General features: G+C 69.6%; 29 protein-coding genes and 1 pseudogene (2 of these 30 cut by a window edge). 17 read left to right on the top strand and 13 right to left on the bottom strand.

From position 1 onward, the window contains the following. Nucleotides 1-326, top strand: the 3' portion of a protein-coding gene (locus ACWGE0_RS19620; protein ID WP_452262313.1) for a caspase family protein. It extends 2,302 nt beyond the left edge of the window; only the last 326 of its 2,628 coding nucleotides appear in the window; the start codon falls outside the window, past its left edge; it ends in the stop codon at nucleotides 324-326. Here ACWGE0_RS19620 and ACWGE0_RS19615 read toward each other — a convergent pair. After that, the gene (locus ACWGE0_RS19615; RefSeq protein ID WP_452262312.1) at nucleotides 305-1,204 is read right to left on the bottom strand and encodes a DNA polymerase domain-containing protein; all 900 of its coding nucleotides are present in this window, start codon (nucleotides 1,202-1,204) and stop codon (nucleotides 305-307) included. The two genes, ACWGE0_RS19620 and ACWGE0_RS19615, sit on opposite strands and share 22 nt — an antisense overlap. A 21-nt stretch (nucleotides 1,205-1,225) precedes the next feature. Continuing rightward, nucleotides 1,226-2,170 (bottom strand): non-homologous end-joining DNA ligase, encoded by a 945-nt coding sequence (ligD, locus tag ACWGE0_RS19610; protein ID WP_452262311.1) that lies wholly within the window; start codon nucleotides 2,168-2,170, stop codon nucleotides 1,226-1,228. 148 nt (nucleotides 2,171-2,318) lie between these two features. Between ligD and ACWGE0_RS19605 the strand changes: the two genes are divergently transcribed. From ACWGE0_RS19605 to ACWGE0_RS19595, 3 genes are all read left to right on the top strand, one after another. Further along, the gene (locus tag ACWGE0_RS19605) at nucleotides 2,319-2,984 is read left to right on the top strand and encodes a thioesterase II family protein (RefSeq protein ID WP_452262310.1); all 666 of its coding nucleotides are present in this window, start codon (nucleotides 2,319-2,321) and stop codon (nucleotides 2,982-2,984) included. Nucleotides 2,985-3,055: 71 nt separating this feature from the next. Further along, complete coding sequence (locus ACWGE0_RS19600; protein WP_452262309.1) at nucleotides 3,056-4,093, top strand: GDP-mannose 4,6-dehydratase; 1,038 nt, start codon at nucleotides 3,056-3,058, stop codon at nucleotides 4,091-4,093. A gap of 41 nt (nucleotides 4,094-4,134) precedes the next feature. Further along, nucleotides 4,135-4,776: a maleylpyruvate isomerase N-terminal domain-containing protein gene (locus ACWGE0_RS19595; protein WP_452262308.1), complete on the top strand. Its 642-nt coding sequence runs from the start codon at nucleotides 4,135-4,137 to the stop codon at nucleotides 4,774-4,776. Here ACWGE0_RS19595 and ACWGE0_RS19590 read toward each other — a convergent pair. From ACWGE0_RS19590 to ACWGE0_RS19580, 3 genes are read right to left on the bottom strand one after another with little or no spacing between them, the layout of a single operon-like run. Further along, a complete protein-coding gene (locus ACWGE0_RS19590) occupies nucleotides 4,773-5,252 on the bottom strand; it encodes a hypothetical protein (RefSeq protein WP_452262307.1) in 480 nt (159 codons plus the stop codon). The genes ACWGE0_RS19595 and ACWGE0_RS19590 overlap by 4 nt on opposite strands. 43 nt (nucleotides 5,253-5,295) lie before the next feature. Next, a complete protein-coding gene (locus tag ACWGE0_RS19585) occupies nucleotides 5,296-7,182 on the bottom strand; it encodes an ABC transporter ATP-binding protein (RefSeq protein ID WP_452262306.1) in 1,887 nt (628 codons plus the stop codon). After that, nucleotides 7,179-8,906, bottom strand: a complete 1,728-nt coding sequence (locus ACWGE0_RS19580) for an ABC transporter ATP-binding protein (RefSeq protein WP_452262330.1) — start codon at nucleotides 8,904-8,906, stop codon at nucleotides 7,179-7,181. The genes ACWGE0_RS19585 and ACWGE0_RS19580 overlap by 4 nt, the downstream gene beginning before the upstream one ends. 65 nt (nucleotides 8,907-8,971) lie before the next feature. Here ACWGE0_RS19580 and ccrA point away from each other — a divergent pair, with 65 nt between their 5' ends. The 6 genes and pseudogenes from ccrA to ACWGE0_RS19550 all read left to right on the top strand — a co-directional run bounded on the left by ccrA (nucleotide 8,972) and on the right by ACWGE0_RS19550 (nucleotide 64,636). After that, complete coding sequence (gene ccrA / locus ACWGE0_RS19575; protein ID WP_452262305.1) at nucleotides 8,972-10,294, top strand: crotonyl-CoA carboxylase/reductase; 1,323 nt, start codon at nucleotides 8,972-8,974, stop codon at nucleotides 10,292-10,294. An 11-nt stretch (nucleotides 10,295-10,305) separates the two neighbouring features. Next, the gene (locus ACWGE0_RS19570; RefSeq protein WP_452262304.1) at nucleotides 10,306-11,520 is read left to right on the top strand and encodes a cytochrome P450; all 1,215 of its coding nucleotides are present in this window, start codon (nucleotides 10,306-10,308) and stop codon (nucleotides 11,518-11,520) included. Between the two features lie 117 nt (nucleotides 11,521-11,637). Then, nucleotides 11,638-38,268 carry a type I polyketide synthase gene (locus ACWGE0_RS19565; protein ID WP_452262303.1) on the top strand — a complete coding sequence of 8,877 codons (26,631 nt, stop codon included), beginning with the start codon at nucleotides 11,638-11,640 and terminating at the stop codon, nucleotides 38,266-38,268. Nucleotides 38,269-38,412: 144 nt separating this feature from the next. Further along, nucleotides 38,413-58,314 carry a type I polyketide synthase gene (locus ACWGE0_RS19560; protein ID WP_452262302.1) on the top strand — a complete coding sequence of 6,634 codons (19,902 nt, stop codon included), beginning with the start codon at nucleotides 38,413-38,415 and terminating at the stop codon, nucleotides 58,312-58,314. A gap of 41 nt (nucleotides 58,315-58,355) precedes the next feature. Further along, nucleotides 58,356-63,455, top strand: a pseudogene (locus ACWGE0_RS19555) (SDR family NAD(P)-dependent oxidoreductase); the annotation flags it as partial. Further along, nucleotides 63,452-64,636 (top strand): cytochrome P450, encoded by a 1,185-nt coding sequence (locus tag ACWGE0_RS19550; RefSeq protein ID WP_452262301.1) that lies wholly within the window; start codon nucleotides 63,452-63,454, stop codon nucleotides 64,634-64,636. The pseudogene ACWGE0_RS19555 and the gene ACWGE0_RS19550, both read left to right, overlap by 4 nt. A gap of 6 nt (nucleotides 64,637-64,642) precedes the next feature. On the opposite strand, the gene ACWGE0_RS19545 is transcribed toward ACWGE0_RS19550, so the two are convergent. Beyond that, a complete protein-coding gene (locus ACWGE0_RS19545) occupies nucleotides 64,643-65,002 on the bottom strand; it encodes a DUF5997 family protein (RefSeq protein ID WP_319965779.1) in 360 nt (119 codons plus the stop codon). 74 nt (nucleotides 65,003-65,076) lie between these two features. Here ACWGE0_RS19545 and ACWGE0_RS19540 point away from each other — a divergent pair, with 74 nt between their 5' ends. After that, the gene (locus ACWGE0_RS19540) at nucleotides 65,077-65,811 is read left to right on the top strand and encodes a LysR family transcriptional regulator substrate-binding protein (RefSeq protein ID WP_452262300.1); all 735 of its coding nucleotides are present in this window, start codon (nucleotides 65,077-65,079) and stop codon (nucleotides 65,809-65,811) included. Here the strand turns inward: ACWGE0_RS19540 and ACWGE0_RS19535 are convergent. From ACWGE0_RS19535 to ACWGE0_RS19520, 4 genes are read right to left on the bottom strand one after another with little or no spacing between them, the layout of a single operon-like run. Next, complete coding sequence (locus tag ACWGE0_RS19535) at nucleotides 65,808-66,002, bottom strand: ferredoxin (protein WP_452262299.1); 195 nt, start codon at nucleotides 66,000-66,002, stop codon at nucleotides 65,808-65,810. The two genes, ACWGE0_RS19540 and ACWGE0_RS19535, sit on opposite strands and share 4 nt — an antisense overlap. Nucleotides 66,003-66,014: 12 nt before the next feature. Beyond that, nucleotides 66,015-67,190, bottom strand: a complete 1,176-nt coding sequence (locus tag ACWGE0_RS19530) for a cytochrome P450 (protein ID WP_452262298.1) — start codon at nucleotides 67,188-67,190, stop codon at nucleotides 66,015-66,017. Nucleotides 67,191-67,193: 3 nt separating this feature from the next. After that, nucleotides 67,194-68,249 carry a DegT/DnrJ/EryC1/StrS family aminotransferase gene (locus tag ACWGE0_RS19525; RefSeq protein ID WP_452262297.1) on the bottom strand — a complete coding sequence of 352 codons (1,056 nt, stop codon included), beginning with the start codon at nucleotides 68,247-68,249 and terminating at the stop codon, nucleotides 67,194-67,196. 7 nt (nucleotides 68,250-68,256) lie between these two features. Then, a complete protein-coding gene (locus tag ACWGE0_RS19520; protein WP_452262296.1) occupies nucleotides 68,257-69,645 on the bottom strand; it encodes a glycosyltransferase in 1,389 nt (462 codons plus the stop codon). A gap of 291 nt (nucleotides 69,646-69,936) precedes the next feature. On the opposite strand from ACWGE0_RS19520, the gene ACWGE0_RS19515 reads away from it, so the two are divergent. The 3 genes from ACWGE0_RS19515 to ACWGE0_RS19505 all read left to right on the top strand — a co-directional run bounded on the left by ACWGE0_RS19515 (nucleotide 69,937) and on the right by ACWGE0_RS19505 (nucleotide 75,533). Beyond that, a complete protein-coding gene (locus ACWGE0_RS19515; protein WP_452262295.1) occupies nucleotides 69,937-72,681 on the top strand; it encodes an AAA family ATPase in 2,745 nt (914 codons plus the stop codon). A gap of 85 nt (nucleotides 72,682-72,766) precedes the next feature. Beyond that, entirely contained in the window at nucleotides 72,767-75,097 is a 2,331-nt protein-coding gene (locus tag ACWGE0_RS19510; protein WP_452262294.1) for a hypothetical protein, read from the top strand. Between the two features lie 25 nt (nucleotides 75,098-75,122). Beyond that, a complete protein-coding gene (locus ACWGE0_RS19505) occupies nucleotides 75,123-75,533 on the top strand; it encodes a hypothetical protein (RefSeq protein WP_452262293.1) in 411 nt (136 codons plus the stop codon). On the opposite strand, the gene mhpA is transcribed toward ACWGE0_RS19505, so the two are convergent. Genes mhpA through ACWGE0_RS19490 form a run of 3 tightly spaced genes read right to left on the bottom strand, consistent with a single transcriptional unit; the run spans nucleotide 75,515 to nucleotide 79,381 of the window. Beyond that, the gene (gene mhpA, locus ACWGE0_RS19500) at nucleotides 75,515-77,095 is read right to left on the bottom strand and encodes a bifunctional 3-(3-hydroxy-phenyl)propionate/3-hydroxycinnamic acid hydroxylase MhpA (RefSeq protein ID WP_452262292.1); all 1,581 of its coding nucleotides are present in this window, start codon (nucleotides 77,093-77,095) and stop codon (nucleotides 75,515-75,517) included. The genes ACWGE0_RS19505 and mhpA overlap by 19 nt on opposite strands. A 19-nt stretch (nucleotides 77,096-77,114) precedes the next feature. Beyond that, the gene (locus tag ACWGE0_RS19495) at nucleotides 77,115-78,323 is read right to left on the bottom strand and encodes a 3-deoxy-7-phosphoheptulonate synthase (protein ID WP_452262291.1); all 1,209 of its coding nucleotides are present in this window, start codon (nucleotides 78,321-78,323) and stop codon (nucleotides 77,115-77,117) included. 35 nt (nucleotides 78,324-78,358) lie between these two features. Then, a complete protein-coding gene (locus ACWGE0_RS19490) occupies nucleotides 78,359-79,381 on the bottom strand; it encodes an FkbO/Hyg5 family chorismatase (RefSeq protein ID WP_452262290.1) in 1,023 nt (340 codons plus the stop codon). A 268-nt stretch (nucleotides 79,382-79,649) separates the two neighbouring features. On the opposite strand from ACWGE0_RS19490, the gene ACWGE0_RS19485 reads away from it, so the two are divergent. The 3 genes in view from ACWGE0_RS19485 to ACWGE0_RS19475 are tightly spaced (at most 36 nt apart) and all read left to right on the top strand, a layout consistent with a single transcriptional unit that may run on beyond the window. Continuing rightward, a complete protein-coding gene (locus tag ACWGE0_RS19485) occupies nucleotides 79,650-87,443 on the top strand; it encodes a type I polyketide synthase (protein ID WP_452262289.1) in 7,794 nt (2,597 codons plus the stop codon). 36 nt (nucleotides 87,444-87,479) lie between these two features. After that, complete coding sequence (locus ACWGE0_RS19480) at nucleotides 87,480-115,073, top strand: type I polyketide synthase (RefSeq protein ID WP_452262288.1); 27,594 nt, start codon at nucleotides 87,480-87,482, stop codon at nucleotides 115,071-115,073. 24 nt (nucleotides 115,074-115,097) lie between these two features. Next, nucleotides 115,098-115,343 carry the 5' end (the start) of an SDR family NAD(P)-dependent oxidoreductase gene (locus tag ACWGE0_RS19475; protein WP_452262287.1) on the top strand. 29,556 nt of this gene lie beyond the right edge of the window, so only the first 246 of its 29,802 coding nucleotides appear in the window; the start codon lies at nucleotides 115,098-115,100; its stop codon lies beyond the right edge, outside the window.

Genomic DNA, 115,343 nt, shown 5'->3' with positions numbered 1-115,343 from the left:
GGATCGCGGGCTACCGGCTCTGGCGCGAGCGGGCGTGGACGGGCGCGATCGCACCGGTCTTGCTGCTCCTCGACGCCGCCCTCACCCTGAACGACGTGCCGACCTACGTCGAGCACGCCAGCTTGGCGGGCCTGATCGTCGTGCCGCTGATCGCCGCGCTGACCAGCGGCACGGCCAGGTTCGCCGGATATGTGGCGGTCGCCGCGGGATTGCTGGTGCGCGCCAACGAGTACGTGTCCGCCAACGAACCGTCGTTCACGAGCATCGCGCACGTGACGTTGCCCCTCGCGGCGGCAGCGGTCGCTTACTTCTCGCGTTCGCGCTGATTCTTGCGGCGCTTGCCCTCGTGCATGGCGACGACGCGGGCGACGGGGATCGTGTGCCCTTCGGCGATCAGGTCGTCGGGCAGGCGTTGCGCCGCGGGCATCAGCGTCGTCCACGGGTCGCCGTCGAACCTGGTCCGGACGGTGAAGTCGGCCGGGGTCACGTCCTTCAGCGACTCCCACGGCACCGGGAATGAGATCGGCAGGCCCTCGCGCAGGCGTGGGCTGTAGGCGGCGACGACCGTGGCACCCCAGGCGCGCGTCGAGTCGAGGAACACCTTCCCGCCGCGCTCGGCCTTGATGTACGCGGTCGTCGCGATCTCCGGGTTGAGCTTCTCCGCCCGCGCGGCCACCGCACGCGTCGCCGCGGCCACGTCGTCGGCGTCGTGCTGTTCCAACGGCACGAAGATGTGCACGCCCTTGGCGCCGCTGGTCTTGACCGCGCCCGACAGGCCCGCCTGGGCCAGCGCCTCGCGGATCAGGAACGCCGACTCGACCACCACGTCGAACCCGGAACCCTCCGGCGGGTCGATGTCGAGCACCATGTGCGTCTGGTGATCGCCCAAGAACAACGGCACGTGGTACTCAACGGCCCGTTGGTTCGCGAACCACATCAGCGTCTGCTTGTCGTCGCACAACGCGTACTTGATCTGGCGGTGCGACGCCTCCGCCCAGACCTCGACGGTCTTGACGTAGTCCGGCGTGTACTTGGGGACGTTCTTCTGCATGAACGGGTCCTGGCCGCGCAGGATCCGCCACACCGACAGCGGCCGCCCGGCGAGCACCGGCACGAACCGGTCGGCGACGAAGTCCAGGTACTCGACCAGGTCACCCTTGATCGTGCCGCCGAACAACGGCTGGTCGAGCGACGAGAACTTCATGCTGTGCCCAATCCCATCTGGCTACTGTTCATCAGGAACCTCGAGTTCGTCTCGGGCAGCCCATTCCAGCAGCGGTTCGATCGACCACACCGCGTCGTCGATGCCGGCGTGCAGGTCGCCCAGCTCGGCGTAGCGCTTCGGCACCGTGGCGATGGTGAAGTCGCGCGGATCGACGTCCGGGACTTCGTCCCAGCGAATCGGCGTCGACACTGTGGCCTCGGGAAATCCCCGGACCGAGTAGGCCGAGGCGATCGTGTGGTCCCGTGCGTTCTGGTTGTAGTCCACGAAAACGAGCGACGGATCGCGGTCCTTGCGCCACCACGTGGTCTCGACGTCGTCAGGCGCGCGCCGTTCGACCTCGTGCGCGAACGCCAAAGCCGCCTTCCGCACGTCCTGGAACCCGTGGTCCGGCTTGATCCGCACGTAGATGTGCAGGCCCTTGCTGCCGGACGTCTTCGGGAACCCGACCGCGCCCAGCTCGGCCAGCACCTCCTCCGCCACCTGGGCCACCCGGCGCACGCGGTCGAACGTGCACGTGGGGCCGGGGTCGAGGTCGATGCGCCACTCGTCGGGCTTCTCGGTGTCGGCCGCGCGCGAGTTCCACGGGTGGAACTCCACAGTGGACATCTGCACGGCCCAGATCACGTCGGCGATGTGCGAGACGCAGAGTTCGTCCGCATGGCGGTTGTAGCGCGGAAAATGCACGCGGACGGTCCGCACCCACGGCGGCGCGCCGTTCGGAAGCCTTTTCTGGTGCACTTTCTCGCCGGTCACGCCCTCGGGGAAGCGGTGCAGCATGCACGGCCGTTGCCGCAGCGCGCGGACGATTCCGTCACCGACGGACAGGTAGTAGTTCGCGAGATCCAGTTTCGTCTCGCCGCGCGCGGGAAAGTAGACGCGGTCGGGGTTGGAGATCCGCACCACGCGGTCCTCCACCTCGAGCTCCACAGCCGGGGACTTGCCCATGTGGACCACGCTAGCCGTTTCCAGGCGTTTCCTCAGCCCGAACGGTGCTTGCATGCCAAGCGTGGCCTCCCCATTCGACACAGGCACACTCGACACCGGTCTGTGGCTAAGGCGATTCTCCGAGGCTCCTCCGGGAGCGCCTCGGCTCGTGTGCTTCCCGCACGCGGGCGGCGCGGCGAGCTGGTACCAGCCGTTCGCCCGGCACTTCGAGGGCCGCGCCGAGCTGGTCGCGGTCCAGTACCCCGGCCGCCAGGACCGGCGCACCGAGCCGCTCGACTACGACATCAGGTCGCTCGCCGACCAGATCGCACCCCTGCTGGCCCCGTTGTCCGAGGATCGCCCGCTGCACCTGTTCGGCCACAGCATGGGCGCGATGATCGCGTTCGAGGTGGCTCTCCGCACCGAACCGGACCACCTGTTCGTCTCCGGCCGCCGCGCGCCGCACATCGTCCGCGACGACCGCGTGCACCAGAAGGACGACGCAGGCCTCATCGCGGAGGTCAGGAGACTCGCGGGCACGAACGCGCGAGTGTTCGACGACGAGGAGCTCGTGCGGATGGTGCTGCCGGCGATCCGCGCCGACTACCGGGCCGCGGAGACCTACCGCTACCGGCCGGGCCCGGCACTGTCCTGCCCGCTGACGGCACTGACCGGCGACGCCGATCCCAAAGCGAGCGTCGCCGAGGTCGAACAGTGGCGGGAACGCACTGCCGGTGATTTCACACTGAGAGTGTTCTCCGGCGGGCACTTCTTTCTGAACGACAACAGGAGTGCGGTCGCCGCTGTTGTTTCCGGCGAATCACCTAGTGCCTGAACCCCTAATTTGGCAAGGGATTCAGGTCCGTCCCGTTGCGGACCTCGGTAAAGGTGATGAGAGGAAACGGGATGACCAGGCGCGCACTGATCACCGGGATCACCGGGCAGGACGGGTCCTATCTCGCGGAGCACCTGCTGAAACAGGGGTACGACGTGTGGGGACTCGTGAGGGGACAGGCGAACCCGCACAAGATGAGGGTCTCGCGGCTCATGTCGGAGCTGTCCTTCGTGGACGGTGACCTGATGGACCAGGCGTCGCTGGTGTCCGCTGTGGACCTGGTGCAGCCGGACGAGGTCTACAACCTCGGCGCCATCTCGTTCGTGCCGATGTCGTGGCAGCAGGCCGAGCTCGTGACCGAGGTCAACGCCATGGGCGTGCTGCGGGTGCTGGAGGCGATCCGCGTCGTCTCGGGCCTGTCCAGCAGCCGTCACAACGGCGCCTCGGCCAAGAACATCCGCTTCTACCAGGCTTCGTCGTCGGAGATGTACGGCAAGGCCGCGGAGACCCCGCAGCGCGAGACCACGATCTTCCACCCCCGCAGCCCGTACGGCGTGGCGAAGGCGTACGGCCACTTCATCACCCGCAACTACCGCGAGTCGTTCGGCATGTACGCCGTCGGCGGCATCCTGTTCAACCACGAGTCGCCGCGCCGTGGCGCGGAGTTCGTGACCCGCAAGATCTCGCTCGGCGTCGCGAAGATCAAGCAGGGCTTCCAGGACAAGCTGGCCCTGGGCAACCTGGACGCCTTGCGCGACTGGGGTTTCGCGGGCGACTACGTGCGCGCGATGCACCTGATGCTCCAGCAGGAGGAGCCGGAGGACTACGTCGTCGGCACCGGCGAGATGCACTCGGTGCGCGACGCCGTGCGCCTGGCGTTCGAGCACGTCGGCCTCAACTGGGAGGACCACGTCTACATCGATCCGGTTCTGGTGCGCCCGGCCGAGGTCGAGATCCTGTGCGCCGACACCACCCGCGTGCGGGGTGAGCTCGGCTGGAAGCCCGAGGTCGACTTCTCGTCGCTGATGAAGATGATGGTGGAGGCCGATCTCAAGCACGTCGCCACCGAGCACCAGTACGGCGAGCTGCTGGCCGCGGCCAGCTGGTAGAGCGATCTGCCCCGGATCCACAGCCGCTGTAGTTTGCGGCTGTGGATCTTTTTTCGCTTTCTCTGGGGGCACTTCTCACCGCGGTGCGCGAGCTGACGGACGACGACTTCGCCCAGCCGTCCGGGTGTGAGGGCTGGCTGGTGCGGGATCTGGTGTGCCACCTCGTGATCGACGCGCAGGACGTGCTGATCACCCTGGTGACACCGACCGCGGACGCCGTGACGCACGACGCCGTGACGTACTGGAAGGTCTCGCACGAGCGGTCCGACGACCCGCTGTCGGCGTTGACCGTCCGGCTGGCCGCCGCGTACGGCGAGCCGTGGATGCTGAAGCACCACGTCGACGACGTGGGCCAGGCCGCGTTGCGGGCCGCTCAATTCGCCGATCCGTTGCTCAAGGTCAGCACCCAGGACATGGTGCTGTGCACGTCCGGTTACCTCGGAGCGTACGTCTGGGAGTGGACCCTGCACCACCTCGACCTCGTCCTGCACCTCCCGCACGTCGCCGGCCCGCCCACGGAAACGGTCGCCCGCTGCCGGGAGATGCTGGAACAGATCGCCGGTGCTTTCCCCGCTTCGTGGTCCGACGAGGACGTGCTGCTGGTGGGAACGGGAAGGCGCGCGCCGACCGAAGCGGAGCGCGCCGAGCTGGGGAGCTTGCAGATCCCGTTCGTGCTGGGTTAGTGCCGGCCCACCGCGAACCACGTGGCAAGAGTGTCGCCGGGCCCGCTCCACGCCACCGCGATGGTCAGCTCCGCGGTGCCGGTGGGGGTGAAACCGGGCAGCCTCCAGCTCACCGTGCGGTCGCCGAGGTACCGCACGTCGCACTGGACGCCGAGGACGTCGAGCAGGTACTCCTCGTCCGGCCCGCCGATGGACACGGTGCCCGAGGCGTTCGCGAACGTGACCGCGTCGAGGCGTTCGCCGGACTCCGGTCCGCCGTCGACGTCCGGGCCCGCCGTCAGACCTGCGACCACCTGGAACCCGCTCATGGCCTGGTGCGCGGCGAACCGCCACGTCGCGGTCCACAGCGTCACCGGCTGGAAGCCGCCGGGGACCTCGGCCTGCGCCGGGCCGATGACCGGGTTCAGATCCACGTCGCTCCACACCACGAACGTCACCGGGCCGAGCGGCGTGTCGATGCGCGGAGCAGCAGTCATGCCGCTCAGCGTGACACGGCCACCGGCCCGGTCACGAACGAATTCAGGCGGTGTGGAGGCGAGCGTAGAAACCCTTGGCGGCAAGGAGTTCCTCGTGCGTGCCGCGTTCCACCACCGCGCCCTGGTCCATCACGACGATCAGGTCGGCGCCCCGGATCGTGGACAGCCGGTGCGCGATGACGAAGCTCGTCCGCCCGGCCCGCAGCGACGTCATCGCCTGCTGGATCAGCACTTCCGTGCGGGTGTCGATCGACGACGTGGCCTCGTCCAGCAGCAGGATCGCGGGCTGGGCGAGGAACGCGCGGGCCAGCGTGATCAGCTGCCGTTCACCCGCGGACAGCCCGCCGTGCTCCTCGTCGAGCACGGTGTCGTAGCCGTCGGGCAACGAGCGCACGAACCGGTCCACGCACATCGCCTGCGCTGCCTCGACGATCTCCTCGCGGGTCGCGCCGGGCCGTCCGTAGGCGATGTTCTCGGCGATCGTGCCCTCGAACAGCCAGGTGTCCTGCGAGACCAGGCCGATGGAGGACCTCAGTTCCTCGCGGGTCAGGTGGGTGATGTCCGTGCCGTCCAGCAGGATCCGGCCGCCGTCGAGCTCGTAGAACCGCAACAGCAGGTTCCCCAGCGTCGTCTTGCCGGCGCCGGTGGGCCCGACGATCGCGACGAGCTGACCGGGGGAGGCCGTGAGCGACAGGTCGTCGATCAACGGCTTCTCCGGCGTGTAGCGGAAGGAGACGCGGGAGAACTCGACGTGGCCGCGCACCGGCGAGACAGTCGCGGGCCTGGCGGGCGCCGGCGACTGCTCGGGCTCGTCCAGCAGCTCGAACACCCGCTGGGCGGACGCGATGCCGGACTGGAGCTGACCGGAGAAGTTCGCGACGTCGATGATCGGCCGGGAGAACATGCCGGAGTACTGGATGAACGCCTGCACGTCACCGATCGACACACTGCCGCTGGCCACCCGCAGCGCGCCGACGACGGCCACCAGCACGTAGTTGAGGTCGGTGATGAACCGGGTCGCGGGCCCGATCAGCCCGGAGATCGCCTGCGCGCTGAACGACGACCGGTACATGGTCCCGTTGCGCTCGGCGAACTCCTCCGCCGCCTGCTCCTGCCGGCCGAACGCGGTGATCAGCGCGTGCCCGCTGTACATCTCTTCGACGTGCGCGTTCAACGCGCCCGTCGACTGCCACTGCTCGGCGAACTTCGGCATGGCGCGCTTGGAGATCCACGCGGCCAGCACCAGCGCGATCGGCACGCAGACCAGCACCAGCACGGCCAGTTCGACGGAGATCACCAGCATGATCGCCAGCACACCGACGACGCTGATGACGCTCGTCAGCATCTGGCCGATCGACAGCTGCACGGTCCGTTGCAGGTTGTCGACGTCGTTGGAGACGCGGGAAAGGACCTCGCCGCGGGGGTTGCGGTCGAAGTAGGACAACGGAAGCCGGGTCAGCTTCGCGTCGATCTCCTCGCGCAGCTTGTAGACGGCGTGCTGGACGATGTTCGTGACGACCCAGCCCTGCGCGAGCATCGACAGCGACCCGATCACGTACAGACCGAGGATGATCATCAGCAGCTGGCCGAGCGCCGGGAAGTCCACGCCCTGGCCTGGCACGATGTGGACGGTGCCGATGACGTTGGCGAGCGTGTCCTTGCCCTCGTCCCGCAGCTGCGCCAGGACCTGCTCCTGGGTGGCGCCGGCGGGCAGCGTCCGGCTGACCAGGCCGGTGAAGATCAGGTCGGTGGCGCGGCCGAGCAGGATCGGTCCGAGCAGGTTGAGCCCGATCGTCACGACCGCGAGCAACCCGATCACGACGAGCCTGCTCCGATACGGCAGCAGCAGCGCGAACAGTCGTTTCGTCGTACTGGGTTTCTTCTCCTCTGCGACCTCTGTGGACACCTCGGGATCGGCGAGCAGTGTCATCGGACGGCCCCTCCCACAGGCTGGGAGAGGGCGATCTCCCGGTAGGTCTGGTTGGTGGCGATGAGCTCTGCGTGCGTGCCGGAACCGACGACCTGTCCGTCCTCCAGCACGACGACCCGGGATGCCGCCTCGACCGTGCTGATCCGCTGGGTGACCAGCAGGATCGTGGCGTCACCGAGTTCTGCGGCCAACGCGGCGCGCAACCGGGCCTCGGTGCCGAGGTCGAGCGCGGAGAAGCAGTCGTCGAGCAGGTAGATCTCGGGCCTGCGCACCAACGTGCGGGCGATCGCGAGCCGTTGCCGCTGTCCACCCGAGACGTTCGAACCGCCCTGGGTGATCGGCGCGTCGAGGCCGATCGGCCGCACGAACTCCGCGGCCTGCGCGATCTCCAGCGCGTGCCACAGTTCGTCGTCGGTCGCGTCGGCCTTGCCGTACCGGAGGTTCGACGCGATCGTGCCACTGAACAGGTGCGCCTTCTGCGGCACGTAGCCGATGACCCTGTGCAGGGCCAGTGGATCGAGGTCGCGGATGTCCACGCCGTTGATCCGCACCTGGCCGCCGGTGACGTCGTAGAGCCTGAGCGCCAGCGACAGCAGCGTCGACTTGCCGCTGCCCGTGCTGCCGAGGATCGCGACGGTCTCGCCCGGCCGCGCGGTGACGTTGACGTCCCGCAACACCGGTTTCTCCGCGCCGGGGTAGCCGAACGTGGCACCGCGCAGCTCCAGATGCCCGCGCGTGGCCATGTTCGCGACGGGCTTCGCGGGCTGCCTGATGCTGGACTCGGTCTGCAGCACCTCGTCCACGCGGGCCGCCGACACCGCGGCGCGCGGTGCCTCGGTGAAGACCAGCATCGCCATGATGATCGCGACGATGATCAGCGTGACATAGGACAGCAACGCGAGTAGCGCGCCGAGCTGCATGCTGCCGTCGTCGATGCGATGACCGGAGAACCAGATGATCGCGATCGTCAGCACGTTCATGATGGTCATGACCATCACCGGCAACGTCGCCATGATCCGCCCGACCCGCAGCGTGGTGCCGTAGAGGTCGCGGTTGGTGGCGTCGAAGCGGCCGCGTTCGTGCGGGTCGCGGACGAACGCCCTGATCACCCGCACCCCGGTGATCTGCTCGCGCAGCAGGTGGTTGATGCGGTCCATGAACTTCTGCATGGCTTCGTAGAACGGCGAGAGCCGCTTCAGCATCAGCGTGAGACCGGTGATCACGATGATGACCAGTGCGATCAGGATCGTCGACACCGGCACGTCCTGCACCAGCGCCAACGCGACACCACCGACGCACATGATGATCGCCGACACCGCGACGTCCGCGGTGGTCAGCACGATGCTCTGCACCTGCCCGACGTCGTTGACGGTCCTGGTGATCAGCGACGGCGCGCCGATCTGGTCGACCTCGCGCGCCGACAGGTTCATGACCTTGCCGAACACCTTCTGCCGCAGGTCCCGGCCGAGACCGGACGACATGCGGGAGCTGAGCAGCATCGCGCCGCTCGCGGTGAGGATCTGCACGGCGGCCACCCCGAGCATGGTGAGCCCGGTGTTCCAGATGTAGCCGGCGTCGCCGAGGAGCACCCCGTTGTCGATGATCTGCGCGTTGAGCGTGGGCAGCAGCAGGGTCGCGGCGGTCTGGACCAGCTGGAGCACCACCAGGAGCACGAGTGTTCCCCGATAGGACCGGAGGTGGTGGTTCAGGAATCTGACGAGCACACGGTCCAGCACACAGCAGTTTCTCGCGGGCATTCCCTAGCGTTGGCTCTCCTACCGTCTAGGGCATGAGCGAAATCCTCAGCGCCATCGAATCGGGCGACGCGGTGGTGCGGGACTTCGAGGCGTTACCGGTGCCCGAGAGCTACCGCGCCGTGGTGGTCGAGGAGCGCGACGCGGACATGTTCGCGGGCCTGTCGAGCTGGGACAAGGATCCGCGGCGGTCGCTGAAGATCCGTGAGGTCGCGACACCGGAGCTGGCGCCCGGTGAGGCGTTGATCGCCGTGATGGCGTCCGCGATCAACTACAACACCGTCTGGACCTCGATCTTCGAGCCGGTGTCGACGTTCGGGTTTCTGCGGAAACTGGGCGGGCGGCACCACCTGCCGTACCACGTCGTGGGTTCCGATCTCGCCGGTGTGGTGTTGCGCGTCGGGCCCGGTGTGACGGTGTGGAAGCCGGGCGACCGCGTAGTCGCGCACTGCCTGGACGTGCCGTTGGAGCACCCGGACGGCCACAACGACACGATGCTGGACCCGCAGCAGCGGATCTGGGGCTTCGAAACGAACTTCGGCGGCCTGGCGGATCTCGCGCTGGTCAAGGCGAACCAGCTCATGCCGAAGCCCGAGCACCTGACGTGGGAAGAGGCTGCCTCTCCCGGCCTGGTCAACTCGACCGCCTACCGCCAGCTGGTGTCGGCCAACGGCGGCAACATGAAGCAGGGCGACACCGTCCTGATCTGGGGTGCGTCCGGCGGACTCGGCTCGTACGCCACGCAGTTCGCGTTGAACGGTGGCGCGACTCCTGTCTGTGTCGTGTCCTCGCCGGACAAGGCCGAGATCTGCCGCTCGATGGGCGCGGAGCTGATCATCGACCGGTCCGCCGAGGGTTACCGGTTTTGGAAGGACGAGCACGAGCAGGATCCGCGCGAGTGGAAGCGGTTCGGTGCGCGCATCCGTGAGCTGACCGGTGGTGAGGACCCGGACATCGTGTTCGAGCACCCCGGCCGCGAGACGTTCGGCGCGTCCGTTTTCGTGGCGCGCAAGGGAGGCAAGATCGTCACCTGCGCGTCCACGTCCGGTTACCTGCACCAGTACGACAACCGCTATCTGTGGATGAACCTCAAGCACATCATCTCCTCGCACTTCGCCAACTACCGCGAGGCGTGGGAGGCGAACCGGTTGGTGGCCAAGGGAAAGATTCACCCGACCCTGTCCAGGGTGTACTCGCTCGACGAGACCGGGCAGGCCGCGCACGACGTCCACCGCAACGCCCACCAGGGCAAGGTCGGCGTGCTGTGCCTGGCGCCCTCCGTTGGGCTGGGTGTTCTGAACCACGAGTTGCGAGACAGAAACGTCGACGCGATCAACCGATTCCGCACCTCTGACTGAAGGTTCCCAAGATGACGGAAGAAGTAGTCGCGCCGGCTTCGGCGTGCCCGTTCCCGTTCGCCCGCGACGCCCAGCACCCGCTGGACCTGCCACCGGAGTACGCCAGGCTGCGTGCCGACCGGCCGGTCCAGAAGGTGACGACACCGGCGGGCGACACGGCGTGGCTCGTCGCGCGCTATCACGACGTGCGGACGCTTCTTGCTGACACGGAACGGTTCTCCGCCGAGGTGATGAATCCCGGCTATCCGCGGTACCTGTTCCCGGTGGACCCGCAGCCGGGCGCGTTCGTCACCGTCGACCCTCCGGACCACACCCGGTACCGGCGCATGATCATGTCGATGTTCACCAAGAAGAAGGCCGAGGAAGTCCGTCCGTCGGCGCAGAAGCTGGTGGACGACCGGATCGACGCGATCCTCAAGCTTCCGCAGCCGGTCGACCTGGTCACGCACTTCGCCCGCCCGATCCCGCTGACCGTCGTGTGCGAGCTGCTCGGCGTCCCCTACAAGGACCGCCTGGCCTTCGGCCGCTGGATCAACACCCTGGTCGAAACCACTTCCTCGCAGGCCCACCGCAACGCGGCGGCGGGCGCTCTCTTCGGCTACCTGACCAAACTGGTGGCGCAGAAGGAGAAGGACCCCACTGAGGATGTGCTCGGCCGGTTGGTCACGAACCAGATGGCCGCGGGGGAGCTCAAACGCGAAGAGGCCGTCGTCATCGGCATGATGCTCCTGTCAGCCGGCTACGACACGACGGCGTCGTCGATCGCGCTGAGCATCCTGACCCTGCTGGAACATCCCGAGCAGCTCGTGAAGCTGCGCGAGAACCCGGACCTGATCGTCGGCGCCGTGGAAGAGCTGTTGCGGCATCAGAACGTCATGCAGTGCGGTGTCGGCCGGGTGGCCAAAGTGGACCTGGAGATCGCGGGCCAGCAGATCAAGGCGGGGGAGGGCGTCATCGCCCTGCTGTCCTCCGCCGACCGCGACGAGTCGGTGTACTCCGACGCCGACGCGCTCGACATCACCCGGAAGGACTCGACGCCGCTGGCGTTCGGGCACGGCATCCACAGCTGCATCGCGAAGTTCCTGTCCCGGGTGGAACTCCAGGTCGCGCTGCAGACGTTGATCACCCGCATCCCGACTCTCCAGCTGGCCAAACCGGCGGAGGAACTCCGCTTCCGCGACGGCGCGATCGTCTACTCGCTGCGGGAGCTGCCTGTCGTCTGGTGACTTTCCCGTTGCAGGGGCACCCTTTCACGTAGGGGTGCCCCTGTTGCTGTCTAGGGGTATGCCAGGCGCTCGGACGCGAGGATTCCTGACAGGTCGCGTCTCGAGATGGGTTGTGGGATGGACAACGAACAGAAGCTCCGGGACTACCTCCGCCGGGCCAGCACGGACCTTCAGCGCACCAAGCGGCGCCTGCAGGATCTCGAGGCGGCCGCGGCGGAACCGATCGCCGTGGTCGGCATCGGCTGCCGCTTCCCCGGCGGGGTGCGCAGTCCCGAAGATCTGTGGCAGATGGTCGTGAACGGGGAGCACGGCATCCGCGCCTTCCCGTCGGATCGCGGCTGGGACCCCGAGATGCTCGCCCTGTCGTCGAGCGATCAGGGCGGCTTCCTGGAGGGCGCCGGCGAGTTCGACGCCGATTTCTTCGGCATCTCGCCCCGCGAAGCCCTCGGCATGAACCCGCAGCAGCGCGTGCTGCTGGAGGTCACCTGGGAGGCCCTGGAACGCGCGGGCATCGACCCGCACGCGCTGAAGGGCAGCCAGACCGCCGTCTTCGCGGGCGCGATGAACCAGGACTACCAGCTCGGCCCCGGCGAGGGCGGCGAGGGCATGGTCATGCTGGGTTCGTCGAACTCGGTGATCTCCGGCCGCATCTCCTACACCCTCGGCTTCGTGGGCCCGTCCGTCACCCTGGACACCGCCTGCTCTTCTTCTTTGGTGGCAATGCATCTCGCGATGCAGTCACTGCGCGCCGGTGAGTCGGCACTGGCACTGGCCGGTGGCGTCACCGTCATGGCGAACCCCGCGACCTTCGTCGAGTTCTCCCGCCAGGGTGGCCTGTCCTCCGACGGCCGCTGCCGCTCGTTCGCCGACGCCGCCGACGGCACGGGCTGGTCCGAGGGCGTCGGCATGCTGGTTCTCGAGCGGTTGTCCGACGCGCGCAAGAACGGCCACGAGGTCCTGGCCGTCCTGCGCGGTTCCGCCGTCAACCAGGACGGCGCCTCCAACGGCCTGACCGCCCCGAACGGCCCGTCGCAGCAGCGCGTCATCAAGTCCGCCCTCGTGAACGCCCGCCTGACCAGCGACCAGATCGACGTTGTGGAAGCCCATGGCACCGGCACCGTCCTGGGCGACCCGGTGGAAGCCCAGGCCCTGCTCGCCACCTACGGCCGCAACCGCTCCACCGACCAGCCCCTGCTGCTCGGGTCGATCAAGTCCAACATCAGCCACACCCAGGCCGCCGCGGGCGTGGCCGGCGTGATCAAGATGATCATGGCCATCCGCGCCGGCGTCGTCCCCCAGACCCTCGGCGTGGACACCCCGTCGACCCATGTCGACTGGGAAGCCGGCGCCGTCCAGCTGGCCACCTCGAACACCCCGTGGCCCACCACCGGCCAGCCCCGCCGCGCCGCCGTCTCATCGTTCGGCCTCTCCGGCACCAACGCGCACACGATCATCGAGGAAGCGCCCGCCCCGGAAGTCGTCGAAGAGCCCTCGACTGTTGAGACAGATACGTTTCCGTACCTCATATCTGGTCGTTCGCGCGAAGCTCTGCGCGCGCAGGCTGAACGACTCCTGGCAGCTGACGCCCCGCCGCTCGACCTCGCATACTCTCTCGCGACCACCCGCGCGTCGTTCGACCATCGCGCCGCGATCATCGGTGACCTCCGCACCGGCCTCGAAGCCCTCCTCGACGGCACCCCGGCGCCCGGCCTCCTCCAAGGCACCGCCGCCCGGGCCAAGCAGGCCTTCCTGTTCACCGGCCAGGGCGCCCAGCGCCTCGGCATGGGCAAGACGCTCCACGCCCGCTTCCCGGTCTTCGCGGAAGCCTTCGACGCGGTCCTGGAGCACCTGGACCCGTCCCTCAAGGCCATCATCTGGGGCACAGACCCCGAAGCCCTCAACCAGACCCGCCACACCCAGCCCGCGCTGTTCGCCATCGAGGTCGCCCTCTACCGCCTCGCCGAGTCCTGGGGCCTGAAGCCGGACTTCGTCGCCGGCCACTCCATCGGTGAGATCGCCGCCGCCCACATCGCCGGCGTGTTCAGCCTCCAGGACGCGGCCAAGCTGGTCCAAGCCCGCGCGCGGCTCATGCAGGACCTCCCCGCCGGCGGCGTGATGATCGCCGTCCAGGCCACCGAGGCCGAGGTCACCCCGCACCTGACCGCCGGCGTGTCCATCGCCGCGATCAACGGCCCGGCGAGCATCGTCATCGCGGGCACCGAGGCGGAGACCCGCGCGGTCGCCCAGCACTTCGACGACCGCAAGACCAAGCAGCTCAACGTCTCCCACGCGTTCCACTCGCCGCTGATGGAACCGATGCTCGACGAGTTCCGCGAAGCGATCGCGGACATCTCCTTCGCGGCACCGATCATCCCGCTGATCTCCAACGTCACCGGCGAACAGGCCCGCGTCGAGCAGATCACCACGGCGGAGTACTGGGTCGGCCACGTCCGCGACGCCGTCAGGTTCGCCGACGGCATCAGCTGGCTCACGGCCCACGGCGTCACGCAGTTCCTGGAGATCGGCCCCGACGGCATCCTGTCCGCGCTGGTCGAAGACGGCGCCATCCCGTTGCTGCGCAAGGGTCGCGACGAGGTCGAGGCGATCACGTCCGCCCTGGCCGCACTGCACGTCCGCGGCACCAGGATCGACTGGCAGGCGTACTTCGCCCACACCAACGCGAAGCGCGTCGACCTGCCGACGTATGCGTTCCAGACCAAGCGTTACTGGCCGAAGGGCGGCGGCGGTTTCCAGGACCCGCGCGCCGCCGGCCTCGGCGCCGCGCACCACCCGCTGCTCACCGCCACCGTGTCGTTCGCCGACCAGGACGGCGCGCTGCTCACCGGCCGCCTGACCCGCCAGACCCACCCGTGGCTCGTCGATCACGCCGTGCGCGGCGCGGTTCTGTTGCCCGGCACCGCATATCTGGAGCTCGCGATCCGCGCGGGGGACGAGGTCGGCTGCGACCGCGTCGAAGAGCTGACGCTGACCGCACCGCTGATCGTGCCCGAACGCGGCGGCGTCCAGGTGCAGCTGTGGATCGGCAACGCCGACGCGAACGGCCGCCGCACCGTCAAGATCTACTCGCGCGCCGAGGGTTCCGACGACGAACCGTGGACGCAGCACGCGATCGGCCTCCTGGGCGCGCCCGCACGTGAGGCGGAGTTCGACACCTCGGTGTGGCCGCCCGCCGGCGTCACGGCCCTCGACATCGACGGCTGCTACGAGAACTTCGCCGCGATGGGCTTCGAGTACGGCCCGGTCTTCCAGGGACTCGAAGCGGCCTGGCGCGGCACGGACGGCGTCGTCTACGCCGAGGTCGCACTGCCGGAAGGCGTCGACCCGGCCGGATTCGGCCTGCACCCGGCACTGCTGGACGCCGCCCTGCACGCCGCGCTCGTCTCGGGCGAGGGCGACGCGGGCCTGCCGTTCTCGTGGGAAGGCGTGTCCCTGCACGCGACCGGCGCCTCCTCGCTGCGCGTCCGCCTGACCCGCTCCGGTGACAACGCCTACGCCATCGCGGCCGTCGACGGAGCCGGTGCGCCGGTCGCGTCGGTCGACTCGCTGGTGGTGCGCGCGGTCGCGGCGGAGTCCTCTGTGGACCGCGACTCGCTGTTCCAGGTCGACTGGGTGCCGGTGACCGTTCCCGCAACCGACAGTTCCGACGCCCTCGTCCTTCATTTGCAGGGCAACGAAGACGTTGTCGCTTCGGTCCACGAACTGACCGAGCGGGTGCTCGGCCTGCTGCAGGAGGAACGCGACGAGCGCGTCGTGTTCGTCACGAGCAGCGCCGACCTCGCGTCGGCGGCGGTGTGGGGGATGGTGCGTTCGGCGCAGTCCGAGTCACCGGGCCGCTTCTCGCTGATCGAGCTCGACGGCACGGACGCCTCCAATGTCGCGCTCGCCGCCGCTGTCGCATCCGAGGAGCCGCAGCTGGCCATCCGGGACGGCGAGATCTACGCGCCTCGCCTGGCCCGCGCCGAGATCGAGGAGGCCCCGATCGAGTGGGGTTCGAAGGTCCTCATCACCGGTGGCACCGGTGGTCTCGGCAAGGTCATCGCGCGGCACCTCGTCGCCGAGCACGGTGTGCGCGACCTGGTGCTGGTCAGCCGCCGCGGCACGGGTGACGTTGCTGAGCTGGAGTCGTTGGGCGCCAACGTCTCCGTCGTTGCATGCGATGTCGCGGACGCCTCGGCGCTGGCCACCTTGCTGGCCGAGCACGAGATCTCGGCCGTCGTGCACAGCGCCGGTGTGCTGGACGACGGAGTGATCTCGTCGCTGACCCCGGATCGCCTGCACGCGGTGCTACGTCCCAAGGTCGACGCGGCCTGGAACCTGGCTCAGGCGTTGCCGTCGGTGCCGCTGGTGCTGTTCTCGTCGCTCGCCGGCACCTGGGGCACGGCCGGTCAGGCGAACTACGCGGCCGGCAACCACTTCCTGGACGCGCTCGCGGAGTACCGCCCTAACACCGTCTCGCTGGCCTGGGGAGCCTGGGCCGGTGACGGCATGCTCACCGAGGCCGACGCCGAACGGATGGCGCGCACCGGAATGCCGCCGCTGACCGTCGAGCAGGGCCTGGCGTTGTTCGACCGCGCGGTGGCTTCTTCCCGCGCCGCACTGGTTCCGGCCCGGCTCGACCTCGCCACGTTGCGGCAACGCGGTGAGGTGCCACCGTTGCTGCGCGGCCTGATCCGGGTTCGGACGCGGCGCGCGGCCTCGGGTTCGGAGACCGCGGACACGTTGATACGCAGGCTTTCCGGTCTGGGCGCGGAGGAGCGCACGGACGCGGTGCTGGAACTGGTCCGCGGCCAGGTCGCGGCCGTCCTCGGCCACGCGTCCGGTGACGAGATCGAGGCCACCCGCCAGTTCCAGGACCTCGGCTTCGACTCGCTGACCGCCGTCGAGCTGCGCAACCAGCTGACCGCGGTGACGGGGCTGCGGCTGCCCGCGACGATGGTGTTCGACTACCCGACCCCCGTCGCACTGGCCGTGCACCTGCTGGACGAACTGTTCGACGGCGCTGCCGATGTCGTTGTCCCGGCCGAGGTCCGGGCCGCCGTGTCCGACGACCCGATCGTGATCGTCGGCATGGGCTGTCGTTACCCGGACGGCATCGGCTCGGCCGACGACCTGTGGCGGCTGGTGTCCGAAGGCGGCGACGCTGTGTCCGGCCTCCCGTCGAACCGCGGCTGGGACCTCGAGAACCTCTACCACCCCGACCCCGACCACCCCGGCACGACCTACTCGCGCTCCGGTGGCTTCCTGCACGACGCCGGCGAGTTCGACGCCGGGTTCTTCGGCATGTCACCCCGCGAAGCCCTCGGCACCGACTCCCAGCAGCGCATCCTGCTGGAGGTCGTCTGGGAGGCGGTCGAACACGCCGGGATCGACCCGGTGTCGTTGCGCGGCACGCAGACCGGCGTGTTCGCGGGCGTGATGTACAACGACTACGGCGCGCGGCTCGGCGGCGGTGACTTCGAGGGCTTCCAAGGCTCCGGCACCTCACCGTCCATTGTGTCCGGTCGCGTTTCCTACACCCTGGGCCTGGAAGGCCCTGCGGTCACGGTCGACACCGCTTGCTCTTCTTCGCTCGTGGCAATGCATTGGGCCATGCAGGCCCTGCGCGCGGGGGAGTGCTCGCTGGCGCTCGCCGGTGGTGTCACGGTCATGTCCACCCCGACCGCGTTGATCGAGTTCTCCCGGCAGCGCGGCCTGTCGCCGGACGGCCGTTGCAAGGCGTTCTCCGACTCGGCCGACGGCGTGGGCTGGTCCGAAGGCGCCGGTGTCGTGGTGCTGGAGCGCATGTCCGACGCCGTGCGCAACGGACACCCGATTCTTGCCGTCATTCGTGGTTCCGCGGTGAACCAGGACGGCGCATCGAACGGCCTGATGGCGCCGAACGGACCGGCTCAGCAGCGGGTGATCCGTGCGGCCTTGGCCAATGCCGGACTGGGTTCGTCCGATGTGGACGTCGTCGAAGCGCACGGCACCGGCACGACCCTGGGCGACCCGATCGAGGCGCAGGCGTTGCTCGCGACCTACGGCCAGAACCGCTCGGAACCGCTGCTGCTCGGCTCGGTGAAGTCGAACATGGGCCACACGCAGGCCGCCGCGGGTGTCGCCGGCGTGATCAAGATGGTGCAGGCGATGCGCCACGGTGTGCTGCCGCAGACCCTGCACGTCACCACGGCTTCCTCTCACGTCGACTGGTCCGAGGGCGCTGTCGAGCTGCTGACCTCTTCCCGCGCGTGGCCTGAGGTCTCCCGGCCGCGCCGTGCCGGTGTCTCGTCGTTCGGCATCTCGGGTACTAACGCGCACGTCATCGTTGAGCAGCCGCCGGCCGTCGACGCTCCGGTTTCCGAGCCTTCGGATGCCGTCGTGCCGGTGGTGTTGTCGGGTCGCACCCGGCGTGCGGTGCGGGGACAGGCGGCCCGCCTGCGTTCGTTCGTCGAATCTTCTGATGTCTCGTTGCGTGACCTGGCTTTCTCGCTGGCGACGACGCGTTCGGCCTTCGACCAGCGGGCCGCGGTGATCGCTGCCGACCGTGAGTCGCTGCTGCGCGCGCTGGGTGCCCTGGCGACGGAGAACTCCGACGCGGCCCTGGTCGAGGGCGAGGTCGCGCCGGGCAAGGTGGCGTTCCTGTTCTCCGGACAGGGATCGCAGCGCCTCGGCATGGGCCGCGAGCTCTACGCCCGCTACCCGGTGTTCGCGGCCGCGCTGGACGAGGTGCTCGACCGGCTGCCCGTCCGCGACGTCATGTGGGGTTCCTCCGAGGAAGAGCTGCAGCAGACCGGCAACGCCCAGCTCGCCCTGTTCGCGTTCGAGGTGGCGCTGTTCCGCCTCGTGCGGTCGTGGGGCGTGAAGGTCAACGCCCTGGTCGGCCACTCGATTGGCGAGATCGCCGCCGCGCACGTCGCCGGCGTGCTGTCCCTGGACGACGCCTGCACCCTGGTTGCCGCGCGCGCCCGCCTCATGCAGGCGCTGCCGACCGGCGGCGCCATGGTCGCCGTCCAGGCGACGGAAGCCGAAGTCACCCCGCTGCTCACCTCCGGTGTCTCGATCGCCGCGATCAACGGCCCGGACTCGGTGACCGTCGCAGGCGCGGAGCAAGAGGTTCTAGCGATAGTTATAGCCTTTAACGATCGCAAGACCAAGCAACTTTCGGTATCGCACGCGTTCCACTCGCCGCTGATGGAGCCGATGCTGGACGAGTTCCGGCAGGTGGTCGACAGTCTTTCGTTCAACAATCCGACGATCCCGCTGTTCGCTGGCGGGAATGTCGAGCAAGCCGACTACTGGGTGCGGCACGTCCGCGAGACCGTCCGCTTCCACGACGCGGTCGAGTCGGCACGCGCGGCCGGCGTGACGACGTTCGTGGAGATCGGCCCGGAGGGTGCGCTCTCCGCCCTGGTCGACGGTGCGATCCCGGTTCTGCGCAAGGACCGTTCGGAAGAGGCGTCGGTCGCGCTGGCGCTGGGACGCCTGTACGCCACGGGCGTGTCCGTCGACTGGAAGACCTACTACGGCCCGGCGCATCGGGTGTCGCTGCCGACGTACGCGTTCCAGCACGAGTACTACTGGCCGCTCGGTTCGACCGCCCCGGTCGTGACGGAGGCGGACCCGGCGGACGCCAAGCTGTGGGCGGCCATCGAACGCGGTGACGCCCGCGAACTCGCGGCCCTGCTGCGGCTGGGCGAGGAGCAGAGCTCGTCGCTGAACGAGCTGATTCCGGCGCTGTCGTCGTGGCGCGCGGGCAACCAGGAGAAGTCGCTGCTCGACGCGTGGCGCTACCGGGTGCTGTGGGCACCGGTCCGCGTCACCGGCACGCCGGTGTTGTCCGGCCACATCGCGATTCTCACGACTCCGGCCGTCGACGCCGAGCCGTATCGCGTGGTGCTCGCGGCTCACGGCGCCGAGGTCACTGTCGTCACCTCGGTCGCCGATGTGCCCGAGTGTGATCTCGTGGTGTCGTTGGTGGCGCTGGACGAGTCGCCCGCGCAGGTCCTGACCACCGGGCTGGAGCAGTCGATCCTGCTGGTCAAGTCGGTCGAGGTGCCGGTGTGGGCGGTCACGTCCGGCGCGGTCGCCGCAGAGACCTCGGACTCGGTGCGGTCGGCCGCGCAGGCCGCGGTGTGGGGCTTCGGCCGTGCGGCGGCACTGGAGTACCCGCAGCGCTGGGCCGGTCTGATCGACATGCCCGAGGTGCTGGACGAGAACGCGTTGCGCCGCTTCGTTTCCTGCGTCGCCGGCCTGGAAGGTGAGGACCAGCTCGCGGTGCGTTCGTCCGGTGTGCTGGGCCGGCGCCTGGCCCATCGCCCGGTCGACGCGCTGCCGTCCGACTACACCGCTCACGGCACCGTACTGATCACCGGTGGCACCGGCGGACTCGGCGCCACGACGGCGAAATGGCTGGCCGAGCGCGGTGTTTCCGGCCTGGTGCTGACGTCGCGCCGCGGCATGGACGCTCCTGGTGCCGCCGAACTGAAGGCCGCACTGGAAGAACTCGGTCCGCGAGTCTCGATCGTTGCCTGCGATGTCGCTGACGGAGAGGCGCTCGCGGATGTCGTGCAGGGGATCTCCGACCTGTCCGGTGTCGTGCACACCGCTGGTGCCGCACAGCACGCGCCGCTTGAGCTGACATCGCTGGACGACTTCGCGGACGTGTTGTCCGCCAAGGTGATCGGCGCCGCGAACCTCGACGCGCTGGTCGGCGAGGTCGACTTCTTCGTGCTGTTCGGCTCGATCGCGGGCGTGTGGGGCAGCGGCGGCCAGGCTGCCTACGGTGCCGCGAACGCCTACTGCGACGCGTTGTCCGAGGCACGCCGTGCGCGTGGCCTGCGGGCGACCTCGATCGCGTGGGGCCCGTGGGCTGAGGTCGGCATGGCGACGCACGAAGCCATGTCCGACAACCTCGCCCGCCGCGGCCTGACGTTCCTGCAGCCCGGCCAGGCCGTCGTCGAACTGAACCGTGCCGTGATGCACGACGACACCTGCGTCACCGTCGTGGACATCAACTGGGACACCTACTTCCCGCTGTTCACGTCGGTCCGTCCGTCGCCGCTGCTGTCCGATCTCCCCGAGGTCAAGGCACTCGCGGTCGTCGAGGAGGTCAAGCGCGACGACTCGGAGTTCGCGCGCACCCTCCGCTCACTGTCCGAAGAGGACCAGCGACGCAAGCTCGTCGACCTCGTGCGTGCCGAAGCCGCCGCGACACTCGGCCACAGCTCGGTCGAGGAGGTGGGGGAGAACCGTGCGTTCCGCGACATCGGTTTCGACTCGCTGACCGCCGTCGAGCTGCGCAAGAAGCTGTCCGACGCCACCGGTCTGCCGTTGCCCGCCACGCTCGTCTTCGACTACCCGACGCCGGCGGTTCTCGCCGAGCACCTGCTGGCCGAACTGCTCGGCTCCGCGGAAGAAGCGCTGAGCTACTCGGCGAACATCGACTCGGACGAGCCGATCGCGATCGTCGGCATGAGCTGCCGCTTCCCCGGCGACGCGAACACCCCGGAGGCGTTCTGGGAGATGGTGCTCGCCGGCACGGACGCGATCACGGAGTTCCCCGCCGACCGCGGCTTCGACATGGCGCAGATGTACGACCCGGATCCCGACCGCCCCGGCACCACCTACACGACCGCGGGCGGCTACCTGCCCGACGCGGGCGACTTCGACCCGGCGTTCTTCGGCATCTCCCCGCGCGAAGCCACCGGCATGGACCCGCAGCAGCGCCTGCTCCTGGAAACCACCTGGGAGGCCGTCGAGCGTTCCGGCATCGACCCCGCTGCGTTGCGCGGCAAGAAGGTCGGCGCGTTCATCGGGTCCTCGTACATCGAGTACGGCGGCGGTGACGGTGGATCCGAGGGCTACCAGGTCACCGGCTCTTCGCCATCGGTGCTGTCCGGCCGCGTCGCCTACGTGTTCGGCTTCGAAGGCCCCGCCGTCACCGTCGACACCGCGTGCTCTTCCTCTTTGGTGGCCATGCACCTGGCGTGCCAGTCGCTGCGCACCGGCGAGTCCGCGTTCGCCGTGGCCGGTGGCGCGACGATCATGCCGAACCCGAAACCCCTGATCGCCTTCTCCCGCCAGCGCGCGCTCGCCAAGGACGGCCGCTGCAAGTCGTTCTCCGACACCGCCGACGGCATGACCCTCTCCGAAGGCATCGGCATGCTGCTGCTGATGCGCCAGTCGGATGCTTTGGCTGCCGGACACCGCGTCCTGGCCGTGATCCGCGGCTCCGCCGTCAACCAGGACGGCGCCTCGAACGGCCTCAGCGCCCCGAACGGCCCGTCGCAGCAGCGCGTGATCATGCAGGCCCTCGCCAACTCCGGCGTGGCCACCAACGACATCGACGCACTCGACGCCCACGGCACCGGCACCTCGCTCGGCGACCCCATCGAGGCCCAGGCACTGTTCAACACCTACGGCCGCGACCGCGACGCCGACCGCCCGCTGCTGCTCGGCTCGGTGAAGTCGAACATCGGCCACACCCAGTCCGCCGCCGGCGTCGCCTCCGTCATCAAGATGGTCATGGCGCTGCAACACGGCGTCCTGCCCCGCACCCTGCACGCCGCCGAACCCTCGACCCACGTCGACTGGACCCCAGGCACCATCTCGCTGCTGCAGGACACGACCGAATGGCCGGAAACAGGCCGCGCCCGCCGCTGCGCCGTCTCGTCGTTCGGCATCTCGGGCACCAACGCCCACGTGATCTTGGAGGCTGCGGCCGGGTCGTCTTCCTCTGGCCAGGAATTGTCAGACCTGCCTGAGATGATTGGGATGGGGGGCAGTTCCCCCCAGGGGGCCAGCCAATCGGAATCGATTCCGCCAAACGGAGCAGCGCCGTGGCTCGTGTCGGCGAAGTCGGACTCCGCCCTGCGAGCCCACCTGGAAGGCATCCGCGCGGTCGACGCCGACCCCGCCGACATCGCGTACAGCCTCAGCCTCCGCCCGGCCTTCGACCACCGCGCGGTCCTCATCGACGGCGTGGAAGTGGCAAAAGGCGTCGCGGACCTCGAACGCAAGGTCGTGTTCGTCTTCCCCGGCCAGGGCTCGCAGTGGGTCGGCATGGGTGCGCAGCTCCTGGACGAGTCGCCGATCTTCGCCGCCCGCATGGCCGAGTGCGCCGCCGCCCTGCAACCCCACATCGACTGGAACCTCCTCGACGTCATCCGCAACGCGGGCAGCCTCGACCGCGTCGACGTCGTCCAGCCCGCGAGCTGGGCGATGATGGTGTCGCTCGCCGAGGTCTGGAAGGACCACGGCGTCACCCCCGACGCCGTCATCGGCCACTCCCAGGGCGAGATCGCCGCCGCCGCGGTCAGCGGCGCGCTCAGCCTCGAGGACGCCGCCAAGGTCATCGCTCTGCGCAGCCAGGCCATCGGCCGCGTCATGTCGGGCCGCGGCAGCATCGTGTCCATCGGCCTGTCCGCACAGGAAGTCCAGCCGCACCTCGACGAATGGGGCGACCGGCTCAGCCTCGCCGCCACCAACGGCCCGCGCAGCGTCGCGGTCTCCGGTGACCTGGAGGCGCTGGACGCGTTCTGCGGCAAGCTCGTCGAACAGGGCGTCCGGGTCCGCCGCATCGAGGTCGACTACGCCTCGCACTCGGCCCAGGTCGAGGACATCCGCGACGACGTCCTGAACGACCTCGCGAGCATCACGCCACAAACGCCGCACACCAAGTTCCTCTCCACCGTCACCGGCGAGTGGAACGACGCCAACACCAACGCCGAATATTGGTTCACCAACCTGCGCCAGACCGTGCACCTGCACGAAGCCGTCGAACAGCTCATCGGCAGCGGCCACCAGGTGTTCGTCGAAGTCAGCTCGCACCCGGTCCTCACGCCCGGCGTGCAGGACGCGCTGGAGGGCAAGCGCGGCGTCGTCACCGGCACGCTGCGCCGCGACATCGGCGGCCTGCAGCGGGTGCACACGTCGATGGCCGAGCTCTGGGTCCGCGGCCTCCCGGTCAAGTGGCACCTCGACGGCACCCGCGTCGACCTGCCCACCTACCCGTTCCAGCACGAGCGCTTCTGGATCGGCCCGCCGCAACACCCTGTCGCCGCGCCCGACTCGGACCCGGCGGACGCCGCGTTCTGGCAGGCCGTCGAGCAGTCCGACCTCGCCACCCTCACCCAGAGCCTGCACCTCGACGAGGCCACCCTCGCTGCCGTCCTGCCCGCGCTGAACACCTGGCGGCAGAGCAGCCGCGATCAGTCCACAACGGACTCGTGGCGCTACCGCACGACGTGGAAGCCGTTGCGCGGCCTCGACAACGGCAAGCTCACCGGCACCTGGGCCCTCATCACCACGGACGGCATCGACGACACCGACATCGTCCAAGCACTTGGCGACGTGCAGCGGATCGTCCTGGACGCCAACGACGACCGCGCTGCCGTGGCAGCGAAGCTGATCGAGACCGACCACATCGTCTCGTTGCTGCCCACCGACGAACGCCCGGGAACGCTCGGCCTGCCGGTCGGCCTGCTGCTGACCGTCCACCTGATCAACGCGCTCGGCGACGCGGGCATCGACGCCCCCGTCTGGAACATCTCCCGCAACGCCCTCTCGACCGGCCGCTCCGACACCGTCGACCACCCGGCGCAGGTGCAGGCGATCGGCATCGGCTGGACCGCCGCGCTGGAGCACCCGCAACGCTGGGGCGGCTCCATCGACCTGCCGGAACGACTCGACCAGCGCGCCGCGCAACGGTTCGTCTCGGCACTGGTCAACGCCGGCGACGAGGACCAGCTCGCGATCCGCGCGTCCGGCACCCTCGCCCGCCGCGTCGTCCGGGCTCCCGCGTGCCCCGGCACCCAGGACTGGACCCCGCGCGGCACCACGATCATCACCGGCGGCACCGGCACGCTCGGCCCGCACGTCGCGAGGTTCTTCGCGCACAAGGGCGCCGAGCACCTGGTGCTCACCAGCCGCCGCGGCCTCGACGCGCCAGGAGCCCGCGAACTGGTCGCGGAGCTGGAAGAACTCGGTACGCCCACCACCGTCGTCGCCTGCGACATCGCCGAGCGCGACGATGTCGAACGCATGCTGAATGACCTGCGCGCGGAAGGCCGCGAGATCCGTTCGGTGATCCACACCGCGGCGGTGATCGGCCTGCACTCGATCGACAGGTCCACTGTGGAGGGTCTGAGCGAGATCCTCGCCGCGAAGGTTGACGGCGCCGCCCACCTGGACGCGCTGCTGACCGAGGACCTCGACGCGTTCGTGCTGTTCTCGTCGATCTCCGGCATGTGGGGTTCCGGCAACCACGCGTCCTATGTGGCCGGTAACGCCTACCTGAACTCGCTGGCCGCCAACCGTCGTGCGCGTGGCCTCAAGTGCACCTCGGTCTCGTGGGGCATCTGGTCCGACGACATCGGCCTCGGCCGCGTCGACACCGACCAGATCCGCCGCAGCGGCCTGGAGTTCATGAAGGCACGGCTGGCGCTCGCCGGTCTGCAGCGCGCGATCGAGGACGACGAGACCGAGATCGCCATCGCGAACATCGCCTGGGACCGCTACTACCCGGTCTTCACCGCGATGCGCCCGACCACGCTCTTCGAAGAACTGCCGGAGGTCCGCGCACTCGCCGTCACCGCCGAACAGACCACGTCCTCCGACAGTGATCTCGCGGCCAGGCTCAGGACCTTGCCGCCCGCCGAACGCGAACAGCAGCTGCTCGACATCGTCCGCGCCGAAGCCGCGTCCGTCCTGGGCATGGCCTCGACCGACGCACTGACCGAGCACCGCGCGTTCCGCGAGGTCGGCTTCGACTCGATCACCGCGGTGGACCTGCGCAACAAGCTCGCCGCCGCAACAGGTCTGACCCTGCCGACCACGATGGTGTTCGACCACCCCAGCCCGCTCGCGCTCACCGAGTTCCTGCTCGGCGAACTGCTCGGCGCCGACGTCCCGGCCGGCACCCAGGTCGTGGCCTCGGCCGCGTCCGACGAACCGATCGCGATCATCGGCATGTCCTGCCGCTACCCCGGCGGCGTCAGCTCCCCGGAAGACCTGTGGAACGTCGTCATGAACGGCGTCGACGCGATCTCCGGCTTCCCCGCCGACCGCGGCTGGGACGGCGACTCCCTCTACAACCCCGACCCGGACGCCCCCGGCGGCGCCTACTCGGTGCAGGGCGGCTTCCTGCACGACGTCGCGAACTTCGACCCCGGCTTCTTCGGCATCAGCCCGCGCGAGGCCCTGTCGATGGACCCGCAGCAGCGCCTGCTCCTCGAAACCGCCTGGGAGTCCATCGAACGCGCCGGCATCGACCCGCAGTCGCTGAAGGGAACCCTGACCGGCGCCTTCATCGGAGCGTCCTATCAGGACTACTCGGCGGGCGGCTCCGACCAGCCGGGCGACGAGGGCCACATGATCACCGGCACGCTCTCGAGCGTGCTGTCCGGCCGCGTCTCCTACCTGTTCGGCCTCGAAGGCCCGGCCGTCACCCTCGACACGGCCTGTTCTTCCTCTTTGGTGGCACTGCACCTGGCCTGCCAGTCACTGCGCGACGGCGAGTCGTCTCTGGCTCTGGCCGGCGGCGTCTCGGTAATGGCGACGCCCGGCGCCTTCGTCGGCTTCTCCCGCCAGCGCGCACTGGCCAAGGACGGCCGCTGCAAGGCCTACTCCGACGCCGCCGACGGCATGACCCTCGCCGAAGGCGTCGGCCTGGTCCTGCTGGAGCGCGTGTCCGACGCGATCCGCAACGGCCACCGCATCCTCGCCGTCGTCCGCGGCTCCGCGGTGAACCAGGACGGCGCCTCGAACGGCCTGACCGCCCCGAACGGCCCGTCCCAGCAACGCGTCATCCGCCAGGCCCTGGCGAACGCCCGCCTGGAACCGTCCGAAGTGGACGCCATCGACGGCCACGGCACCGGCACCGCACTGGGCGACCCGATCGAGGCCCAGGCCCTGCTCGCCACCTACGGCCAGAACCGCGAACGCCCGCTGCTGCTCGGCTCGATGAAGTCGAACATCGGCCACACCCAGATGGCCTCCGGCGTCGCCTCCATCATCAAGATGGTGCTGGCACTGCGGGCGGGAGTGCTGCCCCGAACCCTGCACGTCGACCAGCCGTCCACGAAGGTCGACTGGTCCTCCGGCTCGATCAAACTCCTCGCCGCCGAGGAAGCCTGGCCCGAGACCGGCCACCCGAAGCGCGCCGGCGTCTCGTCTTTCGGCCTGTCCGGCACGAACGCCCACGTGGTGCTCGAAGAGGCCCCAAGCGCTCCGAAATTGTCAGACCTCCCTGAGATGATTGGGATGGGGGGCGAATTCCCCCAGGGGGCCAGCCAATCCGAATCGATTCCGCCAGCTGGAGCAGTGAGGCCCGGCGCGGTGCCGGTGCTGTTGTCGGCCCGCGCGGACGAGGCCCTCAAGCAGGTCGCGGGCAACCTGATCGACGTCGACGCCGACCTCGTCTCCCTCGCCGCCGCCCTCGCCACGAAGCGGTCCACATTCGAAAAGCGCGCTGTCGTCGTCGCGAGCAACCGCGACGAGCTCGTGCGTGGCCTCACCGCGTTGCGCGACGACCAGCCGGACGCGAGCGTCACCCGTGGGCAGACCACGCGCGGCCGCACCGCGTTCCTGTTCACCGGCCAGGGCTCGCAGCGCCTCGGCATGGGCCGCGACCTGCACGAGCGCTACCCGGTGTTCGCCGACGCCCTCGACGCGGCCTGCGCCTACCTCGACGCCGACCTCGACCGCCCGCTGCGTGACGTCATGTGGGGCGAAGACGCGACACTGCTCAACCGGACCGGCTACGCGCAGCCAGCGATCTTCGCGATCGAGGTCGCGCTGTACCGGCTCGTCGAGTCGTGGGGCGTCACGCCGGACTACCTGGCGGGCCACTCCATCGGCGAGATCGCCGCCGCACACGTCGCCGGCGTCCTCAGCCTCGACGACGCGTGCACGCTGATCTCCGCCCGCGCCCGCCTCATGCAGGCCCTGCCGACCGGCGGCGCGATGATCGCCGTCCAAGCGACCGAAAACGACATCACGCCGCTGCTGACCGGCCGCGTCTCGATCGCCGCGATCAACGGACCCACGAGCATCGTCATCGCGGGCGACGAGGCCGAGACCGAAGCGATCGCGAACCGCTTCGACAAGACCAAGCGCCTCACCGTCAGCCACGCGTTCCACTCGCCGCTGATGGAACCGATGCTCGACGACTTCCGCGCGGCGATCAGCGGCATCCAGTTCGGCAAGCCGTCGATCCCCGTGGTCGCGGACGACGTCACGGACCTGGAGCACTGGGTGCGGCACGTCCGCGAGGCCGTGCGGTTCGCCGACAAGGTCACCCAGCTGGAAAGCTGTGGCGTGCGGGCGTTCCTGGAGCTCGGCCCGGACGGCGTGCTGTCCGGCATGGCCCAGGAATCGCTCACCGAAGAAGCCGTGCTGGTCCCGGCGCTGCGCCGCGACCGCGACGAGGTCGGCACGCTGCTGACCGCACTGGCCGGCCTCCACGTCCGCGGCACGACCGTCGACTGGTCCGCCTACTTCGCGGGCGCCGACGCCGAGGTCGAACTGCCGACCTATCCCTTCCAGCACCAGCGTTTCTGGCCCGAACCCGTCACCGCGACCGACCAGGACGGGGACTTCGTCGACGACGAGTTCTGGGCCGCGGTCGAACGCGAGGACTTCACCGCGCTGGCACAGTGGCGTTCCCGCAAGCAGCAATCCACTGTGGACTCTTGGCGTTACGCGGTCACCTGGAAGCCGATCACCGCCCAGTCCACCCTTACCGGCCCCTGGCTGGTCCTTACCAACGACGACGCGTCCGAACTGATCGAGGCGCTCGGCGTCGAGACCGTGGTGGTCGACGCGGCCCACAGCCGCGAACAGCTCGCCGAGCAGGTCCGTGGCGACTACGCCGGTGTGCTGTCGCTGCTGGCGTTGAACGCCGACGCCGAGGACGCGCTGGTCCGCACTTCCGTTGTGGTGCAGGCACTCGGGGACGCCGGAGTCGACGCCCCGCTGTGGGTGGCGACGCGCGGTGCGGTGTCGGTGGGCGGCGGCGAGCAGATCGCCAATCCCGACCTCGCCACGGTGTGGGGCCTCGGCCGCGTGATCGCGCTGGAGCACCCGAAGCGCTGGGGCGGCCTGATCGATCTGCCCACTCAGCTCGACTGGAACACCGCGCGCCGCATCCCCGGCGTGCTCGCCGGTACGGGCGAGGACCAGGTCGCGGTGCGGCCGTCCGGCGTCTACGGCCGCCGCCTCATCCACAGCACCCCGAGCGCGCTGCACCGCGACTACCGGCCGGGCCGGGTGCTCGTCACCGGCGGCACCGGCGCGATCGGCAAGCAGGTCGCGCGGTGGCTGCTCGACCACGACGCCGAGCAGGTCGTCCTGGTCAGCCGAACCGGCACCGCCGAGTTCGACGACCCGCGTGTGATCGTCAAGGCCTGCGACGTCGCCGACCGCCAAGCACTCGAAACTCTTCTCGCTGAGCACCCGGTGACGTCGGTCTTCCACGCGGCGGGCGTCGTCGAGGACGGCCTCGTCGAGTCGATGGACGCCAGCTCGTTCACGAACCTGTTGCGCGCCAAGGTCCACGCGACCCGCAACCTCCACGAGCTCACACAGGACCTCGACGCTTTCGTGCTCTTCGCGTCGACCGCGGGCGTCATCGGCGGCGCGGGCCAGGGCAACTACGCCGCAGCCAACGCCTTCCTCGACACCTTCGCCGAACACCGCCGCCTGCAAGGACTTCCGGCCACCTCGGTGGCGTGGGGACCGTGGGGCGAGTCCGGCATGGCCGTCGCCGGTGGCGTCGCGGAACGCCTGAAGCGCGGCGGTTTCACGCAGATGGAACCCGCACTCGCGTTGCAGGCGCTCAAGCAGGCCATCGAACACGGCGACGCGGCCGTCATGGTCGCGGAGATCGACTGGGAACGGTTCCTGCCAGCCCTCGCGAGCCTGCGTCCGGCACCGCTGGTCGGCGACCTGCCGGAAGTGAAGCGCTTCCACACCACCGAAAAGGTCGCGGAAGCCGATCAGCCGCAGTTCCGCAAGGCGTTGGCGGGCCTGTCGAAGGCCGAACGCAACCGCGCGGTGCTGGACCTGGTTCGTGGCCAGATCGCTGCGGTTCTGGGCCACGGCAACGCTTCCGACGTCGACCCGGACCGCGCGTTCCTCGACCTCGGCTTCGACTCGCTCACGACCCTCGAGCTGCGCAACCGCCTGCAGGCCGCGACCGAACTGACGCTGCCCGCGTCGCTGCTTTACGACTACCCGACCCCGTACGACCTGGCGGAGTTCCTGCTGGGCGAGGTCGGCGACGTGCCTGCGGAAGTAGTGGTGAAGAGGCTCGACGACGACCCCATCGCGATCGTCGGCATCGGCTGCCGCTTCCCCGGCGGCGTGACGTCACCGGAAGCGTTCTGGGACCTCGTGTCCAGCGGGGGCGACGGCATCAGCACCTTCCCGTCCGACCGCGGCTGGGACCTGGCCGCACTGGGCGCCGGTGCGTCGGCGTCGCTGGAAGCCGGTTTCCTCAACGGTGTCGCGGACTTCGACGCGCACTTCTTCGGCATCTCGCCGCGGGAAGCCCTCGCGATGGACCCGCAGCAACGTCTGGTCCTCGAAACGGCCTGGGAGGCCATCGAACGCACCGGCATCGACCCGCTGTCGCTGAAGGGCAGCGCGACCGGCGTGTTCGTCGGCACGAACGGCCAGGACTACGAGAACGTCCTGCGCCGCTGCGTCGACCCGGACATCCAGGGCTACCTCGCCACCGGCAACACCGCGTCGGTCATGTCCGGCCGCCTTTCCTACGTCCTCGGCCTCGAAGGACCCGCGGTCACCATCGACACGGCATGCTCGTCGTCGTTGGTCGCCATGCACTGGGCGATGCGCGCGCTCCGCTCCGGTGAGTGCTCTCTCGCTCTCGCCGGCGGCGTCTCGGTCATGTCGAGCCCCGACTCGTTCGTCGAGTTCACGACCCAGGGCGGACTCGCCCCCGACGGCCGCTGCAAGGCCTTCGCGGACGGCGCCGACGGCACGGCGTGGTCCGAGGGCGCGGGCATCCTCGTGCTCGAGCGCCTGTCAGACGCCGTGGCCAACGGCCACGAGGTGCTGGCCCTGGTACGCGGCTCTGCCGTCAACTCCGACGGCGCCTCCAACGGCCTGACCGCCCCGAACGGCCCCTCGCAACAACGCGTGATCCGTCGCGCTCTCGCGGACGCCGGTCTGTCCGTGAGCGACATCGACGCCGTGGAAGCACACGGCACCGGCACAACCCTGGGCGACCCGATCGAGGCCCAGGCCCTGCTGTCGACGTTCGCCGGCCGCTCCGAGCCGCTCTACCTGGGCTCGGTGAAGTCGAACATCGGCCACTCCCAGGCGGCGGCCGGCGTCGCGGGCGTCATCAAGATGGTCGAGGCGATGCGCCACGGCATGCTGCCCCGCACCCTCCACGTCGACGCCCCGACCTCACACGTCGACTGGACCTCAGGCCCGGTCACACTGCTCACCGAGAACACGACCTGGCCTTCCGCCGGCCGCCCCCGCCGCGCAGGCATCTCCGCCTTCGGCCTCTCCGGCACCAACGCCCACGTGATCTTGGAGGCGCCGGGCTCGGGGATCCCCCCAATCTCCAGCGTACCGAACGAAACCGCTGGTCAGGGCACCGCCGCAGAATCTGTGGACAACTCGGCGCCTGTGGACAACTCGGCCGTTGTCGATCTCCACGCCCCGGACTCGTCGGCCTCCCGTGGGACTATTGGAGTGGGGACTTCGCATCCCCCCAAGGGGGCCCCCGTCGTTGTTTCGGCGAAGTCCTCCGATGCTCTGCGCGCTCAGATCGACCAGTTCCGCGCGGTCGACGCCGATCAGCTGGACCTGGCGTTCTCGGCGGCGACCACGCGCGCGCAGTTCGCGCATCGGGCGTTGCTCATCGACGGCGCAGAGGTCACCAACGGTGTGGCGCGCAAGGCGGGCACGACGGTGTTCCTGTTCACCGGTCAGGGCTCGCAGCGCCTCGGCATGGGCCGCGAGCTATACCAGCGTTTCGACACGTTCCGGGAAGCCTTCGACAAGGTCCTCGCGCACCTCGACCCGGACCTCAGGAACATCATCTGGGGCGAGGACGAGGAGCAGCTCAACCAGACCGGCACCACCCAACCGGCGCTGTTCGCGATCGAGGTCGCGCTCGCCCGCCTCGTCCAGAGCCTCGGCGTCCTGCCCGACCACGTCGCCGGCCACTCCATCGGCGAGATCGCGGCCGCGCACATCGCCGGCGTGCTGACCCTCGAAGACGCCGCGAAGCTCGTCACCGCCCGTGCGCGACTCATGCAGGCACTCCCGGCCGGCGGCGCGATGGTCTCCGTCCTCGCCGCCGAACAGGAAGTCGCGAAGCAGATCGGCAAGTCCAAGAAGGTGTCGATCGCCGCGGTCAACGGACCCCGGTCGATCGTCATCGCCGGCGACAAGGCCGCGGTCGCGAAGATCGCCAAGAAGTTCGAGAAGACCAAGCAGCTCACCGTCAGCCACGCGTTCCACTCGCCGCTGATGGACCCGATGCTCGACGACTTCCGCGCGGCGATCGCCACCATCACCTTCAGCCAGCCGCGGATCCCGATCGCCACCACCGGTGATGTGACGACCGTGGACTACTGGGTGAACCACGTCCGTGACACCGTCCGCTTCCACGACAACGTCCAGAGCCTGGGCGACATCGACACGTTCGTCGAGATCGGCCCGGACGGCGTGCTCGCCGCGATGGTCGACGGAGCCGTTGCGACGCAACGCAAGGACCGCGACGAGGTCAGCGCGTTCGCCCTCGCGCTCGGCACCCTGCACGTCCGGGGCGCCGACATCGACTGGCACGAGTACTTCGCCGGCACCGGAGCGCGCAGGATCCCGTTGCCCACCTATGCGTTCCAGCGCGAGCACTACTGGCCGACGACCACTCCGAAGTCCGTCACCGACGACTGGCTGTACGAGGTGGTGTGGGAGCAGCACAACGTCCCCACCACGACCGAAGGCACCTGGCTCGTCCTCGGTGACGCGACCGGGTTCGCCGGCGAAACGGTCACCGAGCTCGTGCCGGGTGACTACACCGGTGTCATCTCGATCGGCGGCACCAGCCCGCTCGAGGTCCTGAACACCCTGGCGAACAACAACATCACGGCACCGCTGTGGTGCGTGAGCAACGAACCCGCTGTCTGGGGCGAAGGCCGTGTCGCCGCGCTCGAGCAGCCGGAACGCTGGGGCGGCCTGATCCGCGTCGAAACCGACACCTGGGCGATTCCCGAGCAAGAGCAGGAAGTCGCCTTCCACCGCGACGGTGTGTTCGTCCCACGCCTGCGCCGCATCGAGGCCACCACCCCGTGGACCCCGACCGGTAAGATCCTCGTCGTCGGCGACGGACCGATGGGCGAGCAGCTCCGAAGCCTGGTCAACACGACCGACACGCTGGACGACGACGTCACCGCGGTGATCCACCTCGGCGGCATCGACTCTCTGAAGGAACTCGACGAGCAGCTGGGCGATCGCGAACTGGAAGCGTTCGTGATCTTCGGCTCGGTCGCCGGCACGTGGGGTTTCCGCGGCCAGCAAAAGCAAGCCGCGCACGATGCGATCGTCGAGGAGTTCGCACGGCAGCGAAAAGCACGCGGCCTCAAGGCGACCTCCATCGCGTACGCGCCGTGGGAGGGCACGACCGACCAGAGCATGACCGCGCACCTGCGGATGAGCGGCATCGCGGTCCTCGACGCCCCGAACGCCGTCGCGGCCCTGCACCAGGCTGTCGCGAGTGGACGGACGAACGTCGTCGTCGCGAACGTCGACTGGAACACCTTCCAGCAGTCCAACAAGCTGTTCAGCCAGTTCGAGCAGCAGAAACCCGCGGTCGAACCGCTTCTCCAGCAGACCCTGGTCAAGCTGCCCGACTATGAACGGCATGGAGCGCTGCTCACCCTCGTTCGTGAGAAGGCGGCACTCGTCCTCGGCCACAACGGAACCAGCGCGATCGAGCCGGACGTCCCGTTCCGCGACCTCGGCTTCGACTCGCTCACCGCCGTCGACCTGCGCAACCAGATCCAGTCCGAATCGGGCCTGCAGCTCAGCGCCACGCTGGTGTTCGACTACCCGACGCCGAACGAGCTCGCCGCGCACCTGCTCACCGAACTCCTCGGCGGCGCGGACGAAATCCAGTACACGGTCAGGGTGACCACGGACGAGCCGATCGCGATCGTCGGCATGGCCTGCCGTTACCCCGGTGACGTGCGGTCGCCGGAAGACCTGTGGAAGCTGCTGCTCGACGGCCGCGACGCTATCGGGGACTTCCCGGCCGACCGCGGCTGGGACCTCGCCTCCCTCTACAGTGGACAGAGCGTCACCCGCAGCGGTGGTTTCCTCTACGACGTCCCGAACTTCGACCCGGACTTCTTCTCGATCTCGCCGCGCGAAGCGATGGTCATGGACCCGCAGCAGCGCATCGTGCTCGAGACGGCCTGGGAAGCGCTGGAACGCGCGGGTGTCGACCCGGCGTCGATCCGCGGCTCTCTCACGGGTGTGTTCGTCGGTGGCGGCAGCGGCGAGTACCGGCCGTCGCCGGAGGAGACCGGCCTGGAGTGGCAGACCGCGCAGTCCGCGTCGCTGCTGTCCGGCCGTCTCGCCTACACGTTCGGCCTGCAGGGTCCGACGGTCTCGGTCGACACCGCGTGCTCGTCGTCGCTGGTCTCGCTGCACCTCGCGGCCCAGGCGCTGCGCACGGGTGAGTGCGAGATGGCGCTGGCGGGCGGTGTGTGCGTGATGTCGACGCCGGTCGGGTTCATCGAGTTCAGCGCCCAGGGCGCGTTGTCGGAAGACGGGCGCTGCAAGGCGTTCTCCGACAACGCGGACGGCACCGGCTGGGCCGAGGGCGTCGGCATGCTGGTCCTGGAACGGCTTTCGGACGCTGTGCGCAACGGCCACGAGGTGCTCGTGGTCGTACGTGGTTCGGCGATCAACTCCGACGGCGCGTCGAACGGTCTCACCGCCCCGTCCGGGCCGGCCCAGCAGCGGGTCATCCGGCAGGCGCTGGCCGCGTCCGGGCTGCGACCGTCCGATGTGGACGCCGTCGAGGCGCACGGCACCGGCACGAAGCTCGGCGACCCGATCGAGGCGCAGGCCCTGCTCAACGTCTACGGGCAGGACCGCTCGGCGCCGCTGCTGCTCGGCGCGGTCAAGTCGAACATCGGGCACACGCAGGCCGCGTCCGGTGTCGCGGGCGTGATCAAGATGGTGATGGCGATGCGGGCGGGCGAGCTGCCCAGGACCCTGCACGCCGAGACGCCGTCCTCGCACGTCGACTGGAGCACCGGCGCGGTCCAGCTGCTGCAGGAACGCACGGACTGGCCTTCGGTGGACCGCGCGCGCAGGGCCGCGGTGTCGTCCTTCGGCGCCAGCGGCACCAACGCCCACGTGATCTTGGAAGCGCCGGGCTCGGGGATCCCCCCATTTTCCAGCGTACCGGACGAAAAGGCTGGTCAAGGGGCCGCTGGGCGATCTGTGGACAACTTTGGAGTGGTTCCGGTGCTGGTGTCCGGTCGCACCCCGGCCGCGCTGCGTGACCAGGCCGCGCGCCTGCTCGACGTGGACGCGGACCTCGTGGACATCGCCCGTGCCGCGGCCACCACGCGGGCGTCGTTCGACCAGCGTGCGGTCGTGCTGGCCGGCAGCCGTGACGAACTGACCGACGCGTTGGCCGCGTTGGCCGCTGACGTCCGGAACCCGCTGGTGATCAGGGACGAGGTGGCGCGCTCCGGCAAGCTCGCGTTCCTGTTCGCCGGTCAGGGTTCGCAACGGGTCGGCATGGGCCGCGCGCTGCACGCCCGGTTCCCGGTGTTCGCGGTGGCGTTCGACGAGGTCCTGAGCCACCTCGACCCGGCGCTCGCGGACGTCATCTGGGGCGACGACCAGGACACGCTGAACCTCACCGGCACCACGCAGCCCGCGCTGTTCGCCATCGAGGTCGCGCTGTTCCGCCTGGCCGAGTCGTGGGGCCTCGAGCCGGACTTCCTGGCAGGCCACTCGATCGGCGAGATCGCGGCGGCCCACGTCGCCGGCGTGCTCAGCCTGGAGGACGCGGCGAAGCTCGTGACCGTGCGATCGGCGCTGATGCAGGCGCTGCCCGCAGGCGGCGCGATGGTCGCCGTGCAGGCCAGCGAGGACGTCGTGCTGCCACACCTCACCGACGGCGTGGTGATCGCGGCGGTCAACGGTCCCGACTCGGTGGTCATCGCCGGGCCGGAGGACGCGGTGGTCGCGATCGCGGAACGCTGGAAGTCGAAGCGGCTGCGCGTCTCACACGCCTTCCACTCGCCGCTGATGGACCCGATGCTGGACGAGTTCCGGTCCACAGTGGAGTCGTTGACGTTCAACCAGCCGCGGATTCCGGTGGTGGCGGAAGGCGACGTGACCAGCCCCGAGTACTGGGTGCGGCACGTGCGGGAAGCGGTGCGGTTCGCGGACAACGTGCGGACGCTCACCGAACGCGGCGTCACGACGTTCGTCGAACTCGGCCCGGACGCGACGTTGTCCGGCCTGGTCGACGGCGGCATTCCGGTGCTGCGCAAGGACCGCGACGAGGAGCAGGCGATCGTGTCCGCCCTCGCCCGCCTGCACACCCGTGGCGTGAAGGTCGACTGGGCCGGGTTCTTCGGCGCCGGCCGCAAGATCACGCTGCCGACCTACGCGTTCCAGCACCAGCGGTTCTGGCCGTCGACGATGGCCGGCTCGGCGAAGCCCGCTGTCCCGTCCGGCGACGACACAGCGTTCTGGGCCGCCGTCGAGGGCGAGGACTTCGGGTCGCTGCAGAACGTGCTCAGCGTCGACACCGACGCGCTGTCGCAGGTGCTGCCGGCGTTGCTGGACTGGCGCAAGCAGCGCACCGACCTCGCGCTGGTCGACAGCTGGCGGCACCGGATCACGTGGAAGCCGTTGGACGCCACCAGGTCTGGTGAACTGACCGGCACGTGGCTCGCGGTGACGGCCGGGGCGGACGACTGGAGCGACGCGGTCATCGACTCGCTCGGTGTCAGCGTCGTGCGGGTAGACGTCGCTGAACCGAACCGTGAGGCGATCGCGGATGAGTTGCGATCGTTGGGCACGTCGTTCGCCGGTGTGCTGTCGATGCTCGGCCGTGCCGACGCGGGGGAGGGCAGCGCACCCGCCGGTGTGCTGCTGACCGCCGCGTTGATCCAGGCGCTCGGCGACGCGGGCATCAACGCGCCGCTGTGGTGCGTGACCCGCGACGGTGCCGCCGTCAACGGCACGGCGTTCGAGGACCTGACGCAGGCCGCGATCCACGGACTCGGCAGGGTCGTGACGCTGGAGCACCCGGAGCGCTGGGGCGGTCTGATCGACCTGCCCTCGGTGATCGACGACCGGGTCGCGAACGGCCTCACGTCCGTCCTTTCCGGACTCGACGGCGAGGACCAGGTCGCGGTGCGGACGAACAACCTGTTCGGACGGCGACTCGTCGCCGCTCCGGCAGCTGTTCCGGCGCAGGACTGGCAGCCGCGCGGCACGGTCCTGATCACCGGCGGCACCGGTGCGCTCGGCGGTCACGTGGCCCGGATGCTCGCGCAGCACGGCGCCGAACACCTGGTGCTGGTCAGCCGCAGTGGGTTGAACGCGCCGGGAGCCGCCGAGTTGCGCTCGGAACTGGTGGGCCTCGGCGTCGACGTCACGATCGCGGCGTGTGACGCGGCGGACCGGAAGTCGTTGCAGGCAGTGCTTTCCGCGATTCCACAACCGTTGACGGGCGTCGTGCACACCGCGGGCATCATCGACGACGGCGTGCTGGACAAGATGACGCCGGAACGGTTCGAGGCGGTGTTCCGCAGCAAGGTCACCTCGGCGTTGCTGCTGGACGAACTGACCAACGACCTGGACGCGTTCGTGCTGTTTTCCTCCGCGTCGTCGTCAGTCGGCAGCCCAGGCCAGGCGAACTACGCGGCGGCGAACGCGATGCTCGACGCGCTGGCCGATCGCCGGCGCGGTCAGGGTCTCGCCGCGACGTCGATCGCGTGGGGCGCGTGGGGTGGCGGCGGCATGGCCGACACCGAGGACGCGCTGGCCAACGCCAAACGCGCCGGAATCGCTTCGATGGATCCGGTCCTGGCGTGTGCAGCGCTTCGGCAGCTCGTCGGCGAGGGGCTGCCGACCGCGGTGGTCGCGGCGGTGGACAAGGGCCGGTTCTCCGGCGGGTTCCGCCCGAACCCGTTGCTGCGGGAGCTGGCCACCGAAGCCGCTGTGGGAGCCCCGGTTGCCGAGGGCGCGTTCCAGGAGAAGCTGCTGGCACTGCCCGCGGCGAAACGGTTCGACGAGGTGCTGGACCTGGTGCGGACGCGGGCGGCGGAGGTGCTCGGACAGGCTGATGTCGACGCCGTGCGCCCAGATCGGCCATTCCGCGACCTCGGCTTCGACTCTCTCGCGGTGGTGGAACTGCGCAACCAGCTCAACGCGGCTACCGGGCTGGCATTGGCGTCAACGCTGGTGTTCGACCACCCGTCACCGGAGGAGCTCGCGACGCATGTGCTGACCGAGCTGATCCCGGCCGACGCGGTGTTGTCGGAGGAGACGGAGATCCGCGACCTGCTGGCGCGGGTGCCGCTTGCCCAGTTGCGCGAGATCGGCGTGCTGGAGCCGTTGATGCAGCTCATCGGCAAGGGAACGGCGGCAGCGGACGACGAGGACATCGACGAGATGAGCGTCGACGACCTGATCCAGGCCGCGCTCGACGGCCAGGCCGACTGAGCTCGGATTCGTGACGGCCGGCTGCTCCTTCCGGGGCGGCCGGCCGTTTCGTCGTCCCGGATTCTCTGAGGAATTCGCTACCGCTTTGGCTGCTGCAATTGCTCGCGGGATGACCGTGTCCGGCTGGACTGACGGAGCTGATGAATGAGTACCTCCAGCGAGAAGGTTGTCGAGGCCCTCCGCGCCGCGATGAAGGAGGCGGAGCGGCTGCGCAAGCAGAACCGGCAGCTCGTCGCGGCCGCCACCGAACCGATCGCGATCATCGGGATGGCATGCCGCTTCCCCGGCGGCATCAGCTCGCCGGAGGACCTGTGGGAGCTGGTGTCGTCCGGGCGTGACGCGATCACCGGCTTCCCGGCCGACCGCGGCTGGGACGTCGAGGCGTTGCTCGGCGACGGGGTCGATGAACGCGGCCACAGCGTGTCCGTGCAGGGAGGCTTCCTGCACGGCATCGCGGACTTCGACCCGGCGTTCTTCGGCATCTCGCCGCGCGAGGCCGTGACGATGGATCCCCAGCAGCGCTTGCTGCTGGAGACCTCCTGGGAGGCCCTGGAACGGTCGGGCCTGGATCCGACGTCGCTGCGCGGCTCGCGCACGGGCGTCTTCATCGGCACCAACGGCCAGGACTACGAGCACCTGCTGATCCGCGGCCTCGACGACGCTACCGGCGACGTCGGCACGGGCATCGCCGCCTCCGCCGAGTCGGGCCGCATCTCCTACGCGCTCGGCCTCGAAGGCCCCACGCTGACCGTCGACACGGCGTGCTCGTCGTCGTTGGTCGCGCTGCACCTGGCCGTGCACGCCTTGCGCGCGGGGGAGTGCTCGCTGGCGTTGGCCGGCGGCGTGAACGTCATGTGCACGCCCGGCTCGCTGGTCGAGTTTTCACGCCAGGGCGGACTCGCCCGCAACGGTCGCTGCAAGGCGTTCTCCGACGACGCCGACGGCACCGGATGGTCCGAGGGTGTTGGTGTGCTCGCACTGGCGCGGCTGTCTGACGCTGTGTCGTTGGGCTACCCGGTGCTCGCGGTCGTGCGCGGCTCCGCAGTCAACTCCGACGGCGCCTCCAACGGTTTCACCGCCCCGAACGGCCGTGCGCAGCAACGGGTAATTCGCGCCGCACTGGACCGCGCGGGTCTGTCCGCCGCCGACGTGGACGTCGTCGAAGCGCACGGCACCGGCACGCCGCTCGGCGACCCGATCGAGGCGCGCAGCCTGCTGGCGACCTACGGCGCCGATCGCCCTTCGCCGCTGCTGCTGGGCTCGGTGAAGTCGAACCTCGGCCACACGCAGGCCGCCGCCGGCATCGCGGGCATCATCAAGATGGTCCAGGCGATGCAGCACGGCGTCGTGCCCGCCACCCTGCACGTTTCGCGCCCGTCCACCCACGTCGACTGGACCACCGGCTCCGTCGAGCTCGCCACCACGGCCGTGGCCTGGCCCGCCTCGGACCGCGCCCCCCGCGCAGCCGTCTCGTCCTTCGGCGTTTCGGGCACCAACGCCCACGTGATCTTGGAGGGGGCGCCGGGGATCCCCCCAATTTCCAGCGTACCGGACGAAAACACTGGTCAAGGGGCTGCGCAGCAATCTGTGGACAACTCGGCGCCTGTGGACAACTCGGTGCCGTGGCTGGTGTCGGCGAAGTCGGAAGCCTCGCTCGCGGCGCAGATCGAACGGGTGCGCGCGCTCGACGGTGACGCCGTGGACGTCGGTTTCTCGTTGGCGACCACGCGCGCGCTGTTCGAGCACCGGGCGGTGTTGCTGGGCGGCGCAGAGATCGCGCGAGGCTTCGCACGGCGGACCGAGCTCGCGTTGCTGTTCTCCGGGCAGGGTGCCCAGCGCGTCGGCATGGGCAAAGGGCTGTACGAGGACTTTCCGGTGTTCCGGGAGGCGTTCGACGACGCGCTCAGCCACCTCGAGCCGGGCCTCCGTGATGTCATGTGGGGCGACGAGGAAGCGCTGAACCAGACGGGCAACACGCAACCTGCGCTGTTCGCGTTCGAGGTCGCCCTGTACCGGCTGCTGGAGTCCTACGGCGTCGCCCCCGCGCACGTCACCGGCCACTCGATCGGCGAGATCGCCGCCGCACACATCGCGGGCGTGTTGACACTCGAGGACGCCGCGACGCTCGTCACCGCACGGGCCCGGCTCATGCAGGCGCTGCCGCCAGGTGGCGTGATGATCGCGTTGCAGGCCACCGAAGACGAGGTCACCCCGCACCTGACCCCCGGCGTGTCCATCGCCGCGATCAACGGGCCGGAGAGCATCGTCATCGCGGGCGTGGAGAAGGAAGCTCGCGCGGTCGCCGCCCACTTCGCCGATCGCAAGTCCAAGCAGCTGAGCGTCAGCCACGCGTTCCACTCGCCGCTGATGGACCCGATGCTCAACGACTTCCGCGAGGCCATCGGCGGCATCACCTTCCACAGCCCCAAGATCCCGATGGTCGGCGACGTCACGAACCCCGAGCACTGGGTGCGGCACGTGCGCGACGCCGTCCGGTTCCACGACGCCGTGACCGGCCTGGGCGACAAGACCTTCCTGGAGATCGGCCCCGACGGAGTGCTGTCCGCGCTGGTGGAGCAGGCTATCCCGGCCCAGCGCAAGGACCGGGACGAGCGTACGGCGTTCATCACCGCGCTCGCCCGCCTGCACGTCGCAGGTGTCAGTGTCGACTGGAAACCGTTCTACCCCAATGGTAAGCGTGTCGATCTCCCCACTTACGCGTTCCAGCACGACCGCTACTGGCCTTCGGTGTCGGTGAGCGCCGGGGACGCCGCCGGACTCGGCCTGACCCCGGCCGACCACCCGCTGCTCGGCGCCGCGATGACCGTCGCCGGCTCTGGCGAGTTGATTCTCACCGGCACGCTGACCAGGACGTCGTGGCTCGCCGACCACGTCGTGTTCCCGACCTCGGGCGTGCTGGAGCTGGCTTTCCGTGCCGCCGACCTCGCGGGCCACGAGCGCGTCGAGGAGTTCACGCAGGTCGCGCCGCTGGTGTTGCCGGACAGCGGTGCCGTGCAGGTGCAGTTCCAGGTCGGACGGGAAGGCGCGTTCCGGTTCCACGCGCGGCGCGGTGACCAGGAATGGGTCGAGCACGCGAAAGGTGTGTTCGGACAAGGCGTTCCGGCGCGGGTTCTGGACACCGAGTGGCCGCCGAAGGGTGCGATGGTCGTCGATCTCGACGGCTTCTACGACGAAACGCCTTACGGGGAGGCGTTCCAAGGGGTGCGCGCGGCCTGGCGGCGAGGGCAGGAGGTGTTCGCCGAGGTTGCGTTGCCCGTTGACGCAAAGGGTTTCGGTGTTCACCCGGCGTTGCTCGACGCCGCGACGCACGCCGCCGCGATCCTCGGTCTTGAAGGCGTTCCGACCCACTGGCACGGCGTTTCTCTTCACGCGAGCGGCGCGGAAGTCGTTCGGGTAAACCTGTCCGCTGTGGACGGTGGTGTCACGCTGACCGCGGTCGACGTCGCCGGTGAGCCGGTGCTGTCCGCCGACAAGGTTCTGATCGAGCCACTCGGTGAACTCGTCGAGCAGACCGGCGTCGACTCGTTGTTCCGCCTCGACTGGGTGCCCGTCACCTACACGCCAGGCGACACAACGGTTGTGCACGTCGCAGGTGAGCAGTCGCCGGAGTCCGCGCACGCGCTGGCAGCGGAAGCCCTGAGCACGCTCCAGGACACCACCGGAAAGCTGGTCTTCGTCACGCGCGGCGCCGTCACCGGTGACGACCTCGCCGCTGCCGCGGTCTGGGGCCTGGTGCGGTCCGCGCAGACCGAGGATCCCGGCCGGTTCCTGCTCGTCGACCTCGACGACGCACCCGAGTCGGAGGCACTGCTCCCCGGACTCGGCGGCCTGATCGACGCGGGGGAGACCCAGGTCGTCGTGCGCGCGGGCGAGGTGTTCGCGGGCAGGCTGGCGCGCGCCACCGGAAGTGTTGCGAGCGAATGGGATTCCGGCGGAACAGTGCTGATCACCGGCGGAACGGGCGGCCTCGGTGCCGTCCTCGCCCGCCACCTCGTGACGCGTGGCCAGCGCAAGCTGTTGCTGGCCAGCCGCAGCGGACTCGACGCTCCCGGCGCCGCCGACCTGCGCGACGAGCTGATCGCGCTGGGTGCGGACGTCGATGTGAAGGCGTGTGACGTCACGGAACGCGCTGCCGTCGCCGACCTGCTGGACGGCGTGCGACTGGCAGCCGTCGTCCACACCGCCGGTGTGCTGGACGACGGCGTGATCGGATCGCTGACGCCCGAACGGCTTTCCGCCGTCATGCGCCCGAAGGTCGACGCCGCGTGGAACCTCCACGAGCTCGCCGGTGACGCGCAGCTCATCCTGTATTCGTCGGTGTCGGGCGTGATGGGCGCGGCGGGTCAGGGCAACTACGCCGCCGCCAACGCGTTTCTCGACGCACTCGCGGCTCACCGCCGCGGGCTCGGCCTGCCCGCGCTGTCGTTGGCCTGGGGTGCCTGGGACACCGGCATGACGTCCACTTTGGACGAAGGCGACCTGCGCCGGATGCCGATGCTGTCAGTCGAGCAGGGCCTTGCTCTGTTCGACGCCGCGGTGGGCTCGGATGAGTCGCTGCTGGTCCCGCTCGCGTCCGGCGGTGGCGCCGCGCAGGGTGACGTTCCCGCGATCATGCGCGGCCTGGTTCGGGCGGGCAGGCGCACGGCCGCGCGCGAGATCGTGGCCGGTGGACTGCTGTCGAAGCTCGTCGGACTGTCCGGCGCCGAGCGCGTGCGGATCGTCGTGGACGTCGTGCGTGCTGAGGCCGCGAAGGTCATCGGGTACGCCAACGCCGACGCGGTGGGCGCGGAGAAGGAGTTCCGCGCGCTCGGGTTCGACTCGCTGACCGCGATCGAACTCCGCAACGCCATCGCGCTGGCCACCGGCCTGACGTTGCCCGCGACGTTGATCTTCGACTACCCGACGCCACTCGTGCTGGCCGAGCACCTGCTGGCCGAGCTGACCGGCGAGGGCGCCGACCTCGACGTGTCCGCCCAGGGCAGCGCCGACGCGGACGACCCGATCGTGATCGTCGGCATGGCGTGCCGTTTCCCCGGCGGTGTCTCGACTCCAGAGGACCTGTGGCGGCTGCTGGCCGACGGCACCGACGCGATCGCGAGCTTCCCGACCGACCGCGGTTGGGAACAGGACGCGCTGGCCGCCGGCGGCACCGTCGAGGGCGGCTTCCTCTACGGCGCGGCGGAGTTCGACCCGGCGTTCTTCGGCATCTCGCCGCGCGAAGCCCTCGCCATGGACCCGCAGCAACGCCAGCTGCTCGAAGTCGCCTGGGAAGCCGTCGAACGCGCGGGCATCAACGCCACCACGCTGCGCGGCTCGAAGACCGGCGTTTTCATCGGCACGAACGGTCAGGACTACACGAACCTCGTGCTGCGGGCGCGCGGCGACATCGAGGGCCACGCCTCGACCGGCCTCGCCGCCGCGGTGATCTCCGGCCGCCTCTCCTACACGTTCGGCTTCGAGGGGCCGGCGCTCACGATCGACACCGCCTGCTCTTCCTCGTTGGTGGCCTTGCACCTGGCCGCGCAATCGCTGCGGTCCGGCGAGTCCTCCCTGGCCCTCGTCGGCGGCGTGACGGTGATGTCCACGCCGATGAACTTCGCCGGCTTCAACGCCCAGGGTGGCCTGGCGGCGGACGCGCGCTGCCGTGCCTTCTCCGACAACGCCGAAGGCACCGGCTGGGCCGAAGGCGCGGGCGTGCTCGTCGTCGAACGCCAGTCCGATGCTCTCCGCAACGGCCACACCGTGCTGGCCGTCGTGCGCGGCTCGGCCGTGAACCAGGACGGCGCCTCGAACGGCCTGACCGCTCCGAACGGCCCCGCGCAGCAACGCGTGATCCGCCAGGCCCTCGCCAACGCCGGTCTGTCCACTTCGGACGTGGATGCGGTCGAAGCGCACGGCACCGGCACCCGTCTGGGCGACCCGATCGAAGCCCAGGCGCTGCTCGCCACCTACGGCCGCGACCGTGTCGGAGCGCCGCTCTACCTGGGCGCGATCAAGTCGAACCTCGGCCACACCCAGGCCGCCGCGGGCGTCGCGGGCATCATCAAGATGGTCCTGGCGTTCCAGCACGGCCTGCTGCCTCAGACCTTGCACGTCACGTTGCCGTCTTCGCACGTCGACTGGTCCGCAGGCGCCGTCTCCCTGCTCACGTCGAACACCCCGTGGCCCACCACCGATCGCCCGGCCCGCGCCGGCGTCTCGTCGTTCGGCCTCTCCGGCACCAACGCGCATGTGATCTTGGAAGCCCCGGCCGAGACGTCTGGCCAAAAACTGTCAGACCTCCCTGAGATGATTGGGATGGGGGGTGGATCCCCCCAGGGGGCCGGCCAATCGGGATCGATTCCGTGGGTGGTGTCGGCGAAGTCCGCGGCGGCGTTGGACGCGCAGATCGAGCGGGTTCGGGCGGTGGAGGCGGACGCGCTCGACGTCGGGTACTCGTTGGTGCACCACCGCGCGTTGTTCGAGCACCGGGCCGTGGTGGTGGACGGTGACGTACTGGCTCGTGGTGAGGCGTCGGGCAAGACGCTCGCCATGGTGTTCTCCGGGCAGGGTGCGCAACGGCTCGGCATGGGGCGGGAGCTGTACGAGGAGTTCCCCGCGTTCAGGGCCGCGCTCGATGAGGTGCTCGAGCATCTCGAGAACGTGCGCGAGATCATGTGGGGTGAGGACGCCGAGGCGCTGAACCAGACGGGCACCACGCAGCCCGCGCTGTTCGCGATCGAGGTGGCGCTGTACCGGCTGGCGGAGTCGTTCGGCGTCGTCCCGCGGCTGCTGGCCGGGCATTCGATCGGCGAGATCGCGGCCGCGCACGTCGCCGGGGTGTTCAGCCTGGAAGACGCGGCGAAGCTCGTCCGCGAACGCGCGCGACTCATGCAGGCGCTGCCGACCGGTGGCGTGATGATCGCGTTGCAGGCCACCGAGGACGAGGTCGTTCCGCACCTGACCCCCGGCGTCTCCGTCGCCGCGATCAACGCCGCCGATTCGCTCGTGGTCGCGGGCGTCGAAGACGAGGTTCGCGCGGTCGTCGCGAGGTTCGAAGGCCGCAAGAGCAAGCAGCTCAGCGTCAGTCACGCGTTCCACTCGCCATTGATGGCGCCGATGCTCCACGAGTTCCGCGAGGCGATCGCGGGAATCCGGTTCAACGAGCCGAGCATCCCGATCGTGACCACGGGCGACGTCACCGACCCCGAGTACTGGGTTCGCCACGTCCGCGACACCGTGCGGTTCACCGAGAACGTCGGGAAGCTCGAGGAACAGGACGCGAGCGCGTTCCTGGAGATCGGGCCGGACGGGGTGCTGGCAGCACTCGTCGACGGAGCGATTCCGGTGCTGCGCAAGGATCGCGGAGAGCGCAAGGCGTTCCTGGCAGCGCTTGCACGGCTCCACGTCAGCGGCGTGGACGTCGACTGGTCGAGCTTCTACCGCGGCGGACGCGGGGTCGACCTGCCGACGTATCCGTTCCAGCACGAGCGGTTCTGGCCCGAAGCGGCGACCGGCGACGTGGCAGCGGATCCGGCTGACGCGGCGTTCTGGACGGCGGTCGAACAGGAGGACGTCGCGTCGCTCGCCGCCACGCTCGACCTCGACGGCGACACGCTTGCGGGAGTGCTGCCGGCGTTGTCGGCGTGGCGCGGCAAGCGCAGGGCTCAGTCCACTGTGGAGTCATGGCTGCACCGGGAGAGCTGGCAGCCGATCACCGGCCTCACCGCGAAACCGGGCAAGTGGCTCGTGGTCGGATCGGTTGACGAGGTGGTGGTCGGCGCGCTCGGGGACGTCACGCGGATCGACGTCGAGCAGGCCGATCGTGAGCATCTGGCGTCGAGGCTCGCGGAGTTCGCGCAGGAGCCGTTCACCGGTGTGATTTCGTTGGTGGGCGGCGGTGCGCTTGAGTCGATCACCGGCACGGCAACGCTGATCCAGGCTCTCGGCGACGCGGGTGTCATGGCGCCGCTGTGGGTGGTGACGCGCGGCGCGGTGTCGACCGGGCGCGCGGACGCCGTCAGCAATCCCTGGCAGGCCGGCGCGTGGGGGCTCGGCCGGGTGGCCGCGCTGGAACACCCGAACCGCTGGGGTGGCCTGATCGACCTGCCCGCCGAGCTGGACGACCGCGCGGCGCAACGGTTCGCGGCGGTGCTGGCGAGCGACGAGGACCAGGTCGCCGTCCGGGCGTCCGGCGTGTTCGGCCGCCGGATTCTGGTGGCACCGCGCGCATCTCAGGAGTGGCAGCCGCGCGGCACCGTGGTGATCACCGGTGGCACGGGCGCGCTCGGCAAGCACGTCGCGCGCGACCTCGTGGCGCGCGGCGCGGAGAAGGTCGTGCTGCTGAGCCGCCGCGGCATAGACGCGCCGGGCGCGGCGGAGATCGTCGCGGAGCTGGGCGTCGAGGTCGTGAAGTGTGACGTCGCGAACCGCTCCGAACTGGCCGCGGTGCTCACGGCGGACGTCAAAGCCGTTGTGCACGCGGCAGGTGTGCTGGACGACGGCGTGCTGGACGGGCTGACGCCGGACCGGTTCGCCGACGTGTTCCAGGCGAAGGTCACCTCGGCGTTCCTGCTCGACGAACTGACCCGCGAGCTGGAACTGGACGCGTTCGTCCTGTTCTCGTCGGTCGCGGGCGCGATCGGCAACCCCGGCCAGGCCAACTACGCGGCCGCCAACGTCGTGCTGGACGCGATTGCCGCGCAACGCCGTGAACAAGGCTTTGCCGCGACGTCGATCGCGTGGGGCGCGTGGACCGGCGACGGCATGGCGGGCGAGGAACGCGTCGCACGGACGATCAAGTCGGTCGGCGCGTCCACTTTGGACCCGGAGCTCGCGATCGCGGCGATGCGAGGCGTGGTGGCGGAGACCGCGCCCACCGCCGTGATCGCGGACATCCACCACCCGCAGCTGCTCGGCGCGTTGCTGAGCCTGCGGCCGTCGCCCGTGCTGGCGGAGCTGCCTGGCGCCCGCGTGGTGCTGGACGAGCTGGCGGCCGCGCGCCGCGACAGTGAGTCGGCGGCTTCCGAACTGCGTCGCAGCCTGCGTGAACTGCCTGCCGCGCAACGGTTCGAGCCCGTTCTGGAACTGGTCCGCACGCGGGCAGCGCAGGTGCTCGGCCACTCCGGCAAGGAGGCGGTGGCCAGCGACAAGGCGTTCCGCGACATCGGGTTCGACTCGCTGACCGCGGTGGAACTGCGCAACCAGCTCACCGAGATCACCGGTCTCGCGCTGCCCGCCGGCCTCGTGTTCGACTACCCGTCGCCGCGGGTGCTGGCCGGCCACCTGCTGGCCTCGTTGCTCGGTGAGGGTGTCGAGGCTGACGACGCCTCGATCGTGCGGACCACCGACGACATCGCGATCGTCGGCATGGCCTGTCACTTCCCGAACGGCATCGACTCGCCGGAAGACCTGTGGCGGCTGCTGGTCGCGGGCGAGGACGCGATGTCGGACTTCCCGGCGGATCGTGGCTGGGATCTTGCGGCAATGCAGAGTTCGACGTTGCGCGGCGGGTTCCTGACCGGGGTCGCGGACTTCGACCCGGCGTTCTTCGGCATCTCGCCGCGGGAAGCGCTGGCGATGGACCCGCAGCAGCGGTTGTTGCTGGAGACGTCGTGGGAGGCCGTCGAACGTGCGGGTGTCGACCCGTCATCGTTGCGCGGCTCGCGCACCGGTGTGTTCGTCGGCACGAACGGGCAGGACTACCAGCACGTCGTCATGGCCTCCAACGAAGACCTGGAAGGCCACGCCGGAACCGGTCTGGCCGCTTCGGTGATCTCCGGACGCATCTCCTACGCGCTCGGACTGGAAGGGCCCGCGGTCACGATCGACACGGCGTGCTCCTCGGCCTTGGTGGCGCTGCACCTCGCCGCGCAGGCGTTGCGCGGCGGTGAGTGCACGCTGGCGCTGGCCGGTGGCGTCACGGTGATGGCGACGCCGACGTCGTTCTCCGGCTTCTCGCGGCAGGGCGGGCTCGCGCCGGACGGCCTGTGCAAGGCGTTCTCGGAGTCCGCGGACGGCACCGGCTGGTCCGAGGGCGTCGGCATCCTCGTCGTGGAACGGCTTTCCGACGCCGTCGCCGCCAGACACCCGGTGCTGGCCGTCGTGCGCGGCTCGGCGTTCAACCAGGACGGCGCCTCGAACGGGCTGACCGCGCCGAACGGCCCCTCGCAGCAACGCGTCATCCGGCAAGCGCTTGCGTCCGGCGGCCTGGCACCGTCCGATGTGGACGCGGTGGAGGCACACGGCACCGGTACCGTGCTGGGCGACCCGATCGAGGCGCAAGCGTTGCTGACCGTGTACGGGCAGGACCGCGCCGACCCGCTGTGGCTGGGCTCGGTGAAGTCGAACCTGGGTCACACGCAGGCGGCGGCCGGTGCGGCGGGCGTGATCAAGATGGTGATGGCGTTCCAGCACGGCCTGCTGCCGCGGACCCTGCACGTCACGTCGCCATCGTCGCACATCGACTGGTCGGTTGGCGCGGTCTCACTGCTCACCGAGAACACCCCATGGCCTTCGCTCGACCGGCCCTGGCGCGCGGGCGTCTCGTCTTTCGGCATCTCGGGCACCAACGCCCACGTGATTCTCGAGTCCGCAACCCTGTCTTCGGTCTCCCCCCGGGGAGCCCAGGCGGAATCGATTCGGATTCCGTTGGCGGTGTCGGCTAAGTCGGCGGCCTCGTTGCGGGCGCAGGTCGAGCGGATCGGCGCGGTGCTGGCGGCGGAGGTCGACGTCGCGTACTCGTTGGTGAAGTCGCGGGCGTTGTTCGAGCACCGGGCGGTGTTGTTCGAGGGTGCGGAGATCGCTACCGGTGTGGCCGGGGAGCACACGCTGGCGGTGCTGTTCTCGGGGCAGGGCTCGCAGCGGCTCGGCATGGGCGAGGAGTTGTACGCGCGGTTCCCGGAGTTCGCGGACGCGTTCGACGACGTGCTCGCGCACCTCGACCCCGAGCTGAAGGGCGTCATCTGGGGCGACGACGAGGAGAAGCTCAACCAGACCGGGTACACGCAGCCGGCGTTGTTCGCGTTCCAGACGGCGCTGTACCGGTTGCTGCAGGCGTTCGGGATCAAGCCCGCCCACCTCGCCGGGCACTCGATCGGTGAGATCGCGGCGGCGCACGTCGCGGGCGTGCTCAGCCTGGAGGGCGCGGCGAAGCTCGTCAGTGCGCGCGCGAGTCTGATGCAGGCGTTGCCGCGGACCGGCGCGATGGTCGCGGTGCAGGCGACCGAAGCGGACGTGAGCAGGCACCTCACGAGCAAGGTGTCGATCGCGGCCGTCAACGGGCCCACGAGCGTGGTCATCGCGGGCGACAAGGCCGAGGTCGAGGCCATCGCGAGCCGGTATGAGAAGACCAAGCGGCTCAAGGTCAGCCACGCGTTCCACTCACCGTTGATGGAGCCTATGCTCGACGACTTCCGCCGTGCGATCGCAGGAATCCAGTTCAGCGCCCCGAAAATCCCGATCAGCGCGGCCGGTGACGTCACCGACCCGGAGTACTGGGTCAGCCACGTCCGTGACGCCGTCCGGTTCACCGACAACGTCGCGAAGATCCCGGCGACCAAGTTCCTCGAGGTCGGACCGGACGGGGTGCTGTCCGCGCTCGTCGACGGCGCGATCCCGACGCTGAGGAAGAACAAGACCGAGCAGGCCGCGCTGGCTGCCGCACTCGGTCAAGTACATGTTGACGGAATCAACGTCGACTGGACGCCGTGGCTCCGGGGTGGACGGCTCATCGCGCTGCCGACCTACCCGTTCGACCACGAGCGGTTCTGGCCCAAGGCCACGGTCGGCGGCCGCGCGGGCGACCCCGCGGCATACGGGTTGCGGTCCGGCGGGCACCCGTTGCTCGGCGCGGCCATCGCCGTGGCGGGCACCGACGAGTTCGTGCTCAGCGGACGGCTCAGCCTCGCGACGTACCCGTGGATCGCGGATCACGTCGTCGGTGGAGCGGTGCTCTTCCCCGGCACAGGTTTCCTCGACTTCGCGATCCGCGCGGGCGACATGGTCGGCTGCGACCGAGTCGACGGGCTCACCATCGTCGTGCCGCTCGTGCTGCCGGAACGGGACGCCGTTGCCGTTCAGGTACGGGTCGGCGCGCCGGACGATCACGGGCGCCGGGCGGTCAGCGTGCACTCGCAGCACCCCGACGCCGACGAGTGGATCCAGCACGCCAGTGGCACCCTCGCCGAAGGGCCGCACCAGGCCGAGTTCGACACGGGGGAGTGGCCGCCGAACAACGCAGAAGTCCTTGACCTGGAAGGCTTCTACGAGACACTCGGGGAAGGCGGCCTGGCCTACGGGCCGATCTTCCAAGGGCTGCGGCAGGCTTGGCGGCACGGCGACGAGGTGCTCGTCGAGGTCGCGCTGCCGGAGAGCGTCGACGACGCCGCGACGTTCGGTGTGCACCCTGCTCTGCTCGACTCGGCGTTGCACGCCATCACGTTCGTCGAGGGTGCCGGCCAGGGGCTGCCGTTCGAGTGGAACGGTGTGTCGCTGCACGCCATCGGCCCGTCGCGGCTGCGGGTCCGTCTCAAGCACACCGGCGGTGACGCCGTCGAGGTCACCGCGGTCGACGTCGAGGGCGCGCCTGTGCTGTCGGTGAAGTCGCTGGTGGTCAGGACGCCGTCCACGAAGGCACCCAGCAATCCCGTGCAGGACTCGCTGTTCCGCGTCGACTGGGTTCCCGTGCAGGTCGGCGAGGCCAGCGAGATCGACGCCAGGGTCGTCGAGATCAACGGTGGCGGGGACGCGGCGGCCGTTCACGAGACGACCAAACGCGTGCTGGAGATCCTGCAGAACGCCGAAGAACGCGTCGTGTTCGTGACGCGTGGTGCCGCGGCGATCGGCGACGAACCGATCACCGACCTCGGCGCGGCGGCCGCGTGGGGTCTCGTGCGGTCCGCGCAGGCCGAGAACCCCGGCAAGTTCCTGCTCGTCGATCTGGACGAGCGCGGCGAACTCACCCCCGGCATGCTGGTGACCGAGGAACAGCAGCTGATCGTCCGCGGCGGCACCGTCCACGCCGGACGGCTGGCGCGCCTGCAGACCGGGCCGGCGCTGGTGCCGCCGACCGGTTCGCCGTGGCGCCTCGACACCACCGCGAAGGGCAGTCTGGACAACCTCGTCCTGGCGCCGTGGACACCGGAGCCGTTGCAGGGCAAGCAGGTTCGCGTTGCGGTTCGGGCGGCTGGCCTGAACTTCCGTGACGTGTTGAACGCGCTCGGCATGTATCCGGGTGAGGCGGGCTCGTTCGGCGCGGAGGCCGCCGGTGTGGTCGCCGAGGTCGGACCGGAGGTCGAAGGCCTGAAGATCGGCGACCCGGTGTTCGGCCTGCTGTTCGGCGGCATGGGACCGGTCGGCATCATCGAAGAGCCTTACCTGACCAGGCTTCCGGACGGCTGGACGTTCGAGCAGGGCGCGTCGGTGCCGCTGGTGTTCCTCACCGCCTACTACGCGTTGATCGAGCTCGGGAACGTGCGGCCGGGGGACAAGGTCCTCGTGCACGCCGGCGCCGGTGGTGTTGGCATGGCGGCGATCCAGGTCGCCCAGCACCTCGGCGCGGAGGTCTTCGCTACCGCGAGCGAGGGCAAGTGGGACGTGTTGCGCGGGCTCGGCCTCGACGACGCGCACATCGGCAACTCCCGCGACACGTCGTTCGAGCAGACGTTCCCGCGGGTCGACGTCGTGCTGAACGCGCTGACCGGCGAGTTCATCGACGCCTCGCTGCGGCTGCTCGGCGAGGGCGGACGGTTCCTCGAGATGGGCAAGACCGATCTGCGGGAGGACGTGCCGGGCATCTTCTACCGGCCGTTCGACCTCGGTGAGGCGCATCCCGACCACGTCCAGCGCATGCTCGTCGCGCTCGTGGAGCTGTTCGGGCGTGGCGTGTTGAAGCCGTTGCCGATCGCGGCGTGGGATGTGCGGCGCGCGCGGGACGCGTTCCGGTTCATGAGCCGTGCCAAGCACATCGGCAAGATCGTGATCACCGTGCCGGCGGGCTGGGATCCGTCGGGCACTGTCGTGATCACCGGCGGCACGGGCGGTCTGGGCGCGGAGCTGGCGCGGCACCTCGTCGCGCAGGGCGTGCGCAAGCTGTTGCTGCTGAGCCGTCGTGGCCTCGACTCGCCGGGTGCGGCGGAGCTGTCGGAGCTGGACGCGGACGTGACGATCGCGGCCTGCGATGTGGCTGACCGGGAAGCGTTGGCTGCCGTCCTCAATGGACACAACGTGACCGCTGTCGTGCACACGGCCGGTGTGCTGGACGACGGTGTGATCGCCTCGATGACGTCGGAGCGGCTGGAGAAGGTGCTTCGGCCCAAGGTGGACGCGGCCTGGAACCTGCACTCGCTGGTCCCGGACGCGCACTTCGTCCTGTACTCGTCGGTGTCCGGTGTGCTGGGAACGGCCGGCCAGGGCAACTATGCGGCCGGTAACGCGTTCCTCGACGCTTTGGCGCAGCACCGGCGTGCTTCGGGGCTCCCCGCGGTGTCGTTGGCCTGGGGCGCTTGGACGTCCGAGGTCGGCATGACCAGGACGATGGACGCGGCCGCGCTGGAGCGGCTGGAGAAGTCGTCCATGCCGCCGATCTCGCTGGAGCACGGCCTGGCGCTGTTCGACACGGCGATCGGGGTGGACGAGCCGCTGGTCGTGCCGGCGCGGATCATCACCGGGGCCAGCACGACGATGGTGCCACCGCTGCTGCGCAACCTGTTGCGGGGCGGGCGACGAACTGCTGCGCGCGCTCAGGGAACCGTTGCGTTGCAGGGCTTGCAGGACGTTCGACCGGCTGAGCGGATCAGGACCCTGGTGGACCTGGTCCGGGGCGAGGCGGCGGCGGTGCTCGGGCACGCGTCGGCCGACGCGATCGACGGCGATCGTGAGTTCCGGCAGCTCGGGTTCGACTCGCTGACGTCGGTGGAGCTGCGCAACCGGCTCGGCACGTCGACCGGGCTGACGTTGCCCGCGACGCTGGTGTTCGACTACCCGACGCCGCAAGCGCTGGCGGAGCACCTGATCGCCGAGCTCTTCGGTGGTTCCGCCGAGGTCGAGGACTCGGTGCGAGTGTCCGACGAGGCGATCGCGATCGTCGGTATCGCCTGCAGGTTCCCCGGTGGTGTCTCGTCGCCGGAGGAGCTGTGGGAGCTGGTGCTCGGCGGGCGGGACGCGATCACCGGCTTCCCGGCGGATCGTGGCTGGGACGAGAACCTGGTCGGCGACGGCGCCGGGCAGTCCGTGACCGGGCAGGGCGGGTTCATCGACGGGATCGCGTCGTTCGACCCGGCGTTCTTCGGGATCTCGCCGCGTGAGGCCGTGTCGATGGATCCACACCAGCGGCTCGTGCTGGAGGCGTCGTGGGAGGCGCTGGAACGCACGGGCATCGACCCCCTTGCGCTGCGCGGATCGCGGACCGGCGTCTACGTCGGTGCTTCTGGGCAGGACTACGCGCACCTGATGCTCGCGTCGGAGCAGGCGCTGGAGGGGTACTCGGGCACGGGCACCTCGCCGAGTGTGATCGCCGGCCGGGTGTCGTACGCACTGGGGCTGGAAGGCCCGTCGATGACGATCGACACGGCGTGCTCGTCGGCTCTGGTCGCATTGCACTTGGCGGCGCAGGCTTTGCGCAATGGCGAGTGCTCTTTGGCGCTGGCCGGCGGTGTGCAGGTGATGTCGGCGCCGGGTGCGTTCATGGAGTTCTCGCTGCAGGACGGCCTCGCGCGTGACGGCCGTTGCAAGCCGTTCTCCGACACCGCTGATGGCACCGCATGGTCTGAGGGCATCGGTGTGCTCGTGGTCGAGCGACTGTCCGATGCTGTCGCGGCTGGGCACGACGTCCTCGCTGTCGTGCGTGGCTCCGCGGTCAACCAGGACGGTGCGTCCAACGGCCTGACCGCGCCCAACGGCCCCTCGCAGCAGCGGGTGATCCGTCAAGCGCTGGCGTCGGCGGGCCTCAAGTTCGCGGACGTCGATGCCGTGGAGGCGCACGGGACGGGCACGACGCTCGGCGATCCGATCGAGGCACAGGCGCTGCTGGCGACCTACGGCCAGGACCGCACCTCGCCGCTGCTGCTCGGCTCGATCAAGTCGAACATCGGCCACACGCAGGCCGCCGCCGGTGCCGCCGGTGTGATCAAGATGGTGATGGCGCTACGACACGGCCTGCTGCCACGCACGATCAACGTCACCGCGCCGTCGACACACGTCGACTGGACCGCGGGCGCGGTGTCGCTGTTGCAGGAGAACACGCCGTGGCCCGCCACCGACCGTGTGCCCCGTGCAGGCGTCTCGTCGTTCGGCATCTCCGGCACGAACGCGCACGTGATCTTGGAGGCGGCGCCGGGGATCCCCCCAATTTCCAGCGTACCGGTCGAAAATGCTGGTCAGGGGGTCGCGACGGAATCTGTGGACAACTCGGCGCCTGTGGACAACTCGGCAGATGTCGATCTCTCCGGCGCCGAGCGACCGGCGTCCCGTGCGACGATTGGAGTGGGGACTTCGCGTTCCCCCAAGGGGGCCCCGCTCGTTTTTTCGGCGAAGTCCCCCGCTTCGCTGCGCGCTCAGATCGAGCGGACGGCGGCGGTCGGCGCCGACGCGTTCGACGTCGGGTTCTCGCTGTTGAAGCGGTCGCGGTTCGAGCACCGTGCGGTGCTGTTGGACGGTGTGGAGATCGCGCAGGGGCAGGCCGGGCGGCGGAAGCTGGCGGTGTTGTTCTCCGGGCAGGGCTCGCAGCGGGTCGGCATGGGGCGGGAGCTGTACGAGCGGTTCCCGGTGTTCCGGCTGGCGCTCGACGCCGTGCTGGAGCACGTTGACGTCCGCGAGGTCATGTGGGACGACGATGCCGAGGCCCTGAACCAGACGGGGAACACGCAGCGCGCGTTGTTCGCCATCGAGGTGGCGCTGTTCCGGCTGGCGGAGGGGTTCGGGATCGAACCGGACTTCGTCGGCGGGCACTCGGTCGGTGAGGTCGCGGCCGCGCACGTTGCCGGGGTGCTGAGCCTCGAGGACGCCGCGAAGCTCGTCAATGCCAGGGCCGCGCTGATGCAGGCGCTGCCCGGCGGGGGAGCCATGATCGCGGTCGAAGCCGCCGAGGACGAGGTGGAGACGACGGACACCGTGTCCATCGCGGCCATCAACGGGCCGAACAGCCTGGTGCTCGCGGGCGAGGAGGAAGCGGTTCGACAGATCGCCGACGGGTTTGCCGCGCAGGGGCGCAAGACTAAGCGTTTGCCGGTCAGCCATGCGTTTCACTCGCCGTTGATGGAGCCGATGCTGGAGGACTTCCGCGCGGTCGTGACGGCGCTGGACCTTGCCGCGCCCCGCATCCCCGTCGTGTCCAACCTGACCGGGCGGATCGCGGGCGCCGAACTCGCCGAGCCCGAGTACTGGGTCCGGCACGTCCGGGAAGCCGTGCGGTTCGCCGACGGCGTCACCAGTCTGGAAGCCGCGGGGGTCAACGCGTTCCTGGAGATCGGGCCGGACGGGGTGCTGTCCGCGCTCGTCGACGGGGCGATCCCCGCGCTGCGCAAGGATCGTGACGAGACCACCGCCTGGCTCACCGCGCTCGCCCGGCTCCACGTCGCCGGCACCAACGTCGACTGGGCACCGGCGTTCGACGGCATCGGTGCGAAGCGCGTCGACATCCCGACCTACGCGTTCGACCACGACCACTACTGGCCGACGCCGATGGCCCAGGCCGCGGATGCGTCCGGGCTCGGCCTCGGGCCCGCTGACCACCCGCTGCTCGGCGCCGCGATGACCGTCGCCCAGCAGGACGCCGTCGTGTTCACCAACCGGCTCGCGGTGGCGTTCCCCGAGACTGCCTTCGCGGAGATCGCGTTCCGGGCCGCCGATCAGGTCGGCTACGGCACGGTCGAAGAACTGACGATCACCGGGCCGCTGACCCCTGGCGTGCTGCAGGTGTGGATCGGCGCGCCGGACAACGGAAAGCGCGGCCTCACCGTCTACACGCGACCGAACGACGAGCAGCCGTTCATCCCGATCGCCACCGGAACACTCGCGGAAGGCGAGTACCGGGGCGGCTTCACGGTCAGCGAGTGGCCGCCGAAGGGCGCGACGGCGATCGGTGAGCAGATCTGGCAGGCGGGCGCCGCGGTCTACGCGGAGGTCACGCTGCCGGAAGGCACCACCGACGCCCAGTTCTACGGCGTCCACCCGGCGCTGCTCGACTGCGCGACCAGGATCACCGAGGAAACCCAGGTGCCGCTGGAGTGGCACGACGTCAGCCTGCACGCGGTCGGCGCCGACACGCTGCGGATCAAACTGAGCAACGGCGAGTTCGCCGCGGTCGACACCAACGGCTCACCGGTCGTGTCAGCGCGGAACATCGTGTTCGGCGCACCGCTTGCCGCACAACAGCACCAGGACTCGCTGTTCCGCCTGGAATGGGTGCCCGCACCCGAAACTCAGCCCGCCGCCGACGTCCGCGAGGTCCGGTTCGCCGGCGACAGCGTGGAGCAGGCACACCAACTCGCTGCTGAGGCACTCGAGCTGGTGCAGCAGTCCGAAGACCGCCTGGCCTTCGTGACGAGCGGCCTGGCGAGCGCGACCGTCGAAGGCCTGGTCCGCACCGCGCAGTCGGAGAGCCCGGGACGCTTCCTGCTCGTCGACACCGACGGCAGCACCCCGTTGCCCACCGGCCTACTCGACGCGGGGGAGACGCAGGTCCGCGTCCGCGAGGGCAAGACCTATGTCGCACGCCTTGCCCGTGTCAGCGACACAACTGAGATCAGCGACTGGGACCCAAAAGGCACTGTCCTGATCACCGGCGGCACCGGTGGTCTGGGCGCGGAACTGGCCCGGCATCTCGTGGCCGAGCGCAACGTCAAGCGCCTGCTGCTGGTCTCCCGGCGCGGCGGCGACGCACCGGATGCCGTTGCGCTGCAGGCGGAACTGACCGCGCACGGGGCGGACGTCACGATCGCCGCCTGTGACACCGCCGACCTCAAGGCGGTGAAGAAGGTGGTCAAGGGCGTCAAGCTGACCGCCGTCATCCACACGGCTGGTTTGCTCGACGACGGCATCATCAGCTCGCTGACGCCGGAACGGCTCACGACGGTGCTCAAACCAAAGGTCGACGGCGCCTGGAACCTCCACGAAGCCACCAAGAAGCAGAAGCTCAAAGCGTTCGTGCTCTATTCGTCGGTGTCGGCCGTGCTCGGCAGCGCCGGTCAGGGCAACTACGCCGCGGCCAACGCGTTCCTCGACGCACTCGCCACCCATCGACGTGAGCAGGGCCTGCCGGCGACCTCGCTGGCCTGGGGTCCGTGGGCGCAAACCGTTGGTATGACGGCACATCTGCAGGACGGCGCGATGGACCGCATCGGCCGCACCGGCATGCCACCACTGTCCGTGAGGCAGGGCATGGCGCTGTTCGACGACGCGACCTCACGGGAGGACGCGGTGCTCGTCCCGGCCCGCATCGCCACCGGACGCGCCAACGGCCCGGTCGCGGCGATCCTGCGCGGCCTCGTCCGGGGCGGGAAGCGCGCGGCCGGCACCGGCGAGTCCATTGTGGACTTCACGCAGACGTTGAACGCGGTGCCAGCGGAGGAACGCGCCAAATACCTGGTCGATCTGGTGCGCGGTCACGCGGCCGGCGTCCTCGGGCACTCGTCGCCCGCGGCGATCGACAACGACAAGCAGTTCCGCGACCTCGGCTTCGACTCGCTGACCGCGGTGGAACTGCGCAACAGCCTTGCCTCCGCAACGGGCCTGAAGCTGCCCGCAGGCCTTGTCTTCGACTACCCGACGCCCGACGAGCTGGCGGCGTACCTCGCGGGCGAACTGCTCGGCGATGGCGCGGGACCATCGATCTCCGGCGAACTCGACCGGCTGGAGGCCACGCTGGCCGCCTGTTCGGCCGACGACCTGACCCGCGACGGCGTCGCGGCCCGCCTGCGCAACCTGCTCGCCCAGTACGGCAGCGGCACCAAGGCGGAAGAGGCCGTGAGCGACCGCATCAACACCGCGACCGTGGACGACGTGTTCGCCTTCATCGACAACGAACTCGGCCGCCGCACCGAGCGCTGACCCCACCACCAGACGGAAGGTTTCCGGCGATGCCGAACGAAGAGAAGCTCGTTGAGTACCTGAAGTGGGTCACCGCCGATCTCGCCCAGACCCGCCAGCGGCTGGAGGAGGCCGAGGCCGGCAAACACGAGCCGGTCGCGATCGTCGGCATCGCCTGCCGGTTCCCCGGTGACGTCCGTTCCTCGGAAGACCTCTGGGAACTCGTGTCGTCCGGAAAGGATGCCATCACCGGGTTCCCGACCGACCGCGGCTGGGACCTGGGCACGCTGGCCGGTGGCACCAGCGCGACGTTGCAGGGCGGATTCCTCTACGACGCGGCCGACTTCGACCCCGGCTTCTTCGGCATCTCGCCGCGCGAGGCCCTGGCGATGGACCCGCAGCAGCGACTCCTGCTGCAGACGACGTGGGAAGCCGTCGAACGCGCGGGCATCGACCCGACGTCGTTGCGCGGCTCCCGCACCGGTGTGTTCGTCGGCACCAACGGCCAGGACTACGGCCACGTCCTGATCGCCTCCCAGGAGGACGTCGAAGGCCACGCCGGCATGGGCACCGCCGCGAGTGTCATCTCCGGCCGCATCTCCTACACGTTCGGCTTCGAAGGCCCGGCCGTCACGGTTGACACCGCGTGCTCTTCTTCCTTGGTCGCACTGCACCTGGCCTCCCAGGCCCTGCGCAACGGCGAATGCTCCCTCGCGCTGGCCGGCGGCGTCACCGTGATGGCGACGTCGTCGAACTTCGCCGGGTTCACCCGGCAGGGCGGCCTCGCGACTTCGGGACGCTGCAAGGCCTTCTCCGACGACGCGGACGGCACCGGCTGGTCAGAAGGCATCGGCGTGCTGCTCGTCGAGAAGCTCTCCGACGCGCACCGCAACGGCCACCCGGTGCTCGCCGTCGTCGCGGGCAGCGCGATCAACCAGGACGGCGCCTCCAACGGCCTCTCCGCCCCGAACGGCCCCGCCCAGCGCGAGGTGATCAAGGCGGCGCTGGCCTCCGCGGGCATGTCCGCGTCCGATGTGGACGCTGTCGAAGCGCACGGAACCGGCACCGTGCTGGGCGATCCGATCGAGGCAGAGGCCCTGCTCGCCACCTACGGCCAGGAGCGCGCCACACCGCTGCGGCTCGGCGCGATCAAGTCCAACATCGGCCACACCCAGGCCGCGGCAGGCGTCGCGGGCGTCATCAAGATCGTCGAGTCGCTGCGCCACGACACCCTCCCGCCGACCCTGCACGTCACCGAGCCGTCGTCGCACGTCGACTGGTCGGCGGGCAACGTCTCGCTGCTCACCGAGACAACTCCCTGGCCGCGCAACGGAAAGCCGCGCCGGGCGGGCATCTCCTCGTTCGGCGTGAGCGGCACGAACGCCCACGTGATCATCCAAGAGGCGCCAGAACTGTCAGACCCCTCTGAGATGATTGGGATGGGGGGCGGTTCCCCCCAGGGGGCCAGTCAACCCGGATCGATTCAGGCGAGCGGACCGGCGGCGGAGGCCGGTCTCGCGGGCAAGCACCCGTTCGTGGTGTCGGCCAAGTCGGTGAACGCCCTGAAGGCGCGCATCGAGCAGGTCAAGGCGATCGAGGGCGACGCGCGGGACATCGCGTACTCGTTGCTCACCACGCGCCCGACGGCGTTCGAGCACCGCGCGGTAGTTATGGACGGCGAGGTCATCGCCACCGGAACCGTGGCGCGCAAGCCGGTCGCCGCGCTGTTCTCGGGGCAGGGCGCTCAGCGCGTCGGCATGGGCAAGGAGCTGTACGAGGCGTTCCCGGCCTTCCGGGAGGCCCTCGACGCGGCCCTCGAACATCTGCCCGGCGACCTCAAGCAGGTCATGTGGGAGGACGAGGAGAAGCTCGACCAGACCGGCTACACCCAGCCCGCGCTGTTCGCGTTCGAGGTCGCGCTGTACCGGCTGCTGGAGAGCTACGGCTTCAAGGCCGACACCGTCGCGGGCCACTCCATCGGCGAGATCGCCGCCGCCCACATCGCCGGTGTGCTCAGCCTCGAAGACGCCGCGAAGCTCGTCCGGGAACGCGCGAGCCTCATGCAGCAGCTGCCCGCGGGTGGCGTGATGATCGCGATCCAGGCGACGGAGGAGGAGGTCACGCCTCATCTCACCGCCGGCGTCTCGCTGGCCGCCATCAACGCCGAGGATTCCGTCGTCATCGCGGGCGTTGAACAAGAGGCACGGAATATCGTTGAACAGTTCAACGATCGCAAGACCAAGCAACTGGCGGTCAGCCACGCGTTCCACTCGCCACTGATGGACCCCATGCTGGACGACTTCCGCAGCGCCATCGCGGGTATAACGTTCAACAATCCGACAATCCCGCTGATAGCCCGTGGAATTGTCAACCAATCCGACTACTGGGTCGGCCACGTCCGCGACACCGTCAGGTTCACCGACAACGTCAACGAGATCGGCGACGCCACGTTCGTCGAGATCGGCCCCAGCGCCGTCCTGGCCGCGCTGGTCGACCGCGCCATCCCGACGATGCGCAAGGACAAGGACGAGGTCACGGCGTTCATCACCGCACTGGCCAAGCTCTACACCGCCGGCACCAAGATCAGCTGGCCGAAAACCGGCACCAGGACGGCACTGCCCACCTACCCGTTCGACACCGAGCGCTTCTGGCCGCAGAGCACCATGGCGCCGGGCACCCAGCCGAACGCCAGCCGACCCGCCCTCTACGAACTGAACTGGGTCAGGTCCACTGTGGACGCTCATGCCATCACGGGTGCGCGGTGGGCCATCATCGGCGGCGACGAGTTCGACCTCGCCCACGTCCTGTACGCGGCGGGCCAGTCCGTCAGCGGCTACGGCGAAACCCTCACCGAAGCTGCCCAGCACACCACGCCGGACGTGTTCGTCGTGGCCGTCACCGGTGAGAACACCCCCGAGAGCGTCCACGCCAACACCCAGCGCGCGCTGAGCCTCCTGCAGGAAGCGCTGAAGTTCGAGAACTCCCGCGTGGTGTTCGTCAGCCGCGGCGCCGCGACCGGCGAGGATCTGGCCGCAGCGGCCGTCTGGGGCCTCGTCCGCGCCGCCCAGGCCGAGAACCCCGGCCGGTTCCTGCTCGTCGACAGCGACGGCCTCGACGTTTCCGGCGCCCTGCTCACCGAGCTGGTCAACGGCGACGAACCCCAGGTCGTCGTCCGCGAGGGCAAGGTCAGGGTCGCCCGCCTCGAGGAACTCCCGGAGAACCCCGAGGCCAAGCACGAGTGGGACGAGAACGACACCGTCCTGATCACCGGCGGCACCGGCGGCCTCGGTGCCGAACTCGCGAAACACCTCGTCACCCGGCACGGCGTGAAGCACCTGCTGCTGGCCAGCCGCCGCGGCGAGGAGGCACCTGGCGCGCAGAACCTCAAGCAGGAGCTGGAGAACAAGGGCGCCACCATCACCATCGCGGCCGCGGACGTCTCGAACCCCAACGACGTCCAGACCCTGTTCGCCGCCACGGAACGCCCGCTCACCACCGTGATCCACACAGCGGGCGTGCTGGACGACGCCCTCGTCGACGCCCTCACCCCGGACCGCCTCACCGCCGTCCTCACCCCGAAGGTCGACGCCGCGCACCTGCTCGCCCAGCACGACCTGAAGCTGCTCGTCCTCTACAGCTCGGTCGCAGGCGTCATGGGCGCCGCCGGCCAGGGCAACTACGCCGCCGCCAACTCCTATCTCGACGCCCTCGCCACCAGCCGCGCCAACACCATCAGCCTCGCCTGGGGCCCGTGGGCGCAGGACGGTGGCATGACCGCGGGTCTCAGCGACGCCGCCATGGACCGCATCACGCGGTCCGGCATGCCGCCACTGGCCGCCGAACAGGGACTCGCACTGTTCGACGCGGCCCTCGCCGAACGCAAGCCCGTCGTCGTCCCGATGCACGTCAACCGCAACCAGCAGCGCGTCGCACCGTTGCTGCGCGACGTCGTCGACGAGCAGATCGTCCCGCAACAGAGCCAGATGGCCGCCGTCACGGTGCTCGACCGGCTGCGCAACCTCGACTCCGACGAACGCGCCACCCAGGTTCGCGAACTCGTCCTCGGCACCTGTGCCGCACTGCTCGGCCACAACGACGTGTCCAAAGTGGATCCGGACAGGAACTTCCTCGAACTGGGCTTCGACTCGCTGATCGCCGTCGAGCTGCGCAACCAGATCAACGACATGCTCAACCTGAAACTCCCCGGCAGCGCGGTGTTCGACAGCGGCACCCCGGCGGCGTTCGCGCAGAAGGTCGACGGCGAACTCGGCACCATCGCCGGGCCGACGACGAGTGGCGGCATGACCGTCAGCGCGACCGACACGGTCTTCGGCCTGTTCATGGAGTCCGTGACCAGCGGCAAGGTCGTCGAAGGTCTCCGGATGCTCAAGGCCGTCGCCAACCTGCGCCCGATGTTCGACAGCCCGGCCGAACTCGAGGACCTGCCCAGCCCGGTGACGCTCGCGGACGGCCCGCAGCTGCCGAAACTCGTGTGCGTCAGCGCCCCCGGTGCCACGGCGGGCGTGCACATGTACGCGCGGCTCGCGGCCCACCTGCGCGGCAAGCGGCACGTGAGTGCCCTGCCGCTCATCGGATTCGGCGAAGGTGAGGCACTCCCGCGCACCACCGAGGCCGCCGCCAGGTTCGTCGCCGAGAGCATCCTCAACGGCACCGACGGCGACCCGTTCGTCCTCGTCGGACACTCCTCCGGCGGCACGCTCGCCTACTTCGCGGCCGCCGTGCTGGAGGAGACGTGGGGGATCACGCCGGAAGCGGTGATCATGCTCGACACGCTGAGCATGAACTACAACTCCAGCGAGGGCATGGACTTCGACGCCGTCACGACGAACTACTTCAACACCATGGACTCGCCCGCGGTGAACATGAACAGCACCCGCCTGTCCGCCATGGCGCACTGGTTCCCGCTCATCATCGACACCGGCCTCCACACGACGGTTCCGAAGCTGCTGATCCGTTGTGCCAACGAAGTCAAGGGCACCGACCTCGTCACCACCGACCAGGACGTCGACGTGCCCACCGACGAGATCCGCGTCGTCGCCACCGACCACATGGCGATGGTCAAGGAGGACGCCGGCGTCGTCGCCGCCGTGATGGAGGACTGGCTCGTCACCCGCATCGAGAAACTGGAAGGCGTCCGATGACCACATCGCAGGAACTGCCCCTGATCGGGGTCGAACTGCCGTCGATCCTGACGTTCAGCGAACTCCGCCTGCGGCTGCAGGAGCAGGCGCCGGTGTGCCGCATCCGGACGCCCGCGGGCGACGAGGGCTGGCTCGTCACCCGGCATGCCGAGGTGAAGGCGCTGCTGCAGAACAACAAGCTCGGCCGCAGCCACAAGGACCCGGCGACCGCGCCGCGGTTCATGCGCAACCCCATGCTCGACATGCTCGTCACCAGCGACGACATCGAGGTCGAGAAGGAGCGCCACGAGAGGAAGCGCGTCCTCTACACCAAGAGTTTCGCGGCACGGCGGGTCATCGAGCGGAAGGTTCGCGTCGAGAACATCGCGGACGCCAAACTCGACGCCATCATCGCCGCCGGTCAGCCCGTCGACCTGCACGACGCCTACTCGATGGACTACTCGCAGCAGGCGTTGTGCGACATGGTCGGCATTCCGGAGGAGGACCGGGCCAAGCTGCTGGAGATGATGGACACCGTCGGCGCGTCCGACCAGCAGAGCGCGGAAGCAGGCATGGAACCGCTGTTCTCCTTCGCCGCGGACATCGGCGAGCGGCGCCGTTCAGAACTCGGCGACGACGTCATCTCCCGCTTCATCGAGACCGGCCTGACGAACGAGGAGATCGGCCTGCACGTCGTCACGCTGCTGTTCACCGGCCTCGCGGGCCTCGCCAGCCACCTCGACTTCGGCGTGCTGCTGTTCCTGCGCAACCCCGAGCAGCGCGAGAAGGCCATGTCCGACCCGACGATCATGGCCCAGGCCGTCGACGAGGTCATGCGCGCCACGATCAGCTCGCCCGTCCTGCCCCGCTACGCGAGCGAGGACATCGAGGTCGGCGGCGTCACGATCAAGGAGGGCGACCTGGTGATGCTGGACTTCAGCCTCGCGAACTTCGACCCGCGCGCGTTCGACGACCCGCACAGGTTCGACGTCACCCGCGCGCCCAACCACCACTTCACGTTCGGTCACGGCATGCGGCACTGCACCGGCGCCCCGCTGGTGCGGATCATCCTCGCCGTCGCGTTCACGAAGCTGTTCGAACGCCTGCCTGGGCTCGAGCTCGCCGTGCCGGAGTCGGAGCTCGAATCGCACCCCGGCGGCCGGCTGGCCGGTGGGCTGGAGAAGTTTCCCCTCACCTGGTGAGGACGGTCACTCCTGCTCTTCGAGGCGCGCCTTCTCCGCGAGGCGCGCTTCCTCGGCCTTGAAGTCGACGTAGACCTGCCGCTCGCGGACCAGCCAGTCCGGGTTCTCTTCCTTGATCGCGTTGATCTGCTCGGTGGTCAGCGCCTCGGTGATACCGGCGCGGACCAGCGCCGACGTCGAGATGCCGAGCTTCTGCGCGATGAGCTGCTTGGGGTGCGGGCCGTTGCGGCGCAGGTCCGCCAGCCACTGCGGCGGGTTGGCCTGCAGTTCGTTGAGCTCGTCGCGCGAGACGACACCCGCCTGGAACTCCTCGGGCGTCGCCTCGAGGTACACGCCGAGCTTCTTGGCGGCGGTGGCGGGCTTCATCGTTTGCTGCGACTTCATGCGCAAAGAGTAACCGCTCTGTCCGGCCAGAACCGAAGACAGGCTAGCCTCAGCACGTGACCGGCTCTTTCACGCTCGCGTACGTCCCAGGTGTGACTCCCGGCAAGTGGGCTCGGGTCTGGGAGGAGCGCCTGCCGGAGACCGAGCTGACCCTCCTGCAGGTGACCGCCGCGGAAGCCGGCGGGAAGGTGCGCGCGGGTGAGGCGGACGCCGCGCTCCTCAGGTTGCCGGGTGACCGCGAGGACCTGCACGCGATCCCGCTCTACACCGAGACCACCGTGGTCGTGTTCCCGAAGGACCACGAGTTCGCCGCGGCCGACGAACTGTCCCTTGAGGACCTCGAACAGCAAGTCCTGTGGCAGCCGCTCGACGACACGCTGGAGTGGGACACGGTCCCCGGTCAGCCGCCCGTCGAACGGCCGGAGACCACCGCGGACGCCATCCAGGTCGTGGCCGCCGGCGTCGGCGTGCTGGTAGTGCCGCAGTCGCTGGCCAGGCTGCACCACCGCAAGGACCTCAAGCACGTGCCGCTGAGCGACGCGCCGCAGTCACGGGTCGCGCTGTCGTTCCCGATCCGCGACGAGAACCCCGAGCTGATCGAGCACCTGATCGGCATCGTCCGCGGCCGCACGGTCAACAGCACTCGCGGGCCTGCGGCGGAGCCCGAGTCGGCCAAGAAGAAGGCCCAGCAGAAGCCGCCGCAGAAGGCACAGCAGCAGCGGCAGGGTCCCGCGAAGGCCCGGCAGCAGAAGCCGCAGGCCAAGCGCGCGAAACCCCGCCGCGGCCGTTAGTCGTGCACGGTGATCGCTTGGGCCGGGCAGATGCCCCGAGCCGTGCGCGCGCTCGCCTCCGCCTCACCCGACGGGCTGTCGTCGAGCACCGTGACGAACCCGTCATCGTCCTGGTCGAACACGTCCGGCGCGGCCAGCACGCACTGCGCCGAGCCGATGCACTTGCCGGTGTCCACACTGATCCGAGCCATGACGTTCCTTCCTCACCAACGCACAGGTAGCGTGTGGAGTCCGAAGAGGACTCCGTCGTACTTGAACTGCAGCTCCTCCAACGGCACCGCGACCTCCAGGGTCGGGATCCGCTTGAACAGGCCGCGGTAGGCGACGTCCATCTCCAGCCGCACCAGGTTCTGCCCGAGGCACTGGTGCACGCCGTACCCGAACGCCACGTGCCCGGTGGCCGAACGCGACGGGTCGAACTCGTCCGGCCGTTCGAACATCTCCGGGTCGTGGTTCGCGCCGGCCACGAGCGGCACGATTCCCTCGCCCGCCCGGACCAGCTGCCCGCCGATCTCCACGTCCTCGATCGCGACGCGCAACGCCACCAGGTCGGCGACCGAGTGGTAGCGCAGGATCTCCTCGATCATGCGGTCGTCGTCGATCCACTGCTTCTGCTGGAGCAACGTGACGACACCGAGCGAGATGTTGTTCGCCGTCGTCTCGTGTCCCGCGATCAGCAGCAGCATCGAGACGCCGGACAGCTCCTGGGGCGTCAGCAGGCCACCCTGCAGAAGCTTGCTGATCAGATCGTCGCCGGGGCGTTTGGACTTGATCGTGATCAGCCGGTTGATGTAGCGCAGCAGGTGTTCCGACGCCTTGTCCCGTTCCTCGTCGGACGACGTCAGGGTGACGAGGACCTTCGTCTTCTCCTCGAAGAAGTCACGGTCCACTTTGGGCACACCGAGCATGGACGAGATCACCAGCGACGGCACCGTGAGCGAGAAGTCCTCGACGAGCTCGGCGCTGTCGCCCTTGGCGAGCATCTGGTCGATCGCGCGGTCGACGATCTCCTCGACCGCCGGCCGCAGCGACCTGATGCGGCGCACGGTGAACTCGGGGATCAGCGCCTTGCGGAACCGGTTGTGGTCCGGCGGGTCCAGCGACACGAACCAGCCCGGCACGTCGTCCGCGGACGGCGCGCCCACGGTGCGCGACGGACGCGGAAACCCTTCGTGTGTGGGGTTGGAGCTGATGCGCGGGTCGGTGAGCACCGCGCGCACCTCCTCGTGCCGGGTGACCAGCCACACCGTCTCACCGGACGGCAGAGCGGCCTTCGTCAGACCGGGTTTGGCCCGGAAGTCCTCGTACTCGGGCGGCGGGAACGGTGCGCCTGGCCGGCGCATCATGAACGGGACTAGGTCGGCGTCAGTGCTCGTCATGTGTCATACCTCGTAGAACTGGCGGACTTGCCCCACGATGTAGTCCTGGTCGTCTTCGGTCAGCTCGGCATGGGTGGGGAGGTACAACCCGTCCTCGGCGAACCTGTTCGCGTTCAGCGACGGCCACACCGGGTCGAGATAGCCGGGCTGCCTGCTCATCGGTTTGAAGAAGAGCCGGGTCTCGATCCCCTTCTCCGCGAGGAATCTCATGAGCTCCTCACGGCGTTCCGCACGCAGGTCGTACATCCACAACACGTCACGCGGCGGCATGAGGGTGATTCCTCCGATGCCCCGGAGGCCCTCGTCGTACCGCTTCTCGATCTGTGCGCGCGTTGCGATGATCTCGTCGAGGCGTTCGGTCTGCGCGAGCGCGACCGCGGCCTGCAGGTTGGTCATCCGGAAGTTGTAGGCGAGCTTCTTGTGCAGGAAGCTGTGGTCGCGGGTGAACGCCATCCCGCGCAGGTGCGCCATCTGCCGCGCCAGATGCGGGTCGTTGGTGACGCAGATGCCGCCCTCACCGGACGTGATGATCTTGTTGGCGAACAGTGAGAACGCCGCGATGTCCCCGGTCGGCTTGACGCCGTGCGCCTCGGCCGAGTCCTCGACCACGCGCAGGTTGTACTCGTAGGCCAGCTCGAGGATCGGCTCCATGTCGCACTGCCGGCCGTAGATGTGCACCGGCATGATCACCTTGGTGCGCGGGGTGATCTTCTCCTCGATCTTGGTGACGTCGATGTTGAGATCGTCGCCGCAGTCCACGAAAACGGGAGTGGCGCCGGTGTAGGTCACCGCCCAGGCCGACGCGATCATCGTGAACTCGGGCACGATCACTTCGTCGCCGGGACCGATGCCCAGCGCGCGCAACGCGAGCGTCAGCGCCGTCGTGCCGGACGAGCAGGCGACGCCGTGCTTCACGTCGTTGTAGGCGGCGAAAGCCTCCTCGAACCGCGGCACGTACGGGCCCTGCGAGGAGATCCAGCCGTCGGTCACGGCCTTCGAGGTGTACTCGAGCTCGTTGCCGCGCAACGACGGCATCGACACGGGGTAGCGGTAGCTCATCGTCAACTCACTTCGCAGTGTTCGATTTCTCGGCAAGTGCCGGCAACGAAAGGACCAGATCGGCGGCCGTCTTGCGACCACCGGCGGAGTGCTGCAATGCCGCCAGACGCTCGGCGTTCTCGGTGAACCCCGGGTCGTCCAGGACGCGGGTGAGCTTGTCCACGACGTCCCGCGGGTCGACGGTGTGCGGCTTGTCCAGCGTCAGCCCGACCCCGAAGCTCGTCGCCCGCACGGCCTGGTCGTAACAGTCCACCCACAGCGGCCGCGACACCATCGGCTTGCCGAAGTAAATGCTTTCGGTGTAAGCGTTTCCGCCCGCGTGCGTGAAGAACAGCTTGACGCTCGGATGCGCCAGCACGTCCAGCTGCGACGGCACCCACGTCTCGATGCGCAGGTTGGCGGGAAGGTTGTCCGGCAAGAACTTCTGCTGGTCGCGCGGCAGCTTCCACAGGATCGAGTGCTTGCCCTCCAGGCTGCGGGCGACTCGCACGAACGCCTCGACCTGATCGCGGGTCAGCCGCGTGATCGTGCCGAAACCCATGTAGACGACGGACTTCTGCGCGTCCAGCCACTCACCGAGCTCACCGGGAGGAGCCTGGGGGAGTGGCGGCACCAGCGCGCCGACCGTGCGGATCTTCTCCGGGATGTCGAAGGGGTAGTCCATCTCCGGGATCGAGTAGCACAGCACGAGCTCGGACTGCTCGACCCGCGCGAACTGGCCGGAAGCCTGGGGGGAGATGCCCAGCTCGGCGATCACCTCGGCGTTGCGCGCGTTGCGGTCCTTGTTGTCCTTGGTGAACGCGGTCGCGAGGGTGCGCCAGCCGAAGAACCTGTTGGCCCAGCGCTGGGTCCAGGACATGTCGGCGGGCAGACCGGTGTGCGGGCGCGGGAAGTCCTTCGGCGTGTACGAGGGGCCGATCGGGATCGCCGACGTCACGAGGTTCGACGGCACGAACGGGTTGCTGATCACGTACGGAACGCCCTTGGTGATGGCGACCTCGTAGCCGAACATGCACATCGACTCGACGATCATCAGCGCCGGCTGGATGTCGTCGACCAGCTCGGCGAGCCTGCGGTACTTGGGGATGCGCTGCTCCGGCCGGTTCGTCTGCTCGATGACTGCCTTGCGCGCCTTGAACCGCGACCGCTGCGTCACCTTCGCGTAGACGTCGTCGGGCCACGTCACCGACGACATCTCCGGGATCACTTCCCCCAGCGAGAAGAACTCGATCGGCGACCCGACCGCCGCCGCCTCGACCTCCTCACGGCCCTTGTCGTCGGTCGCGAACCACAGGTTCCCGACACCACGGCGCGACAGCTCCTCCGCTAGCACGAGCATCGGGTTCAGCAGGCCGCTCTCCGGCAGACTGACGAACAGGATCGGCCGCTGGCTCATGGACTTCACCCTTCTGACACCACCTGACACCACGCGAATGACGTGGAGACTGCCGGACGGCCCAGTGGTGTGTCCCGGGGTGCCAGTGTTCTCGAGAAGAAGCCCTAGTGTTCGAAAGCACCGCGACTTCAGGAGAAAACCTAGAACTGGCACGTATCGATTTCATGAGGATGCGCTCGGCTGCGACCCTCTGTGTCGACTCGTCGTGCCCGCTCCAGGGGGACGCGGTGGTGCCTCATCACCACACACCGCGCTGCGGCACGACGGCTTCCTGGCGAGAGGTACATCATCATGACCGGGACGTCTGACAACAGCATGACCAAGGCGAAGCTCGCGGGTCTGATCGAGCGCGACGACCAGTGGGCCACCTTGGAGACACTGTTGACGGACTCCCTGTCAGGATCCGGAAGGGTCGCATTACTCACAGGTCCGGTGGCGAGCGGGAAAACCGAACTGCTGCACGCGTTCGGAGAGTCCTGCGGCGTCACCTTCGTCAAGGCGACGTGCTCGGCGTTCGAGCGCGACCTGCCTTTCGGTGTGGTGGGCCAGATCTTCCACCCGCTGGACGCGCCGGCCGAGGTCGGCGAGCTGCTCGACGCCGCCGCGCGTTCGGCCGAAGGTCCTTCTGCCCGGCAGTTGCACGCGTTGTGCATCGCCTTGATGGACCTGACCGCCGAGTCGCCGTTGGTGATCGGCATCGACGACGTGCAGCACGCGGATTCGTCGTCGTTGCACTGGCTGCTCTACCTGATCCGGCGGCTCGGTCAGGTCAAGGTCCTGCTGATGCTGAGCGAGACCGCGTCACCGCGCGCCGCTCACACGGCCCTGCACACCGAGTTGCTTCGGCACCCGCATTGCCGCGATGTTCCTTTGGCGCCACTGAGTTCTGTCTGCGACCTGTTCGAGACACCGATGCACGCCGACGACGCGATGGGACTCTCCGGCGGAAACCCGTTGCTGATCCGGTCGTTGCTCGATGACCAGAGGCTGTGCAAGCCGCGCGACGACGGCGGTTTGGTGATCGGCCCGAGCTACCGGCGCGCGCTGGTCAGCTGCCTGCACCGCTCCGACCACCACGTGCTGCCGGTCGCGCGTGCTTTGGCCGTGACGGGAGAGCAGGCCACGCGGGATTCGTTGGGGCGTCTCGCTCGGGTGGACGCCGAGACCGTGGCGTCCGCGCTGGATATCATGAACGAGGCCGGGTTGCTGGCGGACGGCTGGTTCCGCGACCCGGCCGCACGGGGCGCTGTGCTGGACGACCTGTCCGCACAGGACCGCAAGGAGATGTACCTCGGGGCGGCCTTGCTGCTGCACGACGAGGGCGCGCCCGCCACCGAAGTGGCGCCCTACCTGGTGATGGCGGATCACTCCGAGAACCCGTGGATGGTTCCGGTGTTCGAGGAGGCCGCCGAACACGCGTTGCGGGATGAGCAGATCGACACGGCGCTGCGGTATCTGGAGCTGGCGCACCGGGCTTGCGTCGAAGTGCACGGCAGGGCGGCGATCGCGGCGAAGCTGGTGCGGGTGGAATGGCGGGTCAACCCGTCCGCCGCCGGGCGCCGGCTGGGCATGGTCGTGCCGGCGATGCGGGCGGGGCAGCTGTCCGATCGGGACGTGACGTCGCTGGTGCAGCCGATGTTGTGGAACTGTCAGGTAGACGAGGCCACCGAGGCGTTGGAACGGGTCCGGCGCGCTACGACGACGAGCAACGGCGTGCGCGCGATGGAGCTGTGGCTCGCCTGCTCGCATCCGACTCTCGCCCGGCGGCCCCAGTCCGAGCCGGTGAAGACCCGGATGGTGAGCCTGACGTCCGGACCAATGCTGAAGGCCGTCACGGCTTTGGCGAACGTGCTGACGTACGGCTCCAGCGACTCCTCGGCCACCGACGCCGAACACGTCCTGCAGGCGGCCCGGCCGTCCGACAGCGGGTCGTGGGGGCCTGAGTCGGCGATGCTGGCGTTGCAGGCCTTGGTGTACGCGGACCGGCTCGACGTGGCGGCGCAGTGGTGCGACAAGCTGCTGGAGGAGGCGCGAGCCAAGAACCTCGGCGTGGCGCGGGCGTTCTTCTCGTGCGTGCGAGCCGAGGTGTCGTTGCGGCGCGGCGACCTCACCACCGCCTTCGAGCACGCGCAGAACGCGCTGGACCTCATGCCGGCCGGCGGGTGGGGTGTCGCGCTGGGGATGCCGCTGGGGATCCTGATCAACGCCGCCACCAAGATGGGGCGGCACGAGGACGCGGCGTCGTTCCTGGAACAACCCGTTCCCGAGGCGATGTTCCAGTCCCGGTACGGGTTGCACTACCTGTACGCGCGCGGGCACCACTACCTGGCGACCTCCCGCCACTATGCGGCTCTCGCGGACTTCCTGTCGTGCGGCGAGCTGATGACCTCCTGGGGTGTGGACCAACCCGGCGTCGTGCCGTGGCGGACCTCGGCCGCGGAGACCTGGCTGCTGCACGGGGCGAACCGGGACGAGGCGAAGCGGCTGATCAACGAACAGCTTGCGCGGCTGGGACCGGACGCGTCGCGCACCCGCGGGGTGGCGTTGCGGTTGCTGGCCGCCACGAACCAGCCGCACAACCGGCCGCAGCTGCTGCAGGACGCGGTGGTGATCCTGGAGGAGTACGGGGACCAGTACGAGCTGGCGCGCGCTCTGGCCGATCTGTCCAAGGCACATCAGGCTTTGCGGGAACACCGGCGGGCGTGGACCGTGGCCCGGCGCGCCTGGCACGTCGCGAACGTGTGTGACGCGGCTGAGTTGTGCGAGGAGTTGTTGCCCTCGCGCGGGAAGTCCGACGCGGAGGACGCGCCGGCCGAGGAGAAGCCGGTGGATCCGATCGCGACGCTGACCGATGCCGAACGCCGGGTCGCGGCACTGGCGGCTGTCGGGTACACGAACCGCGAGATCGCGTCGAAGCTGTACATCACGCCGTCGACGATCGAACAGCACCTCACGAGGGTGTACCGGAAGCTGAACGTCAAGTACCGCAAGGACTTGCCGGCGGATCTGCACTCGTACCTGCCCAGCACGGCCTGATCGCCCGAGGGGGCAGCCGTTGCCTCCCTCACGGACACCCGTTGTGCCGTGCTGGCCTGCCACGCCGGTGTGTCAGCGTCGAAGCGTGGGAGCCGGGGCGACGCGGGAACCCGGCCGGCCGAAACACGGGCCGGCCACGTCGGTCGCGCGCGGAAAACCGGCCGCGCCACACGGGCTCGCGAAGCTGCAGACCACGGCGGGCAACGCGGCGGTGACCTCGCTGATCCAACGGCAGCAGGTGCCACAGGCGGAGGCCGCGCTCACTCCGGACCAGCGCAAACAGCTGCTCGCCGCGGCCACCACCCTGCGCAGGGTGCCCGCGCTCAGCGCCGCCGACGACGCGTTGCTGGGCAAGGCGATGGGCGGTGCGCCGCTGTACGGCAAGATCGGCGAACGGGACCGCAAACGCGCGCAGCTCGCCGAGCTGAACCGGCAGCGGATGACCCTGACCCCGGTCGCGGGCGTGCCCGATCCGCAGAGCGACGAGGGCCGCCGGCTCGCCAGGGTGATCACCGACATCACCACGGCGGAAGGCGAGCTGCGGGCACTCGACACGGAGGTCCGCGAGGGCTTGCGCCCGCTCGGTCTGACCTCGGAAGCCCAGCTGGTCGACCTGGTCACCGTGCAGTTCCCGCGCCGGTTCCTCGAGCGCGGCAAGCAGATCATCCTCACCGACCTGCAGCAGAACCGCGAGCTCGCCGAACGGGAACGCGACAGGTACGCGGGAGGACAACCCGACCAGAACGCCCTGCGCGCCGCCGCCCGCGACCTGCGGACCCGGCGCGACGAACTGGCGGGCCTGGAACAGCAGCTCCAGCAGGCGCGGTCCGGCACGGAGGCGCTGCCCGGCGGCGTGCGCGAACCGGCCCAGATGACGTCGTCGGACCACGACGTGCAGCGGATCGGCCGGGTCATCGGCGAACGCTCCGCCGACCTCTCCCGGCAACGCGACCAGTACCGCGTGCGCTTCCCGATCCTGGACCAGCTGCCCGACCCCGCCGTGGTCGCCGACGCCGACGACGCGCGGCTGGCCCAACTCACCGCGGGACCGGCGGGCCAGGTGATCGCGGACATCGACACGACGAAGCGCAACGTCGAGTCCGGCCGCCTCAAGGTGTGGAACCTGCGCGACGCCGTCGACATGACCGTGCTCGACCTCGGCATCGGCGGCAACGACGTGCTCATGCGGTCGGTCCGCGAGCACATCGAGCAGGAACGCGGCGAGGAGACGCTCGTCCGCATCGCGACGTCCGCCCTCGCGCTGACCGCCGCGATCGTCGCCACCGTCGCGAGCGGCGGGGTCGCGCTGCTGGCGGGCGGGCTGGCGCTGGCCGCGGGGGCGACGCAGGCGGTGCAGAGCTACCAGACCTACGCGGCGGAGGTCGCGGCCGGCAACATCGCGCTGGACCCGCGGGTCGCCGACATCTCGCTCAACGAACCCGACCTGTTCTGGCTCGTCGTCGACATCGTGTTCGTGGTGGCCGACGCCGCCCAGGTGCTGCGGATCTTCAGCGAGATGCGGCTGGTGGCGCAGGCCCTGCGCGACACCGGTGATCTCGGCGAGTTCGCCAGGGCGGCCAGGGCCGCGTTGCCGGCGGCCGCCGCGGACAAGGTCATCGCCAGGGCCGCCCGCTACGCCTCGACGTTGCCCGCGCACACCGGCGGACGCAAGGGCATCATGGACGCGCTCGAATGGATGTCCGCCACCAACCCGCTGACCGGGCGGCCGTTCAACCAGGCCCGGATCGCCCAGGAGGTCGAGGCGGTGCGGAAGGCGTTGCTCGCCACCGACGACATCGGGCGGGTGCACGCGGAACTGCGGCGGCTCGGCCTGACCGTCGACCGGTCGATGGTGGCGTCGATCAAGCGCTACAACTTCGACAGCGCCGGCCTTGCCATGAGCTACCAGAACTACGTGGCCTGGCGGCGGCTCGCGTCCGGGCGGGGACAGGTGCGGGACGCGCAGTACATCGTCCACGAGGCCGCCGAGGTCGGGCACCTGCGCACCAACCGTTCCCGCACCGGTTTCGACCACCTGGGCGACGGGGTCGAGAACCTGTCTCCCAGCGGGCGCGCCCGCTGGAACGCCGACTTCGACCGCGCCTTCATGGACGCGCACCGCAAGGCGTTGGAGGCGGAGTACGACTTCCTGGCCGAGACCGTGACGCGGATGACCAACGGCCGGGTGCGGATGAGCAGATCGCTTGCCGCCGTCGCCGACAGGGCGCGGTCGGAGGCACGTGACCTGATGCTGGTCGACGGCGTGGCGTTGCGCGACCACCGCGAGTTCGCCCGATGGGAGAGGGAGGCGGCCGCTACCGTGGAACTGGGCACCGCACTGCGGGAGAGGCTGCGGCTCGGGCGGAATCCCACGATCTCCGACCTGGTCGGGGCCGTCCGCACCGCCCGCCAATAGGAGACCCGTGCAGTAGGAGAGGCCCGTGCTGCCAGACGAGGAACTGCGCGCGATGCTGGACGACCTGGCGTCGCCGGACCCGCGCACCAGGGTGATCATGCTCGGTGTGCTGGCGGACGACCCGACCGGTGATCCGCGGTTGCTGCCGCGGATCACCGAGCTCGTCTCCGATCCGACACCGGTCGTGCTCGCGATCCCGTACGAGTTCGGCGAGGTCCGCTGGGCGGCGACGCGGGCACTGGCCGCCGAACGGTCCGCCGCTGACCTGCCGCCGTTGCCCCCGGTCCGCCTTCCGTCGCCGCTGTCGCTCGACCGGCTGTCCCGCCTCGCGGATGAGGCGGGCCTGACCAGGGACGGGGGCCTGGAAGGGTTGCAGCGGGCCTACGCCGACCTGCGCGACCGCGGTCTCGTGCCCTTTCAGAGCAGCGGCAGCTGACCTTTCAGGTCGCGCACCAGCTCCGGCAGATCAGCGCGGTCCTTCGCGAACCCGAACACGTAGTAGTCGGGCCTCACCAGCGCGGCGACCTTCTTGTGGCCTGCAAGCCAGGGCAGGTACAGGCGCTCGACATCCACGACCTCGTGCGCGCGGGCGATCTTCGGCGGGATCCCGGCCGGCATCACGCGCACCAGGTGCGTGCCGAGCGACTTCAGGAACTCGAGCTCGTCCTCGCCCAGCGCCTCGTACGGGTCCAGCGTGGTGATCAGCTGCCAGCCACGTCCGACGACCTCGTCGAACCGGTCGCGCTCGGTCCCGCGGGCGACGACTCCCTGCGGTGACAGCTCACCGTCCGGCAGCGAGATCTCGGCAGCGGTGCGCCGGACGATGCCGGCCTCCAGCGCGTAGGCGGACGGAGCGAGGTCGACGCCTTCCGGCTTGGCCTGCATGGCGATCAGGAACGCGTCCCGCCGCGCCGCCGCGACCGGGTCGAGCTCCGACACGATCTTGCCCACCTCGATGGACATCTCGATCGTGTGCCGCACCTGCAACGCGCGCTCCGCCGGATACGCGTCCAGCAGCGAATCGGCGGCCAGGTCCCGCAGCACGAGGTCGAGCTTCCAGGCCAGGTTCACCGCGTCCCGGATGCCGGAACACATGCCCTGCCCGGCGAAAGGTGGCATCAGGTGGGCCGAGTCGCCGGCGAGCAGCATGCGTCCGTTGCGCCACTTGTCCGCCATCGCGGCCTGGAAGGTGTAGACGATGTTCCGCGTCAGGTCGGCGTTGTCCGGGGTGACGTCGTAGGGCTTCAGCAGCTCCCACATGCGTTCCACAGTGGACATCTCTTCGATCGACTCGCCGGGCAGCCGCATGAACTCCCAGCGCCGGTGCCCGCGGCCGGACGCGACGATCGTGGTCGGCCTGGCCGGGTCGCACACCTGCACGTCGTTGGGGCGGAAGGCCCGCTTCTCGTGGAAGACGACGTCGACCAGCAGCCAGTCGTGCTTGAAGTTCAGGTCGATCATGCGCGAACCCATGACGTCGCGCACGAAGCTGTTCGCGCCGTCGCACCCGATCACCCACGACGCCGTGACGTCACCCTCGTGATCCGGGCCGGGCGCGGTGATCGACACGTGCGAACCGTGATCGACGATCTCCTCCACCTCGTGCCCGAACAAGGTCGTGATGTTCGGCAACGTCAGCACGTGCTCGCGCAGGGCCCGTTCGAACGTCGGCTGGTGCATCACGGTCGCGATGGGCCAGCCGTCACGCCCTGGCTCGTAAGGCGCCTCGAACGAGAAGAGCTCGCGGCCCTCGGCGTTCTGGAACATGTACTGGCCCAGCGGTTCGCCGAGCTCCATCAGGTCGGCGCCGATGCCGGCCGACGCGAACGAGCGCGCGGTCTCACCGTCGAACGCGACGACCCGCGGGAACGGGTACTGGCCGCGGTACTTCTCCAGGATGACGACCCGCCATCCCTTGTGGGCCAGGAGGATGGCCAGGACGAGGCCGACCGGGCCGCAGCCGACCACCGCGACATCCGCCGTCTTGTGTGACGTCATCTGTTTCCCTGTCTGGAGGTCAGAAGACCGAGTCGATCACTCCGAGCGCCTGTTCGGGGTTCAGCCTGGGGTCGCAGAGCGACTCGTAGCGCTCGGAGAGAGCCTTCTCGTCGGGGACAGACCCGCCGACGCACTCCGTCACGTCGGTCGCGGCCACTTCCAGGTGCAAGCCGGCCGCGTGCGCGCCCTCGGTCTCCAGGATGTGCCGGAACGCCGTGGCCTCCTCGATGATATGGGTGACATGTCGAGTCTTTTGCCCACATTCGGCCTTGACCGTGTTGCCGTGCATGGGGTCCGAGATCCAGACGACGGGATGTCCGGCGCGCTGCACGGCACGCACGATCGGCGCCAGCGCGACGTGGATGTCCTCGCGGCCCATGCGGATGATGAGAGTCAGCCGGCCGGGCGTGCGGTGCGGGTCGAGCAGCTGGCACAGGCGCACGACGGTCTCGGGGTCCGCGGTCGGGCCGACCTTGACGCCGATCGGGTTCGCGATCGCGGAGAACATCGAGACGTGGGCGTGGTCGAGCTGCCGGGTGCGCTCGCCGATCCACGGGAAGTGCGTCGAGGTCAGGAACTTCTCGCCGGTGCGCTCGTCGGTGCGGATGAGCGCGTTCTCGTAGTCCAGCACCAATGCCTCGTGGGCTACCCACGGGCCACCGTCGAGTTCCTCGGCACTTCCCGCCCAATGGGCGCGCACTTCTCGGATGACCGCGGACGACGCGTCGTAGGCCTGAAGCATTCGCTCGGGGTCGTGCCTGCGGGCGAAATTGTCTGCCTCGAAAGAATTGACCAGCTCACCGCGGAACGACGGCAGATCGATTCCGTCAATCGTTTCGAAGTTGCTCGAACGGGGCTTCGCGTACTGGCCCGCCATCCGTCCGAAACGTGCCACCTGCTGGCCCGTCCGTTCCGCCAGGCGGGACGCGATGCGCTGGATGTTGCGCACCTTTCCGGAAGTTGTCAGCGGGTCGGTGTCGGAAAAGGACTCCGCGCAGTCGCCGAGCTGCAGGACACGCGCCTCGCCGAGCGCGGCGAGACCGAGCGCACGTTTGGCCTCGCGAATTTCGGAATGCGCGACGAGGGGGAGTGCGCCGGTCAGTTCCGCTTCGATCAGGTCGTAGTCGGGGTGGTGGTGCCAGTGGGGCTGTTGCGTCGCCGGCAGTGTCATCCACGGCGCCGCGGTCCGCGTGTACGTGAACTCCGTCAGCTTCACCGTCTGAGGCATTGTTCTCGCTCCTGTTCGTGGTTCGGCCGGACGAGTCAGGCGATGATGCCCTCGATCTCCACGAGGAGATCGGCGCGGCAGACGTCGACGTTCAGGTACTGGATGCGGGCGTTCGGGGAGAAACGCTGCTCGCACATCTTCTTCACCGTCGGGATGTCGGAGCGGTGCCGGACGTACACCTTGATGTTGTCGACGTCGAGCAGGGAATTGCCCCGCACGATCTCGTAGGCCGCCAGGTTCTCGTCGGAAACGAGGTGCTCGATGTTGTCGAGTGACAACTTCACCTGCGCCACGACGTCGCCGTCGTGCAGCGTCTCGTGCCCGCGGATGCTGGCGGTGCCGGCCACGTAGATCTGCCCTGACCTGCGGTCGGTGTGCGTGCCGGCGAGGTAGGTGGCCCGCGCGAACTTGGGCGGTCGCGGGCCGTACTGCCTCGGGTAGTGGTAGGCGGCCATCTGCTTGGAGTTCTCCACCGACGTCAGCGCGGCGGAGCGGGAGGCGAGGAAGTAGAAGGCGATCCCGCCGCCCTGCGAGCCGATTCCGGTCGCGCTCGGCACCTCCTTGTCACCGAAGTGGAAGAGTTCGAACGCCTCCGCGCGGCCCTTGCAGAAGTCCCGGTAGATCTCCAGGCCCTCGGCGTTGTCGCCGTTGATGTCGTTGAGGAAGTTCCACATGCGGAAGCAGTTCTTGTAGCCGAGGCCGTCCATCAGGTCCAGCGCCGCGACGTAGGCCGCGCGGGTGTCCTCGGTGTAGCGGCCCGTCGGCGCGATCCGGCCGGCGACGAGGAGGTACTCGCCGTCGTGGGCGTAAACGACGCCGTGGTGCTCGCCGGTCTCGACTGGGCTGGTGGTCGTCCACACCTCCGCGAATGCCTCGCCGAGGTCCGCCGCCATGTGCAGGTCCAGGGTGAGAAGGCCATTCTCGACACGCGGGTCGGTGCACTCGGTCGTGTAGTTGATGACGCCGAGAACGTTTCCGGTGGCCGCGACTTCGCTGACTTCGGTCAGGCCGGTGAAGACCGAGCTGGGGAGCTTCACCGTCTGCTGCGCCTGAGTCATTGGAATGCCCCTCCGAGGAGTAGGTAAAACTTTTGGCGGAGTGAAACCGGTTATTTCTTTCGAGCTTTTCTTCCTGGCTGGTGATCAAAGATTAGCACCGGGCGCGCTCCGCAAAACCGCGCCGCCAGTGGAAAGCACTTTCGGGCGGGATGATAGGGGGGTCCTAGGGGGGTGCTAGGGGATTTCCTACTTACCCGCCGGATGAGGCCGAGGCTAGCATCGCTCGAGGTGCAAGCCTCGTCGCCAGTAAATAGGGAGCGCCGTCGGGATGTTTCGAACCGAACTGATCCGGCCGTTGTCCGAGCTGCTGCGATACCACGCCGCGAACGCGCCGGAGAAGGTCGCGTTCGCGGACTCGCGGCGCGCGGTCACGTACGCGGAGCTGGAGCGGCGGACCTGGCGGCTCGGCGGGCACCTCGCGGAGGTGAGGCTGCAGCCGGGTGACCGGGCGCTGATCTTCCTGGGCAACAGCGTCGACATCGTCGAGAGCTATCTCGGGATCACGCGCGCGAACGCGGTCGCGGTGCCGTTCAACCCGCACTCCGCCGACGCCGAGCTCTCCTACGTGCTGGACGACAGCGGCGCCCGCGTCGTCATCACCGACACCGCGCACCTCGACCAGGTCCGCAAGCTGTTGCCGGGCCGTCCTTATCTCAAGGTGGTCGTCAGCGGCGACGAACCGCTTCCGCACGGCGGTTCCGTTGTCTCCTATCAGGAACTGACGTCCACGGACCCGGCTGTTCCCGCGCGGGACGACCAGGGTCTCGACGACGTGGCGTTCATGCTCTACACCTCCGGCACCACCGGCAAACCGAAGGGCGTGCTGTCGACCCAGCGCAGCTGCCTGTGGTCGGTCGCCGCCTGCTACGCCCCGGTCATCGGCCTCAACCACGACGACAAGGTGTTGTGGCCCTTGCCGTTGCACCACTCTCTCGCGCACGTGCTGTGCGTCGTCGGTGTGACCGCGGTCGGTGCGTCGGCACGCATCCTCGACGGGTTCGCCGCGGACGAGGTGCTCACCGCGTTGGAAGGTGGCGAGCACACCTTCATGTGCGGTGTTCCCGCCATGTACCACCACCTTGTGGAAGTCGCGCGGATGCGCGAGGTGTCGGCGAGCACCCTGAAGCGCTGCCTGACCGCGGGTGCCGCGTGCCCGCCGGCGTTGCGCGTGGAGTTTGAGGCGCTGTTCGGTGTAGCGCTGCTCGACGGCTACGGCAGCACCGAAACGTGCGGCCTGATCGCGGTGAACTGGGCGCAGGGCACCAGGGTTCCCGGTTCGGTCGGCCTGCCGGTACCGGGTCTCGCGGTGCGGCTGGTCGACCCGGACACCGGCATCGACGTCGACGTGGAGGCCGAGGGCGAGGTGTGGGTGCGCGGCCCGAGCCTCATGGCCGGCTACCACAACCAGCCGGAGGCGACCGCGCAGGCGATGCCGCACGGCTGGTACCGCACCGGAGACCTGGCCCGGCGCGACCTCTACGGCTACGTCACGATCACCGGACGCGTCAAGGAACTCATCATCCGCGGCGGCGAGAACATCCACCCCGGCGAGGTGGAGGAGGTGCTGCTCGAGGTCCCCGGTGTCGCCGACGCCGCGGTGGTCGGCAAGCCGCACGACATCCTCGGCGAGGTGCCGATCGCGTTCGTCGTGCCCGGCAAGCAGGGGCTTGATCCCGTGCGCCTGTACGACGCCTGCCGCGAGCAGCTGTCGAATTTCAAGGTCCCGGAAGAGCTGTACGAGATCGACCACATCCCGCGCACGACGTCGGGCAAGATCACACGGCACGTGCTGCTCGACCGCCCTGCCCGGCTGCGGGCGGCGAGCGGCGGGCAGCACGAGTCGTTGCTGCGGATGGACTGGGCGCCGATGCCGTCGGTCCGCACGACCTCGCTCGAACTGGCCAAGCGGTGGGCGGTCGTCGGTCCGGACATGTTCGGCCTGACCGCTTCCCTTGTCTCATCGGGTGTGCACGTTGCCACGTATCCCGACGCGGCCGCGCTGCACGTGTCCGTTGTGGAGGGTGAGCCCGCACCGGACGTGGCGGTGCTGTGCTGTCCCGACGACATGGACACCGGCGGCAAGCTGACCACGGCGGCGCAGGAGGCGTTGCGCAAGGTCGGCGGTGTGCTGCGGACGTGGGTGAACGACGACTGGTTCGCCCACTCACGCCTGGTCGTGCTGACGCGTGGCGCGGTCGCGGCCGGCGTTGAGGACGTGCGCGACCTGGTGCACGCGCCGGTGTGGGGCCTGCTGCGATCGCTGCAGGTGGAGTTCCCGAACCGGTTCACGCTGATCGACATCGACGACCTGCCGCCGTCGACCGGGATGCTGCCGTTCGCGGTCGCCGCCGGCGAACCGCAGCTCGCGATCCGGTCCGGCATCGCGTTGACGCCGCGGCTCAAGCGCGTGTCGGCGTCGGTCGACAGCGACGAGGTGCTGCGCATCGACCCCAGGCGCACGGTCGTCGTGACCGGCGCGGACGGCACCATGGGCGCGGCGCTGACCAGGCATCTCGTTGCGGCTTACGGCGCTCGGCACCTGCTGCTGATCAGTTCGCGCGGCCGTACCGACGAGGCGACCGCGCAGCTCGAGAAGGACCTGACAGAACTGGGCGCGAAGGTCGCGGTCGCGGCTTGCGACGTGGCGGACCGGACTGCACTGGCGGAGGTGCTCGGCAAGCTGAAGCGGCCGATCACCGCGGTCATCCACGGCGAGGGCGAGCACCCGGCGAAACCGTCGCCGAACCTGCCGCGCGCGGACGTGTTCCGGTCCGTTGCGGACGGTGCGGTGAACCTGCACCAGCTCACCAAGAACGGCGAGGTCACGGCGTTCGTCATGCTGTGCACGGTGGCCGGCGCGCTCGGCCTGGCCGGGTCCGGGGAACAGGCGGCGGCCAACTCGTTCCTGGACGCGCTGGCCCGCTACCGCCGCAAACGGGAACTGGCCGCGACGTTCCTCGCGGTCGGGTCGACGGACGCGCCGACGACGGCGTCGCGGGTGGGTGAGCTGTCGACCCACGAGTTCACCGCGATGTTCGACGCCGCGACCTCGGTGGGCCTGGCGCAGGCCGTGATCATGCGGATCAACAGTGCCGCGCTGCGCGAGCAGACGTCCTCGACCGAGGTACCGGCGTTGCTGCGCGGCCTGATCGACGTGTCCGCGCGGCTGGCGACGCCGGACGAGCGCGATCTCTCCGCGTTGAGGCAACGGCTGGTCGCGATGTCACCGGAGGAGCAGGACATCTTCCTGCTCAACCTGGTGCGCACCGAGGTCGCGGGTGTGCTCGGGCTGACCGGTGCGGAGCGGGCGGAGTCGAAGAAGACGTTCCGCGAGCTGGGGCTCACCTCGGTCACCGCGGTCGATCTGCGCAACCGGCTGACGGCGGCGACCGGTCTGCACCTGTCCGCGCCGGTCGCGTTCGATTACCCGACACCCGTGGTGCTGGCCCGGCACCTGCGCGCGGAACTGCTGGGCGAGCGGGCTTCCGTGGCCGCGTCGGACGTGGTGCGTCCTCACCTGGACGAACCGATCGCGATCGTCGGCATGGCCTGCCGCTATCCCGGTGGCGTGGCGTCACCGGAGGACCTGTGGCGGCTGGTGACCTCGGGTGCGGACGTGGTGTCGCCGTTCCCTGCGGATCGCAACTGGGACCTGGAAAAACTGTTCGACGGCGCCTCGCACACGCGCTCCGGCGGGTTCCTGCACGACGCCGCCGACTTCGACGCCGAGTTCTTCGGGATCTCGCCGCGTGAGGCGCTGGCGATGGATCCGCAGCAGCGGTTGCTGCTGGAGGTTTCCTGGGAGGCTTTGGAACGGGCGGGCATCGACCCGTCTTCGTTGCGCGGCACCAACGGCGGGGTGTTCGCGGGCGTGATGTATCACGACTACGGCGCTGGGCTGCTGGACGCGCCCGCCGGTACCGAGGGGTACTGGACGACCGGTACCGCGGGCAGTGTCGTCTCCGGTCGTGTCGCCTACACCCTGGGGCTGCAGGGGCCCGCGGTCACCGTTGACACGGCTTGTTCTTCGTCCTTGGTCGCTTTGCACTGGGCCGCGCAGTCGCTGCGGTCGGGGGAATCATCGATCGCGCTCGCCGGTGGCGTGACGATCATGTCGACGCCGCAGACGTTCGTCGAGTTCTCGCGGCAGGGCGGGCTGTCCGCCGACGGCCGCTGCAAGGCGTTCTCCGACTCCGCCGACGGCACGGGCTGGTCCGAAGGTGCCGGTCTGGTGGTTCTGGAGCGGTTGTCGGACGCTCGTCGCCACGGCCACACGGTGCTCGCGGTGCTGCGTGGTTCGGCGATCAACCAGGACGGTGCTTCGAACGGCTTGACCGCGCCGAACGGTCCGTCGCAGCAGCGCGTGATCCGGCAAGCGCTTGCGTCCGCGGGTTTGTCCACTTCGGACGTCGACGCGGTCGAGGCGCACGGCACCGGCACGACGTTGGGCGACCCGATCGAGGCGCAGGCGTTGCTCGCGACCTACGGCCAGGACCGCACTGTTCCGTTGTGGCTGGGCTCGGTGAAGTCGAACCTCGGCCACACCCAGGCCGCGGCGGGTGTCGCTGGCGTGATCAAGATGGTGATGGCGTTGCGGCACGGCGTGCTGCCGCGCACCTTGCACGTGACGTCGCCGTCTTCCCACGTCGAGTGGGGAAGTGGCCGCGTCGAGCTGCTGACCTCGGATCAGCCGTGGCCGTCGGTCTCCCGCGAACGCCGTGCCGCCGTGTCGGGCTTCGGTGTGTCCGGGACGAACGCGCACGTGATCCTGGAGGAAGCGCCCGAGGTCGAGGTGACGGCGGAGGAGCCGTCCACCGTGCTGTCCGTCGTGCCGTGGGTGGTGTCGGCCAGGACTTCGGTCGCGCTGGACGCGCAGCTGGAGCGGTTCCGGTCGGTTCAGGCTCCCGCTTTGGACGTGGCGGCGTCGCTGGTGTCGACGCGGACGCAACTGGAGCACCGCGCGGTGATCGTGGACGGCACGGAGATCGCGCGCGGTGTGGCCTCCGAACGGCCGCTCGCCGTGCTGTTCTCCGGACAGGGTTCGCAGCGGCTCGGCATGGGACGTGAGCTGTACGAGCGTTTCCCCGTGTTCGCCGCCGCTTTCGACGCGGCGCTCGAGCACCTCGACGGGTCGCTGCGGGACGTGATGTGGGGCCACGACGTCGATGCGTTGAACGCCACCCGGTACACGCAGCCGGCGTTGTTCGCGATCGAGGTGGCGCTGTTCCGGCTGGCGCAGTCGTTCGGGATCCGCCCGGACTTCGTGGGCGGGCACTCGATCGGCGAGATCGCCGCCGCGCACGTGGCCGGGGTGTTCTCGCTGGAGGACGCCTGCAAGCTGGTCAACGCGCGGTCGCGGCTGATGCAGGCGCTGCCCGCCGGCGGGGCGATGGTCGCGGTGCAGGCCACCGAGGAGGAAGTGCTGCCGCATCTCGGTTCCGAGGTCTCTCTGGCCGCGATCAACGGGCCGCGTTCGGTGGTGGTGGCCGGCACCGAAGAGGGCGTGGCAGCCGTCGTCGACCGGTTCGCCGGCCGCAAGACTAAGCGTCTCACGGTCAGCCATGCGTTTCACTCGCCCTTGATGAACCCGATGCTGGACGACTTCCGCGCGGTCGTCGAGGGCCTGTCGTTCTCCGAGCCGCAGATCCCGGTCGTGTCGAACGTGACCGGGCAACTCGCCGTGCGCGATCAGCTGACCGCGCCGGAGTACTGGGTGCGGCACGTGCGTGAGGCAGTGCGGTTCTCCGACGGCGTGCGGGCGTTGGGGCGTCAGGGAGTTTCGGCGTTCCTGGAGCTCGGCCCCGACGGCGTGCTGTCGGCGCTGGTGGCGGAGATGACCGAGACCGGTGCGGTGCCGCTGGACACCGCCGTTGTGCCGATGCTGCGCCGCGAACGGCCGGAGGAGGCTTCCGCGGTGTCGGCGTTGGCGCGCCTGCACGTCGTGGGTGTGCCGGTGGACTGGACCGTGCTGTTCGAGGGAACCGGCGCGGTGCACGTCGATCTGCCGACCTACGCGTTCCAGCGTTCTCGTTTCTGGCCGGAGCCCGAGGCCGTGGTCGGCAGGGCCGATCCGCTGGACGCCGCGTTCTGGCAGCTGGTGGAGAACGACGAGCTGGCCGCGGTGCTGGATCTCGACCCCGATGTCGCGGCGGCCGTCGTGCCGGCCTTGTCCTCGTGGCGGACCCGGCAGCGGGCACAGTCCATTGTGGATTCCTGGCGGTACCGGGAGTCCTGGAACCGGTTGTCGCTGGCCGGTGCGTTCTCCGGGTCGTGGCTGGTCGTCGTGCCGCCGGGGGAGCAGGACACCTGGACCCGCGACGTCGTGGAGATCCTCGGCGGTGTCGCGGTGCCGTTGGACAAGGTCTCCGGGCTGGCCGGGCGGGAGTTCACGGGCGTCGTGTCGCTGCTCGGTGTCGCGGACGACTCCGGTGACGTGCCTTATCCGCTCGTCGGGACGTTGGAGCTGCTGCGGGCTTTGGAGGGCGTCGAGGCTCCGTTGTGGACGGTGACGCGCGGCGCTGTGTCGACCGGGCACGGGGACGTCGTGACGTCGCCGGTGCAGGCCGCGTTGTGGGGCATGGGCAGGGTCGCGGCGTTGGAGCTGCCGCGCCGATGGGGTGGCTTGATCGACCTGCCGGGCAGCGTCGACCACCAGATCGCCCAGGGCTTGCAGGCGGCGCTGGTGAACTCGCTGGGCGAGGACCAGATCGCGGTGCGCGGCAACGGTGTGTTCGCCCGTCGCCTGGTGCCCGCGCCGCGTGGTGAGCACGGCGAGGAGTGGACGCCGTCCGGCACGGTCCTGATCACCGGCGGCACTGGTGCGCTGGGCGGCTTCGTGGCTCGGTCCGTTGCCGCGCGAGGTGCTGCGCACATCGTCCTGACCTCGCGCCGCGGCCCGTTGACTCCGGGCATCGAGCACCTGGTGGCGCAGCTCGAAGGGTTCGGCGCCGAGGTCTCGGTCGAGGCCTGTGACGTCGCCGATCGCGCCGCTCTGGAGGAGCTGCTGAGCCGGTTCCCCGAGCTGAGTGCCGTGGTGCACTGCGCAGGGATCGACGCCGGTGACGCGCCGTTGCTGGAGCTGAGCGCTGAGCAGCTCGGGGAGTTGTTGCGCGCCAAGACGGTGTCGGCGCGGCACCTGCACGAGCTGACCGGGAACCTCGACGCGTTCGTGCTGTTCTCGTCGGGTGCGGCGGCCTGGGGCAGTGGTGGCCAGCCCGCGTACTCGACCGCGAACGCCTACCTGGACGGCCTGGCGCAGTTCCGCCGCGGCCAGGGCCTGGTGGCGACGTCGGTGCAGTGGGGCGCGTGGGCCGAGGCCGGCATGGCGACCGATCCGGAGGCCTACGACCAGCTGCGCCGCCACGGCGTGCTGCCGATGGACCCGGAACTGGCGCTGACCGCGTTGGTGCAGGCGGTGTCGGACGGCGAAACGGTGCTGACCGTCACGAACACCGACTGGGCCAGGTTCGCGCCCGGCTTCACCGCGTCGCGCCCGTCGCCGCTGTTCTCCGCGATCCCCGAGGTCGTCGCCGCGCTGTCTTCGGACGGGGACGTCGCCGGCGCCGAGGTCGCGTTGCAGGAGAAGCTCGCCGGACTGTCCGAGGCCGACCGGTCGCGTGTGCTGCTCGACCTGGTGCGCTCCGAGGCCGCCGCGGTGCTCGGGTACACGGGAGTCGAGGCGATCCAGGCGGAGAAGGCGTTCCGCGACCAGGGTTTCGACTCGCTGACCGCCGTCGAGATGCGCGACCGGCTGAAGGCCGCGACCGGCCTGCCCGTGCCGTCGGCCCTGGTCTTCGACTACCCGACGCCACGCCTGGTCGCCGAGCACCTGCAGTCCGGGTTGTCCACGTCGGTGGACGGTTCCGCGCTGGCCGAGCTGACCCGGTTCGAGACCGCCGTGGCTTCTTCGTCGGCGGACGACCACGACGCGATCCGCGAGCGCCTGGAAAAGCTGCTCGGGCGCCTGAAGAAACCTGTGTCCACTTCGGACGACGACATCCGCAACGTCTCCGTCGAGGACCTCCTGAACATCATCGACGACGAGTTGCTCGACCTCTCGTAGAACCAGTGTGTTGCCCGCACGAAATGAGGACGGACAGTGCAGGAAGAGCAGCAGGACAAGGTTGCCGACTACCTGAGGCGAGTCACGGTCGAGTTGCGCCGGGCTCGTGAACGCGTCCTCGAGCTGGAGCAGAAGCACAGCGAGCCCATCGCGATCGTGGGCATGTCGTGCCGCTTCCCCGGCGGGGTGACCACACCCGAGCAGCTGTGGGAGGCCGTTGTCGCGGAACGGGACCTGGTCTCTCCGTTCCCCACGGACCGCGGCTGGGACCTGTCGTCGTTGCGCGCCGGTGCCTCGTTGGCGCAGGAAGGCGGGTTCCTGACCGATCTCGCCTCCTTCGACGCCGACTTCTTCGGCATCTCGCCGCGCGAGGCCCTCGGCATGGACCCGCAGCAGCGCATGATGCTGGAGCTGACGTGGGAGGCCCTGGAGCGGGCGGGCCTGGATCCCGCGGGACTGCGCGGCTCGCAGACCGGCGTCTTCGTGGGCACGAACGGCCAGGACTACGCGGATCTGGTGTCGGTGGACGGCGACGGGCACGCCTCCACCGGCCTCATCGCGTCTGTGCTTTCCGGCCGTCTCTCCTACACGTTCGGCTTCGAGGGTCCCGCGGTCTCCGTCGACACCGCCTGCTCCTCCTCTTCCGTCGCCATGCACCTCGCCATGCAGGCGCTGCGTTCCGGCGAGTGCTCGCTGGCACTGGCCGGCGGCGTCACGATCATGGCCACGCCGGACTCGTTCATCGAGTTCACCCTGCAACGCGGTCTCGCTGCTGACGGCCGCTGCAAGGCCTTCTCGGACTCCGCCGACGGCGTGGGCTGGGCCGAAGGCGCCGGCATGCTGGTGCTGGAACGCCTTTCCGACGCCGTTGCTCGTGGCCACCAGGTCCTGGGCCTGCTGCGCGGTTCGGCCGTCAACCAGGACGGCGCCTCCAACGGCTTGACCGCACCGAACGGTCCTTCGCAGCAACGCGTGATCCGCGCGGCGCTGGCCTCCGCCGGTCTTTCTCCCACCGATGTCGACGCGGTGGAAGCGCACGGCACCGGCACGACGCTGGGTGACCCGATCGAGGCCGCCGCCCTGATCGCGACCTACGGCCAGGACCGCGCGGTTCCGCTGTACGTCGGCTCGATCAAGTCGAACATCGGCCACACGCAGGCGGCGGCCGGCGTCGCCTCGGTGATCAAGGTCGTGCAGGCGATGCGGCACGGCGTCCTGCCGCGCACCCTGCACATCACCTCACCGTCTACCCACGTCGACTGGTCCGCCGGCTCGGTGTCGTTGCTGACCTCCGCCACCCCGTGGCCGTCGGTGGACCGCCCCCGCCGCATCGGCATCTCCTCGTTCGGCGTCTCCGGCACCAACTCCCACCTCATCGTCGAAGCCGCAACCCCCACCCCCGAATCTGTGGACAACTCGGCGCCTGTGGACAACCCACCCGTTGTCGATCTCTCCCACCCGGATTCGTCGGCCCGTCGTGGGACGCTTGGAGTGGGGACCTCGGTCTCCCCCCGGGGGGCCCAGTCGGAATCGATTCCGACCCCCTGGCTGGTGTCGGCGAAGTCCGAGGCGGCGCTGGCCGGCCAGGTCGCGCAGCTGGCCGGAGTGAGCGCGGATCCGCGGGACGTCGGGTACTCGCTGTCGTTGCGCACACTGTTCGATCACCGCGCGGTGGTCGTCGACGGCGCCGAGATCGCCCGCGGCACAGCCACCGAGAAGCAGCTCGCGATGCTGTTCACGGGGCAGGGTTCACAGCGCCTCGGCATGGGACGCGAGCTGTACGAGGCGTTTCCGGCGTTCCGCGCGGCGTTCGACGAGGTCGCGCAGCACCTCGACGTCGGCGCGATGTGGGGCGACGACGCCGAAGCGCTGAACCAGACCGGCCACGCGCAGCCCGCGATCTTCGCGCTGCAGGTCGCGCTCTACCGGCTGGCCGAGTCGTTCGGCGTCCGGGCCGACCACCTCGCCGGCCACTCGATCGGCGAGATCGCCGCCGCGCACATCGCGGGCGTGTTCAGCCTTGAAGACGCCACGAAGCTGGTCCAGGCTCGCGCGCGCCTCATGCAGGCGCTGCCGGCCGGCGGCGTGATGATCGCGCTCCAGGCCACCGAAGCCGAAGTCACCCCGCACCTCACGCCGGGCGTGTCCATCGCCGCGATCAACGGGCCCGACGCCATCGTCATCGCCGGCGTCGAAGAGGAAGCCCGCGCGGTCGTCGCGCACTTCGACGGTCGCAAGACGAAGCAACTGTCCGTCAGCCACGCGTTCCACTCGCCGCTGATGGACCCGATGCTCGACGACTTCCGCGCCGCCATCAGCGACATCCGGTTCTCCGCTCCGGTCATCCCCGGCCTCGGCGACGTCGCGAACGCCGAGTACTGGGTGCGCCACGTCCGCGCCACGGTTCGCTTCCACGACACCGTGACCGGCCTGGGCGACAAGAGGTTCCTGGAGATCGGACCCGACGGCGTGCTGTCCGCGCTGGTCGACGGCGGCATCCCGACGCTGCGCAAGGACCGTCCCGAGGTGGCGGCACTGATCACCGCCCTCGCCCGTCTGCACGTCGAAGGCACGAGCGTCGACTGGCAACCGTTCGTCGCGGGCGGCACCAGGATCGACCTGCCCACGTATGCGTTCCAGCGCCAGCGCTTCTGGCCGTCGACCACGAAGAACGTCGACGCGTCCGGACTCGGCCTCACCGCGGTCGGCCACCCGCTGCTCGGCGCGGCAGTCGAGATGGCCGACGGACAGGGCGCGCTGTTCACCAGCAAGCTGTCCGTCGCGACCCAACCCTGGCTCGCCGATCACGTCGTCGGCGGCCGGGTGTTGTTCCCCGGCACCGCTTTCGTCGAACTGGCGTTGCGCGCCGGCGACGAACTGGGCCTCGACCGCCTCGACGAGCTCACCCTGTCCGCGCCGCTCGTGCTCGACGAGGCGGTGCAGATCCAGGTCGCGGTCGGTGCGGACGACGCCACCGGACGCCGTGCCATCACCGTGTACTCGCGACTCGACCCGGACACGCCGTGGCTCGAGCACTGCACAGGATTCCTCGCTTCCGGCACCTCTGCTACCGACCTCGACACGTCGGCGTGGCCACCTGCCGGTGCGGAAGCGGCTGCGCTGGAAGGGTTCTACGAGCGGCTCGCGGACAACGGCTTCGCGTACGGGCCTGCGTTCCAAGGTCTGCGCGCGGCCTGGAAGCTGGGCGACGACGTCTACGCCGAGGTCGCCATCGCCGACGAGACCGACCGCTACGGCCTGCACCCGGCGCTGCTGGACGCCGCCCTGCACGCCGCGGACCTCAGCACGTCCGAGGGCGGCATGCCCTTTGCGTGGCAGGGAGTTTCGCTGCACGCGACCGGTGCTTCCGCGCTGCGCGTGCGCATCCGGCCCCAGGGTGAGTCGTTCGCGATCGCCGCCACGGACCCCAACGGCACGCCGGTCGTCTCGATCGACTCTCTCGTCACCCGCCCGATCCCTGCTGACGACTCAGGAATCGCGCGCGAAGCGTTGTTCCACGTCGACTGGACGCCCGTCGAGCTGCCCACCGAGACCACCGAGGTCGAGGTCGAGCACGTCGTGTCCGATGGCGGCCCGATCGAGTCTGTGCACGCCCTGACTGCGCGGGTGCTCGCGCGCCTGCAGCAGTGGATCGCGGACGAGCGGCAGGACCGTCTCGCCTTCGTGACGCGCCCCGGCGACCTGGCCGCGGCGGCGGTGTGGGGCCTGGTGCGGTCGGCGCAGACCGAGCACCCCGGCCGTTTCGTGCTGGTGGAAGCGGACGGCGAGGTTCCGGCCGAGGTCTTCGCGCTCGACGAGCCGCAGATCCGGTTGCGTGCCGGCGAAGGCTTCGTGCCGCGCCTGGCCCGGCTGGCATCCGCCGGTGGAGTGTCCTGGCAGGGCAAGGTTCTCATCACCGGCGGCACCGGCGGTCTCGGCCTGGTGATCGCGCGACACCTCGTCACCACGCACGGCGTCCGCGACCTGCTGCTCGTCTCACGACGCGGCGAGGCTGACGTCGCGGAGCTGGAAGCGTTGGGAGCTCAGGTCACCGTCGAGGCATGTGACGTCGCCGACCGCACGGCCGTCGCAGACCTGCTGGCACGCCACGAAGTTCGCGCCGTCGTGCACACCGCCGGTGTCCTCGACGACGGCATCGTCGAGTCGCTCACGCCTGAACGTCTGACGAACGTGTTGCGTCCCAAGGTCGACGCCGCGTGGCACCTGCACGAGCTGACCAAGGACCTCGACGCCTTCGTCGTGTTCTCCTCGGTCGCGGGCACGATCGGCACGGCCGGTCAGGGCAACTACGCCGCCGCGAACGCGTTCCTCGACGCCCTGATGGAACATCGCCGCAGCGAGGGCCTCGCCGGCACGTCGCTCGCGTGGGGTCCGTGGATCGCGGGCATGCTGTCCGGCGCGGACGCGGAACGCATGGCGCGCACCGGAATCCCCGGCATCACCGTCGAGCAGGGCATCGAACTGTTCGACGCCGCAACAGGTGCGGGCAACGCGGTCCCGGTGCGCCTCGACCTGCCCGTGCTGCGCGGACGCGGCGACATCCCGCCGATGCTGCGCGGCCTCGTCAAGACCCGCCCGCGTCGCGCTGTCGCGGGTTCCACCTCGGCCGTCTCGCTGGTCAACCGGCTCGCGGGGCTGGACGAGAACGGGCGCCTGGAAGCGTTGCTGGACCTCGTGCGCGGCCAGGTCGCGACCGTTCTCGGCCACGCGGGGACCGACGAGATCGACCCCGGCCGTGCCTTCCAGTCACTGGGCTTCGACTCGCTGACCGCCGTCGAACTCCGCAACCAGCTCACCGCGGTCACCGGCCTGCGTCTGCCCGCGACACTGATCTTCGACTACCCGAACGCCGGTGTGCTGGCGGAATACCTGCGCGACGAACTCTTCGGCACCGACGCGATCGTGCCCGCCGCCGAGGTGCGTTCCGCGGTCTCCGACGACCCGATCGTGATCGTCGGGATGGCCTGCCGTTACCCGGGAGGCGTGTCGTCGCCGGAAGACCTGTGGCGCCTGGTCGTCGACGGCGTGGACGCGGTCACCGACTTCCCGACGAACCGCGGCTGGGACGTCGACGCGCTCTACCACCCCGACCCCGACCACATCGGCACCTCCTACACCCGCTCCGGCGGCTTCCTGCACGACGCACCGCTGTTCGACCCGGCGTTCTTCGGCATGTCCCCGCGCGAGGCCCTCGCCACCGACTCACAGCAGCGCCTGCTGCTGGAAACCGCCTGGGAATCCCTGGAACGTGCGGGCATCGACCCGGTCTCGTTGCGGGGCAGTGCGACGGGCGTGTTCGCCGGCGTCATGTACACGGACTACTCCGTCGTGATCAGCGGCAGCGAGTTCGAGGGCTACCAGAGCATGGGCAGCGCCGGTACGTTCGCGTCCGGCCGCGTCTCCTACACCTTCGGCTTCGAAGGGCCGGCCGTCACCGTCGACACCGCCTGCTCTTCTTCTTTGGTAGCACTGCACCTGGCTTCCCAGGCCCTGCGCAACGGCGAGTGCTCGCTGGCCCTGGCCGGTGGCGTGACCGTGATGTCGACGCCGTCCACGTTCGTCGAGTTCTCCCGCCAGCGCGGCCTTTCCGCGGACGGCCGCTGCAAGTCCTTCTCCGACGCGGCCGACGGTGTGGGCTGGTCCGAGGGCGTCGGCCTCCTCGTGCTGGAGCGCCAGTCCGACGCGATCCGCAACGGCCACACCATCCTCGCCGTCGTGCGCGGCTCGGCGATCAACCAGGACGGCGCCTCGAACGGCCTCACCGCCCCGAACGGCCCGTCGCAGCAACGCGTGATCCGCTCGGCCCTCGCCTCCGCGGGCCTGTCCGTCGCCGACGTCGACGTGGTCGAGGCGCACGGCACCGGCACCACTCTGGGCGACCCCATCGAGGCTCAAGCGTTGCTCGCCGTCTACGGCCAGGACCGCCCGGCGCCGCTGCTGCTCGGCTCCGTCAAGTCCAACATCGGCCACTCGCAGGCCGCGGCGGGCGTCGCCGGCGTGATCAAGATGGTGCATGCGATGCGCCACGGCCTGGTCCCCGCGACCCTGCACGCCGACGAGCCCTCCACCCACGTGGACTGGGAGGCCGGCGACATCACCCTCGTCACCTCCACCACCTCGTGGCCCGAGGTCTCCCGCCCGCGCCGCGCGGGCGTCTCGTCGTTCGGCGTCTCGGGCACCAACGCCCACGTGATCATCGAGGCCACGCCGACCACTCAGGAATTGTCAGACCTGCCTGAGATGATTGGGATGGGGGGCAGTTCCCCCCAGGGGGCCAGCCAACCCGAATCGATCCAGCTGGGCGGCGCGGTGCCGTGGCTGGTGTCGGCGAAGTCGGCGACCGCGTTGGACTCGCAGGTGGCGCGGGTGCTGGAGCTGGACGGCGACTCGCGGGACATCGGGTACTCGCTCGCGTTGAAGACGCGGTTCGACCATCGGGCCGTGGTGCTCGGCGGGCAGGTCGTCGCCCAGGGCGTGGTGAGCGGGAAGCCGCTGGCGTACGTGTTCTCCGGGCAGGGTTCGCAGCGGCTGGGCATGGGCCGTGAGCTGTACGAGGCGTTCCCGGTGTTCGCGAGCGCGCTGGACGAGGTGTTGCAGCACCTCGAAGGCGTTCGCGACGTCATGTGGGGCGACGACGCCGAAGCGCTGAACCGGACCGGGCACACGCAGCCCGCGATCTTCGCGGTCCAGGTCGCGCTGTACCGGTTGCTCGAGTCGTTCGGCGTGCGGCCTTCGAAGGTCGCCGGGCATTCAATCGGTGAGATCGCCGCCGCGCACGTTGCCGGAGTGCTCGGTCTCGGGGATGCGGCGAAGCTCGTCCGGGCGCGGGCGAGCCTCATGCAGAACCTCCCGGCCGGCGGCGCGATGGTGTCGGTCATCGCCTCCGAAGAAGAGGTGCGCGCGCATTTGACCGATGGCGTGTCCATTGCCGCCGTCAACGGGCCGCGGTCGATCGTGATCGCCGGCATCGAGGAAGAGGTTCTCGCCCTCGCGGACAGGTGGAAGGGCAAGCGGCTGAAGGTCAGCCACGCGTTCCACTCGCCGTTGATGGAGCCGATGCTCGACGACTTCCGCGCGGCGATCGCGGACATCGAGTTCTCCGAGCCGGTTGTCCAGATGTCGACATCCGGGCAAGTGAATACAGTCGACTACTGGGTCAACCACGTGCGTGACGTCGTGCGGTTCCACGACAACGTCACTCGGCTGGGTGACGTCACGCTGGTCGAGATCGGTCCCGACGCGCAGTTGACGGCGATGGTTGACGGGTTGATTCCGACGTTGACGCGCGTCAAGTCTGATGTTGAGTCAATGTTGACTGCACTCAGTCAAGTACATGTTGACGGAATCAACGTTGACTGGACGCAGCTGTATACCGGCGGTCGACGAGTCGACGTGCCCACTTACGCGTTCGACCACCAGTCGTTCTGGCCGGAGAACACCGCGAAGTCGGACGTCCGGTCGGCAGGGCTGGGCGCGGTGGAGCACCCGTTGCTCGGTGCCGCGGTCGAACTCGCCGGAGGGGCGGGCCACCTGTTCACGGCGCGGCTGTCGCGACGGTCGTGGCTGGCCGACCACACCGTGCACGGTGCAGCGCTCGTGCCGGGTGCGGCCCTGGTCGAACTCGCGCTGCGGGCGGCGGACGAGGTCGGGCTCGATCGCGTCGAGGAGCTCACGCTCGCCGCGCCGCTGGTGCTGCCGGAGAGCGGTGGCGTCCAGGTTCAGCTGATCGTGGGGGTCGAGGAGAACGGCCGCCGGTCGATCTCCGTGTACTCGCGTGCCGAGAGCGCGGTCGACGAGCCGTGGACGGAGCACGCCACCGGTGTGCTCGGATCCGGCGCCGTGATCGCTGAGGTTGGCAAGTGGCCTCCCCTCGCGGAGGCGATCGACGTCACGGACGCCTACGAGCGGTTCGCCGAGAACGGGTTCGGGTACGGGCCTGCGTTCCAGGGGCTGCGGGCGGCGTGGCGGGACGGCGACACCGTGTTCGCCGAGGTCGCGTTGCCCGAGGGTGTGACGGTGGGCGGCTTCGGGCTGCACCCGGCGCTCCTCGACTCGGCCCTGCACGCCGCGTTGCTCGTCGACGGCGGCGCCGGGTTGCCGTTCTCGTGGGAAGGCGTCTCGCTGCACGCGACCGGCGCGACGGCGTTGCGCGTCAAGCTCACCCGCAACGGCGGCAACCTCGCCATCGCCCTCGCGGACACCACCGGTGCACCGGTCGCGTCGGTGGACGCACTGGTGGTGCGCGCGGTGTCGGCCGACCAACTCGGCACGACCGACCGCGACTCGTTGTTCCAGCTGGACTGGGTCGACATCGAGGTGCCGAAAGAGCCCGCGGCGGACGTCGTGGTAGAGCATGTCGCTGCTGAGGGGGAGGTCGTCGAGGCCACGCATGCCCTGGTGGCGCAAGCGTTGGCGCGGCTGCAGGAGTGGATCGCCGACGAGAGGCCCGAAAAGCTGGTGTTCGTCACCGGCAAGGGATGCCTGGCGGGCGCGGCGGTGCGCGGACTGGTGCGGTCGGCGCAGACCGAGCACCCCGGGCGGTTCGGCATCATCGACACCGACTCCGGCGAGCTCGTCGCGCGGGCGTTGGGCATCGACGAGCCCGAGCTGATCATCCGTGACGGCGTCGTGCAGGCCGCTCGCCTCGCGCGGGCGGCAGGCACGCAGCGCGAGGTCACCTGGCAGGGACCGGTGCTGATCACCGGCGGCACCGGCGGTCTGGGCGGTGTCATCGCGAAACATCTTGTCGCGCAGGGTGTTGACGAGCTGGTGCTGGTCAGCCGGCGTGGCGAGAAGCCCGCGTGGGCAGACGAGCTGGACGCGCGTGTCACCGTCGCGAAATGCGATGTGTCGGACCGCAAGGCCGTGCAGAAGCTGCTGAAGAAGCACCCGGTCCGGTCGATCGTGCACGCCGCCGGTGTGCTGGACGACGGTGTGATCGAGTCGCTCACGCCGGAACGTCTCACGAAGGTCCTCAAGCCGAAGGTCGACGCCGCCTGGAACCTGCACGAGCTGGCGGGTGACCTCGACCGGTTCGTGCTCTTCTCGTCCGTCGCCGGCACGCTCGGCAGCGCGGGGCAGGGCAACTACGCGGCGGCCAACGCGTTCCTCGACGCCCTCGCCGCGCACCGGCCGAACACCGTGTCGCTGGCCTGGGGCGCCTGGGAAGGCGGCATGGCCGGGCATCTGTCCGAAGTGGACGCCGAACGCATGCGCCGCGCCGGCATGCCGCCGATCGCGGTCGAGCAGGGCGTCGAGTTGTTCGACACGGCCCTCGCACACGGGGGCGCCGCGTTGGCGCCGTTCCGGCTCGACCTCGCGGTGCTGCGGGCGAAGGGCGAGGTGGCGCCGGTGCTGCGCGGCCTGGTCCGGACGCGCTCGAAGCGTGCGGTCGCGGGTTCGGACACCGCGGTCACGCTCGTCTCCCGCCTCTCGGCGATGTCCGAAGCAGACCGGCTGGCGGCGTTGCTCGACGTCGTTCGCACTGAGGTCGCGGGCGTTCTCGGGCACGGCGGTGCACACTCTGTCGATCCGGCGCACCAGTTCCGCGACCTCGGGTTCGACTCGCTGACCGCCGTCGAGCTGCGCAACCGGCTGACGGCGTCCACCGGCATCCGCCTGCCCGCGACGCTGATCTTCGACTACCCGACGTCCGGAGCGCTGGCGTCCTACCTGCGCGATGAACTGCTCGGCGGCGTCGCGGTCACCCCGGACCTGCCCGCGCCGGTGTCCATTTCGGACGATCCGATCGTGATCGTCGGCATGGCCTGCCGCTATCCCGGTGGTGTCACGACGCCGGAGGAGCTGTGGCGGCTCGTGATGGACGAGGTCGACGCGGTCACCGCGTTCCCGTCCGACCGCGGCTGGGACCTCGAAGGCCTGTACCACCCGGATCCCGACCACATCGGCACCTCGTACACGCGCTCCGGTGGCTTCCTGCACGACGCGGCCGAGTTCGATCCGTCGTTCTTCGGCATGTCGCCGCGTGAGGCGCTGGCCACCGACACCCAGCAGCGTCTGCTGCTGGAAACCGCGTGGGAGGCCATCGAACGCGCTGGCATCGACCCGACGTCGTTGCGGGGCAGCGCGACCGGTGTGTTCACCGGCTTGATGTACAACGACTACCAGTCCGTCGTCGGTGGCGGCGACATGGAAGGGCACCAGGGCCAGGGCAGCGCGGGCAGCGTCGCGTCGGGCCGCGTGTCCTACGTGTTCGGGTTCGAGGGACCCGCGGTCACCGTCGACACGGCGTGCTCGTCGTCGCTGGTCGCGATGCACTGGGCGATCCAGTCGCTGCGGTCGGGGGAGTGCTCGCTGGCGCTGGCCGGCGGCGTGACGGTGATGTCCACGCCGTCGACGTTCATCGAGTTCTCGCGCCAGCGCGGTGTTTCTGAGGACGGCCGCTCCAAGGCGTTCTCAGACTCCGCGGACGGCGTCGGCTGGGCCGAGGGCATCGGCCAGGTCGTGCTGGAGCGCCAGTCCGACGCGCTGCGCAACGGTCACCGGATCCTTGCTGTGGTTCGTGGTTCCGCGGTCAACCAGGACGGTGCTTCGAACGGGTTGACCGCGCCGAACGGCCCGTCGCAGCAACGGGTGATCCGCGCGGCGCTGGCCTCGGCCGGCCTGTCCGTCGCCGATGTCGACGCCGTCGAGGCGCACGGCACCGGAACGCCGCTCGGCGACCCGATCGAGGCCCAGGCGCTGCTCGCCACCTACGGCCAGGACCGCGCCGAACCGCTGCTGCTCGGCTCGATCAAGTCGAACATCGGCCACTCGCAGGCCGCTGCCGGTGTCGCGTCGGTGATCAAGATGGTGCAGGCGCTGCGCCACGGCGTGCTGCCACGCACCCTGCACGTCACCGAACCGTCGTCGCACGTCGACTGGGAGGCCGGCGACGTCGAACTGCTGACCTCGACTCGCTCCTGGCCCGAGGTCTCTCGCGCGCGCCGCGCGGGTGTCTCGTCGTTCGGTGTCTCTGGCACGAACGCGCACGTGATCTTGGAGGCTCCGAGCGGTCAGGAATTGTCAGACCTGCCTGAGATGATTGGGATGGGGGGTAGTTCCCCCCAGGGGGCCAGCCAACCCGGATCGATTCAGGCGGGGGCGGGCGGGCGCGGTGCGGGCAGTGACAGCGGTGACGACAGCTGTGACGGCGTGCCGTGGCTGGTGTCGGCGAAGTCGGCGGAGGCGTTGACAGCCCAGGTCGAGCGGGTCAGGGCGGTGGAGGCGGACGCGGTCGACGTCGGGTTCACGCTGGCGGCGCGCGCGAGTTTCGACCACCGGGCGGTGGTCATCGGGGAAGACGTGATCGCCGGCCAGGTCACGACCGCGGGCAAGACCGTGTTCGTGTTCCCCGGCCAGGGTTCGCAGTGGGTCGGCATGGGCCGTGAGTTGCTGGCCACCAACGAGGTGTTCGCGCGCTGGATCGCGGAGTGCGACGCGGCGTTGCGGCCGTTCGTCAGCTGGTCGCTGATCGAGGTGCTCCAGGACGAGCAGCCACTGGACCAGGTCGACGTCGTGCAGCCCGTGCTGTGGGCGGTCATGGTGTCGCTGGCCGAGGTGTGGCGCTCGTACGGCGTTGAGCCGCACGCGGTTGTCGGGCACTCGCAGGGCGAGATCGCGGCGGCAGCGGTCGCCGGGGCGCTCAGCCTGGAGGACGCGGCGCGGGTGGTGGCGTTGCGTTCGCAGGCCGTTGACGAGGCGTTGTCGCGGCGTGGCGGCATGTTGTCGGTGTCGCTGCCCGTGGATGAGGTGCGGCCACGGATCGCGCGCTACGAGGACAGGGTCGCGGTCGCGGCAGTCAACGGGCCGCGGTCGACCGTGGTCGCGGGCGAGGTCGAGGCGCTCGCGGAGATCGTGGCCGAGTGCGTGGCGCAGGACGTCCGGGCGCGGATGATCGCGGTGGACTACGCGTCGCACACCCCGCAAGTCGAGGCGATCCGCGAGCGGGTGCTGGCGGATCTCGCGAGCATCGAGCCGCGGACCGGCACGGTTCCGTTGTACTCCACGGTCACCGGCGAGCCGATCGACACCGCGATCATGGACGCCGGCTACTGGTTCACGAACCTGCGGCAGACCGTCGAGTTCCAGAACGCCACGAACGCCTTGCTGCGCGACGGTTTCCGGTTCTTCGTCGAGCCCAGCGCACACCCGGTGCTGACGATCGGCGTCGAGCAGACCGCAGGAGACCACGACGCCGTGGTGCTCGGAACGTTGCGGCGCAACGAGGGTGGGCGCGAGCAACTGGTCAAGGCGCTCGCACAGGCCTACGTGAGCGGCCTGAACGTCACGTGGGACGAGTTCTTCAGCGGCGGCAAGCTGATCGACCTGCCGACGTACGCGTTCCAGCGGCAACGGTTCTGGCCGGCCGGGCAGATTCGGTCCGGCGACGCGTCGGGACTCGGGCTCAGCGCGATCGAGCACCCGTTGCTCGGCGCGGAGGTCAGCATCGCGGGCGGCGGCGACGTGCTGTTCACGTCGAGGCTGTCGACGCGCTCGCACCCGTGGCTCGCGGATCACGTCGTCAGCGGCACGGTTCTGTTGCCCGGCACGGCGTTCGTCGAGCTCGCGGTCAGGGCCGGTGACGAGGTCGGCTGCGAGAAGCTCGACGAGCTCACGATTTCCGCACCGCTCGTGCTCGACGGATCCGTGCAGCTGCAGGTCGCGGTGCGCGCCGAGGACGCCAGCGGACGCCGGCCGGTGGTGATCTACTCGCGCGCCGACGACGACGCGCCGTGGATCGAGCACGCGTCCGGCTCGCTCTCGCAAGGCAGCACCACAAACGACTTCGATGCGAGCGTGTGGCCGCCGAGCGCGGAAAGCGTTGACGTCGAAGGAGCTTACGAACGGTTCGCGGACATGGGCTTCGAATACGGGCCCGCGTTCCAGGGACTCCGTGCGGTGTGGCGCGACGGCGACGACGTCTACGCCGAGGTCACCACGCCCGGCGACACCACGGGCTTCGGGCTGCACCCGGCGCTGCTGGACTCGGCGCTGCACGCGGCGTTGCTCGCGAAGGACGGCGCTGGACTGCCGTTCTCCTGGGAAGGCGTGTCGCTGCACGCCACCGGCGCGACGGAGCTGCGGGTTCGGCTGCGCTCCCACGGTGACGCGATGGAGATCGCGCTCGCCGACACCACTGGCCAGCCGGTCGCGACCGTCGAGTCGCTCGTCGTGCGGCCCGTTGCGTTGCCGCAGAACGAGGTCGACCGTGACTCGCTGTTCCGGGTCGAATGGACGCCAGTCGCGTTGCCGTCCGAAGCGGCGGAAGGCGTTGTGATCGAGCACGTCGTGGGCGACGGCAACGTCATCGAGTCGACGCGCGCGCTCACGACTCGCGTGCTCGCCAAACTCCAGGAGTGGATCTCCGCCGAACGTGCCGAGCGCCTGGCTTTCGTGACACGCGAAGGGGATCTGGCCGCGCAGGCGGTGTGGGGACTGGTGCGATCGGCGCAGACCGAGCACCCCGGCCGGTTCGTGCTGGCCGACATCGACGACGATGCTGTTCTGCCGCAGGCGCTTGCCGCCGATGAGCCGCAGATTCGCGTCAGGCAAGGGCAGGTGCTGGCGCCACGACTTCAGCGCGCCGCGGCGACGCGGGAGGTCACCTGGGAAAGCCCCGTGCTGATCACCGGCGCCGGCGGGCTCGGTGGCGTGATCGCGCAGCACCTCGTCGCCGAGCACGGTGTGACGGAGTTGATCCTGGCCAGCCGGAGCGGCAAGAAACCCGACTGGGATGTGGACGCGACCGTCAAGGTCGTCAAGTGCGATGTCAGTGACCGCAAGGCGCTGCAACGGTTGTTGAAGAAGCACACCGTGAAGTCGGTCGTGCACACGGCGGGCGTGCTGGACGACGGCGTGATCGAATCGCTGACGCCGGAACAGTTCGACACCGTGCTGCGGCCCAAGGTCGACGCCGCCTGGCACCTGCACGAACTGTTGCCGGAAGCCAAGATCGTGCTGTTCTCGTCCGCCGCGGGCATCCTCGGCGGCGCCGGACAGGGCAACTACGCGGCGGGCAACGCGTTCCTCGACGCGCTCGCCGAGCACCGCCCGAACACCGTGTCGCTCGCGTGGGGCACGTGGGAGGCCACGATTGGCCTCACCGGTTCGCTGACCGACGCCGACCGCGAACGCCTGGTTCGCGCCGGCATGCCGCCGATCACCCCGTCGCAGGGCACCGCGCTGTTCGACGCGGCGGTGGCCAGCGGTGAAGCGGTGCTGCTGCCCGCTCGCCTTGACCTCGCGACGTTGCGAGCGCAGGGCGACGTGCCAACGTTACTGCGCGGCCTGATCCGGACTCGCGCCCGTCGCGCGGTGGCCGGTTCGGACACCGCGACTGGCCTCGCCGCGAAGCTGCGGCCGTTGGGTGACACCGAACGTCTCGACGTGCTGCTCGACCTGATTCGTGCGCAGGTCAGCGCCGTGCTGGCACTGGAGAACTTCGACGCCGGGCGGGCGTTCCGCGACCTCGGGTTCGACTCGCTCACCGCCGTCGACCTGCGCAACCGCCTCACCGCCGTCACCGGGCTGCGGCTGCCCGCGACGCTCGTGTTCGACTATCCGACCGCTCACGTGCTGGCGACGTTCCTGCGCGACGAGCTCTTCGGTGCGGACAGCGGCGATGTCGTTGCCATGCGGACGGTTTCGGATGACGACCCGATCGTCGTCGTGGGCATGGCGTGCCGGTTCCCCGGTGGTGTCAGCACGCCCGAGGACCTGTGGCGGCTGGTGCTGGACGGCACGGACGCGATCTCCGAGTTCCCGTCCGACCGCGGCTGGGACCTCGACTCCTTGTTCTCCGGCAACGACATCGGCACCTCGTCGACGCGGCTCGGCGGCTTCCTGCACGACGCGGGCGAGTTCGACCCGGCGTTCTTCGGGATGTCGCCGCGGGAAGCTCTGGCCACCGACTCCCAGCAGCGCCTGCTGCTGGAAACGGCCTGGGAGGCGTTCGAACGCGCCGGGATCGACCCGGTTTCGTTGCGCGGCAGCGACACCGGCGTGTTCGCGGGCGTGATGTACAACGACTACGCGCAGCTGCTCGGGGGTGAGTTCGAGGGCCACCACGGCACCGGTTCGTCGCCGTCGGTGGCGTCCGGCCGGGTGTCCTATGTGCTCGGTCTGGAAGGACCGGCCGTCACCATCGACACGGCCTGCTCGTCGTCTTTGGTCGCGATGCACCTCGCCGCGCAGTCGCTGCGGACGGGAGAGTCGTCGCTGGCGCTCGCCGGTGGTGTCGCGGTGATGTCGACGCCCGCGACGTTCATCGAGATCTCCCGGCAGCGCGGCGTGTCGTCGGACGGACGGTGCAAGGCGTTCTCCGAGGGCGCGGACGGCACCGGCTTCTCCGAGGGTGTCGGCCTGCTCGTGCTGGAACGGCAGTCGGACGCCGTGCGCAACGGCCACAACGTCCTCGCGGTGCTGAAGGGCACCGCCGTCAACCAGGACGGCGCCTCCAACGGCCTGACCGCACCAAATGGTCCTTCGCAGCAACGGGTGATCCGCGCTGCTTTGGCGGCGGCCGGCCTGTCGCCGCTGGACGTCGACGCCGTCGAGGCGCACGGCACCGGCACCTCGCTGGGCGACCCGATCGAGGCGCAGGCGCTGCTCGCCGTCTACGGGCAGGAGCGCCCCGAGCCGCTCTACCTCGGCTCGATCAAGTCGAACATCGGCCACACGCAGTCGGCCGCCGGTGTCGCCGGTGTCATCAAGATGATCATGGCGCTGCGCAACGGCGTGCTCCCGCAGACCCTGCACGTCACCGCGCCGTCGTCGCACATCGAATGGGACGCGGGCGCCGTCGAGCTGCTCACGTCGTCCCGCGACTGGCCGGCCGTCTCACGCCCCCGTCGCGCGGGTGTGTCGTCGTTCGGCATCAGCGGCACGAACGCGCACGTGATCTTGGAAGCGCCGGCCGGGTCGTCTTCCTCTGGCAAGGAATTGTCAGACCTGCCTGAGATGATTGGGATGGGGGGTGGTTCCCCCCAGGGGGCCGGCCAATCGGGATCGATTCCGTTGGGCGTGCCGGTTCCGCTGGTGGTGTCGGCGAAGTCGGCCGGGTCGTTGCGCGCTCAGGTCGAACGGGTCAAAGCGCTGGTGGCGAGCGGGGTGCCGGCGAACGACGTCGGGTTCTCGCTGGCCGCGCGCAGCAGGTTCGACCAGCGCGCGGTGATCGTCGGCGACGAGGTCGTCGAGGGTGCTGTCGTGCCGGGCGCGGGCCCGGTGTTCGTGTTCCCCGGACAGGGCAGCCAGTGGCACGGCATGGCGGTCGAGCTGCTCGACGAGGACGAGACGTTCGCGCGGTGGATGGCCGAGGCGGATCGCGCGATCGCGGAGCACGTCGGCTGGTCGGTCATCGACGTCCTCAGGGGCGAGGCCGAGCTGCTGGAGCGCATCGAGATCCTGCAGCCCGCGCTGTTCGCGATCATGATCTCGCTCGCCCAGACGTGGCGCGCGAACGGCGTCGAACCCGCGGCCGTCGTCGGCCACTCGCAGGGTGAGATCGCCGCCGCCTACATCGCGGGCGCGCTCAGCCTGGAGCAGGCCGCGCTCATCGTGGTCAAGCGGTCGCAGCTGTTCGCGGACGAGCTCGTCGGCAACGGCGCGGTCGCCAGCATCGCCCTGCCCTCGAGCGAAGTCGAGAAGCTGCTGCCGGACGAGCTGGCGATCGCGGGCGTCAACAGCCCGCACGCCTGCACGGTCGCCGGTGCGATCCCGGCGCTGGAGGAGTTCGTCGCGAGCTGCGTCGCCAAGGACATCCGCGCCCGCGTGATCGGCTCGACGGTCGCCTCGCACTGCGCGCAGGTCGACCGCCTCCGCGACCAGATCATGGAGCTCTTCGCGGACATCACGCCGCAGACCAGCAGCGTGCCGTTCTACTCGACCGTCACGGCCGGGCGGATCGACACCGCGAGCCTCGACGCCGAGTACTGGTTCCAGAACGCCCGGCAGCCGGTCAGCTTCGCGAAGGTCGTCGAGCAGCTCGTGCGGGACGGCCACCGCGTGCTCATCGAGTCGAGCGCCCATCCCGTGCTCATGCTGCCCGCCCAGCAGACCGCGGAGGCGATCAGCACCGAGATCGTCGCGATCGGCTCACTGCGCCGCGACCAGGGCGACCGGCACCGGTTCACGACCTCGCTCGCCGAGGCGTGGGTCGCGGGTCTCGACGTCCAGTGGCGCTACCCCGGCGGCAAGAACACCCTGCTGCCCACCTATCCGTTCGACCACCAGCGGTTCTGGCCAGAACCGCTGGTCAGGGACACCTCCGACCCGGTCGACGCCGAGTTCTGGGAACTCGTCGACAACGGCGGCCTCGAGGACATGGGCGTCGAGCAGGGCGTCGCGCAAACGCTCGCGCAGTGGCGCAACCGCCGCAAGTCCGAGTCCACAATGGACACTTGGCGGTACCGCGACCAGTGGACCCCGGTCACCGTCACGGGAACCCCGACCGGCACGTGGCTCGTCGTCACGTCCGGCACCCAAGCGCGGGACGTCATCAACGCGCTGGACGCCACGCATCTCGACGTCGACGAGCAGATCAGCCGCGCGGACCTCGTCCAGCGACTGCCCGAGACGATCGACGGCGTCATCGCGATGACCGGCCTGCAAGCGACGATCACGCTGGTCCAGGCACTGGCCGAAGCCGGCGTCACCGCACCGATCTGGGCCGTCACCCGCAACGCGGTCGCGGTCGGCACGGAAATCGTGGACCCGGCGCAGACCGCGATCTGGGGTCTCGGCCGTGTCGCCGCTCTCGACCTGCCGCGCCGCTGGGGTGGCCTGATCGACCTGCCAGCGACGCTGGAAGGCAAGACCGCGCAACGGTTCGCGGCCGCGTTGACCGGCACCGAGGACCAGGTCGCCATCCGGGACAACGGTGTGTTCGCCCGCCGTCTCGTCCGCACGAACGCCCACCACAGCCCGGACTTCCAGGCATCCGGCACGGTGCTGATCACCGGTGGCACGGGTGCGCTCGGCGGGCATGTCGCCCGCTGGATGGCCGAGGCAGGCGCCGAGCATCTGGTGCTCACCAGCCGCCGCGGACTCGACGCTCCCGGCGCGGCGGAACTCAAGGCAGAGCTGGAAGGCACCACACGCGTCACCGTCGCGGCTTGCGACGCGGCGGACCGTGACGCCCTGGCAGCCCTGCTCGCGGGCATCGACGACCTCACGACGGTCGTGCACGCGGCGGGCATCGGCACCGGTGACGCCCCGATCGACGAGCTGCGATACGAGGACGTCACCGCGCTGCTCGACACGAAGATCACCGCGGCCCGGCACCTGCACGAACTGGCCCCGCACGCACGGTTCATCCTGTTCTCGTCGGGTGCGGCGAGCTGGGGCAGTGGTGGCCAGCCCGCGTACGGCGCGGCCAACGCCTACCTCGACGGCCTCGCCCACCTGCGGCGCTCGCAGGGCCTGCCGGCGACGTCGATCGCGTGGGGTGCGTGGGCGGAAGCCGGCATGGCCGCCGATCACGGCATGTACGAGGCGCTGCAACGGATCGGCATCGGCTCGATGCCGCCGGAGCTCGCGATGCGGGTGCTGCGCCAGGCCGTCGCGGACGACCAGACCCAGCTCACCGTCACCAACATCGACTGGGCGAAGTTCGCGCCGAGCTTCACCGCCGAACGCCCGAGCCCGCTGCTCACCGGCATCCCCGAAGTGCGTCAAGCGCTGGCCGAGGAGCCCGTCGAGGAGTCGGAGCTCAAGCAGCGGCTGGCGAAGCTCACCGAAGCCGAACGTGACCGCGCGCTGCTCGACCTGGTCCGCGCCGAGGCCGCCAAGACGCTGGGCTACGCGGAAAGCGACCAGGTCCCGGTCGGCAGGGCGTTCCGCGAGCTGGGCTTCGACTCGGTCACCGCGGTCGAGATGCGCAACCGCCTCAAGACCGCGACCGGCCTCGCGCTGCCCGCGACGCTGGTGTTCGACTATCCGACCGCGATGACGCTTTCCCAGCACCTGCGGGACGAGCTGTTCGGTGGCACGCAACAGGTCGAGGTCCGCGCGGCCACGCACGCCACGGACGACCCGATCGCGATCGTCGGTATCGGCTGCCGCTACCCCGGTGGCGTGACGACGCCGGAAGCGTTGTGGGACCTGGTGTTCGAGGGTCGTGACGTGATCTCCCGGTTCCCGGCCGACCGCGGCTGGGACCTGGAACGGCTCGCCAGCACGACGTTCGAGGGCGGCTTCCTCGACGCCGTCGCCGACTTCGACGCGGGCTTCTTCGGCATCTCGCCGCGCGAGGCCGTCGTGATGGACCCGCAGCAACGCCTGCTGCTCGAAACGTCGTGGGAGGCCCTGGAACGCGCGGGCATCGACCCGACCTCGCTGAAGGGCAGCCTGACCGGCGTCTTCGTCGGCACCACCGGCCAGGACTACGAATCGCTGCTCAACCGCTCGCTGGAGGAGACCGGTCCGTACGCGACGACCGCGTTCTCGGCTTCGGTGCTGTCCGGTCGCATCTCCTACCTGCTCGGGCTGGAAGGCCCTGCGGTCACCATCGACACGGCGTGCTCGTCGTCGCTCGTCGCCATGCACTGGGCTTCGCAGGCCTTGCGCAACGGTGAGTGCGACCTGGCGCTGGCCGGTGGTGTCGCGGTCATGACCACGCCCAACGCCTACTCGGCGTTCACGGCGGCCGGCGGACTCGCGGCGGACGGCCGTTGCAAGGCGTTCTCCGAGGCTGCGGACGGCACCGGCTGGTCAGAAGGCGCCGGTGTGATTCTGCTGGAACGGTTGTCGGACGCCCAGCGCAACGGCCACGAGGTGCTCGCGATCCTGCGCGGCTCCGCGATCAACCAGGACGGCGCGTCGAACGGCCTGACCGCGCCGAACGGCCCTTCGCAGCAGCGCGTGATCCGGCAGGCCCTTGCGAACGCCGGATTGCAACCGTCCGAAGTGGACGCGGTGGAAGCGCACGGCACGGGCACGACGTTGGGCGACCCGATCGAGGCGCAGGCAGTGCTCGCGACGTACGGGCAGAACCGGGAAACGCCGCTGCTGCTCGGCTCCATCAAGTCGAACCTCGGCCACCCGCAGTCGGCCGGTGGTGTCGCCGGTGTCATCAAGATGGTGATGGCGCTGCGCAACAACGTGCTGCCGCAGACGCTGCACGTCGACGCGCCGTCGTCCAATGTGGAGTGGCAGACCGGCAACGTCGAACTGCTCACCGAACGCCGTGACTGGCCCGTCAACGGCCACCCGCGCCGCGCCGGTGTCTCGTCGTTCGGTGTCTCCGGCACGAACGCGCACGTGATCATCGAAGAGGCGCCGGGTCACACGGCTCCGGTTCCCGAAGTCACCAGTTCGGCTTCGGTGGTGCCGTTGATCGTGTCCGGGCGGTCCGAGGAAGCGCTGGCCGACCAGCTCGCGCGCCTTGGCACTGTTGATGCCTCGCAGCTTGACCTCGCCTACTCGCTCGCGGTGTCGCGCAGCGCGTTCGAGCACCGGGTGGTGCTCGTCGACGGCGTCGAGATCGCCAGGGGAGAGGCGGGCGAGCGCGATCTGGCGCTGTTGTTCACGGGTCAGGGCTCGCAGCGGCTCGGCATGGGACGTGACCTGTACGAGCGGTTCCCGGTGTTCGCCGACGCGTTCGACGCGGTGCTCGCGCATCTCGACCCGGCGCTGCGGTCGATCATGTGGGGCGAGGACGCGGACGCGCTGGACCAGACCGGCAACGCCCAGCCCGCGATCTTCGCGCTGGAAGTGGCGCTGTACCGGCTGGCGGAGTCGTTCGGGATCAGGGCGGACCGGCTCGCCGGCCATTCGATCGGCGAGATCGCGGCCGCGCACGTCGCCGGGGTGTTCAGCCTCGAGGACGCGTGCACGCTGATCTCCGCGCGGGCCTCGCTGATGCAGGCGTTGCCGACCGGTGGCGCGATGATCGCGATCGAGGCGAGCGAGGACGAGATCACGCCGCTGCTCACCGCCGGTGTGTCGATCGCGGCGGTCAACGGGCCGAACGCCGCGGTCATCGCCGGTGTTGAACAGGAGGTGCGTGCGATTGCCGAACAACTCAACAGTTCTACGGCGCGCAAGTCCAAGCAGCTCAAGGTGTCGCACGCGTTCCACTCGCCGCTGATGGAACCGATGCTGGACGACTTCCGCGCGGCCATCGCCGGTATTTCGTTCAACGATCCGACGATCCCGTTGCTGGCTGGCGGGATTGTTCACCAACCCGAGTACTGGGTGCGGCACGTGCGGGAGACCGTGCGGTTCCACGACACCGTGTGCGCGCTCGACGGCAGCACGTTCCTGGAGATCGGCCCAGACGGCGTGCTGTCCGCGATGGTCAGCGGTATCCCGTTGCTGCGCAAGGACCGCGGTGAGGAGCAGGCGTTCGTCGCCGGGCTCGCCCGCCTGCACGTCAGCGGCACGTCTGTGGACTGGAGCACGCTGTTCGAGGGCACGGGCGCGCGGCGGGTCGACCTGCCGACGTACGCGTTCCAGCACGAGCGATACTGGCCGACCGTGCTCGACGTCGCGCCGGTCGACCGTGCGAGGTCCACAGTGGACTCGTGGCGCCATCGCGAGTCGTGGGAACGGATCACGCCGCGTGGTTCTGCATCCGGCAACTGGCTCGTGTTCGGCGCTGAGGACGACTTCGCGCGCGAGGTTGCGGCGGCTGTTGGCGGCACCGTGGTGCAAGAGGTTCCGGAGACGCCGTTCGACGGGATCGTCTCGCTGCTGGGGTTGGACGACGAGGTCGACGCGAACGGCGTGCCGCGCGGTGTGATCGCGACGATGGAGCTGGTCCAATCGTTGGCGCGCAAGGGTGTCAGCGCGCCGGTGTGGGCGGTGACGCGGGGCGCGCAGACCAGCGCGACGCAGAGCGCGGTCTGGGGTCTCGGCCGAGTCGCGGCCCTCGAACTGCCTGCGCAGTGGGGCGGTCTGATCGACATCACCGGCGATGTCACGCAACTGGCAGCGGTGCTCGTGGGCGACGAGGCCGAGGTCGAAATCCGGGAAGACGGTGTGTTCGCGCGACGTTACGAGGCTGCGCGGCCGACCGACGCGATGTGGGAGCCGCACGGCACCGTCATCGTCACCGGCGGCACGGGCGCGCTCGGCACGCACGTTGCCCGCGATCTCAAGGAACGCGGCGTCGAGAAGATCGTGCTGGTCAGCCGGCGCGGTCTCGATGCGCCGGGTGCTGTTGAGCTGCAAGCCGAACTGGGTGCGGAGATCGTGGCGTGCGACGTCGCGGACCGAGCGGCCGTGCAGGAGTTGCTGGAGCAGTACCCGCCGAACGCCATCGTGCACACGGCAGGCGTACTCAGCGACGGCGTATTGGAAGGCCTTGCACCGGAGCGGTTCGCGGACGTGTTCCGCTCGAAGGTCGCGTCGGCGCTGGTGCTCGACGAGCTGACCCGTGAGCTCGAACTGGGCGCGTTCGTGCTGTTCTCGTCGGTCGCGGGCGCTCTGGGCAACCCCGGTCAGGCCAACTACGCGGCCGCCAACGCCGTGCTCGACGCGATCGCGCGGGAGAGGCGAGCCTCGGGTCTGCCCGCGACGTCGATCGCGTGGGGTGCGTGGGCCGGCTCCGGCATGGCCGACGGCGTGGGCGCCGACCTGAGCGCGATCACGATGCGGCCGGAGCTGGCCGTGGAGTCGATGTGGCGAGCGGTCGCTGAGGACGCGCCGACCGTCGCCATCGCGATCTTGCCCGAGAAGCCCAAGGCACGGAAGAAGGTTGCCGTCGGCGGCGATGTGCTGGAGATCGTGCGCACGGCCGTCGCGTCGGTGCTCGGGTACGCCGGGCCGCAGGCGGTGGGTGTGGACAAGGAGTTCCGGGACCTCGGGTTCGACTCGCTGACCGCAGTCGAGCTGCGCAACCAGCTGTCGGCGGCGACGGGCAAGACGCTGCCCGCGTCGCTGGTCTACGACTACCCGACGCCACGCCGCCTCGCCGATCATCTGCGCGGTGGAGTGGTCGAGGCGGCGGTGACGTCTGCTCGCGCCGACGAACCGATCGCGATCGTCGGGATGGCGTGCCGGTTCCCCGGTGACGTGAACACACCCGAACAGCTGTGGCAGCTGCTGCTCGACGGGCGTGACGGCATGGGCGCGTTCCCCGCCGACCGCGACTGGGACGTCGAGTCGGTGCTGTCGACGTCGATCACGCGGGAGGCCGGGTTCCTCGCCGGGACCGCGGACTTCGACCCGGCGTTCTTCGGGATCTCGCCGCGTGAGGCGATGGCCATGGACCCGCAGCAGCGGTTCCTGCTGGAGACGACGTGGGAGGCGCTGGAGCGGGTCGGCGTGGATCCCCAGTCGTTGCGCGGATCGCAGACCGGTGTGTTCGTCGGCACGAACGGCCAGGACTACGCGACGTTGCTGACGTCGTCGGCGGAGGACACCGAGGGCCACGCGGCAACGGGTCTCGCGGCGTCGGTGATCTCAGGCCGGCTGTCTTACACGTTCGGCTTCGAGGGGCCGGCCGTCACCGTCGACACGGCGTGCTCCGCCTCTCTCGTGGCCATGCATCTCGCGGTGCAGGCGTTGCGCGGCGGTGAATGTTCGCTCGCGGTGTCCGGTGGCGCGACCATCATGACCACGCCGTACGCGTTCGCCGAGCTCACCCGCCAGGGCGCTCTCGCCGCGAACGGCCGGTCGAAGGCGTTCTCCGACGACGCGGACGGCGCCGGCTGGTCCGAGGGCGTCGGCATGGTCGTGCTGGAACGGCTGTCCGACGCGGTCCGCAACGGCCACCAGGTGCTCGCGGTGATCCGCGGTTCGGCCGTCAATCAGGACGGCGCGTCCAACGGCTTGACCGCGCCCAACGGTCCGTCGCAGCAGCGGGTGATCCGTGCTGCTCTCGCGAACGCCGGTCTGGCCGTTGGTGATGTCGACGTCGTGGAGGCGCACGGCACCGGCACGGCCCTGGGTGACCCGATCGAGGCGCAAGCCCTGATCAACACCTACGGCACCGAGCGTTCGGCTCCGCTGTGGCTGGGTTCGGTGAAGTCGAACATCGGCCACACACAGGCGGCGGCGGGCGTCGCGGGCGTGATCAAGATGGTGCTCGCGCTCCAGCACGACCTGCTGCCGCAAACGCTGCACGTCGCCGCGCCTTCCTCGCACGTCGACTGGTCTTCTGGCTCCGTCGAATTGCTCACCTCCGCGCGTGAGTGGTCGCGAAACGGCCACGCGCGCCGGGCCGGCGTCTCGGCGTTCGGCATCTCCGGCACGAACGCACACATGATCTTGGAGGAGGCCCCGCCGGTTCCCGCGCGCCAGGAATTGTCAGACCTGCCTGAGATGATTGGGATGGGGGGTAGTTCCCCCCAGGGGGCCAGCCAACCCGGATCGATTCAGCAGGGCGGAGCGGTGCCGTTCGTGGTGTCGGCGAAGTCGCCGGCCTCGCTGCGGGCTCGTATCGACCAGGTGCGCGCGCTGGAGGGCCGTGCGGAGGACATCGCGTTCTCGTTGCTCACGACGCGGTCGGTGTTCGACCACCGTGCGGTGCTCATCGGGGATGAAGTGGTGCAGGGCGTCGCGCAAGAGAGTGCGCCCGTGTTCATCTTCCCCGGCCAGGGCTCGCAGTGGCACGGCATGGCGGTCGAGCTGCTGGACGAGGACGAGACGTTCGCGCACTGGATCCGGGAGTGCGACGCGGCGATCGGCAAGCTCGTCGACTGGTCGGTACAAGACGTGCTCCGGGGCGAAGCCGAACTGCTGGAACGCATCGAGGTGCTGCAGCCGACCCTGTTCGCGGTGATGGTGTCGCTGGCCCAGACGTGGCGGAAGAACGGCGTCGAGCCCGCGGCCGTCGTCGGCCACTCCCAGGGCGAGATCGCGGCCGCCTACATCGCCGGGGCGCTCAGCCTCGACGAAGCGGCCAAGATCGTCGTGCTGCGGTCCCGGCTCTTCGCGGACGAGCTCGTCGGCAACGGCGCGGTGGCGAGCGTCGCCCTGCCGGTCGAGGAGACCCGCAATCTCATCGAGCAGTGGCCGGTCCTGTCCATCGCGGGCATCAACAGTCCCAACGCCTGCACGGTCGCCGGCGCGCTGCAGGAGCTCAACGAGTTCGTGGAACTGTGCCAGGCCAGGGAAATCCGGGCACGCGTGGTGGCGAGCACGGTCGCCTCGCACGGTCCGCAGGTCGAGCCACTCCGCGAGAAACTCCTCGAAATGCTCGGCACGATCACGCCGCGCTCGACCGACATCGCGTTCTACTCCACGGTCAAGGCGGACCGCATTGACACCGCGACCCTCGACGCCGACTACTGGTACGAGAACGCGCGCAGGCCCATCGAGTTCGTCGCGGTCACCCGCAGGCTGATCGAGGACGGCTACCGCGTGTTCGTCGAGTCGAGCCCGCACCCGGTGCTCACGATGTCCGCGCAGGCCACCGCCGAGGCGGACGGCACGGAACTGGTCACGATCGGCTCGCTGCGCCGCGATCAGGGCAACAGCCACAGGTTCACCACCTCGCTCGCCGAGGCGTGGGTCGCGGGCCTCGACGTCCACTGGCCGCGCGCGGGACGCAGGATCGACCTGCCGACGTATCCGTTCAGCCGCACCAGGTTCTGGCCCAAGGCGGGAGCAAAGACAGCCAACGCCGAGGACAGCGCGTTCTGGCAGCTCGTCGAGAACGGCGACCTCACCGAGGCGCTCGGCGTCGACGCGAACAACGTCATCCCTGCACTCAGGGAGTGGCGCGCGAAGCAGCAAACCCAGTCCACTGTGGACGGCTGGCGCTACCGCGATTCGTGGCAGCTCCTGCGCGGCGTCCAGGCCACCGGAATCAACGGCACCTGGCTCGCCGCGGTCCCGGAGCAGACCGACGAGTGGACCGAGGCGGTTCTCCGCACGTTCAGCAACGATGTCGTGCGGGTCACCGTGCGGCCCAACGCCGAACGCGCGCTGCTCGCCACCGAACTGATCGGCATCGAGCCGGTGGGCGTGATCTCGTTGCTCGGCACCGAAAACGAGCCGTATCAGGAGTTCTCGTCGACGCCGGTCGGACTCGCGCTGAACGTCCTGCTGGTCCAAGCGCTCGGCGACGTCGGCAGCACCGCGCCGTTCTGGGCGGTCACCAAACAGGCGATCTCGACCGGCGCCACGGACCACGTCGCCAACCCGGACCAGGTCGCGCTGTGGGGCCTCGGCCGGGTCGCGGCACTCGACCTGCCGCGCCGCTGGGGTGGCCTGGTCGACCTGCCGGAGACCATCGACGGCCAGATCGAGCAGGGCCTGGTCGCCGCGATCACCAACGGCGGCTGCGAGGACCAGCTCGCGGTCCGCGACACCGGCGTCTACAGCAGGCGGCTCGTCCCGGCCCAGCGCGCCGCGAAGTCCACCGAGTGGAACCCGCGCGGCACGGTCCTGATCACCGGCGGCACCGGCGCGCTGGGTGGCCACGTCGCCCGCTGGGTCGCCGGTCGCGGCGCCGAGCACGTGCTGCTCACCAGCCGCCGCGGTGAGCAGGCACCGGGCTCTCGAGAACTGCGCCAGGAACTCGAAGCGCTCGGAGCCCGCGTCTCCTTCGCGGCCTGCGACGCGTCCGACCGGCACAGCCTCAAGGCGGTGATCGACTCGCAGCCCGACATCAAGGCGATCGTGCACGCGGCCGGCATCGTCGAGGGCAACGCACCGACCGACGAGCTCGGCATCGACCAGCTGGACCGGCTGCTCAAAGCCAAGATGACGTCCGCCTGGCTGCTGCACGAGCTGACGAGCGACCTGGACGCGTTCATCCTGTTCTCGTCCGGTGCGGCGAGCTGGGGCAGTGGCGCGCAACCCGCGTACGCCGCCTCGAACGCCTCCCTCGACGGCCTCGCGCACTTCCGCAGGGCACAAGGCCTTCCCTCCACGTCGATCGCCTGGGGTGCGTGGGCGGACTCCGGCATGGCGTCGGAGAACGAGGAAGGCGCCGAACAACTGCGCCGGCGTGGCGTCCACACGATGAAGCCGGAGCTCGCGATCACCGCGTTGCAGCAGGCGGTCGAGGACGGCTACACATCGCTGACGATCACCAACATGGACTGGGAGAAGTTCGCACCGAGCTTCACCGCGTCCAGGCCGAGCCCGTTGCTGATGGGCATCCCGACGGTCCAGAAAGCCCTGGAAGAGCCCGAGGCGACCGATTCAGGGCTCAAGGAGCGGCTGCTGGCGTTGCCCGAGGCGGAACGCACCAGGACGTTGCTCGACCTCGTCCGCACGGAGGCCGCTGCGACACTGGGCTTCGAGAGCGCGGAGGCGTTCGGGCCTTCGAGGGCGTTCCGCGACGTCGGCTTCGACTCGGTGACAGCGGTGGACCTGCGCAACCGGCTCAAGACGGTCACCGGCGTGGCGTTGCCCGCGACGCTGGTGTTCGACTACCCGACGCCCGCCGTGCTGGCCCAGTTCATCCGCTCCGAGCTGCTGGGAGAGGTCGTGGCCAACGACCCGGAGGCGCCCATCCGCGACGCGCTGGCGTCGATCCCGATCAGCCGTCTGCGCCAGGCCGGTCTGCTGGAGCTGGTCCTGCAACTTGCCCAGGAGAGTGGGGAAAACAACAGCGCTCCGGATGTTGTGCTTGCAGCCGAGGCGGAATCGATCGACGACATGGACGGCGAAGCCCTCCTGCGTCTGGCGATCGGGGACGCCATGGACTAGCGGGCGATCCGAGAAGGAAGCGCGATGACCACCTCTGCTAACCAGTACGTCGAGGCTCTGCGGTCGTCACTGAAGGAGATCGACCGGCTGCGCAAGCAGAACCAGCAGCTGATCGCGGCAGCGGTGGAACCGATCGCGATCGTGGGCATCGGCTGCCGGTACCCCGGCGGGGTGGCCTCGCCGGAGGACCTCTGGCAGATCGTCGCGGAAGGCAGGGACGTGATCGGCGGATTCCCCGCCGATCGCGGATGGGACGTCTCCGACCTCAAC

The sequence above is a fragment of the Lentzea sp. NPDC054927 genome, assembly GCF_053610285.1.
This window is presented reverse-complemented; position numbering and strand designations above follow the sequence as displayed.

What these genes read in the sequence shown, in the direction of transcription:
- ACWGE0_RS19530 (WP_452262298.1), bottom strand. Translation starts at nt 67,190, where the DNA reads ATGACGAGCACTGACGCCGACCTAGTCCCGTTCATGATGCGCCGGCCA.
- ACWGE0_RS19590 (WP_452262307.1), bottom strand. Translation starts at nt 5,252, where the DNA reads ATGACTGCTGCTCCGCGCATCGACACGCCGCTCGGCCCGGTGACGTTC.
- ACWGE0_RS19615 (WP_452262312.1), bottom strand. Translation starts at nt 1,204, where the DNA reads ATGAAGTTCTCGTCGCTCGACCAGCCGTTGTTCGGCGGCACGATCAAG.
- ccrA (WP_452262305.1), top strand. Translation starts at nt 8,972, where the DNA reads ATGAGCGAAATCCTCAGCGCCATCGAATCGGGCGACGCGGTGGTGCGG.
- ACWGE0_RS19585 (WP_452262306.1), bottom strand. Translation starts at nt 7,182, where the DNA reads ATGACACTGCTCGCCGATCCCGAGGTGTCCACAGAGGTCGCAGAGGAG.
- ACWGE0_RS19535 (WP_452262299.1), bottom strand. Translation starts at nt 66,002, where the DNA reads ATGGCTCGGATCAGTGTGGACACCGGCAAGTGCATCGGCTCGGCGCAG.
- ligD (WP_452262311.1), bottom strand. Translation starts at nt 2,170, where the DNA reads ATGGGCAAGTCCCCGGCTGTGGAGCTCGAGGTGGAGGACCGCGTGGTG.
- ACWGE0_RS19565 (WP_452262303.1), top strand. Translation starts at nt 11,638, where the DNA reads ATGGACAACGAACAGAAGCTCCGGGACTACCTCCGCCGGGCCAGCACG.
- ACWGE0_RS19485 (WP_452262289.1), top strand. Translation starts at nt 79,650, where the DNA reads ATGTTTCGAACCGAACTGATCCGGCCGTTGTCCGAGCTGCTGCGATAC.
- ACWGE0_RS19490 (WP_452262290.1), bottom strand. Translation starts at nt 79,381, where the DNA reads ATGACTCAGGCGCAGCAGACGGTGAAGCTCCCCAGCTCGGTCTTCACC.
- mhpA (WP_452262292.1), bottom strand. Translation starts at nt 77,095, where the DNA reads ATGACGTCACACAAGACGGCGGATGTCGCGGTGGTCGGCTGCGGCCCG.
- ACWGE0_RS19550 (WP_452262301.1), top strand. Translation starts at nt 63,452, where the DNA reads ATGACCACATCGCAGGAACTGCCCCTGATCGGGGTCGAACTGCCGTCG.
- ACWGE0_RS19520 (WP_452262296.1), bottom strand. Translation starts at nt 69,645, where the DNA reads ATGAGCCAGCGGCCGATCCTGTTCGTCAGTCTGCCGGAGAGCGGCCTG.
- ACWGE0_RS19495 (WP_452262291.1), bottom strand. Translation starts at nt 78,323, where the DNA reads ATGCCTCAGACGGTGAAGCTGACGGAGTTCACGTACACGCGGACCGCG.
- ACWGE0_RS19525 (WP_452262297.1), bottom strand. Translation starts at nt 68,249, where the DNA reads ATGAGCTACCGCTACCCCGTGTCGATGCCGTCGTTGCGCGGCAACGAG.
- ACWGE0_RS19600 (WP_452262309.1), top strand. Translation starts at nt 3,056, where the DNA reads ATGACCAGGCGCGCACTGATCACCGGGATCACCGGGCAGGACGGGTCC.
- ACWGE0_RS19570 (WP_452262304.1), top strand. Translation starts at nt 10,306, where the DNA reads ATGACGGAAGAAGTAGTCGCGCCGGCTTCGGCGTGCCCGTTCCCGTTC.
- ACWGE0_RS19545 (WP_319965779.1), bottom strand. Translation starts at nt 65,002, where the DNA reads ATGAAGCCCGCCACCGCCGCCAAGAAGCTCGGCGTGTACCTCGAGGCG.
- ACWGE0_RS19515 (WP_452262295.1), top strand. Translation starts at nt 69,937, where the DNA reads ATGACCGGGACGTCTGACAACAGCATGACCAAGGCGAAGCTCGCGGGT.
- ACWGE0_RS19560 (WP_452262302.1), top strand. Translation starts at nt 38,413, where the DNA reads ATGAGTACCTCCAGCGAGAAGGTTGTCGAGGCCCTCCGCGCCGCGATG.